The sequence below is a fragment of the Fibrobacter sp. UWT2 genome (genome assembly GCF_900142545.1).
Taxonomy (GTDB): Bacteria; Fibrobacterota; Fibrobacteria; order Fibrobacterales; family Fibrobacteraceae; genus Fibrobacter.
This window is the reverse complement of the sequence record NZ_FRBF01000012.1, coordinates 1-107,645: the sequence shown is the minus strand read 5'-3', so window position 1 is coordinate 107,645 and position 107,645 is coordinate 1. Positions and strand designations below refer to the sequence as shown.

Genomic DNA, 107,645 nt, shown 5'->3' with positions numbered 1-107,645 from the left:
GCATTTCAATTATAATCAAAGGATTTCTTTTTTTCAGCACCGCCAGAAGGCTTCTTTAGAACCACCAGCCTAGCTGGTGGTTTTCGTTCTTACAATAAAAAACTCCGCCAATCAGCGGAGTCTTTTTTTTCATTTTCAGAAAAAATGCGATTCTTGCGAACTTTTATAGGCACACACCTTACTTGACAGCGATTCTCGCCACGCTCATTTGGCTATTGCTTTCGACGCGCACAAGGTAATTGCCCCTGTTCAAATGAGCGAGGCTAAAGCTCCTAGAGCCCATAACGGGTTCTACAAGAGATTCAACCAAATGACCCGTCAAGTCGAACACTTGCACACGCACCATCGAAGATGTCGGCAACACGACAGTCAGCACATTGTTTGTATAGCCGAACTTCACGCCATTCATTGCAGCCGTCACAATATTTGTAGTCTTTTCGCTCGAAGAAGAATCATCTGCATTGCTAGAGCTCGAAGACTTCGAATCGCTGGAGCTTACACTGGAGCTAGACTGTTCAGCAGAGCTGCTGGAGTTCACAGAACTAGAAGACGCCTCGGAGCTTGAAGAAGCCACAACGCTGGATGACGAAGTCTCAACAGGCTTATGAGCCACTTCAACACTTGCAAAAGCCGTATCATTGTTTTTTTCGCCCTTTGCGATAACTTTTATTGAATAAGTACCATCCTTCGCATTTTCCGCGACAATTCCATTTATAGTCAAAACATCGTCCTCGACACTTATTCTAAGCGAGCCGGGCAAAGTTTGTTCAAATTTAAAATTGTCCATGTTCTCAGTGACATTCACATTTGCGAACTTGAACACAATCGGCTTTATCGAATCACCTGCAGTAACCTTCTGCTTTTCATTTTCAACAATTCTTATTGACGCAACATTCGGGAGTCCTTCCACAGTGATCGTTCCTGACAACGAATGTTCTTTCGAATTTTTATCTTTAACGATTACCTTATAATCATAATCACCAGACACAACAGTTTCATCCACCGTGCCAGCAATGATTATTGCATAAACATCTCCATCAATATCTCCTTTAAGGCCGGAAGGCAGTCCACTCACGCCCCATACAGAAATTGCCTCATAATCGAAAACGATAGGCACCATGGTTTCGCCAGCTTTGACGGTTTGGTTCATTTCTCCGCTAGCATCATTCCATTCAAACTTAAACTCTCTTTCTTTTATTTCAAATGTTATATCCATCTTGGCATACTTGCCTTCATCGTCTTGCACCAAGATATAAGCATTTACCGTTTGGGCAGCAATATTTCTGCTAATCTTCCCAAAAATTTCACAAACAGGACCTGTCCATTTTTCCGTCAAGCCAAGGTCAGAAATACCACCCGATTGATGTTTATTTTCATCTATATTCTCATATAAAATTCTAATCGGCGCAATCTCATCGCCCGCAGCCACAGTCTGGGTAAGGCTGCCAGCCAGAACCTGTTGCGTAATCTTTTCCGAAGCCACAAACGATTCCGCGACAGCCGCAGTAGCAAAGAACAAGGCAAAAATCAAAGCTATAATTTTTTTCATACAGCCCTCCTTTTTTATTTATAACCAACTAGACAACAAATATAAAAATATTGCGAGACGCAGAATTGCAACCCTTATTACCAAAATTCACCTAGAAACGAGTCAGACAAAGAACGCGAGCCGAAGCTGTATAAAACATACAGCGAGAGCTCGCGTGATGCAGTATGACGAAGTTTATAGGCGAATTCTCTTAGGTCGAGAATTTCTTGTTTGTATGAGCCTCGACCACGTTCACCACATAGTCGCCGAGTTTTTCGCAGTCGTTCACCACGTCCATGTAGTGAACACCCATCTGGTAGCTGTACTTTTGCGATTCGATATCGGCAATGTTTTTCTCCTTGAGGAGCTTGCGATAATCGTTGATTTCGTTCTCCATATTCAGCGTACGGTTTGCGTCAGCAGTTACCACATCGCCAATGACATCAATCATGTTTGTAAGAGCCTTGTCGCAAAGCTGCATCATGTGCTTGATGCGGTTGTACTGCTCTTCGGTAAAGTCGTCGGTGCTCCTAAACTTGCGGTTGATGGCGCGGGCCATATTGTAGCAAGCGTCGCCGATACTTTCGATTTCAGAAATTTCGCGGAGCATCGACTGAATGTTCGTCTTACTTTCGGGGCTCAAGCGACCTTCGGAAACCTGGTTCAGGTACTTGGCAATTTCGATTTCCATGTTGTCGCTAATGCCTTCGTACTTCTCGATGCGGGCAAAGAGCTTCACGAAATCGTTTTCGTCCTTCATCTCGAGCAGTTCGGGCACCATACGGAACATTTTCTGCGTGCGGGCTGCAAACAGGTTGATTTCCTTACGGGCTTCGAAGAGTGAAAGCTCTGCGGTACTCATAAGGCCTGCACTGATAAACTTGACCTTGAAATCCTCGCCGTCTTCCTTTTCGCGGATAATCTTGCAGATGATTTTTTCCATCGGCTTGATGAACCAGATGAGGATAAGCACGTTGCAGAGGTTGAATGCCGTATGGAAGGCAGAAAGCGCGTAAGTCACACGCACACCCGCCTGCGCAACTTCTTCGTCGGTGTGCGGCACAAACGTCGGGTCGAACCCAACGATGCTACAAACCATATTCACGAACGGGCGGAACACAATCAACACCCACACCACGCCGAACACGTTAAAAAGCATGTGAGCCAAGGCGGCGCGCCTTGCCTGCGTACTTGCCGAAAGGGCCGCAAGGTTCGAAGTCACCGTGGTTCCGATGTTTTCGCCCATCACAAGCGCAATGCCCTGGTAAATCGGAAGCACTCCGCTGCTGCAGAGCAAAAGCGTAATCGCCATGATAGCCGCAGACGACTGCACGCACATGGTAAGGATGCTACCCAGCAACAAGAACAGGAGCGTACTGAAGATTCCCCAACCGCCGGTCGTCGCAAAGAAGTTGATGACCGTCTGGTTATGTGCCAAGTCCATGGCCACCGCATTTTCACGCAGCGTGGTAAGGCCGAGGAACATGAACGCGAAACCGAATACGAATTCGCCGATGCTCTTGGTCGAATTCTTCTTGGTGTAAGAAAGGATGATACCGAGGGCGAAGAAGGGCCACACCACCGAGCTCATGTTGAACTGGAACCCGAATATGGACATGATCCAGGCCGTGGCCGTTGTACCGATGTTTGCCCCCATGATAACAGGAATGGCCTGACTCAATGTGAGCAGGCCAGCGTTAACGAAGCTTACGGTAAGGACGGTCGTAGCGGTAGAAGACTGCACCGAGGCCGTCACAAAAGTACCAGTGAGAAGGCCTCCGATGCGGTGCTTGGTCATGGTTCCAAGGACAGCACGCAAGTGACCGCCCGTGAGTTTCTGCAAGCCTTCGCTCATGGTCTTCATGCCGAACATGAGGAGCGCAAGGCAACCGATCATTTTAAGAATCATAAGTGTCATAGGACATTCCTACGGAACGCCACTACCGGATCATCGTCGCTGCCTTTCAGCTAGTTCGGGCTCATGGCGGTGAATTGTTTATCTGATTTGTTGCCGTAAATATAGAAATAAGTCAAAAGCCTTACGAGTGGCGCAAGGCTACGAAAACAGAAAAAAATTATTACAGCCAAAATGGCCGCAGTATGGCGGAACAATCCGTTTCAACTTTAACGGATTGTCACTCTGCGGGATTCATTTCCATGACGCACGATGTAAACACCGGCTTTCGGCACAGCGAGAGTCGCGACAGCCCCCACAGGTCTAGCCGACGCCACTAAGTTTCCCTGCATGTCGAACGCCTGCACCGGGCGATTCGCGACAGCCCCCCAAACTGAAATGTTTCGGGCAGAGACAACGACCTTCAGATGCGGCGTTTTCACCTTCGGCGCAACAAAAGTCTTGCCCTCGTCAATGAAAGTCACCTCATAAGGCTTATCGGAATCACCGAAGAAATCGGCAATCACCTTTACAGTGCAAACGGTGTTTGTATCCGTCTTCGCCTGAGCCATGCAGTCCGTCCGCACCCAATTACCGCCGTCATAAATCTGAAGAGCTTCTTTCATTTCTTCAAAGCCTAAAGACACCAACGAATCCTTTTGGTACATATTCGTCGGATCATCCGAGTATTTACCGACTGGGGGAACCTCTACGCCGCCATAATACGATCTATACATAGAATTATTGGTCCCTGCAAATTCATACACCAACGAAGCGGTATGACTTCCGGTCAAAGTATCCACATAACTATAGTTGCCTGCAACCATGCACCAATCCACTATTGCCGCAAGGCTCCCCGTATACCGATTTTTCGAAGAACCTTCGTTTTTCACGGTGCCCCTGTTGTAATCAGCCGAAATTAGCGATCCCGTTATATACCCCGCAAGGCCGCCCGCATAGGCAAAATCTTCGGATGCCTTGACTGTTACCGGTCCATAATTATAGGAGGTTACCAAACAGGAAGCACGACTAAGCGTTTCTCCCACCATTTGGAGTTCGCCATAATACAAGCCCACTATACCGCCGGCATAGACTTTCTTACCTGAAAGAGCATGGATTCTCCCCCAGTTGCCACAGTCTATGACATTCTGCGTAGAATCAAGTCTGCCTACAATTCCGCCCACCGTAAGCGTTCCCGATGTAGACTTGCCTTCGATCAAGCCCGTATTTTTCAGGCTATTAAACGTTGTTCGGTGAGCATACCCTGCAATACCGCCTACCGAAACAGATCCGCTTCCATTGCCAAGAATCATTCCATTGTTAGAGCAGCCCGTAATCGTACCCCCGTCTGTACCCAGCTTATCGCCCGTGCCCACAAGACCGCCTGCAACACGCCCCGACACACGTCCGCTGTTACGGGAGTTTATTAACACATAGCGAAGCGAGCCCGCAAGGCCGCCTGCGATATTGGTCGAAGAAACCAGCGAGTTTTCATTCGTATCGTTAAGCATGGCGCCGTCGTTATACGCCACAAGACCTGCAGCGATGTCTTCACTTTTCACAACGCTGTTACGGATTTTCACATTACGGACACAAGCATCTTCCTTTAAATGAACAGCAACGCCAGCAGCAGACAATCCATCATCGTTTTCAAAACGGCTATTTGCAATCGTCAGGTTTTCCACAAGGTTTTCGACGCAGTAGAACATGGCTCTAGACATGTTCAAGCCGTAAATCGTATGGCCCTGACCGTTAAGATACAAGTTCATACAACGTCCGCTCGTATCGATGGACATTTTGTTCTTTGCCAAATGGACCGTATCTTTGCCCATGACAAGGTCATTTTCGATTAAGCCAACGACATAGCCGTCCGTTTCGATTCGCACGCCTTCGAGCAGTTTTTCAAACTGCTCGGCAGTAGAAATCTTGTAGTACAGCGTATCGCCGATTCGTTCAAATTTGTCTTGATCGAATTTCGTCGAATCGCCTATAGCGGCAAAAGCCACCTGGGCAACCAGAGTCATTGCTACTGCCAAGCACATTTTCAACATAGCGAATCTCCTAACAAAAAACTTCTAAGTTACCGGACAACAATCAGGCGAGATTGTTTACCGCTACGAACCAAGAAACAACCCGACTTCGGAATTGACAAATTCACGGAAGTTCCGTGGGCTCTTGCCGATGTCACCAAGCGACCGCGCATATCGAACACCATCACAGGGGCGTTTTCGGCAAGATCCGTCACCATCACATTGTGTGCCGTCACCTCGACATGCATCGTAGGCGCAACGACCTTCACCACCGCAGGAACAACCGGCGTCGGCCCATCATGACTAGAGGTATCGCTTGTTACATACACGAGCGATTCAAGGAAACTCACCTCATACGGCTTGTCCGAATCGCCATAGGAATCTGCAATTCCCGTAGACACACAAGTCGAAGTCGTATCATATGCTATTTTAGGCAAACAGTCGCCGAATTTCCAGTCGGATTCCGTCAAGAAATCAAGAGTTCCCTGCATTTCATCAAAGGTCTTGAAAACAAGGCTATCCTTTTTATAAGTATTCGAGGAATCTGACGAGTACTTGACCACGGCCGGCACGGTAGAGCCCCCATAATAGTACTTATCCAAGTAATTCCAACTTCCCACAAATTCATACACCAGAGAAGCGACACCGTCTCCAGACAACGAATCCGAATAATTGTACCCGCCCGAGATTCGTCCGCCCTCTACAACAGATGCTATTCCACCCGTATATTTACGAGTCGATTTACCTTCGTTGATTACAGATCCCCTATTATAGCTGGTATAAACGGCCGAGCCATAATTATAACCCAAAAGTCCACCCGCATAAGCGACGCTATCAGAAGACTTGACACTCACAGGACCATAATTGAACGAAGCCGAAAGAATCGCCGAATTGTAATAGGTACCTGGACTCAAGCTAGATCGTTCAAGGCTTCCCTTACTCCGTCCAACCAAGCCACCTGCATAAACTTCTTTACCAGATAGCACATGAACCCGTCCCCAGTTTCCATTATTCGCAAAAACATTTGCAGTATCCAGCCTACCCACAACACCACCAACAGTCAGCGTACCTAAAGCAGTCCTTCCTTCAACCAAGCCAGCATTAAAGTTTCTAGTAACAGAAGCCCTAAGTGCATAGCCAACAATTCCCCCTGCAGAAACAGGGCCTTCTCCAGAAGCAAGAACCATTCCTCTATTGGAATTGTCAGTAATCGTGACCGTGCTATTTCCGTACCAGTAGGAAGATCCGATGATACCGCCAACAAGTCGACCAGACACTCTACCGGAATTAGCATTTTCAACCGTCACGTTATAATTATTCGCAACAATACCTCCAGAAATATTGTAGGATTCAACCAGAGTATTTTCATTCACATTGTTACGAACGACACCGTAATTATCCACGACAATCCCACCTGCGGCCTCTCCGCCTTTCACGACGCTATTACGAATAGTGACATTGCGGATACAGGCACCATCGCTCAGTTCGATTGCCACACCGGCAGCAGATTTGCCGTAATTATTTTCAAAGCGGCTATTCGCAATCGTCATGTTTTCAACAAGTCCTTCTGGGCCAACATAAAAGAACATGGCACGAGACATGTTTAGTCCATAAATCGTATGTCCATTGCCACTAAAGTGCATATTCAAGCCCGTCGTTCGGTTTGTATCGGCCGCAATTTTCCGCATCGACAAATGAGTGGTATCTTCTCCCATTACGATATCGTTTGCCAATTCCACTTTGAGCTTTTTCTTGTATTTATCATAATTGCCACCCATTTCCAGGAAGTTTCTCAATTCGGCCGCAGTCGAAATCGTGTACACAAGAGTATCACCTTTTGCATGCAGCGGAGGCATGGCAAATTCATCGTATTCAAAATAAATGGAGTCATTTTTATACAAGCTATCAAACGTAAATACCGGATACCCTTCGCGGCGAGTCCACAGTTTTCGGTCTAAGCTTTCTCCATTCGAAGTATTCAGCAGGGCAACCGTTTTTTCGCTTTGCAATTCCGAGGTCGTTTTTTTGCAACCCGTACATTCAACCATATCACTATAGAGCACTTCACCCAAGGGGTCTACGCTAGAAAGAGAACCGTCATAATATGCGTTACGCGGAGAAACCATGGCATTGGTATACCCGATCAAGCCTCCGACAACATCGCCCTTTACGCTAGGTGCGGCGCTATACGAATTCTGAATATAAAAATCCGGATAAGAGAAACGCCCCACAATGCCACCGACATAACTCGTTCCATTTGCAAGTTTTCCTTTCGACAGGACTCGGCCATGATTATAGACGTCGCTTATCAGCATCTCGTTGGCATACCCGACAAGGCCGCCCACATCAAGTTGATCCGAGAGGCTAGCCGTATCGGCGACGCTTCCCGTCACGTTTCCATAGTTGTACGAACGGTATAGCGCAGGGTTCTTAGCATAAGGGCGATTCGCATGGCCCAAGACACCGCCAACATACGTCCGGTACACGCCTTCCGCATAAACTTCTCCGCGGTTTCCCAATTTATCAAACCCGAGATAATAGGAATTCATCGGTTCATAACCGATTACGCCGCCCACATAAGTTGTCATGAGGCCTCCATAACCATAAGCCTTGACAGAGCCCCTATTCAACGCATTCGTTATCGTATTAGAGCGATTTTCACCAAAGATTCCTCCGACACACAGAGATCCGCTTTCAAGGCTGCTTTGCACAAAGGCCGCCACATTTCCCTCATTCAAGAAATCACGGAGTTCGCCCGTTTCATATTGGTGAAGATGCTTGCTACCGACAATTCCACCTACATAGGAAATCATTTGCCACTGAGAAGAAGCCGTATCGCTAAAGTACGAAAGCTTGGCCGCCACATCGCCATAGTTTTGCAAATTAGAGACAGAACCTAGTACCTGTCCAGCAACACCACCCACATAAGATTCCATATGAGCCGAAATCACTTCAACCGGGCCACGATTGACGCAACTTTCAATAGCATATCCCGGTTGCGACACGGCATATCCGGCAATGCCTCCAACAAAGACATCACTAGTATAGTTCGTTCTTTCGGTTTCTTTTTCGGAGAACGATACCCGTGCCGAGTTAGAGCACCCAAGAATACGGCCTCTAGCACTACCCACGATACCGCCCACGTAGCTGGAACCCTTCACCGAGCCGCCGACCACATGGCAATTTAAAATTCCCGTCAGTTCGTCATCCGACGAAACCATACTAGCCGCAATACCACCGGCATCATATCCGGATACGACTTTGGTATTGTAGACTTTAACATTCTGGACCACACCGCGCATCATATCGGCGACAACACCGACCTGGTAAGCCGAATCACTACCAAAGGAACTGTTCGCCACATTGATATTGCGGACTTCGCCCACATTGATACCGATTGTCTTGAACATGGAACTTGCAGCATTCAGACCATAGATTGTATGGCCACGGCCGTCAAGAACTCCCTGAAAGTATGTCTGGTTTTCGTTACGGATCCATTTTTTCGAGCAAAGTTTAGTCGAATCTTCACCAAAAACAATATCGTTTTTCAGATAGGCCTGCAGGGATTCGTCAAACGATCGTATCACCAATACCGAATCCAGGAGCCCGATCAGTTCTTCAGGCGAAGTAATTTCGTAGTACTCCACGCCGTCGCTCACAACTGTTTTCGGGATTTTAACGGAACCATCCCATGCAGCAAAAGAAACCTGCACGAGCATAAATAGGGCGATAAACGCAAGCCTTCTTTTAGACATAAAGTCCTCCTAACTTTTCTGTAAATATAATTAAAGGAAAAGCCGGGCTCGGCCCGGCATTCCATCAAAGACTAAATATCTCAGCTCAAAAAAGATGTTGTCTAAACTTTCCAGTCGCAGAAATTCTTAAGCATGGCAAGGCCTACATCGCCACTCTTTTCCTGGTGGAACTGGGAGGCAATCAGGTTGTCCTTGCCGATCAGCCCCTGGAAGGTCTGCGTGCCGTACGTCGTTTCAGCAAAAGAATATTCTGCGGGCACTACCGGGTGGTAGGAATGCACGTAGTAAAAGTCGCTACCGCTGCGAATACCCTTCATAATCGGGTGTTCGCGGGTAAAGTTCACCTGGTTCCAACCCATGTGAGGAATCTTGAGTCCCGGTTCATCCTTAAAGCGCACCGCTTTGCCGGGAATAAGACCGAGCGTCTTGACGCCACCGTCTTCTTCGCTTTCTTCAAGAATAATCTGGCAGCCAATGCAAATACCCAACACAGGATTGCCCGACTTCACTACGGCCTTGATGGCATCGCCGATTCCCGTACGGGTAAGAGTCTCCATCGCGGAGGCGGCAGCCCCCACACCCGGGAAAATCAAGCGAGTGGCCTTAGAGATTTCATCCGCATCGCGGCTAGACTTGGCCTCTGCACCAATATGTGCAAGAGCATTCATCACCGATGTCAGGTTACCGGCATTGTAATCAACCACGATAATTGGATTTGCGGACATAAAAACCTCTCTTTACGCAGCCAAAGATAGAAAGATTCCGTATTAATCTCAGAATGACTAATTACAGACTGCGCACCATGGCAACAGCCTGGCTGGCAATGCCTTCGCCGCGACCGGTAAAGCCGAGTTTTTCAGTCGTGGTTCCTTTGATGCCGATCTGCTTAATGTCGAGGCCCAGCACGCGAGCGATGTTTGCCTTCATGGCATCCTTGTGCGGATTCACCTTCGGGCGTTCGCACATCACGATGCTGTCGATGTTGATAATTTCGTAACCGGCCTTACGCACCTCTTCGCCCACCTTGCGCAGAAGTTCCAGACTGTCGGCTCCCTTGAAGGCGGGGTCCGTATCCGGGAAGTACGTGCCGATATCGCCGAGGCCCGCGGCACCCAGCAAAGCATCGCTAATCGCATGCAACAAGACATCGGCATCGCTGTGACCGAGGAGTCCCTTTTCGTATGGAATATCTACGCCGCCAATAATGCACTTGCGACCTTCCACCAACTTATGGACATCAAAACCGATGCCCGAACGATAAATCTTATCCATAATTTGTTCCTTTTTTCTTTTCAACAGGAAAGATAAAAAAATTCCCGGCACTTCAGGCCGGGATTTTTCGCTAGTCCTTTACGCAACGGACGGCGAAGTAAGCCGAATAGAAGAAGTAGTTCTTATATCCGTAGAAATTTCCGTCATAGGGAATTTCCACTCCTAAGGCCATATTCAACTTTTCACCGTTAGTGCTTGCCTCTGAAACCGCATAGGGGCTATTCCACTTGTTCCTCACTCCGATACCGTAATCCCTGCCGCTCTTGTTCTTTTCTGCGTAATCAAAGAGTTCCTGCCATTCCAACATCGACGGGATATGCCACCCCACCGGGCACACGCCCTGAATCGGTGTACAGAGTTGCGATCTCAATTCATCGAAATTCGAGGTGACTTTCGAGTTAACGGCACCATACCAGGTATAACTGCGAGAACTTTCCGTACAATCGCTGGAATCGGCACAACCCGTTTTCCCAATTAAATTGGGCATGAAAAGCGTATCATAGTAATCTAGGTTTTCTGTCATCCAAACCTGTTTACCCATGGTTTTTACGGAATACTTGTGACCATCGCGCGGGTCCGTGATAAAGCCATTCTGAACTTCGACAGCAGGGCCACGAGCGGCGATTTCTTCTGCCGAACAAGCGGGAAGATCAAGAGCCGCAGCTCTAGACATCTTATTTACTAAATCATAATGGCTTTCGGAAACCTGATTCCACACAAAATTATTCTGGCCATCATAGTCACAAATCATATAATACACCTCGTAGAAATATTTTGAAGTTTTCAGCGAGAATGTCGTCGCACGCCACCTCTGCACAGTGGCATCACAAGGATCCTTCCTGTTCAACTGATCAACAAGCAACAGGGCCAGGGAATCTCTTTCAATTCTTTTATGTTCCCATTTTCCATTCTTTTCAGTACAGTAGTAATAATAATTGTAATCATCCATTTGATACTGAATGGTATCCGAAGGTTCGCAAGCATCCAACTTTCCCATCGCCGCATAACTTGCATAAGAAATCGCCTGTTCACGAGTAATCGACACGAACTCATAGCGGCCATTCCTTTCTTCGCAATGGAAATAATTTCCATAAACTGTATCTTGCACCACATATAGGGAATCCTTACTCAAGTCGCAAGTAAACCTTTCGTTCACATCCGCAAGGCCCATCAGTATCACTCTTCGCACTTCATCTACCGCTTTGTACTGATACTTTCCGCCTACATTTTCGCAATGATAGTTCGTCGTCCAATTTGCACCTCGAATTTTCGCAAGATACGGATGGAAGAACAGTTCAAGAGTATCGGATTCTGCAGTACAAGCCGGCAACGTTTTAAGATACTGTTCATTCAGATACTTCTGCGCATGGTCAAAATCCGATTCATAGAAAGCAAGAACATTCTCCCTCTTTTCGCAATGGTAATACTTGTTCTCAAGGGAATCTATAATGTACTTCACCGTATCGGCGACAGTCGCACATTCACTCTTTAGGTAATACCGACGGGCTATGGATTCCGCATCCGTTTGAGTAGTATCCTTGAAGGTGTAGACTTTGCTCTCTTTCCACTTCACTTCGGCGCAGACATAATAAAGAGAATCATAGGTAAGAACGCGCAAGGAATCTTTATTCCTTTCACAGGGACGTTGTTTCGAGAGGAAGCGGAGAGAATCATTTGCAGGCACCCAGGATTCAAAGGTGCAGACGAACTCGGATGAATCCTGCAGTTTGTTCAATTTCCAAAGAGAAGCCGTATCGCATTTACCCAAATAAAAACTGAGTGTATCCGTGCCATCCTTTCGCCAATAGTTGCTATTGGATTCACAAACATAAATGGTGTCCCTGAACCTCTTTCTTACGCCTTCAGAATCCTTATTATCACACTTTCCTAAATAGCTATTAAGTACATAATTCATCGAAGGTTCAGACCACCTCGTATATTCCATGGTACTATGAATGCAATAGAGGAAAGAATTATCTTCTTGAGAAACGATTGCGTTCATAGAAGTGTCTATGAAAGTACATGCTCCATATTTGCGTTCCAGGGAATCAAGGACGCGGTAAACGTAGTAGTCAAATTGACCCTTGTCACAAACCAGGGAATCTCCCTTGAATTTGGAATTCGACGATTTGACATAGAAATATCCCACACTTGAATCAGTACAAGCCGTCAATCCGTAAGCACGTTCCACAAGGGCTTTGGAAATGCCCCATTGGACTTTGCTCATATTCAAGCTCGTTACCAGAGAATCCTTACGGAGCCAGTCTTCAACAATGTAGTCTGCAAATTGAACCAGGTTATCGGAGCCGTCATAAATGCCGTCCGCCAAATCCAAGCGGAAATCTTCGATGTTTTCGACAATGGCACTGTCTGAACTGCCCAGCAGGAACATCCGGTACAACGGATACAGTTCACTGCTTTCTTGCTTATAAGTTTCTACAGGATCCTTTCTGTATTCAAAACCAAAATTTTCCGTAAACACCTGCGAAGCCAATCCCTTTGCCGCATTGAAGGGATATTCGTCGGCCACAAGGGATTCGACCAACGGCACTTCCAAGTGGGTCAGCAAATTAACGTTGGGCTTCCACACGTTCGAAATATCGCAGATCGTTTCTAGCGTCAGCGGCACCCCTTTCGAACTCAAGAATTTCCAATTTCCCTTGACTTGAATTTTCACATAAGGGTACTTATAAGCATGGTAAGGAATCCTATAGTCCACGGAATCCTTTTTAAGGATTTCACCTTTCAAGGTATCCAGTTCTGCAAGGGAGCTGTCCAGTTGAATCAGCAAGACCTTTTCAGGAGTAAATTTCGCCTTACTGAATGCCGGGAAAATAATATCGCCTTCAATCGTACGACCATCAATAGGATATTGGCCTCGCAGTTCATGGGTCTTATTTTTGTGGTAATCCGTATCGGCAGCTTCGTAATACCAATCCGAGCACCCCACAAGAGCCAGTGCAAACGCTAGCAGTAAATACACCATGGGTTACTCCTTGTATAGCAGGATTCAGTGCCTTTCTGCGCGTCCAAATCTATCTTGAAATCGTCCAAATCAATTTTCAAGCGGAAATAATAATCCTTGACCACATCACAATCGTATCCGAATTCGTTCGTGGTATATTTTGCATCGGGTGTCGATATTTTAAAGTCGTCTTTCTTGAGCAACTTCGAATAGCTGAAATCCTCGTTATGAACGACAATCTTTTCAGCCTTTGTGCAGCCGTAATCCGTGCACCCGTAAACATCCACAAATAAGGAATCGTCATTCAAATCAAGCTTTATCGAAAACACATCCAATTCAGACCCGATACGACTAGAGCTAGCGCTTGTATACTCCGTTGTATCGTTGGCTTGCCAATAGATGGAATAGATTCTCGCTTGATCGAGATCCATAGTCCGTTCGTGATAATCATACATCGAACATCCCTCTAAAACGAGGAATGTCGAAAAGAAAAAAAATACAACCCACCCTTTCAATTTCATACTCTTAAATATAAATCCTCTGTATACAAACAGGACAATTTGTTTGCAGAAGTCCGATAAAACGACAAAAAACCGCCCCGAAAGGCGGTTTTTCATTTGAATTCCAGACGCAAAGCCTCCAGAATGTCGCTTTCATTAAACGATGAGGGCGACCTTCGGGAAGATGCCGACCACAATCAAGGCGATAGCGGCAAGGGTCACGGCAAAGCGCAGCAAGTAAGCATACACGGTATTCTTGCCGCAGCAGCACTTGCATTCGCATTCAGCCTTGAGGGGCATGAAGAGCACGAAGGCGATGCGCAGGTAGAACACTGCGGCCACCAGCGAAAGGCCAAAGGCAATCGCGGCGATTACGCCGAGTCCACCCGAAAGGGCATCGGTAAAGAGCGTGAACTTGGCGAGGAACCCTGCTACAGGCGGCATACCAGCAAGGCTTGCCAAGCAGACCGTCGTAGCGACAGCCACATAGGGACGCTTGCGACCACGGCCCTGGATATCTTCCAGAGATTCGTTCTTGTCATCCTTACCGGCAAGGTAAGCGATACCGGCCAAAGCGCCAGCGCTACCGACAGCGTAGGTAAGGAGGAAGTAGTACATGGCGCCCATCTGCACCGTACCTTCGGTTGCATAGTCCGGCAGCAAGAGGCCAATCACGATAAAGCCTGCGTTCATCACGGCAGAGTATGCCATAATGCGGCGGATAGACTTTTGAGCGAGACCGCCGAAAGCGCCGATTGCCATAGAAAGCAGCGACACCACCACAATCACGTAGAAAAGGCTCTTGTTTTCACCGTGAATGGTCACCTGTTCAGCCAAGTTCCATGCCGGAGCAGAACCGATGCGGGTCACCAGCGAGCCAAGCCAGAGCGTACCCAAGGCAGCGAGAGCACCCACCTTGACGACAGCGGCCATAAAGCCAGTCACAGCCACAGAGGCACCCGTATAGACGTCTGCCACCCAGAAATGGAGCGGAGCCGCACCGGCCTTAAAGAGGAGTGCAAACATGGCCAAGAGAACGCCCATGCCATAAAGCAGGCCGCGGCCAGCGATTACAGAAGAGAAAATGTGGGTCGAACCGGTGGCACCGTAAATGAGGGCCACGCCGTACAGGAAGATTGCGCTGAAGACCGAGCCCGAAACGAAGTACTTGAAAGCACCTTCGTTAGCATTCACGTCTTTGCGGCGAAGACCCACCAAGGCGTAAATCGGGAAGCTGGCCAGTTCCATGCCCAAGAAGAGAGCAAGGAAGTCGATAGCCTGGGTCATGAGCAATGCACCGCAGGTTGCAAGCATCAACAGGGCGTAAGCTTCGCCACCCTTGAACTTTTCGTGGCCGAGTGTCCACTGGAGGCCCGCAATTCCGAGGAATGCGCAGAGCACGACAGAAAGACCAAGAACTCGACGAATCGGATCCATGGCATACAGGTCCATGAAGGTATCGTTAGTGGTCAGGTAGTAGGCACCAGCACCAAGGGCAATGAACAAGGTTGCCACCCAGGGCAAAATCTTGTGCTTGTTTTCGTCCTTGATAAAGGGTTCTGCAGCAAGCGTCGTGAGGGCGCCCAAAGCCACAAGAATCACCGGCAAGAGATTCACGTAATTACTCATTGGTAGAAGCCTCCTCGTTTGTTTTGGCCTCGTTAGATTCTGCGTTTTCGTTCGCATCGGCGACGTCGGTTTCGCTCATGGCCTTAAGCTGGGCAATCAGCGAAGCGCGTTCTTCGTCGGTAAAGCCGTTTGCCTTCAGGTTGGAATCCAGCTGACGCAAATCATCTTCGGTCATGGGCTGAGCCACGGCAGCAATGTTTTCGTCCACAATGGATTCGCCAGTGGTATCGGCAGAAGCTTCAACCGTCTGGGCGTCGTCAGCAGGATGAGTCAACTTATTCATTTCCTGAACAGCGGTTTCGTCAAAGAGCTGGAGCGCATTGGTAATGAAGGCCGGATGCATACCGAACACCAGAAGAAGGACACCCATCACGCCGATCGAAGATCCTTCGAGAGCGGTCATGCGCTTGCCGTCTTCATATTCGCGGGCAGGCTTGCCAAAGATGACCTTCTGCACAAAGCGAAGCATGTAGGTTGCCGAAAGAATCAGGCAAAGACCTGCGGCAAGTGCCGGAAGCGGGCCCATATCCCACAAGGACATCAGCACCGTAAATTCGCCAACGAATCCGGCCGTTCCCGGAACAGCGAGAGAAAGCACCGCCAGGAATCCGAAGAGGGAACCGAACACGGGGTTGCGAGAAGCAAGACCACCGAGCTGTTCGATATCGCGAGTACCGGCAAAGCGTTCGGCAATACCCATCAGGTAGAACTGGGCGCCAGCAGAAAGACCGTGAGCAACCAAAAGCACCAAGACAGCCGGCAGCATGGATTCAGAGAGGCTGAACACGCCTGCCACAGCCAAGCCCAAATGGCTCATGGAGCTGAAAGCGAGGAGTTTCTTGCCGTCAGTAGCACGGAGGGCCATCAGGGCTCCGTAAATGGCCGTAGCCAAGCCAAGCCACATCATGGAATCCACCACTTCCATCGAAAGCGGGAAAATCGGAAGAATCCAGGCGATGAAGCCGAACACGCCAGCCTTACTCATGGCACCCGTAAGGATTGCCGAAAGCGGAGCCGGAGCTTCTGCATAAGTGATTGCCTGCCAGCCATGGAACGGGAAAATCGGAGTCTTCACCAAGAAGGCGAGCAAGAAGCAAAGCAGAAGCGTCATCTGCGTTGCCGAATCAAGATTCTGGAGAGCCACCGCCAAGGAAAGCACCAGGGAGTTGTCTGCCAGCGTAATCAGGTACCAGAGGGCAACCATCATCGGGGCAGAACCGACCAGGGTGTAAATTGCGAAGGTCATAGCGGCCTTGCGACGTTCCTTGCCACCGAAGCCTGCAATGAGCACTGCGGCAGGAAACACCATGGCTTCGAAGAAGAAGAAGAACAGCACTGCGTCTGCGGCGAGGAACGTACCGTTCATAGCGCCCATCAAGGCAAAAATGCCGATGGCGAAGTTGCGGTAGTTCTTGTCGACCGTATTACGAGCCGTCATCAAGGCCACAAGAGAAAGGGCGCAAGAAAGGAACACCATCCAGGCACCCAGACCATGGCTGTACAAGTAGTAGTAAACAGCACCCTTGGCACCCGGAATGTGGAACCATTCAACAGCTTCGGTAGCCTGGTTGCCGCTGGCGATCAGAGCAATGGACAGAGCAACGAAAGCAAAGCCGAACAGGAAGGCCAGTCTAGAAGAAGACTTCGGATCTTCCTTGGAAGTAGCCATCATCAAAATGGCTGCGGCAAAAGGAGCGAGGACAAGAAGATGTAAAAGCATTAGAACAATCCTCCGGTCAAAAGTACAACGGCAACTAAGGCGGCGACACCCACCAGGCTAAGCGTAAGCTGCACGCGCACCTTGCGCACCTGGAAAGAACTCACGCCATCACCAATGATTTCAACAATGGAACCCACGGTCCACTGAATTCCCTGCAGGACCTTATCGACAAACATGTCAGCGATAAAGGCTGCAGCCTTGGTCATGACAATGAAAATTTCATGGATGTAGTCGAAGAAGAACGTCCAGTCAGCCTTGGCGCCAACAGGAGCGCTGCTCAACTTAGCCGGAATGCGCGGGATGCGAGTACGGCCGTAAAGCGCGTAGGCAATAATCATACCGAGCAGAGCGGCAGCCGTGCCGAAGCAGGCGAAGGTCAACGCATTCACGTGATGAGTTGCAGAGCCCAAGCTGTAGTTCTGGGCCTCGCCCACCACCGGAGCAAGAGTATTAGCAAAGAACTTGATGCCCATGGAATCAGCCCACAGGTAACCGGCAAACACGGCACCGAAAGCGAGAATCACCATCGGGATCAGCATGCTGGCCGGAGCTTCGTGAATGTGTTCTTCGCTTTCCTTGGAACCGCGGTATTCACCGAAGAAGGTCATGATGATGAGACGACCCATATAGACCGCCGTAATCACAGCCGTAAGGAGACCCGCAAAGTAGAAGACTTCACCGAAAGGAGCGTTCGTATAGAGACGTTCCAAGATAAGATCCTTGGACCAGAAACCAGCAAAGCCCGGGAAGCCGATAATCGCGAGGAAGGCGAAAATCATCACGCAAGCGGTCACCGGAGTCTTCTTGATGAGGCCACCCATGCGGCGCATATCCTGTTCACCCGCAAGGGAGTGAATCACGGCACCGGCGCCCAAGAAGAGGGCAGCCTTGAAGAAGGCGTGGGTGAACACGTGGAAGATCGAGGCGTCGAAGGCAGAAGCGCCAGCAGCCATGAACATGTAACCGAGCTGAGAAATGGTCGAGTAGGCCAGCACCTTCTTGATGTCGTTCTGGAAGAGACCTGCAACTGCAGCCCAGAAAGCGGTAAGCATACCCACAATCAAGATGATGATGAGCACTTCAGGAATAAGAACGAACATGCGGCTGAGACGAGCCAGCAGGTACACGCCAGAGGTCACCATAGTAGCGGCATGGATGAGGGCAGACACAGGAGTCGGACCAGCCATGGCATCCGGGAGCCAGGTGAGGAGCGGAATCTGAGCGGACTTACCCGTGCAACCCACGAAGAACAGAAGGCCCGCAATCGCAAGGATCGGAGCGGCAAGTTCCACATGGCCACCAGCAAGAAGCATTTCAATGAACTTGTTCAAGGCATCGTAATTCAAAACGGCGGAGCCACCCAGCGTTGCAAGGCAAAGCATACCGAGCAAGAAGCCGATATCACCCACGCGGTTCACGATGAAGGCCTTGTTAGCGGCCTTGCAGTTGTTCAAGTCGTGGTTCCAGAAACCGATCAGCAAGTAGGAGCAAAGGCCCACGCCTTCCCAACCGAGGAAGGTGAGGAGCAAGCTGTCGGAAAGTACGAGCACGATCATGCTGAACAGGAAGAGGTTAATGTAGGCGAAGAAGCGGGTAAAGCCGCGGTCACCGTGCATGTAACCAATCGAGTAGAGAGCGATGAGCGAACCGATACCGGTCACGAACAGGAGCATCACGCGAGAAAGGCCGTCGAACAGGAATCCGATATCGACCTTGAGCATCGGGATGTCAATCCAGTTGCAAAGCGTTTCGCGGATACCGCCATCGGGCATACCGAAAGCAAGAATCACCACGAACACAAAGGATACCACCGGGAACAGCACCGAGAGGGCGCCCACAAAACCTTCAGAGGGGCCTTTCTTGCTCCCCGAAGAAATCACGGCAATCGCACCCAGAAGAATCGTTCCGAGAAGCGGGAAAAGAGGAATTATCCAAAGCGGTAAATTTGTCATTGCTTACCCCTTCATATTGGAATAGTTGTCGGAATCGACACTTTCACGGTTGCGGAAAATGAGGATGACAAGAGCGAGGCCCACGCAAGCTTCGGCAGCAGCGACGGCAATCGAGAACAGCGGGAAGATTTGGCCCGCCACGCTCAAGTCGGCCGGAAGCGTCTTTGCAAAGCCCACAAAGGAAAGGTTCACGGCATTGAGCGCAAGTTCAATACCCATGAGCACAAAGAACACATTGCGGCGAGAAAGGGCGACAATCAAGCCGATGGTGAAAATCACCAGGGCAAGAATCTGGATGTAAATCGGTTGGAGTTCCATTACTTATCCTCCTTATGATCTTCTTCAGAGACCTCGGAGCCCAAGCGCTTCTTAGCCATCAGCACAGCCGCACCCATGGAAGAAAGCAGCAACAGGCCAAGCACTTCGAACAACACGAAGTAACCGGGACCCGTCTTCGAAGTATCGAAAAGATTCTTGGAAGTCATTTCCACAGAACCACGGAGCGTCGTGACGTCGAAACCCATGGGAGAAAGCACCAGGGCAAAACCCACGAGACCGGCAAGGGCAAGCGCCGCAATGACCACGAAGATGGACACGCCATCGAACATGGGCGTCTTGGAATCCTTCGCGGCGTTCAAGACGGAAATCACGAATACCAGGAGCATCATGATAGCGCCGGCGTAGACCATGATCTGCACCACACCGATAAAGGGGCTACCTACGAGGCCGTAAATGCCCGCAAGGGAAAGCATGGTGAGCACCAGCGAAAGACCGCCGTACAACGGGTGCTTCGAGAAAAGCACGCCAAGAGAGGCAACCACGGCAATCGCAGCGAGAACAATGAAATAAATCAGGGCAAGCATTACTTTACCTCCATTCCCCAGACAGCGCGCGCCTGGGCATTCTTTGTTCCACCCGGAGCCTTCTGGCTCTGTTCATCTTCGGGGTAATCCTTCGGATCCCAGCTCGTGAGAGTCTTGAGGTTTGCCACGAATTCTTCGCGGGTGCGATGTTCAAAGATGATTTCCTTGGTATCCATGCGGAGAGCGTCCACCGGGCAGGCTTCAACGCAAAGGCCGCAGAACACGCAAGTCAAATGGTCGATATCAAAGCGCTTCACCTTCTTTTCGATACGCGGATCGTCACTGGCAGTAGCTTCGATATAAATACAGTGAGCGGGGCAAGCTGCAGCGCACATGCCGCAGGCCACGCAACGGGGGGTACCATCGGGGCGCAACATCAGGCGATGCTTGGCGCGATAGCTGCTAAGAACTTCGGGCTGACCTTCCGGATAAGAAATAGTCGGCAATTGTTCGTAGCGGAACAGACCGCGGGCGGCGTGCTTGAGAGTCGTCCACAAACCGCGAATGGCCTCGAAAATGTAGAGGCGTTCCACCCAGTTCATGGGTCTTTGTTTAATAACGCGGGCCATTAGTTACCTCCCAAAAGCTTTGCAACCACGGCGGTCACAATGAGGTTCAAAATAGCGATGTTCAAGATAATCTTCCAGCCGAGATGCATAATGTGGTCGTAGCGGAAGCGCGGGAGAGTCCAGCGAACCCAAATCCACACCCAGCAGAAGAACACGCTCTTGGCGAGGAGCACCAACAGATGAATGGCGGCAGTACCGAGAGCAGCACCGAGGCTGTTCACCACAACGCCGTTAACCATGGAGTATTCCGGGTTGTAGTAGAGCCAGGAGCAAACGCCAGCAGCGATGAAGGCTGCAGTAACAAGCCAGGCCACCGTCTTGTAAAGTTTGTATTCCTGCAAGATTTCCATCTTGTTGCTCTGCTTGGAAGCGGCAAGCTTGCGAGAATAGCGGTAAATCATGTGGAGGAAAGCAAGACCGAGGAATGCCATCACCCAGCAGAGAATGGCGAGAGAGCCACCCATATGGGTCTGGATGGTTTCGGTCGTTACAAACGGAACCGAGTAGCCGCCCAAGAAGAGGGTTGCCACCAAAAGGCTGCTGATGCAAATGTGGGAGTATTCACCCATGTAGAACAAGCCGAACTGCATGGCGCCATATTCGGTGTGATAACCGGCAACGAGTTCCGGTTCACCTTCGGCCACGTCGAACGGAGCACGACCCGTTTCAGCAATCGTCGCAATCAAGAAGCAGAAGAAAGCCACCGGCTGAGCCACAATGCCCCACACATGGTGTTCTTGCCAGCTCACGATATCGGTGAGGCTGAAGGAACCTGCGAGCAACAGGAGACCCATCATGGAAAGGCCCTGGCAGACTTCGTAGCTAATGGTCATTGCAGTGGTACGCAAGGAACCGAGGTAGCTGTACTTGGAACGAGAGCTAAGACCAGCGAGAACGGCACCGTAAGCAGAGAGGGAGCTGAAACCGAAGAGCAACAGGATGCCCACTTCGGAATCGACAATCGGACCTGCAATACGGACGACCTTACCACCCCATTCGAACACCATCGGACCAAACCACGGAATCACACACGGGCTAAGGAACACGATGGCAAACGGGATTGCCGGAGCCACATAGTAGAGGAACTTCTTGGAACCGCTCGGAGCAAACATTTCCTTGAAGAAAAGCTTGGTACCGTCGCACATGTTCTGCACATAACCGAACAGGCGAACCTTACCGAAGAACGGAACCTTGATGTAAGAGCGGTTCGGGCCCTGGCGGTCCTGCATAAAACCTGCACCACGACGTTCCATAGGAATCAGGAGCAGAATATAGAGAACCGGCACAAAGCAGAAACCAAACTTTGCGATGGTAATGACCCATTCCACCCAAGTTTTGGATTCAATAATATCCATTAGGCGTTACCTCCTTCGAGCAACTTGCCAGTGCTCTTGATGGTATCGTAAGAGAGTCCAGCCAAGGCGCTTGCGTACTCGCCCGCCTTCTTGAAGGCAGCGAAAGCGCTTTCGAACTTGCAACCGGCAAGTTCAGAGAGCACTTCGTAAGCGGGGCAAAGGTTTTCGTCGGGGCAAACCGGGCAGGCATTCAGCTTCTGAAGAATGTTCATGCTGTTCACCATAGTGCCCTGGACTTCGCTCCAGTGACGAATACCGAAAGCCAGCGTGGCCTTCTTGGAGGTTGCATCGTCGAATGCCGAGAGAGCAATGCGAGTCGGAATCGTTTCGAGAGCGGCAGTAACTTCGCCACCTTCGCCGAAGAGATCAGCATTCACCGTAATAAGCACCTTGAATTCAGGAGCTCTCTTCACGACATCCTTTCTGCAACGATCGACGAGATTGTCAAGGTTGTTATCGGGGATGCCGAGCAGCTTGAAACCGGCGCGGTTAGCAAGCGGGTCGCCACTCATGGCGATACCGTCGGGGGCACCCACCTTCTTGAAGGTGCCGCCGAAGAGTTCGGCGGAGTCGCCCAAGGCTTCCTTAAGCACGCGGAGCGCAGCGAGATCTTCGTTCGTGCAAGAGCCACCGGCAACGAGGGCGACCTTGCCCCCGTTCTTAATGGCAGCCTTCACCGCATCCAGGTCCATAGACGGGAGGCGGTTCTTGTCGAAGTTCTGGAATGCGAGACGGCTGGTGTTAGAAAGCCAGCTGCGGTTCACTTCGGGGTTGCAACGCGGCATGACGCGATAGATGTGACCGTCGGCGTAATCAAGCCAAATGTTTGCGCCCAAGGAGTCGTCCATCGAAATCGTCGGCGTGTGGGAAAGCAACCAAACGCGCTTCTGGAAGCGGAAGTACTTTGCGGTCATGGCGCCTACCGGGCAAACGTCGGTGACGCACAAGTCGTATTCGTGATCCAGCTTTTCGCCCGGGAACGTAGTAATGTAAGTGTGGTCAGCACGGCCAGCAAGTTGCAGCTGTTCGGAACCGGCAATGGTACGCATAAAGCGCACGCAACGGTCGCACTGCACGCAGCGTTCTTCGTCAAGCAAGACGCGGGGACCGAGATCCACGTGCTTACCGCCACGGAGCTGCCCCTTGGCATCAATGAACTGGTGAGCCGGATTGCCGTGGTAGTTCTTGCCGTATTCGGGACGCATGCGGGATTCGTTCTGGCCCGCTTCCATAAAGTTTTCTTGCAAGGTGCATTCACCGGCCTTGTCGCAAATCGGGCAATCGAGCGGGTGGTTCACCAGCATAAATTCCTGGGTTGCCTTGCGGGCATTCTTCACACGGGCGCTGGATGCCGGCGTGTAGATTTTCATACCCGGAGCCACCGGCGTATAGCAGGCAATCACCAGCATGCGACCGCGGGGGCCTTCTTGTTCCACCAGGCACTGGCGGCAGTTACCGGACACCGGCAAATACGGGTGGTAACATACGTGGGGAGTTTCAATCCCGACAGCCTTGAGGGCTTCGAGGAGGTTCGTATCGCCAGGAACCATCACCGCCTTGTCGTCCACGAAGATTTCCACCTTCGGGCTATTCTCGGTCGGGAGTTTCGGCATGTTGTAGAAGTTACTCATATGATTACCAGAAAATTCCAGGACGATAGTTTTCCTGAACACGCGGCTTGGCATGTTCGGGGTTCTTTGCGATTAATTCATCGAAGTCGGCTCTGAACTTTGCGGTGTAGCTAGACACCGGGCCGCCGAGAGAAATGGAAAGCGGGCAAATCGTCACGCCGCCAAATCCACCACTCAGGCTCTGCATCAGTTCCACGTCGCCATCGTGACCCTTGCCTTCCACAATCTGGTTCAGAATGCGGTGCAGAAGGCCCGTACCTTCGCGGCACGGAGTGCACTGGCCGCAAGATTCGTGGCTGTAGAAGTTGCCGAGCACGTTCAGGAGTTCAGCCATGTTGTGCGTATCGTTAATCACAATCATGGCGCCCGAACCGAACATCGTCTTCATCGAGGCGAGGCATTCGTAGTCCATCGTGGCTACGGCACATTCGCCTGCGTTCAGCGGAGCGCAAGAAGAACCACCCGGAAGCACAGCCTTCAGGTTTCCGCCCACGACACCGCCGGCATAATCGTTAATCATCGTCATCATCGGAGTGCCGAGCGGAGCTTCGTACACACCCGGATTCTTCACGTCGCCCGAGATGCAGAACACCTTGGTACCACCGGCGCGCGGCGTACCCATCTTGGCGTATTCTTCGGGTTCATGCTGGAAAATCCACGGGAGAGCCATGATGGTTTCGACGTTGTTCACGCAAGTCGGAGACTTCCATGCACCGCTCACCGCCGGGAAAGGAGGTTTGAGGCGGGGCTGACCCTTCTGGCCTTCGAGCGAGTTGATAAGAGCAGTTTCTTCACCGCAAATGTAGGCGCCAGCGCCACGGTGAACAAAGATATCGAAACTGAACTTGGTCCCGCAAATATTTTCGCCGAGGTAACCGGCGGCGTACGCCTGATTCAAAGCCTTGTTCAAGCTTTCGATGCAAGGCAGGAATTCGCCACGGCAGTAGATGTATGCGGCTCGGCTACCGAGAGCCCAAGCTGCAATAATCAAGCCTTCGATCAAGCGGTGCGGATCTTCCATCATCAGGAAGTGATCCTTGAACGTACCGCCTTCGCCTTCGTCAGCGTTCACCACGATGTACACGGGCTTGCCGGAATTGCGCGGAACAAAGCTCCACTTCATACCGGTCGGGAAGCCTGCACCGCCACGGCCACGGAGACCGGAACGCTGCACGTAGTCAATCACTTCGAACTGGCTCATGTTGAACAAGCGATCCGAAATGTTTGCGTAGCCGCCCAACTTCTTGTAGACTTCAATGTCCTGGGCGCCCTTGCCAAAATTTCCTGTACAAACTTTTACTACTTCAGCCATAATTACTTAGCCTCCTCTACCGGAGCGGGCTTCTGAGTGGTAACCGCTTCCTTGGAAGGTTTTGCAGTGCGTTCGCCCGAAGTGGCAATCATGCGGTACACATCGCCGACCTTACCGGCTGCGTCCACAAAAGCCTTGTCCTTCACGCCGGGTTCACCGACAGCGACCCAGTTGCTGCCGTCCTTCTTTTCGACGACAATCTTCGTGAATTCAGGAGCGCCCTTCCAAGTAAGGGTGGCGCCGTTTTCGTCAGCTTCAGCCTTCACGTTCAAAACCGGAGAAGGCGGAGCGTAGTCGGCGACCTGCGGCTTTGCCGTAGCGCCCGGAGCACCGGGGTGACCGCCGTGGCCCTTCACGATTCCGCCGAGCACGTCGTGCTTCGGAATGTTGTTGGCGTGGGCCTTGCACCAATCGATAATGCGATCGATGCTTGCTTCGGTAAGAGTCGTACCGCGCTTCATCTTGAGCTGACCGTCAATAACGTCGGTGGCGAAGTCATCGTTCACCAGCATCATCGGGCCGTTACCGCAGCTACCGAGGCATTCCACCTGGAGCACAGTAAACATGCCATCAGGAGTCGTTTCGCCGGACTTAACGCCAAGCTTGTTTTCGACATACTTGATCAGCGGCTGTGCACCCTTAATGGCGCAGCTGATGTTGCGGCAGAACTGCAACAGGAACTTGCCCTTCGGGGCGTGATTATACATGGTATAGAAAGTGGCGACACCGAGAGCATGAGCCGGAGCGCAACCGCAAACGTTTGCAGCCCAACGGATACCTTCGGTCGGAACCCAACCGAACACGCCCTGCACCAGCCAAAGAACTTCAAGCAGAGCGCCCTGGCCCACCGGATAACGGCTGAGCAAGTCGGCGCAACGTTCCTTGATTTCAGGAGTGTCGAGCTTTGCGAGCACTTCCTTCGGAGCGGGCTGCGGAACAGGCTTGTTCACGTAGCCAAAAGTCTGACCCGGATCCGGGAGAGCGGGAATCGCTTCGCTCGGGCCGTCGAACTTCAAATGGTTATTCGATACAAACTGAACTGCACCTTGAATATGTTGTGTCATCGGTCAAGTTCTCCAGCAATCATGTTGAGGCCAGGCAGAGTTGCCATCGAGTCGGCAAGAGTCAGGCCTTCGACGAGTTCGTTAAACGCAGAAACGTGGGCAAACGAAGGTGAACGCACCTTGATGCGGTACGGGTGGCCAGAACCATCAGAGACGATGGTGAAGCCGAGTTCGCCGTTCGCGCATTCGCTTGCGCAGTAGTATTCGCCTTCGGGCACGCGGATGCCTTCGTACACGCTCTTGAAGCGGCCGATAAGGGCTTCCATATCCTGGTAGGCAAGCTTGTGCGCGGGCACGCGGATGCGCGGGTCGACGATGTCGACCGGGCCCGGAGCGAGACGCTTCAGGGCCTGGCGCACAATCTTCACAGATTCTTCAATTTCAGCAAGACGCACCTGCAGACGGTCGTTGGCGTCACCCTGCGTGCCGACCACGACTTCCCAGTCGTAGGTTTCGTAGTCGTAGTAAGGTTCATCCTTGCGGAGGTCGCTTTCGACGCCCGTGGCACGGAGACACGGACCGGTCCAGCCGTAGCTGATAGCGCGTTCGGCAGAAATCTTGCCGACACCCACGGTACGGTCGAGGAAGATACGGTTGCGGTCCAAGCAAGCGTGCAGATCCTTAAGGGCCTTTTCCACCGACTTGCAAGCAGCGAGAACGTCGTCTTCAAAGCCGTTGTAGCTATCGCGGTAGAGGCCGCCAATGCGGGCAAAGCTATTCGTCAGGCGAGCGCCCGTGAGCTTTTCCCAAATCAGCATGATTTCTTCACGCGGGTTAAAGGCGTACATGAACGGAGTCGTACCGCCCAAGTCCTGGAATGCGGCAGCCACGCAAATAAAGTGGTCGTTAATGCGGGAAAGTTCGTTCACAATCACGCGGAGCACCTTGGTGCGTTCCGGGATTTCGATACCGTACATATTTTCGACTGCGCGGCAGAATGCAATGTTGTTCATCATTGCAGAGCAGTAGTTCAAGCGGTCGGTGTACGGAATCACCTGCTGCCAGGTGCCGCGTTCGACCATCTTTTCAAAGCCGCGGTGCATAAAACCGATTTCATGAACACCAGCCACGATGGTTTCGCCATCGAGAGCAGCCAGCAAGCGCACGCAGTGGTGGGTCGCCGGATGCGTCGGGCCCACGTTCAGGGCCATCAGGTTCATCTTTTCGCCATTCGGGTCAAGTACGATCATTCTCTGATACTCCCTTCAAGATATTCTTCTTCGACAGGCATGATTTCCTTGGAGCGCTGGATCACCTTGTAGCCCTTGTCTTCCAGGCGCTTTTCCAGTTCCGGAATCAGGAAGTCGGTCGTCGAGAGCCACTGGCGCTTCTGGGCAGGGTAATCCTTGCGGAGCGGGTGACCCACAAATTCAACATGGTTCAGAATGCGGCGCAGGTCGGGGTGTCCTTCAAACACGATACCGTACTGGTCATAGACTTCGCGTTCGAGCCAATTGGCGCTTGCATACAAATCAGTAATGGTCGGAACCTTCAGGTCAGCCTCGCTGACCAGCACCTTAAGACGGACGCGAGAGCCCGGCTTCTTAACGCACTTAAAGGCGTAACTCACGGCAAAACGGGGACCTTCATGGTTCGGGTAAGTCAGGTAGTCGATACCAGCCAAGTCCAGGAGCATATCAAACTGCATCGACGGGTCGTTCTTCAAGAATTCAACCGCATTATGCAGGTATTCCTTGGGAACCACCACACAGGCATCCCACTTGGCCTTTTCATCACGCTTGGCGCCAAACTTGGATTCTAGAATGTCAATCACGGATTCCATCATTACTCCTTCCAGAACTGGGCTTTCTTGACAAGTTCCTGCTCTTTTTCCGTCACGAATTCCTTGAGTTCGGCAGTCTTTTCACGAGCGAACTCGCGTGCTTCCGCCTTAGCCTGTTCGGTCTTCGCCTTGATCATTTCGAGCTGGTCTTTCACGCGTTCGGCGCGCTGTTTCATGTAGGATTCGTCCTTGATCTTCTTCTGCAAATCAAACATGGCTTCGAAGAAGGCTTCCGGGCGAGAGGGGCAACCGCCGATATAGACATCCACCGGAATAATGTGGTCAATGCCCGGCACCGTGCAGTAGCAGTCATAGAAACCGCCAGAGCTGGCGCAAGCACCCATGGCGATCACCCAGCGGGGTTCTGCCATCTGTTCGTACATGCGCTTGAGAATCGGAGCCTGCTTGTAAGAAATCGTACCAGCCACAAGCAGCACATCGGACTGGCGCGGCGTAAAGCGGACGTATTCTGACCCGATACGTGACAAGTCGTAACGGCCCACTTCGGTACTCATGAATTCGATTGCACAGCATGCCGTACCATACGGAAACGGCCATAGGGAGTTCGTACGGCCCCAATTGACCAAAAAGTCAAGAGAAGTCGTAATGAAATTCGGCTTTTCTGCCTCATTACTCATAGGAGGTTACCTCTTTAAATGCGAGCGTAAAGATAGCTTTTTAGAGTAAGGGAGAGAGCCTAAAGAGCAAAGAAAAGATGAATGTAATATAGTATTTTAAGTTAGAATAGTCTAACATTCAAGATTGTTTTTTAAGACATGATGCACACACTCCTCAGAAAAAACATATATTGTGAGATATGCAACACATTTATGCCCTTTTAAAAGGAAAAACAGTTGCAACCGGTGTAAATTTTTTGTAATTTTGGCGCGGTTTTGGTATGTTGAGGATGTAATGGATATTCCTTTGTACAATGATATCTATCTTGATTTCAGGTCCAAGCTCTTGGGCCCGGTCTTTAGTACAGACGAAATATTCGCCCTTATGTCCAGACATCTCCCGCTTCTTGCCAAAAGCGCAAATATCGGCCTGATCCACTGCAATTTCTATGCACCGGTCAGCCAATTTGCGCCTAACGGGATTTCCGGGGAATTTACAGCTTTCCACGATAAGGAAAAATTGCCGAATTTACCGGCTACCCCCGATTTTTCCGAAACCATGACCACCGGCGAGCAGGGATCTTTCACCTTCCAGGCCCACCCTATCGAAGGCCACTCCTTTACGGAAAACGAAAGAAAGTTCGTCCAGTTGCTGAGTTGGGACTTCTTTATTCTCACTGGCCGCGCCCGTCTCATGGGCAACACCCGCAAGGTCGCCATTTTCGACGGCATGACCGGAGCCTACAACCAGGCAGGCATTTTCGCCTTTACCCAGCAGTTCATCAGAGAAAACCTCAAGGACTATACAGCCTTCTTTATTAACCTGAAGAACTTCAAGTATATTAATAAGTCTATGGGCAACCAGATGGGCGACCTCGCCCTTAGGACCTTCGTAAAGCAGATTCTCCTGTTCCTGGACAAAACCGAACTGATTGCAAGACTGGGTGGCGACAACTTCTTCGTTCTGACCAAAAAGGATCGCCAAAAAGAATTTATCGAAAAGTTCAGGAATACGGAACTGAGCTTGAGCCAGGGCCCCAAACCCGTAGAAGCCCGCATTCAGACCCGTATGGGCGTCTACCCCATCGAAGAAAACGTTATCGTAGGCGACGCCTTGAACAACGCCTCCACGGCAATGATGGCCGCAAGAGCGATCAAGAACCGCGACGTGGTGTTCTTCACCAAGGAAATGCAGATCCAGTCTATCCACCAGAGAGAAATCTCCAGCGAGTTCCACAACGCCCTCAGGAACCGCGAACTGGTGGTGTTCTACCAGCCCAAGATTAGCCTGACAGACAAAGTCATAAACGGCGCCGAAGCCCTGGTGCGCTGGATCCGTCACAAGACCATCGTGCCCCCCATGGACTTCATTCCCGTTCTGGAACGCGAAGGCACCATCTGCGAACTGGACTTTTACGTTTTCGAGACCGCCTGTAACGACATTCACGATTGGGTGAAGGCAGGAATCGAACCCGTCCGCATTTCTTCGAACTTTTCCAAGTTGCATTTGCGCAACGAAGATTTTGCGGACCGCATTCTCGAAATCCTGCACAAGTACGAACTTGACGGCAAGTACATCGAAGTGGAACTGACCGAAGTTTCCGACTTTGACGATACTGTCGCCATGAAGAAGTTCATCGATATCATGCGCCAGAACAACATCGGCGTCGCCATCGACGACTTCGGCACGGGATACTCCACCTTGAACGTGCTCAAGGACTACAACGTCAGCGTCGTCAAAATCGACAAGTCCCTCCTGAATAATATCGGCAAGGCCAATTCCCACGACGAGGTCATTCTCCGCAACGTGGTGAAAATGGCCCGCGAACTGGACAAGGACGTAATCGCCGAAGGCGTGGAAACCCAGGAACAGGCCGACTACCTCAAGGGAATCAATTGCGGAAGCGCGCAGGGATTCCTGTTTGACAAGCCCCTTGTCCGCGACGATTTCCAGAAACGCCTGACTGGCGAAGTAGCATACTAGACTAAAGAACGGCCCTACGGGCCTACAGACGAAAGACGAAAGATTTCTTCATTTTTCTTCAACATAGCTCCTCTCGTCTCTCGCCTCTCGTCTCTCGTCTTAGTAACTTTTCTATATTCATCCTCAATGAAGAAGCTTGTTCACGACAGAAAAGTATGTCTCGCCTGTGCGGGCTGTGTGGGCATTTGTCCCCAGATGGCCCTGGACATGTACGGACTCGACTTGCAGATTGACCCCGAAAAATGCATCAAGTGCGGCATTTGCGTCAAGGCGTGCCCTGTAGGTGCGCTAAAGATCGAGGAGGCTGGCAATGCTTAATTCCGAATACGATGTCGTGGTCATTGGCGCAGGGCCCGGCGGTTCTGTAGCCGCAAGAAACTTAGCACGTGCAGGGCACAAGGTGCTGCTCCTCGAAAAGCGCGAACGCATCGGGTTCCCGGTGCGCTGCGGCGAAGCAAGCACGACGCTCGCCGACTTGCAGACTTACGGTCCTATTGACGACAGCTGCATCGAAAGCATTATCAACGGGCTCTACATTTATGGCCCCGCCGGCGTGAACATCGAAGTTCCCAAGCCGGGAACCGGCATCATGCTGAACCGCGAAATTTTTGACCCGTGGCTTGCAAAGCTGGCGGCCGATGACGGCGCCCAGGTAGAGACATGTGCCCGAGCCGAATTCGTGGGTGCCGTGGAAGGCGGCAAGCGCATGGTCCGCGTCGTGCTGGGCAAAGGCGACGGATGCGGTTCCGTCACCGAAACTGCCACGCAGGAAATTTTTGCAAAAATGGTCATCGCTGCCGACGGTGTAGAAAGCCGCATCGGTCGCATGGTGGGACTCAAGTCCGCACAGAATCCGCGCGAAACTTGCACGGGTGTCGACATCCAGGTCCAGGGGCTTTTGACGAAGCCCGACTACTTGACCTTCTGGCAAGGCCACGACTTTATCAACGATGGCTACATCTGGAGTTTCCCGAAGCAAAAGTCGAACGTGACGAACTTCGGCGCAGGTTTCCTCGCCGCAGGCAAGCACAGCGGAAACATTCTCGAAGTCACCATGGAATGGCTCGAAAAGCTTTTCCCCGGTGCAAAAATCAACCATACCGTCGGTGGAATGGTTCCGGTTTCCAGCACCCTCAAGGACTACACGCTCGACCACTTCGCCCTGGTGGGCGACGCCGCCCACCACACCAACCCGCTTACGGGTGGTGGCATCGCTGCCGCGATGCGCGCCGGTCGATTCTGCGCCGAATACGTAGACCAAGGTCTCAAGGCAGACAATCTTTCGAAGGCATTCCTGAAGCAGTACGAAACTCGCTGCTACAATTACTTCGGCAAGATGCACGACTTCGAATACAAGTTCCGCAGATTCCTGCTGGCCATCAACCGCGAAGATCAAATCGGACTTTACAAGGTGCTGCAAGGATTCGCCCTTAGCGGATACAAGAAGAGCGCCTTCTTGAAGACGCCCGTTCAAACGGCAAAGTACCTGTACAAGTTCTGGAAATTCAAATAGTCGCTAAAACAAATTATCGACTTTCGTCTGGGCAAGCACGCGATTATAGATAATCCGCTTGCCCATTTTTCCATCCGTCGCGCACACGTGATCTTTAGGCGGTTTCAAAACGGAAGTCACCAAATGGGCAGCAACCGTTTCAGCATGCACTGGGCGCACATACGCCGGAAGCCATTCCGGATGCGCGCCAAAAATCTTTTGCAACAGATCTTCACCAAATCGTTTGTCTTTATGCTTTCCGAGTAACAGCGAAGGCCGCACAAGCGTAAGCGTTTCAAAGCCCATCATGTCAAGGCCTTCTTCCAGCTGCCCCTTGAGACGATTATAGAAGTACGGCGAATGAGAGTCGGCGCCCATGGCACTCACGCATAAGAAATTTTTCACGCCCGCCTTTTTGGCAATGGCTGCCAGCTTGAGAGGAAGCCTCAAGTCTATCTTTTCCTGAGCGGCCTTGCCCCCCGCCTGTTTTCTGGTGGTACCCAGGCAACACACCACTGCATCGCATCCGGTAAAACCCGCATAGAAAAACAAACGCATGGCATCGTTGTCCTGTTCAAAATCCACTTGCTTGAAGTCGATTTTGAAAGCACCTTCGAGAATCCCTAAATCCTTTAAATCGGGAATGCTACGGACGGGACAAAAAACTCGCACCACCTGCGGGAGGCGTGCGAGCAATTTCAAGACATTCTTGCCGACAAGTCCTGTCGAACCCAGAACAGCAACTTTCATTGAGAAAAACCGAAAGTCCTACGGGTTCTGCAGAGCGGCGAGAGAATCAAGCGTAGCCTGATGCTTTTCGGTATACATGTAACCCAAGTCAATTCCACGAACCGGGAGGAGCGTCACGAGATTGGACTCGTCCACCACGATGGCGATACCGGACAGGTAGTTGGCCCATTTACCGCTTTCATAGAACTTCAAGTCGACCGTTCTGTTAGAGGCATAAGCAATCAGCGGTTCAATCAAGAGGTCATGAGAGATAAGGAAACTTACGCGTTTCCAGTTCGGCAGATTTGCCAGGACGACCTCGTTGACGAACTGGTCACCACGCGGCATCAGTTCATAAAGGTATTCCGGAATCTTGTCCTTGGTGAATCGAGACGGATTCGGATCGTCGTAGGCCCAAGAAGAAATGAACTTCCAGGAACCGCCGCGGTTTCTCACAAAGGCATCCATGGTATCAGAAGGAACCTTCAAGAAGTAGCCACCGTTGATTCCATCCCAAGTAACCACTTCTACGCCAGTTTCACCACGGCCCTTGGCAATGTTTTCTGCGGTCGTACGGGTACGGATAAAATCAGTCGAAGAGTAATAGAAGGATTCGTCACCACCCACAAGCTTGGCGCCAACGCTCAAGGCCTGTTCCACACCCTTTTCAGTCAAAAGGGATTCCTGACCTTCGCTCGTCTGGCGTTCGGCATGGCGCATCACAAATACCAACTTGGATGTTGCAGGCACGGCCTTGTACACATCGCCCACATCGTAGAAGCCGGTGCTATCGGGAGTAACAGCCAAACCAGCGGCAGCCGGATCGCGATTAAAAGAGGACACCGTTGTAGAAGGATCGGTAGACGGATCCGGATTCACAGCCGGATCAGGATTTGTTGCAGGATCCGTGGCCGGGTCTGTCGGATCGGTCGCCGGGTCTGTGGCAGGATCGGTTGTCGGATTGTCCGGATTGGTAGCAGGATCAGTAGCGGGGTCCGTCGTGGGGTTTGTCGAAGGATCGGTCGCCGGGTCCGTGGCAGGATCCGTTGTCGTATTATCGGTCGGATTTACCACCGGAGTCGTATCAACAGAAGCCTTAGCAGAATTGGAAGAATCGTCACCGCAGCCTGCAATAACAACGGAAATAAAAGCTGCGCAAATCACGGGGAAAGCCTTGCGGGCTACAAACTTTTTCATATTCATCGTTTTTTCCTCTAGTTTATTATCTATCCCCCTAATTTAACTTTTTGCTCCACACAAAACCCGTAAATATTTCTAAACTTATGGAGTAAAATTTTAAACCTAACCCATGGGATTGTCTTATGGCAAAAACATTCAAAAAAGCTGAAGAAGTGACCGTGCTCGGAAACGATGCCGAATCTTTCCGCAAAGCATTCACCGACCACATTCATCATACGCTCGCCCGTAACAGCGCGACCGTGACGGACCACGAAAAGTTCCTGGCCGTCGCTTACGCCGTACGCGACCGCTTGGTTGACCGCTGGATCAAAACCCAGGAAACCTACTACCAGAAAGACGTGAAGCGCGTCTACTATCTGTCCCTCGAATTTTTGATTGGCCGTACCCTCGGCAACTCCGTGCTGAACCTCGACGTCGAAAGCGCCGTGACCGAAGCTCTTGACGAACTCGGCATGACTCTCGAAGAACTCCGCGAACAGGAAGTCGACGCCGGTCTCGGTAACGGTGGCCTCGGCCGCTTGGCCGCTTGCTTCCTCGACTCCATGGCAACGCTCGAACTCCCGGCTACCGGTATGGGCATCCGCTATGAATACGGTATGTTCAGCCAGAAAATCGTGAACGGCGAACAGGAAGAACAGCCGGATAACTGGCTGCGTCTCACCAACCCGTGGGAAATCGCCCGTCCGTCGAACGAAGTCAAGGTGCCCATGTACGGCTACGTGGTCAGCTGGATGGACGAAAAGGGCAAGCTCCGCAACCGTTGGGAAACCAAGGACTACGTGCTCGCTCTCCCCTACGACACTCCGATTCCGGGTTACAAGAACAACACCGTGAACAACCTGCGCCTCTGGAGCGCCAAGTCCACCGACGACTTCGGCCTCAGCTACTTCAACAACGGTGACTACATCGCCGCTGTGCAGGACATGGAACTTTCCGAAACCATTTCCAAAGTGCTCTACCCGAACGACGCTTCCATGAACGGTAAGGAACTGCGCCTCAAGCAGCAGTACTTCCTCTGCTCTGCATCTCTGCAGGACATCATCCGCCGCTTCAAGAAGCTCCATGAAGGCGAATGGAAGGTGTTCCCCGAAAAGGTCGCCATCCAGTTGAACGACACGCACCCGGCTATCTCTATCGCCGAAATGATGCGTATCCTCCTCGACGAAGAAAACTTGGAATGGGACGATGCATGGGAAATCGTGACGCACACGTTCGCCTACACGAACCACACCTTGATGCCCGAAGCTCTTGAAAAGTGGCCGGTCAGCCTCTTCGAAAAGCTCCTGCCGCGTCACCTCCAGATTATTTACGAAATCAACGCACGCTTCCTCCGTCAGGTGTCCCTCAAGTGGCCCGGCGACAACGCTCGCCTCGCCCGCATGAGCCTCATCGAAGAAGGCGGCTGCAAGATGGTTCGCATGGCTTACCTCTCCATCGTGGGTTCGTTCGCCGTGAACGGTGTGGCAGCACTCCACTCCGACCTCCTGAAGACAACGCTCTTCAAGGACTTCTACGAACTGTGGCCTGAAAAGTTCAACAACAAGACGAACGGCGTGACGCCGCGTCGCTGGGTCCGCAAGGCTAACCCGGCAATGTCTGAACTCATCACCTCCAAGATCGGCGAAGGCTGGGTCAAGGATCTCGATGAACTCAAGAAGCTCGAAAAGTTTGCAAAGGACGCCAAGTTCCAGAAGGAATTCATGGCTGTCAAGAAGCAGAATAAGGAACGCCTCGCCAAGTACCTCAAGGCAACGCAGGGCGTCGATGTCGATGTGAACACGTTCTTCGACGTGCAGGTCAAGCGTATCCACGAATACAAGCGCCAGCTCTTGAACATTCTGCACGCCATTCACCTGTACATCCAGCTGAAGGACGGCAAGGAAATCATGCCGCGTACCATCATGATCGGTGGTAAGGCCGCTCCGGGTTACTGGATGGCAAAGCAGATCATCCGCCTCGCTAACGCCGTGGCCGCAATCATCGACGCCGACCCGGTTTGCAAGGGCAAGCTCAAGATGGTGTTCCTCGAAAACTACCGCGTGTCTTTCGCCGAAAAGATCATTCCGGCCGCAGACCTCTCCGAACAGATTTCGACCGCAGGCACCGAAGCCTCTGGTACCGGCAACATGAAGTTCGCCTTGAACGGCGCACTCACCATCGGTACGCTCGACGGCGCTAACGTCGAAATGAAGGAAGAAGTCGGCGACGACAACATCTTCATCTTCGGCCTCACCGTGGAAGAAGTCACCGACCTGCTCGCCAAGGGCTACCGTCCTCGCGACTTCTACGAACACGACGACGATCTGCGCCGCGTGATCGACCTGATTGCTTCTGGCTTCTTCAGCCCGGATCGTCCGGACCTGTTCAAGCACATTGCCGAAAAGCTCCTCACCAACGACACCTACTTGCTCTGCGCAGACTTCCGCAGCTACATTGACATGCAGAAGAAGGTCGCCGAGGAATACTTGGACAAGAAGACTTGGGCAGAAAAGGCCATCCTCAACGTCGCTCGCATGGGCAAGTTCAGTTCCGACCGTACCATCAAGCAGTACGCCGAAGAAATCTGGAACGCCAAGGGCTGCAGCATCAAGCTGTAGTTTAGACGAGAGACTAGAGAACGCTCACTGCGTTCGCTACAGACGAGAGATTAGGTCGCGATTTCCATCGCGACCTTTCTTATATGACCGCTCGGCTCATGCATTGTCTATATTTGGGCTATGGAAATCAAGAAGACGAATGCGGCAAGAATTCTAGACCGCCAGAAAATTCCTTACGAGCTCATCCCCTACAAGGTTGACGAAAACGACCTGGGCGCGCAACATGTGGCCGACAGCCTCGGCGAAGACATCAATCAAGTTTTCAAGACGATCCTCGTTCACGGCGACAAGATTGGCTACCTCGTGTGCGTGGTGCCGGGCAATCTTGAAGTCGACTTGAAGGGCGCCGCCAAGGTGAGCGGCAACAAGAAGATCGACACCGTTCCGCTTAAAGATTTGACGCCACTGACCGGCTACATTCGCGGCGGTTGCAGTCCGCTTGGACTCAAGAAGAACTTCCCGATTTTCATTCACGAAACCGCGATGCAGTTCCCTTACATTTACGTGAGCGCAGGCGAACGCGGCTTACAGCTGAAGGTCGCTCCAGCCGACTTGGTGAAAGCCACCCGTGCCACCGTGGGTGTCATCGCACGAGTTCCGCCTGAAGCACCTCAAGACTAAGCATAGATAAGGCGTGCAAAGTTAGTACGCAAAAAAGCCTCTCCCGAAGGAGAGGCTTTAAATTTACCACATCGAACCGGCTTACTTCACCGAGATGCTGCGGACAGCGCCGCCCTGCTTCACCATGTAAACGCCGGAATTGTACTTGGCCTTGATAGCTGCATTCAGAGATTCTGCATCAGCAGCTTCAAAAGAACCGAGGTACTTGCCCTGAGCATCAAACACATACGATGTATTGGTGCCAACAGTCATAGAACGAATGCCCTTGATAGCTTCAGTCGAGCTACTGGATTCAGGTTCAGCAGAAGAGCTGGACGGTTCCGCACCTTCAATATAGACCTTGGCATACGGGAAGTCGTACTCACCCTTGGCGTTTGCACCCGAAGTGCTTCCGGCTTCGCCAAGAATTTTGGCTTCGTGCATCTTACCCATCTTCATGCCGAGTTCTTCCCACTTCTTGAAGTGGGCGGTAATGTCAATGGTACCGCAATCGCGCTTACTCTTACGCACGCTAAAATACTGTTTGAAGTATTTATTGTCTCCATCGATGGAATAAGAGGTACGGTCACCTTCGTAAACCGTATACTGAGCGCCATCGATTTCAAACACGCCATGATTCTTTGCAGAAGAGCCCTGAGCAACCCAGTCGCCCGGCATATACTGGCTACCGGTGTTATCCACAATGTACCATTCCACCAAGGGTTCACGGGTCCAACCGTAAATGCCGATGTAGGAATAATCGATTCCAGAAAGATTACCCTTGACCAACTTGAAATCAGCCTTCATGTGACCGATTTCTTCGTGGGTCTTATCGCTATTGAAAGAAAGACCGGCACGGCACAGATAGTCCTTGGCGCCAGTCATCTTACAATTGAAGGAACCGTCATCATAGAACGTTGCGGAACCACCGTTACCACCTTCGTTCCAGAGTTCATAGCCAATCCCGTTGTCAAACGACCCCACCTTATTTGTGGAATATTCTACACTTTCACCGCTATGAGTGGCTGTTTGACAGAAATCCTGAGCAAATGCATTTGCAGTCAGGGAACAAGCGGCGATTAAGCCGAAATAGAGGATTTTTCTCATATACACCTTCCTTTTGTACGAAATTTAACTCTACAAATTCGTTTTTGCAAGTACAGAAGTTGCGTCCCCTATCCCAAATTGGAACAACCCACCTGAATTCCCCGGATAAGCGACCTGTATTCTTCCATGAACAATTCATGGTTCTGTTTCACGAAATCCAAGTTGCCTTCTTTACAGGCCATTTCCAGAGCCTTGGCGTCTTCATAAACTTTAACCGCACCGATTGTAAGAGAAGTGCTTTTTATGGAGTGTACCGTAATGCGGTAATATTCAAAGTCCCCTTTTTCAAAGTATTCTTTCAGTTCCGAAGTCTTTTCGCTCTTTACATATTCGTCAAGCATTTCTTTATAAAATTTCTTGTCGTTCATGCAATAAGCAAGACCCGTTGCCGTATCCAACATTTCGGACAAATCGACCTGAGGCATTGCATCAACGGCTTCTGCAGAATCGCAATTTTTCTCTTCACTCTTTTCTTCATGCAGAACCTTGACCAAGTCCTTCGACAAGAACTTCTTGAGTGTTGCCAGCAAAACCTCTTCGCGAATCGGCTTAGCCAAGTAATCCGAGAAACCTTCATCCATATAGCCGTTGCGGGCTTCAGCCACGGCATTTGCTGTAAGCATGACCACCGGAGTATTGACATTCGGATTTGACACCAACTTTTTCATACGGCGGAACGCTTCTATGCCATCCATCACCGGCATCATGTGATCCAAGAAGATTACATCATAGCGCTGTTTCTGAACAAACTCCAAAGCTTCTGCGCCATTGATGGCCGTATCGATTTGAATCTTGGTGTTCTTCAAGAGGCCTACAAAAACCTTCAGGTTCATTTGCACGTCGTCAACCACCAAGATTTTCGCCTCGGGCGCTTCAAACCTTTCTTGCGCGGCATCCACCACATTCACGTGTTGCCTATAGAGCTTTTCAAAATCACCCAGCGGATTTTCGTCACTGACCTGTTGCAACAGTCGAACCGTAAATACAGAACCCTTTCCGTAAGTACTTTCAACCTCGATGGTACCACCCATCATATCCAACAGTTGCTTGGTCAAATTCAGTCCGAGGCCTGTCCCTTCAATATTGCGGTTGCGCTTTTCATCAAGTCGCACAAAGTCGGCAAACAATTTTCCGCGATCCCTTTCACGGATACCGATACCCGTATCCTTCACCTGTATAAAGAGTTCCACACGGCTAGTATTGTCGCCCTGCATCGGATCGACATCGACCTTTTCAGTCCAGACAGAAAGCGTAACCGAACCTTCGTTCGTGTACTTGACCGCATTCGAAAGCAAGTTGTTGACCACCTGTCTAATGCGGACTTCGTCACCGAACAACGCCGTCGGGATTTCGGGTGAAATATCCATTACCAGTTCTAGGTTCTTATCCTTGGCACGAACAGCAACCATGTTGTAGCAGTCGTTCAGCACCGTAAACACGCTGTACGTCACCGGCAGGATTTCCATTTTGCCGGATTCAATTTTGGAGATATCCAAAATATCGTTAATCAGAGAAAGCAGCGTCTGGCCGGCACTTTGAATATTCAAGGCGTAGTCCCGCAGGGTTTCGTCCTTACATTCCTTCAGGAGCATGGAATCCATGCCCAAAATTCCATTAATCGGCGTACGGATCTCATGGCTCATGTTGGCAAGGAATATACTCTTCGCCTTGCTTGCGCTTTCGGCATTTTCTTTTTCGCGAAGCAGCTCCTTGTTTTCGCGGGCTTTCTTTTCGGAAAGAATTACATAAAGCATGGCGATTGTAAACATGAATATCAAAAGCCCAAAGACCCAGATAATCAAGAATGAAATATCATCTTTTTCAGCTGCCACCTCTCTTTCGGGCACTACGCCCGTCAAGGCAACTCCCGGTAACTTGAGTTCAGCGATAAAGTAATAGTATTCCACACCACGAACATCCAAATGCGTCGCTGCAGAAATGGAGACATTCAAGCCAGCTCTCAGCTTATCGCGAACCGCCAAGAACCCTTCTTCTCCCCACAGCAAATCTGTTCCAAGCGAATCATTCGAAGACTTGATGATAATAGAATCTCTCGCATCTCTTAAAGTTGCGTAGCCTCGGCCACCATAGCTTTGTACGCCAAAAATTCTAACAACCGCATCTTCTTTGTACATGCGGAACAGCACATACTTGATATTTTTCCCGCTGTACACAGGAGCCGAAAACATAAGGCCTATTCCCTTGGAATAGCTTATGGATTTTATTCCATGGAACGATTCCGAAATACCCTTAAAATGCGAAGCATCGATATGAGTCGTATCGCCACTATAGACAATTTTACCGTTCAAGGCTATCACGCCATAGTAATAATTGCCATTCGGGTCTTCAAGCGTTGCAAGCATCGGCTCAAAATGACTCATATTCGCAGAAAGCCCCGAAGAAATTCCTGCCAGAGATTTCAATTCAAGATCAAGCCTTTCTCCTGCCGCGGCGGCATAGCTTTCGGCTTGGTAAGCCACTTGCTTTTCGACATAGTTATCAAACAGGTTCGAAAACTTGACACGCAGCAAAACTCCTACCAAAAGGAGTATCAAAACAAAAAAAAGAATACCAACTAAGGGACGCACCCCAATCTTTTTTATCATGGTTCTATCGCACCCTTAATTAGCCAATTCATTTCATTGTGCAGAACTTCGTCACTAATCGTTTCGCCCTCTTCGGAACGGATCTTTCCTTCGACATCCTCAATCCTTCCCGAGAAAACATTGTAGCCTGCCTTGATTTTTTCGGCAGCCGCATTTACCAGAATCTTCACGCTATCAGGAACTTCGCTAGAATAGAATGCAAGCCCTACGGCATCTTTTTCTAGTCCGACCCAGTAATCCATATTTTCGTTATCCTTTTTCTGGATATAGTCCTGAATAAAGTCCTTGTAAATAATGCCCCAGTTGATAGCGATGGAGGTAAGCATTCTAGGCGAGAACCGGTTATTCTCTACATGGTTTCCTATGCAATAAAGTCCACGCTTTTCGGCCACTTCAATAATAAAGGCTCTATCTTGGTGGAATGCGATTACATCGATACCCGAGCTGTCAATCAACTTGTTAGCGTTTTCGGTTTCTGTAGTCCCTTCATTCCAGGAATTGGTCCAACGCACGAATACATTCGCTTTCGGATTCACACTCTGAGCGCCTAGAATAAACGCATTCAAGCCCCTGTATACCTGAATATTTTTCATAGCCGCCACATAGCCAATGTGATTCGTCTTGGTCATGGCCCCCGCAACAATTCCTGCAAGGTACCGCGCTTGGTAAATGCGCGCAAAATAGGCTTTATAGTTGGGAGCGTCATATTCCCAGTTGATTCCATAGAATGTCACTTCCGGATGCGATTCAATAATATCCTTGATTAAAATCGGATAATTGTAGCTCGTAAGCACAATGACTTTCAAGCTATCGGCAATCATTCCGGTCACCGCATTCGCAAGGGGAATACGTTCCTCGGGAATATCAATCACCAAGTTCCTTTGCACGCCAAGGGAATCGCAAGCATTCCTGATTCCCTTATAAATGGTTTCATTCCAGCCATTGTCAGCCGTATCGCTTAAAAGGACAAATCCGACACGGAGTTTTTGCGATTCGGTTTTCTTGACCGATTCCACATTGTCGACTTTTGCAAACACCACGTACAACAGCGCAAAAAAGATGACGACTGCTGTTAACGCCCCCATAGTCACTTTACTCTTCATCGATGATTACCCCCTTTACGAACCAGTTGAAATTATTCAGCATATCGCTGTCAGACATGCTTTCCCCTTCATTAATGCGAATTGTTCCGGCATCATCTTCGATGGGTCCGTAAAAGACATCAAAAGAACCGTTCTGAATTTTTTCGCGTTCACTGTTTACAAGATCAATCGTTTCCGGCGCCACATGGTTTGTTAGCGGGGCCAAGTCAACCACGCCCGAATTGGCTCCACTCCAATAATTTCGGCCTACAAATTTTTGTTTGAGAACCTCGAGAATGTGCGGCGTATAGAAATTTTCCCAGCGCCACACGGGAGCCGTCAAGAAATGTTCCGGATACAAATCCGCATTGTCCAAGTTATAACCCACCAGCCAGATTCCAAGAGAATCTGCAATGCGTAAGGGTTCCTGACTGTCTGTATGCAAGGTAAGCACATCAATGGAATCGTGATGAGCCAAAAGGGTACGGGTCGCCCTAGCACAGGCCTTGTCCTCGTTCCAGGATTTTGTCCAGCGAACAATCACGTTCGCATTCGGGTTTACCTTTTTCACGCCCAAGGTAAAAGCGTTGATTCCTCGAATCACCTCGGGAATATCAAATGCCGCCACATAACCGATGTTGCCGGATTTCGTCTGCATGCCGGCGACAATGCCCGAAAGATAGCGCATTTGATAAATCCGGCCAAAATACGTCGACAAGTTCCTGGAATACGACAAGCCGGACGCATGGAAAAACTTTACATCCGGGTGCTTGACAGCCACATTTTGAACGTAAGGCCCTAACTGAAAAGAATTCGCCACGATAATCTTTGCGCCTGCGGCAATGAGGCCTTCCATCACTTCTTCAGAAGTTCTATCTGCCGGAATCCTTTCGCGGAACAAAACATCCAGATTCAATTCCTTAGCGGTCTTTCGCATGCCTTCGTAATGCGACTGACCCCAGCTATGATCTTCGATAGAACCGTTCATGATCATCGCGATTTTTGTCTTTTCGCGAGTAATATCCGTATTCTTCTTTTTCACATTGAATGTGAGCAATCCCGCTATAATGACAGCAAGGATTAGCGACGGAACAACATAAACCATTTTCATGTTACGTTTCCTCCGTCGCAAGATAGTTTGACAACTTTTCTAAAATCATCTTGTAGTCGGCCATGCATTTTTCATGCTGACTCCGAACAAAATCGATATTCCCTTCCTTACAAGCGGCTTCTATCGCCTTTGCCGTTTCGGACAAGCCCACAGCACCAATCGTCAACGATGTACTCTTCAAGGAATGCATGTTGATCCGGTAACTTTCAAAATCGCTTTTAGCAAAAGCGTTTTCCAAATCGGCACTGCGATCGTTTTTCACATACTCGACAAGCATTTCGCGATAAAAGCCCTTATCGTTCATGCAATAGCCAAGACCCGTTGCTGCATCGACAATATCAGAAAGTTTCCCTAGAGAATGCTGCGATTCGTGCGCCTCATTCTTTTCACCAGAATCCATCTCGTCAATCAGTTCCGGCGGCAAGAACTTTTTCACCGTCGACAGCAGGACTTCTTCACGAATAGGCTTCGTGATATAATCGGTAAATCCGGCCTGAATGTAAGCGTCTTTGGCGCCGACCACCGCATTGGCCGTAAGCATCACCACGGGTGTCTTCGCGATGTCGAAGCCCTTGATATCCTTCATGCATTGGAGGGTTTCAATTCCATCCATGACAGGCATCATGTGGTCCAAGAGAATCAAGTCATAACGGTTCTCTTCTACAAGGGCGAGGGCATCTTCACCATTGGTCGCCGTATCAATTTTGATTTCCGTTTCTTTGAGAAGTCCACAAACCACCTTCAAGTTCATGGCCACATCGTCTACCACCAGCAAACGGGCCTTTTTCGCCTTGAATTTTTTCACGCCGGAATTAAAGGAAATAAATTCCTTATGGCGTTCCATAAAGTTGCCGATAGGAGCATCACCCATAATAGGTTGCGGGATATGGACTTCAAATACGGAACCAGAGCCGTAGACACTCTTCACCAGCACACGGCCATTCATCATTTCTACAAGCTTCTTGGTGAGATTCAGGCCCAGGCCCGTACCTTCAATATTCCTGTTGTGATCCAAATCGATTCGTTCAAAACTTTGGAACAATTTATCGCGGTCATCGGAACGAATGCCAATGCCCGTATCGGCCACGATGATCACCAGTTCAATACGCTTGTCGGTATTTTCCGCAGGCAAGTTCTTGAAATCCACCAACAAGTCCACCGTTCCCGACGGTGTGTACTTAATGGCGTTCGAAAGCAGATTATTCACAATTTGGCGAAGACGCACTTCATCACCCATAAGCAACGAAGGCGTTTTGGGATTCACATTGATATTGAATTCCAACCCCTTACTTTGAGCGCGAGGTTCAGCGACACAATAGCAATCGTTCAAGACCGCAAACAAATCATATTCACCAACAAAAAGCTCCATCTTGCCCGATTCGATCTTCGTAATATCCAAGACATCGTTCACAAGCGACAAGAGCGTATGCCCCGCATTCTGGATGTTCTGGGCATATTCCAGCAGCGATGAATCCTTGCATTCCTTCAGGAGCATGGCGTTCATTCCCAAAATGCCGTTAATCGGAGTACGGATTTCATGGCTCATGTTGGCAAGGAAAAAGCTCTTGGCCATATTCGCCGATTCCGCATTTTTGCGGGCTTCTTCGGCTTCGGCCCAAGCACGCCGCAATTCGTCGGAATGTTGAGCTTCTTTGCGGGCGTTGTCCAAATTTTCAAGCAAGCGGTGAGTCAACTTGGCTATAGTAATGCACAAAAGAGTCATGGCAATGGCTTCAATCAAAAAGCCCGCAGAACGGGATATCCACCAGAAGGTATCCGAAGAAAATTCACCATGGTTTGCGCCGGGCGCCCTAAAGTAAAGGGACACCACAATCAGCACATAACTGAATATCGAAATTTTAAGGGTAAACGCCGCATTAAAAAACAACAGGCTAGTGACCATGGCAAGTGTATAGGTCATATAAACGCCGATATTTTCATTCGTCGCAAGCATTGCAATAATGCAGCCCATGCCCAACACGCAAAAATACCTGCGTACAATCAGCGAGGCACCCATACGTTCAATAAAGGTCGGCAGCCACAAAATGACAAACGCGACAACCGTTAGGACGTTCAATTCGCAATAGTCAATTTTGAACAAATGAATAAAGTTTCCGAAATAAATCAACGGAAACATCGCCCACAACCAACGCATAACACGAGTCAAGGTTCGCAAGACTCGGCGGTCATTTTCATCAAAGATGTCGTTTGATTCCATAGTTGACTCCCGTCGGTTTCCGCTACAGGCCCTGTCCATCATCGCGCATTTCGTAATTCACGTCGTCATCGATCATTTGGAGCATGACATCAGCGAAGTCCGGATCGAACTGGAGCCCACGACCCTTCACAATTTCGCTACGCACCGCCTCTTGCGGGAGTGCAGAACGATAACTGCGGCGACTCGTCATAGCATCGTATGCATCGGCCACGGCAATAATACGAGCAATTTCAGGAATGTCGTAACCGGCAAGCCCTTCGGGGTAGCCCTTCCCGTCAAAACGTTCATGGTGATAATGGGCACCAATTTCAATATTCGGCATTTCTGAAATATTCTTCAAAATTTCAACCCCGATACTCGGGTGTTGCTTAATCGTCTCGTATTCCTCATCGGTCAACTTGGAACTCTTATTCAGAATGTTGTCCGGAATACCGATTTTACCGATATCGTGCAAAAGCGCCACGATGTAAATTTCGTCTTGGAACTCGACCGGCTTCCCCGCACGGAGCGCGATTTCCCTGCTGTATTTAGCCACGCGGCTCGAATGGCCGTTCGTGTAACGGTCCTTGGCATCAATCGTCGATGCAAGCGTCTTGACCACCTGCAACGAAAGAACTTGCAGTTTGCGACGGCTTTCTTCCAGTTCGGCCGTACGACGTTCCACCTCGCTTTCAAGATTCTCTTGTAGCTTTCGCAGCGAAAGAATGCGCTTGATTCGCTCCAACACCACTTCGGGGACCAAGGGCTTCTGTATATAGTCTAGCCCCCCTTCCCTAAACACCCGGACCTCGGTCTCCCGGTCGCTGTCCGCCGTCAGGAACACCACCGGTAAGTCGTTGCAACTCTTTATCTTACGGATTTCAGCCAGCAATTCGAAGCCGTTCATTTCTGGCATATGAACGTCCAAAAGCGCTAGAGCGGGCTGTTCCCTCGATAGATAGTCAAGTGCCTCTTTATAGGAATTCGCCATTACGACATTATACGTCGAACTGAGCATGTGCTCGGCGAACTTTAAATTCATTCGGTCATCGTCTACGATCAAGACCGTCTTGTTTTGCGAAACCAACATGTTAAATCCTCTTTACACTTTGTAAATATATATTAGAATACAGCCTTTTTGACAATTTCTTAAAAAAATATTCCGCAAATATGACGAAATACTCACGTTTTGGCGCAAAATGGCGATTTTTTATATAATTAAGGCATGAAATTCCCTTTTTTCAGCCTTTTTTCCCTCTGCGCGGGAGTCGCCTTTTTCGCGGCAGCCTGCTCCTCGGATTCCTCTTCCAATGCCGAAAACGCCGAAATAAGCGAGCAGACCACCCCCTCCGGAGAGTCCCCGGTTACTGAACCGACCTCATCTTCCGCAGATGTCCCGGCAATCTCCAGCGAGGCTGAAAATCCATCCACAGCAAATTCTTCCGCTACCGACATGAGCGGTTCTCGCGATGCCGAGAGCAGCGCAAATGACATTGCCAGCAGCTCGAGCGGAATCACTTCAAGCGGAAACATTTCGAGTGAAAGCAACCCCGGCGAATCCCCGTATCTCTGGCACGACGAATTCGACGGCGACAACATAGACTCCGAAAAATGGACTTTTGAAATCGGCACCGGTGCCAGCGGCTGGGGCAACAACGAATGGGAATACTACACCGACCGCAAAGAAAACGCCTACATTAAAGACGGCATCTTGCACATTCGTGCCAACAAGGAAGATTACAAAGGTTCCAAGTACACCTCGGCCCGCATGATTACCAAGGGCAAGTTCAGCTTTACCTACGGCACCGTTGAAGCGAGAATCGCGCTCCCCGTAGGCAAGGGAATCTGGCCGGCATTCTGGATGCTCGGAGAAAACATCGATGCCGTAAGCTGGCCTGCCTGCGGTGAAATCGACATCATCGAAACAGTGAACAGCGAAAACATCGTCTACGGAACCAACCACTGGGCATACGAAGGCAACCACGCCGAATACGGCAACAATACCAAGGATTATTACGGCACAAGCAAGGAACTAGATATCACGCAGTTCCATACCTACAAAATGGTCTGGGACGAAAACGTTATCGTCATGTATGTTGACGACTTCAAGTATCACGAGATATCCATAAAAGAAAGCACCGGCGGAACCGATGCTTTTCACAAGCCATTCTTCTTTATCTTGAATGTCGCCGTTGCAGGCAACTGGCCCGGATTCGAAGTAGACGACGCTCAATTCCCGAACGAAATGTTCGTCGACTACATCCGAGTGACGCAGTAAATACTACTTCACCATCACTTTCTGGGTCAGGTTGATTCCCTGGCCCTTGACTTTAACAAGGTACATGCCCTTTGCCGCATTCATCTTGAACTGGTGCGTGCCTGCAGAAAGTGTACCCTTGTGAAGCGTTACAACCTTGTGGCCCGTGACATCGAAGAGTTCCGCTGTCACGCCTTGTGTGCGGCCCATCGAAAGGCTAAGCATGTTACCACTTACTCGCAGAGCCTTGGCACCTGCAACTTGCGGGCGCATGCAAATTCCCGAAGGATCTCCGAAGACAATCTTGATTTCGGGAATCATCTCTTCGGTGTTTTCGAAGCCGCGACTGAATGCGTCGTACTTGTCTTCGTTAAAGTCCCAAAGAACCTGGTCGCCCGCTTTGAAGTTGTCGTAAAGGATGGTGCCGGTGTAGCCTGCGGCATAGTTTGCGACAACGACGCTCAAGGTCTTGTTGCGATCGGTAAAGCTAGAAATGTCGTAGGAGCAGGTTACGGATTCTCCAGCGGGCACGACGCATGCGCCATCGTCATCATTCACCGGGGTCCAGGTCCAAGCATCCGTCAGTTTGAAAATCAAGTGCAACTGGGCATCGCTTTCGCCCTTGTTGGTGGCCTCGAACGTGAACGTGCTGGCCTTGCTCAAATCCCAGGTTTTCTGGTATTCAATCTGGGCGTTGTCGCCACCGTAAGTGACCGACATCTTGCCATCGCCACTTTCTTGACTGATGGCGACATCCTTGATCTTGATGCTCGCTTCTTCCGTTGCAGCGAGCGCCTTCATGGCATCGAGAGCGGGGTCAATGGTATAGGAGTAACCGCCGAAGTTCGATTCGGTCTTGTCGCCAATATACTGCCAGGCAAGTGCGCCGGCATAACCGCCGTCAAAGGCCTTACGGTAGCATTCTTCGGTCGAAATCTGGGTCTTGGCCGCCATGCTTGTAGTATAAGTATCGCCCTTCCAGCCGCTTGCCGGGAATTCACCGATAATCATGGGCTTGGAATCGTAGCCATACTTGGTCGCCATCTGGGCTGCCGTATTCACGAACGGAGACACGGCATCGTTCTGGTAGTACGGATAGTAATGCGTCTGGAAAAAGTCGAGCGTACCATTCGCTTCGCCACCGGCGGCGATAAGTTCGGAATCGTTCCACCAGCTCTGATACTGGATATTCACGCTACCCGTAGAAACGAGCAGTTCCGGGTTTGTGGTGTGGATGGCAGCTGCAATCTTGTTCGTGAACTTCTGCAGTACGGCCTTGTCGAGTTTCTTGGTGGTCCAGCCCACGCTTGTCATGCCTTCGGGTTCGTTAAAGACTTCCCAGGTCATGAGCGCGTTGTGGTTACCGATAGCCTTCACGACCGGAACGAGTACATTCGTAATAAAGGCCGACGTACCTTCGTCTTCGAACAATTTTTCGTTTGCCGTGATATCGAGCTTTTCGCTGTAAAGGCCCCACTGGTTCGGTTCCATCAGGTTATGGCTGAAAAGGCACATGGAAACCATCACACCGTATTCTTCGGCAATGTCCAAAGCCTTCTTCATGTTGGCGATGGTGTTTTCCTTAGGACCAGAAACCAGATGCGTGCTCTGGTCGATGGTCGGGCTCTGGCTCATGTTGTTGAAAAGCCACCAGCGAATGGCGTTACCGCCTGCAGCGCGCGTGCCTTCGACAGCCTTGCGCCAGGCATTTTCGTTCAGCGGGGAATCACCCACATCGGAGTTGTAGTCACTCCAGGCGAGGTTCGTACCCGAGAAGAAAATCTTCTTGCCGTTGTACATAAGATCCGTGCCACTCACGGTAAGTCCCGGTGCAGCGAAAGCCTCTCCACCTAACAAAAGAGCTCCACTTAGAGCCACAAAACCAAATTTTTTCATAATACTCCTCAAACACCCTTTTTTCGGGCGCTCTTCCTAAAGATATACAAATAAGACCTTAAATGGATATTTTTAATTTCAAGGTGTTGACATTCATCACAAAGAATGTCCACACCTGCAAAAAAAATCCCTAGCGTATTATCCAGCCGCCACCAAGCACCATATCGCCATCGTAAAACACGGCGCACTGGCCAGGGGTGACTGCAAATTGGGACTGTTCAAAACTGGCGAGTGCGCAGCCGTCTTCCAAAATCTTGACCATGCAACGGGTCGGGCGCTGGCGATAACGCACCATGCCCTCGCATTCAAAAGTATCGCCAACGGCGTAGTCGCGGCCTGTTGCAGGGTTCACGCCGTGCCATTCGCAATTCTGAATACGCACATCGCTTGCCGAGACGGCCGACTTGTCGGCGGTCACCAGGATATCGCCCGTTTCTGGATTCACGCTTTGCACGAATGCGGGGACGCCCAGCGCAACGCCAAGTCCCTTGCGTTGCCCCACCGTGTAACGGTGGTAACCTTCGTGACGATTCCAAATCTTGCCGTCGGCGGTCACGAAGTTTCCCGGGCGTGTCATCGCACCGAAACGCTCCTGTAAAAAGTTCGTGTAATCGTCGCCGTAAATATCAAAGCAAATGTCCTGGCTATCGCTCGCACTTGCGTTTTCAAAGCCATGCTTCGCCGCCATCGCGCGAACCTCAGGCTTTTCCATATCGCCCAGCGGAGTCATCACTCGCGCCATGGCGGAATCGGGCACGCCGAACAAAAAGTAGCTCTGGTCTTTCGCGGCATCGCGACCTTTGAAAAGCCTGCGCACGCCACCGACCTCCTTCACATTCACGTAATGCCCAGTAGAAAGGAAGTCTGCGCCGTGCTCCAATGCAAAGTCAAGCATCCAGCCGAACTTGATATAGCGATTGCAATAGCAGCAAGGATTCGGCGTGCGGGCCCCGGCAAAATCATCGTGACAGCGTTTAAGCACCCGTTCCGTAAAGGCGTCATCGCACACCGCCACATAATGCTCTATGCCCAGCTTTTTCGCGACCGCCCGGGCCCTCAAAACGCTTTCATCTTTTTCGGGATCGTAAGGACTCGACAACGGCGGCAGCACACGCAGCGTCACGCCAAAAACATCGTAGCCCTGTTCAAGCAAAAGGAGTGCCGCCACCGAAGAATCGACGCCGCCACTCATTCCTACAGCAACTCTTGCCTTAGACATGGGCTTAGTCGAACCTCAACATCAGTGCAATTTCAAATTGCAGAATCTGACGCAAGTGCGGAGTTTCATCATCCAGCTTTTCATGAATCTGGCGATATTCAATGTAGCTGCTCATCGAGGCAATCTTGTTGAACTGGTAACCAGCGCTGGGGCGAATAAACCATTCATGAGTACGAGACGGCACCGTGCGATCTGTCAGAGAAAGTTTCGGGTTGTAGGCCACCGTATCCCTCACGTTGCCATACAAGCCGTCATCAAACGTCCACTGCTTGAACACGCCATCCGTTCCGCTTTCCTTGTTCCACTTGTTGTAACCTTCGTCAGGATCGTATTCCTTACGAATGGTCTTCTTGTAGTCGTAACCAGCAGTAAGCTTCAAGTCAATCGAATTCTTGAACTTGAAGAACCATTTGAAGAACTTCACGGCCTTATCGAGCTTGAGCGGGTAAGTAATGGTAAAGTCATCGCCAATGTTGAACATGAAGTCGTTATAGAGCGACGTGTGAATCCACGGCGTTTCCCAGAAGTAATCCGACGTATCCTTGCCCGTACCCGAAGAATCCGGCCAGGTGGTAATGCCGATCACTTCTTCCTTGGGGCGCCTATCCGTATCTTCGATCTTCATGCGCACGCTGTTTTCGATACGCATGCTGTTCTGCAGCAAGAAGGTAATGCGGATGAGCGGATTGAAGTTGATGCTCTGGGACCAGGAATCTTCAGCACTCTGGAACGGGTGAACCGTGGTGGTGTAAGCGTAGTCAAAGCGATGGTAGGTAGACACGCTACGGAAACGATTCAAGAACGAAATACGTTGGGCAAAGTTCGGCACCGTCACACCAACGCCAATCTTCGGCCACACCGTCGTGGTATCGATATACATCGGGTATTCTCTAGACTGCGAGAAGTCTTCCTTCCACTGCAAATCGCCTGTCACGCCGATATCCCAAATCGGGAGCGTAATGCCAGATCCGACCTGGAACTGACGGGACACGGAATGCCTAAAGTTACCCTGGTACACCAACGTATCGACATGGCGGTTTCTATACTGGGCAAAACGAGTGAAATCGTCGCGATGATCCAGTCCCATGTCGCCCGTGACAATGTTATAGAAGCCTCGGTTACGATAACCGTTACCCAAGCCAAGGCCATACAGATAATACTGCAGCGGAGTCACACCCTGGTCTTCGTACAACTGAGCCAAGGTAAAGTTTTCACCCACGGTGTTAGTGCTGGCGGTCCAATTAAAGCGGACTTCACGCCACTTGACCTTATCGAAGGCACTAGCCACCGGGTTTTCCTTGCCAAAGCTGCGGGCCAAATCCAGCACCTTCAAAGACGGCGAGAACTCGAAACGGTTGGTTTGAGAAATCGTCCAGTAGTTTTTCTCGATAGACGTTTCGTCCATAAAGTCGAAGTCATCGGGAATGGTCTTTTGCTGGTTAAAGTCAGAACTGAAGTTTGCGCTAAAGGGCAAGAACGGAATCAAGCGAGGGTTAAAGCCGATCTTGAACTGCTGAGAACGGGCACGTTCGTTGCGTAAAATACCGTAAGACTTACCATAAGACTTAGAGCCTACGCTATCCACCTTGTAGAACACCGTGGTATCGTAGCGAATCTCGTAGGAATTCGGGTTCTGCATGTCAATGGCAAAAGTATCACCGGATTCAGAAACCTTCGGAATCGTATCGTAGGGAACAGCCACAATACTGTCGCCCGAAACATAGACGCGGTGGTCCGTATGGTCGTAATCAAAGATGTAGTCGCTAGCAAACAGGCCGCCATCACGAGAGGTAAAGAAGTTCTTCTTCACAAAGGCTTCACGGTCGCCACCGCCGTACATATCACGCTTGATGTTCAAGGAATAGTTCGTCGTCAGGAACGAGAAGATATTCCAGCGCATATTCAGCTTGTGGTTCAATTCCGTCGTGTATGTCACGATCTTGTCGACCTGAGGCTCCACATAATCCGGATCGCGGTTCTGGTTCACGTAACGGATGTAGTTCAAGTCGAAAACGGTAAGGTCGAAGGTCTGCGGCCAGGGTTCAAATTCAGACTTCGAAATGGGCTTCAACCATTCGTACTTCGAAAGGCCATCAAGCGGTCTAAACTTGAAGTTGCTGAAGGTTCCCAATTTATATTCAATCACCGTGTGGTACGAATAAGAGGAGTCGGCAGACGTAGTTGCACGACCTTCAGACTCGTTATAAGAATAGCTCACTGCCGGACGATCCAAGAAGATCTGCGACATCACTTCGCCCAGCTTGGAATCGTGAGCGTGGTAATCCTTGCGGTAGCTAATGCCAAAGGACTTATCGCGAGTATAGGACTGGTAACCCTTCGATTCGGCATTATCGCGAAGATCCTGCTCTTCCCTATTGGAATTTACCGCAAGCTTGTTCTGGAACATGTCGCCCGTAAGGTCTACGAAGCTGCTCTTCTTGAGCATCATGTCGTCAGTAGGCTTCATGTAGGGGCGCTTGGTCGAGCTGTGGTAACCCAAAGAAAGCGGGATATGGAATCCGGAGCTGTCATTCAGGAACTTGTTCAGGTTCATGGTGAAGTCACCCGCCACATCGAGCTGGGAGGCAGCTGCAGAAGTCTTGGGCTTCGGCGAACCGTTAGAAGTCGAAAGCGTAGCGAAGTTTCCGTCCTGGTAGCGGATCGTACCGGAAAGCGAAATAAAGTCGGCAAAGTTCACCTGGCCGCCCGTACGAGCTGCATAGCCCCATTCGGTATCCATGTCCGAAAGACGCAGGTCATCGAGCCAGAAGGTACCGGAATCCAAGTCAGCTTCAGAAGCGCTGGAGTCAGCGATAATCACAAAGCGCATCCAGTCGACGCTGGTAATCGAAGGGTTACCCACCAAGCGAATCTTTTCATCACGGTCACCGCCAAGATCCTTGACGACTGCATTCAGGTAAGGCGGACGACGGCCACGCTTCAAATCCGTAAAGTCAGCAACATCCATGGCGAAGGCGTTGTCGAGCCAGTTGCGTTCATGGCAATCCGATTCGCGTTCACCGTTGCCCTTGTTGCAGGAGTAATTTACCGGGCGGAAGCTCCATTCGTAGTAATCGTTGGAGCCTTCAAGAGATCCTTCACCGAACTGAATGGCGAAGCGCACCGGAACATCGGTCACGCCGTCCTTCGCCTTATAATGGATTTCCATTTTCAGGGAGCGATAGTTCGAGAAGTCCTTCACATCGGTTTCAAAAATACGGGTAACGCCCACTTCCTGGCCCGGACTGATATTGTGGTAATCCAGCACCAATGCGGTTTCCTTAAGGGGCGCATTGGAATCCGAATCTCTTTCAGTGCGGGTATTGGGCGACTTGTGATACTTGTTTGCATCTTCGCGGTTGTTAATCGTTTTCACGCTAATGTAGCTGGTATCACGGGACATCACGTTCTCGGACACCTTCATTTCCACGCCGTTCACTTCAACGATTTGAGAATGTTCAGTAGAAGAAGTCTGGTAGAAATCCGCCACAGTCGTTTCTTCCCAAGCGTTACCGACCACGGCAAGGTTCACGATTTGCACCTTGGCTTCAGAAACGCCGTTGTTCAACTTACCGAGCCAAAGCCTACTGAACTGGGCTTCCGCAAGAATCGTCAGGTAGTCGCTACCCGTCGAAGAAACAATGGTGTCGTACTGGTTCAAGGGAATACGCCACTTGCGCCAGCCGTTTCTCAGTTCTTCGAAATTCACCTTGTTGGTGTCGGACAAATCAATGCGGTAACGGACAAAGCTGATGTCCTTATCTAGAGATCCGTTCCTGTTAATATCTTCGGTATCGTAGGTGCGTTCACCGGAGTTATTTTCGGTACCGTTCATCTGCTTAGGCGGATCGCTTTCGTCTTCCAGGTCATCGTCGTAGTTATCGCGAGAAATATCGTTCGTGGAAGCATCCACGTTCCCCATTCGGATACTATGTTCCGTGCCCTTACAAGGAGTCGTGCGGCAGTCCCACACCGTATCGAATTCGTCGGTTCCGCTCAAGCCGTCAAGACCCTTGTCATGCAAGGCGGTCGTCGTACCGATATCATTTTCGCCGTTGTATTCACCGTTCGGCGACCAACCGTTAATCGAAAGGTCTTCGCTCACCAAACCGAGATCGAGGTAAAGGGAACCCACGTTACCACGGGCCACCACCTCGATGTACTTCATGTCGCTCAAATCCTGGTAGTAGCTACTGTTCGGGCGCATGATACCGCCCCAGGAATTTCCGGCCAGGTTGTCATTTGCGCGGAGAGTCATCTTCAAAACGGTCAAGTGCTGGTTATCCACATCGGAGTTACCCACCGGCGTGTAGATATTCTTGTACAGTTCCGTATTGTTGCTGTGCCAAATGAATTCACCCTGGTGCTTATAGTCAAGCTTTTCAATAAAAGTAGAACGATCCGATTCAACACCGCCCGGAGGCGACGCCTGGTACCAGGAAAGACGAGAAAGAGGATAAGTCAAGCCAGACGTTGTCGCTTCAAAATCTTCCACAAAGGCAGACTGATCATCGCTCGTGTTCGCATTGTGGCGGCTAGCAGCAAATTCCGCTTCGTAACGCCAGCTCGACTGCGCCGTCGTGTTAATGCCCGGAATCAGGTTCACCAGTTCGGTGAGGGCGGGCACGGTATCCTGCAGGCGGAGGTTCATGCCCCACAGCACGCTGGAATAAGGTTCGTTACCCAGAGTCGGGGTCTTAGCCGTAGTGCTCTGGCTCTTGTACAAAGCGGTAATGCCGAACACAGAACCGGCGCCCATGCCATACAGATCAAGAGGCAGTTCCGCACGGGCACCCAACAAGAGTTTGTTGTCGATTTCGAACAGGGGTTCGCATTCGTAGCTCACCTTGATATCCTTGTTCGGGTCAAGGGCGCGTTCACTCAAAAGTTCAATCTGGCCCAGTTCGTAGTTCACTTCATAGTCGGTGCCGCGAATAAGGGTCGTAGAGCCAGCAGTCACCTTTTCAGTACCCGGCGAAATATCCATACAGGAACTACCACTCACAGAATAGCTCGAGCTCGGGTCACGTACGCTAATCGTAGAGCTGCGGCGCTTGCCCACCGATTCGAAGTAGAAACGGTTCGTGTAGCGAGAAAGGTTATAGACCGGCAGCGTATAAAGCTGAGCCATGGCAGCAGAAGAATCCAGGTTACGCAACGGTTCCAAGCAGTTCTGCTTGGCGAGTTCTTCGGCATTGCTCTTGTCCGAGTAAACCGCGTCCGAAGACTTTTTACAAGGGAGCCACATTTCGCCCGTGTAATTGCCGGTACCATCCTTCTTGAAGATGGTAGCGTCGTTCACCAGCGGAGTTCCCGTAGTGGTATCCACCAAGCCCAGTTTCTTGAGGAAGTCGCCCGAAATGCCAGACTTGTTCTTCATGCGCAACACGAAGCTCGAAGAACTGGCATCCGAAATACCGATGGAGTACACGTTACGCAACATCAACTTGTCGATATCAACGAGTTCCGAAAGGGTTGCATCCCATTGGATAAGCGTAATGGTATCGCCATCTTTCACCGAAGACTTACCACCGCGATCTTCAGCCCAGCTTGCGGCAAGCAAGGTGTTGCGGCTAATGCCATTCACCTTTATCACGCCCATCTTCTGGTCATAGCTAAAGTCGGTACCAGGAATTTCAGTCAAGCGTTCCACCAGCTTGGTGACCGTTTTTCCGTTGGGAGTCACATACTTGACATACACATTGTCAATCACGCCGGTCTTGGCATTGGTAGCGCCGCGCTTGTAAAGTTTCAAGCTCGTCGCATTATAGGTCGAAGCCTTTCTACCCGAGTTCGTCACTTCGCGGACATACTTATCCCTGGCGTCGTAATTCAAGAAGTAATAACGGTAAGCGACGAACTGTTTATCCAAAATCTGGAATTCCGAAACCGTTTCACTAGCCTTCAGGCTGTATTCTTCCTGATCGCCACCATCCTGCGAGGCAATGGTCGTAAGGCGCCAGTCGCCCAGTTTCCAGTCGGCCTTGATACCGAACAGGCCCTGGTGGTTCTCGGAGTAACCCGTGAGTTCCGTACCGGTCAAGGCAAGGTTTGTGGTACCGGCTTCGACGCGCTGCAGAATGTAATCTTCGAATTCGTCCTTGTAAGATTCTTCGTAAACCACGCGCACCTGGTTACGCGCGCCCAAGCCTTCTTCCACGTTGTTGATTTCAACCGTGATGTAAGGACCGATTTTGCCCTTCACCATGAAGTTCGGCGTGTAGTTCAGAGTCGGGCTGGGCCACAGGCTCGTATTGGTACTACCTTCGGCATCATCCTTTTCGCCGTAACCCTTCAAGCGGATATCCATGGTACCCTGGAGCATCAGCTTCGGCTTGTCCAAGCCAAAGTCGCGCATCCATGCAGGCATGGTCACCGGAATGGTAATGTCGAACACCGAACCGGTTTCGGGCGTTTCATAGCCGTCGTTGGCCTTACCCACCAAATCGTTCAGCCACAAGCTCTTCTGGCCAATGCTGTACATGTCAGACACATAATCCGCCAATTCGGGGTAATGCGCCGTCCACAAGGTGGTGGTATCGCGAGAAACGGAGTTCACACGCTTTTCGCTCACGTCCATCTCACGAGTCGAGACATCGATATCGTGACTAAAGACCTGCCCCTTGTTGGTACTCATGAGCGTCGGCGAAGCGCCAATGCCGCCAAAAGGCAAAAGCCCATTAAGCGGAGTTACCGAAGGAGGGAGAGAAATGTACTGGTAAGTGGGCTGCCACTCGGTCTCTGCCGGGTCGGGCTCAGCCGCTTCGGCCTCACTTGCAGACACAACCGAAACAGAATCGCTCTGGGACCAGGCGATTCCTACGGCAAGGGCGACAGTCGCCACCGGCCACAAGCGTTTTAGACCTTCAAAAAACACAATATTCTTCTATACAGGTGCCCCATAAAATACTGAATTTGCACACAGCAAAACCACCTACAATATGGGATTTTTCCCGCAATTTGTGCGAAATTAGCAATTTTTCGGTAATTTGTACGGCTTTTATGCCGTCATAACATGAAAATTTCCCTTTCTACTTAAGAAAGATGCCCTCGACAAAACAGCCGAGAGCACCTCAACATCAGAATGACTTCGCGCTAAGCGTTAGTCAACCTGAACAAAGCTAAAGGCCAAATAAATAGGCTTGCTCGGGACCTCATTTCTGTAGTTGACAATTCTAAACTGAACATCTCCAGACTGCTTAGGAACAAAGTCCAATACTTCAAAGTTATTGAACAGACTCTGAGACTGATATCCTCTAGTACCAACCGGCGTACCAAAGACAGCCAAATCAAAGTCATAGGCAAGTTGCTTGTTTGTTGTTATATAGTAAGCAGGTTCCATCCAAGCAATTGCAGCTCTATAGCGTTTTCCCTTTTGAACAGTTCTCGTCACAGTCGTATAGGCATCATTTCCATGATTATTCGAACCGAAAATTTGCTGTTCAGTTTTACCAGGCCACCCCTTTATATAAGCTTTATTCATAAGTTTATACGACGGAATCTGCGCTGTAAACTTGGCATCATCATAGTCAATATCTTCCGCATTCAGAGTTTGGATACCTTCTGCAGCAAGCATCACAGCCTTCACTTTTTCAGGGCTTTTTTGGAATTCGGCACGCTGAGACATCAGCACTGCAGCCATACCCGCCGTAAAGGGTGTCGAAGCACTCGTTCCACCAAAAAGAATTCCATCAGAGAGCTTAAAATTCGTAAAATTCAAAACTTCCGGCTTTGCATTGCCATCTCCATGGTGGTTAATGTCAGGATTGATATGGAAGGTATATTCCGTCATCAAATACCCATTATTGACACCATAAGCTTCCTTTGTAGGATAAACAGCACCAACAGTAATAGCATTAATACTTCTGCCCGGAGTCAAGATATAGTAATCAGGTTCACTCACCTTATTGCCAGCAGCTACAAAATGAGTAATACGATTAGAATAAGCATCTTGGTCCATGTCTGCATCATCAACCGTATAGAATCTATCGTATACGCGAGCATAATGCCATGAATGCGATCCAATCATAATATTTTTGGAACTAGGATTGGAAAGATACACATTGCTGTTAGCATCTTGCCCATACAATTTTGCAGAAGGTGCTGTAGAGTTCAACAGTTTGCCCACCTTGGCCGCATGCCCATTTCCTCTTCCAGAGCAATAGAGTTCTTGATAATACGACCCCAAGGTTCCACGATCAGCACAACCCGGCTCTGAGAAATACACACCAATATTTTGACCCTTATAGCCGGCATCAAAACCAGATGTTTTCAAGCCGTTTATTCCCCACATGACATCGGCAGTTGCAGCATAATGTCCATCAGTCAATCCAACAATTTCATCCTGAACAAAATTAGGCATCGATGAAACATAAACTTCATCCGAAGAATTATATTCCTGTTCAATTTCTGCCGCTGTAAGATTCTTTATGACAGGAGCAGAAATCTTTTTAGCAGCTCTGTCATATTTCTTCTGCCACTTATCCTTAGCAGCCTTATATTCAGACGCACTCATTTGCTTTCCGTTAAAGGAATAAACGAGCTGTTTTCTATTTTCATCATAATAGACTTCATCAGTGTAGCCATCTATGTCAACAAACGGATCTTTGCTAATACGACTAACAATAACTCGCATTTTTTCCGTATCAGCACTATTCGTCACATAAACGACAGAATCCTTTACGGATGCACTCTTGCTAGCGCCCTTACGGCCCAAAAGGTCAGATTTAACAACCTTTTGGCGTAAAACTTTTTTCGTTTTACGATTATTCACAAACTTACGAACTTCCGGATCCATACGATCAATCGTTTCAGAAGCCGCCAAAGATTGCGATTTCTTTGCAGGCATTTCATACTTTTCAAGCAATTGAGCTTGAGACGCAATGCTGCATGCCATTACAGCAGCAGCAATAATCTTCGTAGAGTTCATTTTCTCTCCATGAATGTTATTTATTTTCCGTTAATTTATTGACAATATTTTTAGTTTATCATCAATAAACCGGACAAAAGATAACAACAAAAGTTATGATTTTTACATAATATTTTTTATGTAAGAAAATCAACATCGCACTAGTAATTCATCTACATACAACATTATATACAACGTAAAACATTGTATTTTCGAACAAAAAACCTAAATATTCCAACCATCACAAAAAAAAGCCCCGCAGTAATTGCAGAGCTAAAAAAAATATGGTTGCAAGTTCATTTTTACGGAGAAGTGGAACTAGCGCTCATCGAAGACGACGGTTCAATTTTTGGATACGGAGTGGACCAATGCTCACTAACAAAAGAATGGATTTCTGTTGCCACAGAATCAATAAAAGCCTTATTTACTTCTACATCTAACGGATACACACAAGACAGCCAAAGTTGATTTGTTGCGCATACATCTCCTTCGCGATAATTGACAAATTCTCCATTGTGGCTAGAGCATACACTTTCAAATAGTTCATAGTCACTTTCACAAGTTTTTTGAGAATAGGAATTACTCCAAAGCCACGCCGCATAATTACGAGATTCATCAGACAGAGTCCGGTATGTCACCATATAACCTGCATTATAATCACTTCCTGAAAACTGTACTCCTAATTCATCATAGTACGCAGCAACAAATTCACTGACTCGATCTCCCCAATTTTCATACAAAACAGTTCTTTCCGTATTGAAACGGAATACAGTCTTTGAAGACGACGTTATATTACCGTTATCACCATTTATACTTTGAGGGTTTCTAGCGACAAAGGCCGTATCAATAGGAACAACCCCATAAGAAGCAGGAGTATTTCGCTCAACAAACGAAGAAGACAAAACTCCTTCGTTTTCTGTTGAACTAGAAGATGTTTCAGTCAAAGCCGCATTACCTTCTGCATTAGCCGAATTGCCGGAAGAATCAGAAGAGCATGCCAGCCACATCAAAGGCATGCAAAAAAGTAAAACAATTATTTTTTTCATATTCCTTCTCCTTATATTTATCAATATACTTTCATTACGTTTTTTTTGCAAGTAAAAAAAAGCCCGCCAATGACAATCATCAATGGCGGACAATTCCTAGATATAGAATCTATTACAGCGGTATATTTGCGTGCTTCTTCCAGTGACGCTTCTGTTCCTTGGTCTTCAAGGCGTCAAAAGCGGCAATCAGGCGCTTACGAACATCGGCCGGGTGAATCACTTCGTCGACCACGCCCATGGAGGCGGCAACGTAGGGGTTCATCAGTTCTTCTTCGTACTTGGCGATGCACTGGGCGCGAGCGGCCACCGGATCCGGAGCTGCAGCGATTTCCTTCTTGTTGATAATTTCCACGGCACCTTCGGCACCCATCACGGCCACCTGGGCAATCGGGAGGGCGAACACGTAGTCGGCACCCACGTCCTTGCTGTTCATGGCGATGTAGGCGCCACCGAAAGCCTTGCGCAGAATGAGCGTCACCTTCGGCACGGTCGCTTCGGCAAAGGCGTAAAGGAGCTTTGCACCGTGGCGGATGATGCCCGAGTATTCCTGCTTGGAACCCGGCATGTAACCCGGAACGTCAGCGAGGGCGAGCAGCGGAATGTTGAACGCGTCGCAGAAGCGAACAAAGCGGCCAGCCTTGTCGGAACCGTCCACGTCCAAGGAACCGGCGAGCACCTTCGGCTGGTTAGCCACGATACCGATGGCTTCACCGTTCAGGCGAGCAAAGCCAATCACCACGTTCTTGCCCCAGTCGCTCTGCACTTCAAAGAAGCTGTCGGCATCGGCAAAGGCGGCAATCACGGACTTCACGTCGTAAGCCTGCTTGTAGTTATCCGGAACGATGTCCTGGATAGAGGCGCTGTTGTCGAAGGAAGCGGCAACTTCGGTCGATTCGGACTTGGAGAACAGCTTCTTGAAGAAGCCTTCGTCGTTCTTGGCAGCTTCGGCAATCTTGCAGTTGCATTCGGCAGATTCCTTGCGGTTGCTCTGCGGCAAGTAGCTGAGGAGCTTGCGGACACCTTCGAGGCACTTCTTGTCGTCTTCGTACATGAAGTGAGCCACACCGGACTTGGAGGTATGCACCGGAGCGCCACCGAGTTCAGCGGCGGTGATGTTTTCGCCCATCACCTGCTTCACGACTGCCGGGCCGGTGAGGAACATCTGGCTCGTGTTCTGAGTCATGAAAATGAAGTCGCTGAGAGCCGGAGAATAGCAGGCGCCACCAGCGCAGGGGCCCATGATCACGGCAATCTGCGGAATCACGCCAGAAGCCCAAACGTTACGGGCCATGATGGCGCTATAGCCAGCGAGCGAGAACACGCCTTCGTCGATACGGGCTCCACCGCTATCGTTCATGGCGACAAACGGAGCACCGGCTTCGACAGCCATATCCATCACGCGGCAAATCTTTTCAGCGTGGCACTGGCCCAAGGAGCCGCCACCCACCGTAAAGTCCTGGGAGGATGCAAACACCAGACGGCCATTCACCTTGCCGTAACCGGTCACGACGCCGTCACCCAAGACGACCTTGCTTTCCTTGAGCACGCGGTTGCTCGACTTGCGAAGCGCACCGACTTCTACAAACGTACCTTCGTCGAACAGCATTTCCATGCGTTCGCGGGCAGTGCACTTTCCGGACTGGTGCTGCTTATCGACACGAGCAGCCCCACCTGCTGCCTGGGCCTGGGCCAGGTAGCTATCCAACTTGGCGATATACTTTTCGTTCCACATTTTGTAAAGAACTCCTGTACTTGTAAGATTTTCGTAGCCAAAATTAGAAAAAGCCGTTGAGCTAGTCAACGACTTTTGTATATTTTTGTTTAAATAAGTAAGATGCAAGTAGTTTGTAGGAAGCCAGCGGATTAATTACGGAAGAACGTCTATCTTATCGTCACAACCACCGTAAGGTCCAATAGTCATGATGTTAAACGTTCCTTTTGAACCGTTCTTTCCTTGAATTTTGAAGTTCAGCGCAGCTAAACGGGTGGCAGCATCTTCACCCGAAATATAAATACGCCCCCAGCTCGCCTGTCTAAATTGAGCCCAAGTGAACTCCTCTTTTCTAACAACCGAGGATTTCGGAAGCGTTACGTACGGAACATTATAACCAATCTCCCTATCCCCATCATCGCCGAGGCTCATTTCAATCGTTGCCGACATATCTGAGGTATAGACAACGCAAACGCCACCCATAGCCGTTGCATCTACAGTGGCTATATTACCATTCTCATCTTCACCAGCCAAGTAGAAGCCCACCCCCACAAACGGATAGTAATCCAGCGTCCCCTGGTCCAGCGTGAAAGTTCCACACAAACCGCCGCAAGCATCAACAACCGGATCAAAGGCATTAGCAGAGAATCCGTTGCCTAACGGAACAGGCCAGGTAATCGTTGACAAGCCACCATCCATTTCGTCAGTGTAGGCATACCAGTCGCCAGAAGTCTCCATTCCCGCATCATACCCCGTATTGATTCGAGCAACGCCTTTCGCTCCGTTCCAGGTTTCAAAATTGCTAGGAACCAAACTGCTGCTGGATTTTGGCACATCACCGCTGCTAGATTCCGGAATCACGCTGCTACTAGACCCAACCACACTCGACGAAGATTCAGGAGCTGGGGCCGGGGACTCATAGGAACAAGTCGGATCATAGGGAGCCACCCCAATGATATTGAATTTGCCTTTTTGACCGCTCTTATCCTGAATCTTGAATTTTAACGAAGCTAGCTTCCTAGCGCCTTCTTCGCCAGAAATTATTTTGCCAGTTCCCCAACCCGCCTGCCTAAATTCGCTCCAGGGGATTTCTATAGTTTTCATCGCCGTCGCTTTCGGGAGCGTCGTATAAGGAACATCATATTTAAGTTCCTTTTCTACATCATCGGTAAAGCCCATTTCGACATTCATCGAAAGATCCGATGTGTAAGCGACCACAATGCCACCCATTTTAGAGGCATCCACCGGCTGGACCTCATTATCAATCATCCCGGCAAGATTGAATCCCACGCCCACATACGGGTTATAATCCAAAGTACCCTTATCAAGAGCAAATGATACACAAAGTCCACCACACGTCTGAAGAACATCCTCCACGGATTCTTCAGGAATCTCGATAATGGACATGCCCCCATCAATATCGTCTTTATAGAAGAACCAATAGCCCGATGTTTCGGAACCATTGTCAAGTTCGGTCAGGACTCTTTCTTTTCCGTCAATACCGTTCCAAGTCTGGAAACAACCCGATGCGGATTTAGCCAAAATTACCGTAGGCAAAGTAGCCGGAACAATCATGGTGTCTTCTACCGCAGTATCAGTTGCCACGGGGTCCGTCATCACGGGATCTTTCACATCCGAATCCGGAACAACCGGAGGCGTTTCTGCTGGATCGTTATTCTCGGCACTTTTTTCCACAGAATCCTTTACCGCCGGAGCAACGTTCGAAGAGTCCCTGACTGCAGAATCGTCCACAGCCTCCGTCGCTGAATCCTGCGGAGTTTCGGATATTACTTTTTGAGTGGTCGAATCATCATTCGCTCCGAAATCACACCCCACTAAAGCCATAGACATGGCCATAAGTGGAACTGCCGCTACCGAAAACTTTCTCGTGATAGACACTTTTAATCCTCCAACAACTTTACTCCATCATAAATATATATGATAAGCCTTCAAAACGTACAAAATATATTAATGACGTCAAAATCCGGTGACCCCAATCGCACAAAAAAAGCCCGCTCAAACCAAATTTGAGCGAGCGTTTCTATTCTAACTCGGAATACTTTTTAGAATCGTATTAAAAAACGGTGCAACAAGCTAGAAGAGTACCACGCCTTCCTATACCCATAATATTGAATTCTCCCTCACTTCCGGTCTTAAACTGAATTTTGACTCGGATGGAAGCAACAGAAGTGATCGCTTCGTCTATGGAAATAATCTGATCACCCTTAGCCCAGACCGGCTGAGCAAACTTGGACCAAGGAATGCTAGCATACTTACCGGTAGAAGACTTGCCCAGGTCATAAGCCGGGAGTGCATAACCGATTTTCTTATCCATTTCTTCGCCCAGGCTCAACTCAAGTGTAGCGGCATGCGAGGAACTATATTGAATGTCAATACCCCTCATACCAGAAATATCGACCGGTATGGCTCGGCCATCGGCATCTCTACCCGCAAGGTCGAAAGCGATCACCACAAACGGTTCATAGTCCAAGACGCCTTTATCCAGCGTATACTTTCCACAAACGCCAGAACCACATTCCTCAAGGACCGGCTCTAAGCCTCCCTCCGGATCCGGTTCAGCTGCCCATGTGATGACAGACTTACCCCCATCAATGCTATCGTTTTCGAGATACCAGTAGCCGGAATTGTTAAAACCGGCATCGTAACCCGTGTTGATTCGAGCAATGCCTTCGGCTCCAAGCCAATTTTCAAAATCGCAAGGCGCTAAACTGCTGCTGGATTTGGGTTCAACACTGTCGCTAGACGGCGGCACTACACTACTGCTTGACAACTGCACTACGCTCGACGGAGTACTTGACGAACTTTCAGTGACGGACGGAACACTCGATGAACTTTCATCTGTTGGTCGTTCGCTTGAAGAAGATCCCTGTTCAGAAACGTTTTTCCCATCAACCGGTTCGGTCTTTGTAGGCTGATCGGAACCATCCTCAACCGTATTTTTCTGTTCAACGGTCTGTTCGTCACTTGAATCCTTAGAATCGGAACCAAAATCGCAAGCCACCATGGCAAACGTTGCAGAAAGCAACGCCAAAGGCAACGCTTTTTTGAAAACGCGACTACATTTCATATTCATTGTAATACCTCCGGATTTATTCTCTTTGAATATACACAAAAGGATAAACTTGCGTACAAAAAAATTACGTAAATAAAAAAAAGTCCCCAATGGGGGACTTTCTATAAATTAAATCACGTAATATCGAAATATTAAAGGAATACTTCGATACCGCCGCGGCACTTTTCCCAAGAGGAGTTCTTCTTGCACAGAAGATCCATCATCTTGTCGTAAGTAGCGGTGTTGCTGAAGCCCTTCCACAAGCGACGTTCCACAGATTCACCGGAATCCTTGTCGATGGTGGTAATGGTGTCGTAGTAGGCCGGATTGTCCTTGAATTCAGAAATCAAGATACCCTTCAAGTCTTCGGTGTAAATCTTGGAAGCATACTTGAGGATAGAATCGTTGAAGTTGAGTTCGTTTTCCACGAGCCATTCGAAGTCCTGAATCGGATCGCCGTAAATGAGCCAATGCTTAAGGGCAAGGGCCACCACCAGGTCCTTCACGGCGCTGCGGAAGATAAACTTGTCTTCAAGGCGGCCGTTCCAAGTGATACGGGTCAGCGGGTTATCGTCGTTCGCTTCGATAGACACGCCCTTACCCGGGGTAACGCGGCGAATCTTGATCGGCAAACGACTAAGGAGCTGCCAAGCCTTGGTGAAAGCGATGGTCTTGCGGACGAAATCCTTTTCTTTGTCCGGAGAAACACGCACGAACGCGCCGAAGCAACGCTGGTACAGAGTTTCCTTATCGAAAATGCAGTCGCTAGAGCGGCATTCGCTGAGCTTGCCATCCATCATGAAGAGGGTCTTGGCAAGTTCGGGGCGCATACGCACTTCGAGCTTACGGGTACGTGCCTTCAGGCGCACGCCATCCTTATAAACGTAGGTAAAGCCTTCTTCCTGGTAACGCTGCCAAATGAAGAACTGCAGGTCGTCAGCGGCACGCAGGTGGTAGCTGAACACCGGGTTCTGGCGGTTGTTGGCCATGGTCACCTGGTTCAGGAAGTTGTCGGCACCAGGATACGGCACCACCACCTTCACGAGCACCTGCGGGTTCACCGGCTTCTTGCTCTTCTTGGCGTACTGTTCATAGGTGAACAGAGACTGGGCACCGTTAATAATCTTCGGGCGTTCAATATAGAGCACCTTCTTGCCATCGCGTTCCTTGAGGCGCAGGTCATCACCGGTAAGGGTCATACCGTTGTGCAGGAACGGGAAGTCATCCACGTTCACGTTCTGGTCGTCGTTGCGTTCCATGGTCTGGAAGGCATCGATCAAAGCAGCGTTCGTGTGAGTGAGGTTACCGAGGTAAGTACGGATGTTACTGGAAACGATAGCCATGTTGTGCTTCGTCTTGAGGCGCTTACCCAGGTTCACGTGGTAGTCAAAAATCGTACGAATCGGGCAGAAACCGAGGAAAAGTTCACCGTGATCGGAGGTCAGGTGGAGCGGATCGGAATCCATCACGATTTCAAGCTTGTCGTCGGCGCTGCGGAAGTCGCGGGTCAAGTCATCGTGTTCAGCGATAATTTCGAGCTTAGCCTTGACTTCGTTCTTCCAAATGCCGAGCTTGCGACGCATATCCTTGAGGGTACGTTCCAGTTCGGAGTCGGTAATGTCGCGGGTCGCACGGGTACGGAGAACCGTAATTTCGAGCGTTTCCATGTAGGGGCGACTTGCCGGGGAATCGGAATCTTCCTCTTCTTCGTCGTCGGAAATCTTATTAACAGCCCAAGGATCAGCTTCTTCGCGGAGCGACATAAAGAACGGATTAGGAGGGTCGCTGGTGCGGAAAACGGCAATCTGGAGCTGTTTCAGGTCGGAATTCAGGTGAGAAACGACCTTTTCGAGCGGAGTGTCTTCATCGAGGAAGATGAAGAATTCCATAAAGCCTTGGGAATATTGGAAACCATGGAAGCAGCCGTTCTCATCAAGGTTTAGATGCCGGAGTGCCTTAATTCTGTCAGTAGGATCGTTCGGATTGAGACTCAAGAGGCTAGCCACAAATGCTAGACGGCGTTCCTGCGATTTGGTTAGTTCCATTTTTTCCTCAGTTCTGTTATTTTACAATAGCAAAAGTCGGGTGCAAATGCGGCACCTTACCCTTATTATCGTATTTTGCACCTTAAAAATAGTTTCAAAATGACCCTTTGTGGATAAAAAACATACATTTTTTTCATTTTTTTTCAAAAGCACCCCCATTTATAGTGAACATTTGTATAAAAATCATACTTTTTTACTTTTTTTGAATAAAGTTTCATCTTTTCGGGGCAAAAATGCTATGATTTACACTATAGGAGATGTTCCCATGAATTTGCTAGATATTATAAAGAAGGCCAAGGCCGAAAAAGCCACCTCGTTAGACCTTTCCCAAAAAGAACTGAGAATCCTTCCTCAGGAACTTTTCGAACTGGAAGACCTCGAAGAGCTCATCCTCGACCGTAATATGCTCGTGGAACTCCCCGACGACATTTCTAGACTGAAAAAGTTGAAAAAGCTTTCCATAAGTGAAAACGACCTGATGGAACTCCCCGAAACCATCGGTGAACTTACAAATCTCGAACACCTGTACCTGGGTTACAACAGCCTGTCCGAACTTCCGGATTCCGTAGGTAACCTCAAAAAGCTCGAAACGGTGAATATCGCCAAGAACCAGCTTTTGGACTTGACCCTCGAAGTGGGCAAGTGGGTGAACGTGACCAAGATCAGTCTCCACGACAACATGCTTTCTGAAGTGCCGGCCACGCTCGGCAAACTGAAAAAGCTCCGCAAGCTCTACCTCGACAACAACGACTTGACCTCTATTCCGGCAGCGCTCAGCCACCTGGAATCTCTGGAAGTCCTGATGGTGTCGGGCAACAACCTGGGTGCAATCCCCTCGGAATTCGGAGCCCTCAAGAAACTCAAGGAACTGGTGCTTGACGCAAACCAGCTCGAAACGCTCCCCGAAACTCTTGCCGAATGCGACAGCCTCGAGACGATTTCCGTCGTCGAAAACCCCATGGAAGGCGGAATCCCCCGCGTGCTCCTGGACAAGAAGGGACTGAGCATAGACCAGTAGGCCGGCGCAGAGCGCCGCTGAGCGATGAGGTCGCTGCGCTTTGAGGTTTGAGAGGAGTTTCGCTTTGATATTTGAAATAAAAAAGCAAAAAGGGCGAATGCACACATGCTCATGGCTCAAAGCGAGTACCGCGAGCGTGCTCATCGCCTTTTTCCTCACCGCCTGTAGTGATTTCTTCGAGCCGGTAGACAGCACGCCGACTCCAACGGAATACACTTACAACTACTGGCTTTTACAAAGACTGTACCTATACGAAGACGAACTGCCCCTGCTGGATGAGCAGGGAGATTCCGTCACCGAGCTTTATAAGAAGCTGTCCGATCCGTACACCCGTTACATTCCGCCCGCAAAAAGCGCATCTACTATTAGTAGCATGAACACTAGCATTGTGGCTGGTGACGTGGGAATGGAATACAGCGAATTTGCAATGGAACACCCGCTTGTCATTTACCGCGTCTACGACAAAAGTCCGGCAGGACGCGCAGGGGTTCCCCGCTACGGAAACATCCTGACCGCAAACGGAGTCGATATCGCCGGCAACCGGGCAAGGGCCATCTACGATTCCGTTCTCGCCTACAGCAAGGACATCACCATCAAGGTCGCCTACCAAGGTGACACCACCGACTACAAGCTCACTAAAGAAGATGTCTACGCTCCCACCGTTTTCATAGACACCTTAAGCGGAGTCGAAATTATCACCATTACCGGTTTCAAGCTCAACACCGTCGACCAAAAAGAAGGGACATTCGGCGAGTTGAAGACCTACCTGGAATCCACAAGGAACACCGACAAGCCCAGACTCATTGACCTGCGCAATAACCCCGGCGGACATGTCGTTCACTGCACCGCCATGGCAGACCTGTTCATTGAAAAAGGCTCGGTTTCTATACGCACCTCCCGAGGGGCCGCTGGAGACGGGACCCCCACTTACACCACCCAGACAATTATCGCCAAGTCAGGCGATGCCGGCGAGAAAAAAAACTTTGTCGTTCTCGTGAACAAGAATAGCGCAAGTTGCGCCGAAATCTTTGCAGCCGCCATTAGCGAAGGCGCCGACATAAAAGTCGCAGGCGACACCACCTACGGCAAGGGCATTGGCCAAAGCACCTGGAAAACCATGAACGGCGGACTGGCAATTATTACCAATCTTGAATTTTTAACACCCAAGGGAAATTCCTATCACAAAAAGGGTATTGTCCCCGACTACGTTTGCGAGCCGGCCACACTCCCCTGCGGACTGGAAGCCATTCAAAAATATTACGGGAAAAGTGCGACAAAGACGGCGTTCCCCGACTACTTTACGGACATCACAGCACTACGCCCGCAGAATATATTTGACGGGGGCGCAATTCTTGAGGGAGAAGACGCCCGTAACACTTGGGAAAAGGAGCTATAATGAAATTCAGCAAGTTACTTGTATCACTGGAAGCAGCGCTGTTGCTGGCAGCCTGCGAATCCACCGTCAGTAGCGACTCGTTAGAAGACGAAATTCCGAGCGAGCTTGATGAGAACCAGCTCTTTCTTGCAACATACCCCTCGGATCAAGTGCAGGACGAATACGAAGCGGAGCTTTACATCAACTATGCCTGGCTTGATCTCGCCTACATTTACGGCCACACCCGCAACGAAATTGCCGACAACTACAAAGTTTATCTAGGCAAGGGGACCGCAGACGTCAACAAGGTCAAGGGCTATTGTACGGCCGACTATTACGACGTATGCTACATGTTCAACCAAATGGCGGATCCCTTTACCCAATACTTCGACCCCAACGTCGCCGAACAAGTCTACAAGAGCGTGATGGAGACCCAAGAAGTCGTCGGCATCGGAGCTGAAGTTCAGTCTGTTTCAGACGGAATATCGAGCCATTTAACCGTTACCAAGGTTTATCCCGATTCTCCCGGTGAGAAGGCCGGACTCAAAGAAGGCGACATCATCGTATCTATCGACGGTCTTTCCATTTCGACAGCCGAAAACTTCGAAAGAATGTGTTCCGGAGAAAAAGGCAGCATTATACAGATTACGGTTCTCCGCAATGACGAAGCTGTCGTCGTAAACGTAACCTTGGACGAATACCACGCCCCATCAGTAATAGTCCACTACGAAGATTCGATTCCGGTCATTGAAATTCTGGAATTTTCGGAAACGACGATTCACCCCAAGGGAACCTACGGAGAATTCCTCGAAGCCCTGGAAAAAACCGCAGGCGCCACCTCGACCATTATTGACTTGCGTCAAAATCCCGGTGGCAACGTCGACCATTGCAACAATGTTTCGATGGAATTCCTCTCTGCCGGGGACACGGTCATTATGGACCAAATGGTGGAAATCGATACCGCTACGGTGAACGGCAAGCTGAAACTCGTCCAAAGAATTGACACCGTCGTCACCACCGCCACAAAAGATGGCATCGGCAGGAACCGCTATTACGTTCTGATGTCCAGCGATTCTTCCGCCAGTTGCGCAGAAGTCGTATTGTCAGCCGTATCCGTAAACAAGAAGACTCCCATCGTGGGCGTAACCTCTTACGGAAAGGGCATTGGCCAGGGCGTCTTCACCGGAAAGGAGTACGGCATTCGCGGTCTCGCCCTCATTACCGCCATGCAGGGCTTTGACAAGAATGGAGATAGCTATCACGACGTCGGCATTGTCCCCGACTACGAAATAACGGATCCCGACGAACAAATGGCAAAGGCCGTAGAACTCGCCAAGGGCGCAACAGAACTGCGCACCGCCGGATACGGGACCGAAAGACTCTACCATTTCTCGAAGGCTCGCGAATCGACAAATTCAAACAAAAAAGTCCCGGACATCCGAGACTTGAAAACGAGATATAAAATCATCAAGTAGGATTCTTTTATAAGCTACGCATACGCACCAGTACATCGGTGGTATCGTTTGCTTTTACGGCAGGGGCGGCGAGAGTCGCCTCTATTTGTTTGCGGATTTCTGCCACTTGATCCTTGAGGCGAGCAAGCCTCTGCCCTTCAAGCTTGGGGGCGGCAATCATGGTCTTGGACGCCGGATTGATCCAATTACCCTTTTCGTTCTTGAAACCCAGATGCAGGTGCGGGCCGGTGCTACGGCCCGTGGAGCCCACGCGGCCAATGCACTGGCGCGCAGCCACCTTGGAGCCCACCTTTACACCGCGAACAGACAGGTGCATGTACCAACTTTCGGAACGGTCGCGGTGGCGAATGGCAATCTTGTTGCCGCTGAAGGGATCAAAGCCCGAAACCGTCACAACACCTTCGGCAACGGCGTAAACCGGCGTACCCGTGGGACTACCGTAGTCAATGCCATAGTGAGTCTTGCGCTGGCCCGTGATCGGGTGAATGCGGCTACCGAAGGGGCTTGTAATATGCAAACGGTCCAGCGGATAACGCAGGCCATCGAAAACCAAAGCTTCGCCCTTTTCGGTATAGTGGGCATTAAAGGAACTTTTCGGATCCGGATCTTCGTAACGGAAGGCTTCGTGGTGTCCCACGATACGGCCGTTGAATTCGGCATAAACGACTCGGCCCGAAATCCAGATGGAATCCTGGTAGAAGGTTTCTTCGAGCAAAATGCGGAACTTGTCTCCGGCGCGGGCCAAGGGGAAAGCCACCTTGCACTGGAGCACACCACTCACGATACCCACCATACGTCTGGGAATACCTACCTTAAGAAGCATTCCATTCAAGGTGCTGCCTTCGGTGAGAGCGCCCTCGAAAATGGATTGGCGGCGGGTCACCGGCTTTTGAATCAGGCTGTAAACGTAACCGTTTTCGGTGCGGCTGAGCATATGGATATTCGCCGGATTGGGGGCGTAACGGAATCGCTGGACGCTACCCGAAGAGTCGATAGCAGCGTAAAAGACCTGGCCCACACGGAGTTTGGAAAGTTCGGCACTATCCTGAAGAGCAAGCACAATCTTGCCGCGTTCGCGTTCGTTGATTTGCATGCGGACAAGCACCTGGAAAAGGCCATCGCCCGCACGAACGGTATCGTTATGCACAATCCAGTTGCCAGGCTGCATTTGCAGCTGTTCAATTTCGTTGGTCAGGGAATCTATCTGTGCACGAAGCCGCTCGCCTTCATCTTTAAGATTTTGAATCTTTTTCTCGTCGTTACAGCCAATCAACGAAAGCGAAAGAAACGCAAATAATGCAAAAAACACCAGACGATTCACATGCACCTCAAAATGATGGTACAAAATAGAAAAAATCCCCTCGCGTTTAAGCAAGGGGTTTCTCAAAGTTCTTATTTGAACCGATTACTTGGCAGCGGCCGGTGCAGCTGCAGCGGGAGCGGCAGCGGCGGCAGCAGCCGGCTTAGCTTCGGCCTTCGGGGCTTCAGCAGCGGGCTTAGCAGCTTCAGCAGGCTTTGCTTCAGCGGCCGGCTTGGCTTCGGCAGCGGGCTTAGCAGCTTCGGCAGGCTTTGCTTCAGCAGCCGGCTTTGCGGCGGCGGGCTTGGCTTCGGCCTTCGGAGCAGCCGGCTTAGCGGCAGCCTTCTTTTCAGCCTTCGGAGCTTCGGCCTTCGGGGCTTCAGCAGCCGGGGCGTCGGCAGAATGAGTATCGATCAATTCCATTTCGAACACGAGGAGGCTGTTACCCGGAATCTGCGGGCCACGGCCACGCGGACCGTAAGCGAGGTCGCTCGGAATCCAAGCGGTGACCTTGCCGCCCACCTTCATGAGCTTGAGCATTTCGGTCCAGCCCGGAATCACAGCGCCGATCGGGAATTCAAGCGGTTCGCCACGGTCGACAGAACTGTCGAACTTGGTGCCGTCGAGGAGCGTACCGGTGTAGTGAACCTTCACAATGTCGCCATCGGCCGGAGTTGCACCCGTACCTTCGGTAATCACCTTGTACTGGAGGCCAGATTCGGTGGTCACGACGCCTTCGGCAGTCTTGTTCGTAGCGAGGAATGCTTCGCCAGCAGCCTTGTTGGCTTCGGCAGCGAGGCTGTCCTTCTTGTTCTTTTCAGCCTGACGGGCCTGAGAAAGGTCGGTCAAGGTCTGGAAGATGACGGAATCGTTCATCAAGAAATGAGCGGAATCTTCGTTATAACGTTCCTTGAAAGCCTGGATAAAGAGATCGAGGTCGAGGTCGATAGAGTCGCGGGTTACCAACTGGAAACGAGCCTGGTTACCGAAATGAGCACCGAGAGCATAGCTGTACTTATCCTTATCGGTCACCAAAGCAGTCTTGGTCTTGGGACCCTGGCACAGCTGGTCACAGCCAGTCAGAGCAAATGCGAGAGCACCCGCAGCAATAATGAGTTTTTTGTTCATTTTATCCTCTTTTATGTTTGACAAACGAAAAATAACAAAATCTTACGCCAAAAGACCATATGTAACCCATTTTTACCAAAAGAAATTGGTATATTGCGTTTCGTTAACAAAAGAAGGAATACTAGTATATGTGCGGAATTGTCGGATACATCGGACAAAACGAAGCTTTGCCAATCTTGGTCGGCGGTCTTAAAAAGTTGGAATACCGCGGCTATGACAGCTCAGGCGTTGCCCTGATTGAAGACGGAAAAATTGAAACCGTCCGTGCCTCCGGCAAGATTGCAGCTCTTGAAAACAAACTCAAGACAAAGCCTCTCCACGGTCATGTCGGCATTGCCCACACCCGTTGGGCCACCCACGGTGCCCCGACCGAACAGAACGCACACCCCCACCAGAGCTTTGACGGCAAGATTTCGATTGTCCATAACGGCATTATCGAAAACTACGCCATTTTGAAGAAGAAACTCCAGTCTGAAGGCGTCGAATTCAAGTCTGAAACCGATACCGAAGTCGTCGCCCACCTGATTGCCCGCTACTACAACGGCAACCTCAAGGAAGCCGTTCTCAAGGCCATTTCCAAGATTGAAGGTACTTTTGGCCTCGCCGTGATTTGCAAGGACGAACCCGGCACCATGATCGGTGCCCGTCGCGGCTCCCCGCTCATTTTGGGTATCGGCCAGAATGAATTCTACCTGGCCTCTGACGTTTCTGCAATCATCATGCACACGCAGAAGGTAGTGTACCTGGACGATAACGACATCGTCGAAATCAAGGAAGACGGCTACAACCTGTTGAATACGCACAGTCAGCCGGTGCAGCACGAAGTGCAAGACGTGGAATTCGACGCCGACGCCATCGCAAAGGGCGGCTTTGCCCACTTCATGCTCAAGGAAATTTTCGAACAGCCCGAAGTGCTCCGCAACACCATGCGCGGTCGCCTGCTGTACGCCGAAGGCAACGCCAAGCTTGCAGGCCTCGACACAAACATCAAGGAACTTCGCAACATTAACCGTATCATTATTACCGCCTGCGGTACCAGCTACTATGCCGGTATGGTCGGCGAATACATGATCGAAGACTTGGCCGGCGTCCCGGTTGAAGTCGAATACGCCTCGGAATTCCGTTACCGTAACCCGATTATCAAGCCGGGTACGCTCGTTCTTGCAATTAGCCAGTCCGGCGAAACCGCCGATACACTCGCCGCCCTTAAGGAAGCCCAGCAGAAGGGTGCCACCGCTCTTGCCATTTGTAACGGCGTAGGTTCCACCATCGCCCGCACCAGTGACGGCGGCGTTTACCTGCACGCAGGCCCCGAAATCGGTGTAGCCAGCACCAAGGCGTTCACCAGCCAGGTGACTGTGCTTGCCATGATCGCCCTTTTGCTTGGCCGCCAGCGCAGACTTTCTTTTGAAGCAGGCTCCGACATCGTGAAGGCCATGCAGGAACTCCCGGAACTTGTGGAACAAACTCTCAAGCTTTCCGACCAGATCGCAGGTATTGCCAACAAGTACGTAAAGGCAAACAACTTCTTGTACCTGGGACGCCACTTCAATTACCCGGTCGCCATGGAAGGCGCCCTGAAGCTCAAGGAAATCAGCTACATTCACGCCGAAGGCTACCCTGCCGCCGAAATGAAGCACGGCCCGATTGCCTTGATCGACGAAAACATGCCGGTCGTGGTGATTGCCCCGAAGGACGCTCTGTTTGACAAGGTCATCAGCAACGTTCGCGAAATCAAGGCCCGCGGCGGCAAGGTCATCGCCATCTCTACCGAAGATTGCCACCCCCTCGACGAAATTGCGGATCACCTGATCAAGGTTCCGAAGACTATCCCGATGCTCATGCCGATCGTGACATGCGTGCCGCTCCAGCTGCTTGCTTACCACATCGCCGTGCTTCGCGGAAACGACGTGGACCAGCCACGCAACCTCGCCAAGAGCGTGACCGTGGAATAAGCTATCTAACTAAGAATCGATAAGCATGACCGAAGTCGAAGAACAGGAAGAATACGAAGTACGCATCGGGGCGTTTAACGGCCCGATGGACTTGCTGGTGTATCTTGTTCAGAAGAAGGAAGTTCCGCTTGAACAGATTTCGATTGCCGAAATTGCGGACCAGTTTTTAAAGTGGGTGAACGAGTACGAGGGCACCGACCTGTCGAAGGCGGGCGACTTCTTGTACATGGCGAGCCGCTTGATGGCCCTCAAGGTGCAGGAACTTTTGCCGGCCGAGCAGCGCGACCCCGAGATGGAAGCGGAATACAACGAAGACCGCGAACAGCTCATGAAGGAAATGCTGGAATACCAGCGCTTTAAGCAAGTCGCGAGCGGACTCCAGGAAATGGAAAGCGAAAACTTCGGTACGTATTCCCGCGGTCGCCTTGAGAAAACACAGACCGACGAAGAGACTTTGGCCGACGCAAATATCTGGCAGCTTTTCCGCGCTTACCAGAAGAGTCTGAAGACCAAGATTTCGGAAACGATTCACCATATTGAACTTGACTACGTGACCATTCAGGACCGCCAGCAGGCAATCAACAATTACCTGTCGGTGAATGGCCGTGCCCTGTTCGAAGATTTGCTTGACAACGATTCTCACCCGATTGTCGCGGCAGTGACCTTCATGGCCATGCTCGAGATGATCAAGACGGACGAAATCGTATTCCGCCAGAGCGAACTGTTCGGACCGATTTGGATTTACCGCAAGAAGAATAACGCCGACTACGCCGAAGAAATGGCGCACGAGACCGTATTCTTCAGCAAGGATCCGGACGTGAAGCCGGGCCTTGTAGAAGCGATTCGCAACCAGGCGATTGCTCGTTCCAAGGAACAGACCGTGGGCGACTTGGCCGCAGTGATGCGCGAAGCCGTGCTGTGGACCAGCCGCGGCAGGAACGTGAGCGAAGAAGATTTGACCGCCATGCTCGAAGGTCGCGAAGACTTGAGCGAAGTGCAGGAAAACCCGTTCGCCGAAATGATGAAGGAAGACGAGGCTGCCGAAGGCACTCAGACTCCGGCAGAGAATGCCCAGGCCCCGACGGAAGGTTCTCAGGCCCCAGCAGAAAATGCCGCGCCGACAGAAGAGCCTGCGCCGGTTGTTGAATCTGCACCCGAAACAAGCGCTCCCGCCGAAGACATTCCGGTGGAAGAACCTGTCGACTCCTCGATCGCGTCTGTCAATGAGGCTCCGGCTGAAGAGCCGCAGCCGTCGGACGGCTCGAATAACGAGCCTAACATGACGGACGAAGAATTCGAAGCGTTCATGAAAAAAGCCCAGGCGTTCTATGACTCCCAGGCTTCTGAAAATTCAGACAATTCTGACGACTCCGATGATGACGACTTCCCGTCTATCGAAGTCCACTCCGGCGATAACTAATCAATCTCGCCTACCGCCGATAAGTCCGGCACGGTACGCCCAATAAAGCAACTGCATAATAGAGCCAATGGCGGCAGCCACATAGGTAAGCCCTGCGGCAAACAACACTCCCGAAACCGTATTGTATTCGCGACCCTGCGCTACGATGTCGAGGCGAGCAAGCACCTTCTTGGCGCGGGAAGACGCGTCGAATTCCACCGGCACGGTCACCAGCGTAAAGAGCGTTGCGATACCGAACAGCACCACGCCTGCAACGGCGAGGGAATAACCGAGCGCACGGCCCGCACTCATGAGCACGATGCCGAGAATCACAAGCCACGGACCAAGATTCGAGCCAAGGTTTGCGGCAGGCACAATGAACGAACGCAGCCACAGCGGGAAGTATCCCTGCGCATGCTGAATGGCGTGGCCCACTTCGTGAGCGGCAACGCCCGCGGCAGATGCATTGCGGCCGTTATAAACTTCAGGCGACAAGTTCAGAGTTTTGTTCAGTGGATTGTAATGGTCCGACAAGAATCCATGATGCTGCAGTACCTTCACGTCGGTAATGCCCGCATCCATCAGGATTGCCTTCGCGACATCGGCGCCGGTAAGGCCGCTGGAAATGCCGACCTTCTGGCCAGCGTTAAAACGGGACTTGACCATCCAAGAAACACTACCCGAAAGAGCGAGCGTGACCAGGAGAATCATCATGTATAAAGGATCAAACATCATAGGCGCCTCCGGCGCAGTGTTTAGTAAACAGGGTTTATTTTCCTGTTATAATATACAAAAGTAGACGGTAATAAACCTCAAAGGTGCGTAGCACCGAGCTCAAAACCTCATACCTACATGTCGCCGGTTTTGAGTTTGCTACCGTCGCGGAGGTTTGTAAGTACAAGCCCGAGCAACAGGTAGAACACCGCCTGCAAAGCGAGCGGCAGCAACAGCGATGCAGCATCGTAAATGTCGGCTCCACGCTGTTCAATCGCAAGCCATGCCGGAATGGCAAACGTCGAGGGCAGCAGGCAAGAAAAGCCCTTCATCCAGGCCGGAATCAATTCGGTAGGCCAGCTGAAGTTCGAAAGGAACAGAATCGGGATGCTCATGTATAGGAACAACTGCATGCTCGTTTCACGACGCAGGAATACCTGCGAAAGCACCATCCCGAAATTGATGACCGAGAACAGGAAAACGATCGCAAACGCCACCATCGGGAGAATTTCGCCGCGACGCGGGAATTCGAACACATTGTACACCACAAAATGGTAGAACAGGATAAAGCTGCAATAATGCAAGAAGTACGCCAGCGAGCGACCAAAATAGCGGTAAGGCATGAGTTCATTTTCCACTGAACTATCGCGCTGCAATTTGCGGAACTTGCGGTGAGCGCGGGCTCCACCCAAAATGCAAATGCCAATCACAAGCGTCTGCTGCAATATCAGCACCAGTACGCTCGGCACCACATAATTCGAATAGCTACCCGTGTTGTTGTACATGGTCTGCACGCTGATGGGAATCGGGTCGCGCATGGCAATAGCCTTTGCGGCCGGCACCTTTTTGCCTAAAGCAATCCGTTTGACTTTGGTGGTAGCCCCAACAGTCAATGCACATGTAGTAAATGCGGTTCCAATATTGCCGTGGAGCATCACGTAGGCACCGTGCGTAAACACGTTCACGTTCGTCTTGCCACCGTTACGGAGCGTTTTCTCCATGTCTTTGGGAATCACCATGAAACCGTAGATTTTCTCTTCGGCCATGGCCTGCTCCGCTTCGCGGATATCCGAAAACACGTAGCGCACATCGATTTGCTGGGCTGCGGCAGACATCTGCGTGAGTTCGCGCGACATGACCGTATGGTCAAGATCCACCACAGCCACAGGCACATCTGTAGCCGTCTGTTTCATGTAAGGCGTCGGGTAATAGAAGGCGTAAAGCACGCCCGCCACCACCAGCAACAGCACGGCTGCGGGGTCGGTGTAAAAAAGTTTCCATTCGGCAAACGCCACCTTGAAAAGTCGCTTAAAGAGGTCAATCATTGCGGCCTCCTTTTCGAACATCTCTTGCCGCCACATCAGTTGCGACCGCCTTTCGGATACTTAAATCCGAATATACGGCGCCGGCAATATTTTTCAGCTTGTCCTTCAGGTGCAATTTTTCGCGGGCTTCCCAGTCCGCCTCTTTTTCTTCGGCAACCTTCCAGCGAAGCATCAAAAGCTTGGATGCCAGCAAATGCCAGAACAGAGCCATGCACAAAAGCACCACGATGGATTCCCAGGCATGGGCCTTGCCGACCGAGCCCAAGAGCATGGTAGACTGCACTTTCAAAATGTGCGTGAGCGGAAGCAGGAATGCAAAGCCGCGAACCACCAAGGGCATCGCCATCACCGGGAACGTCTGGCCCGCAAACGCAAACGCGGGGCCGGCGATAACGCCCGCCACGCTCGAAGACATACGCATGTTGCCCGTAATGCCCACAAAGGCGGCCCCCGCTCCGGAACAAGCGAGAATCATCGCCAACTGCCCTGCTGACACCACCACAAATTCATCGAACGTCATCGGAGTAAGCGCACGCCTAGCATACGCATACACCGCCATCATCGACAGCCACTGAATCACGACCAGCGGCAAAACCGTCGCAGCGCCAAGCACCACGCGCGAGCCGCCCGCCGCCTTCAAGAATTCGCGGACGCGGTGATCGCGGAACGGAAAACTGAACAGGTACACCGCCGCCAAAATTCCTGCCAAATGAAAAATCGCCGTCACAAGCCCGAGCCCCAAAAAGCCCTGGTAGTTACCGCTATTGTTGCTCACGGACTTGAGTTCTACATGAATCGGGTCGTCCATTTGCTTGGTAAACAGGTCGGCGCCAATCGCCGAAATCACCGAGCGGATTTCCTTGACCGCAAAGGTATTCGTGAGGTAATTCTGGCCGCTCGAATACACCGGAATCACAGGCGTTTCAAGCCGGAGCGCCCGGCGTTCCATGTCGTACGGGAGCACGATAAACGCCTGCAAATCACCGCGAATCACCGCATGTTCGCATTCGCTTCGATCGTCGCATTCCATGGCAACTTCGAGCACAGGGTCTGCGCGCAAGGCCATTTCAACTTTATCGGCCAACTGCGAGCGGTCTTGCTTTAAAAGTCCAATCGGCACATGCTGAATGATTTCGGCCGAAAAGAAATTCACCATAAAGACCGATGTCACCACCGGCAAAATCAGGAGCACCAGCCACAACACGATATTGTGACTGATATAGATTTTGCGAATCGCCCTTAAAACATCAAGGAACACGATTACGACCTTACTGAATCTGGTCCACCGGGAAAAGCACGCTCATGCCAGGGCGCAGGTTTTCGATTTTTGCCTTCGGGCGTAGGCGCACTTCAAAACTCTTGAGATCAAAGCCGCCGCTTTCCTTAGAGCTACGCCAGGTAGCGTAATCGCCCACCGAGGCAATGTAGCTGACTTCCATTTCCACATTCTTGTCAAGAGCCGGAATGAACATGCTGAAGGTTTTGCCCTTGGACACATTCTTGAGCAAGTCTTCGCGCAGGTGGAATACCGCCCAAGAATCGTCGAGGTCGGTAATAGCGACAACCGGCATGCCAGAGCCTACGACTTCGCCCTCTTCGACCAGCTTCACGGAGACTTCGCCTGCGATGGGGGCGCGGATTTTCGTTTCTTCGAGGTAGGCGTCAACCTCGGCGTTGGCGCCCTTCGCTTGCAGCACGAGGGCGTTTGCAGCAGCCTTGTCTTCGCTGCGGGCGCCGGCGAGGGCCTGTTCATACTGGGCCTTGGCGGCGTCGGCGGCAGACTGGGACGCCTTCATCTGGGTTTCAGCTTCATCGCGCTTCTGGAGCGGCAACACACCTTCGTTATAAAGCTTTTGCACACGGTCGTAAGTATTCTTCGCGAGGTTTGCCGCATCCTGGGCGCGCGAGGCCATCGCCTTGAGAGCCGTAATGTCTTCGGAGCGGGCACCATTCTTCGCCTTGTTCGCCTGGGCGCGAGCGGCACCTAAAGCACCCTGCGCCTGAATCTTCTTGGCTTCGATTTCGGGGCTGCTGATGATTGCCACAATGGCATTCTTTTCAACCATGTCACCTTCGCGGAAGAACAGCTGTTCTACGCGACCGGGAACCTTACCCGCCACAAGTACTCGGCGAGCTTCCATCTGGCCTTGCAAATAGGCGTCGCGCGGTTCAGTCGCGAATTTTTGCAAGGTAATGATTCCAAGGCCAATCAAGGCAATCAACGCCAAGACGACCAAGACCTTTCCGATAACTTTCAAGACGTTCATAGTTGACTCCAGTTTAAAAGTAGACAGTAGGAAGTAGACAGTGGTTAGGGGTTTGTGGCCGGGACAACAGTTGTATCAGCCGGTGCAGCCGCATTTGCAGAATCAGCAGGTGCCGGCTCTGCAACCTTCGCCGAATCAGCAACCGACGCGGCAGCGGGAGCAACAACAGGCTCGGCAAGCTTCGGTTCTTCAGCCGGTTTTTCTTCGACAGGCTTCACGTTCTTGAGCATCTCGCCCGCATTCACCACTTCACCACTAGCTTCCAAAAGTCCAAGCCAGGCGACTACTGCATCGTAATGCGCCTTCAAATCAGCCACCTGCAAGCGCGAAAGCGCAAGTTCAGCATCCACGACATCGAGGCCAGTCGCAAGGCCCGCTTCGTAAGCCAAGGTCTGACTGCGGTGCGCTTCTTCGGCCAATTCGCGGGTTTTCTTCAAGCTTTCCAAACGGCTCTTGGCATGTTCCATTTCACGCCAGCGTTTTTCCACCAGCAAGCCGATGTTATCCATGGTCTGCTCTTCCATGCTCGAAAGCGAACGGTCAAGAGCCCTGGCGTTGCTCACCTTGGAACGCGTTTCGCCACCTTTGAACAAGTCCCACTGCATCTTGGCTCCTACCGCCCAATCGGGTTCAAGGAGCGTCAAGTCGCGAGTATAAAGTTCCTTGTAAGCAAAGAGCGCAACCGTCGGGTAATAATCAGCGCGAGCGGCACTCACCGCATCCTGGCTACGCTTACGTTCGGTACGCAACTGGCGAAGTCCCGGATGTCTGTCCAAAGCAAGTTGCTTGAATTCTTCCATACCAAAAGTCTGCTCCGGAGCCATCACCGGCGTGATCGCGGTAATGTTCGTATCGGTATGCAAAAGGCTTGCAAGCGCAAGGCGTGCAAGAGTCTGGTCACGGTAAGAATCTTCCAAAGCGTTTTCAGCTTCAGCTAAAGCCACTTCGGCACGCAGGCGTTCCGCCTTGCTGATCTGGCCACCTTCTTCCAGTTTCTTGGAACGCGCCAAATGTTCTTCCAAGTTCTTTTTGGTGCTTTCGCGCAACACCGTCAGTTCTTCGGCCAGGCGGAGCGTAAAGTACTTGGTCGCCACATCCATCAAGATGGTATTCTGCGCCATATCAAACGCAGCCTTCTTGGCATTCACGTTTTCTTTAGCGGCATCGTAAGCAGAATAGATTTTGAAGCCCGTAAAAATCGGCCAAATAGCCGTCAGGCGCGCGTTGAAGAAAACATCGTCTTGCACCTTCATGCGGAAATCGGCATCGTCGATCTTTGTCTGGGCCGCATCTAGCTTTTGTTGCGTTTCGGCCGCATACTTGTCTGCCGTCTGCTGGGCAATCTCCTGCGCAGTACCACCAACCTTTTCTTGAGCAAACGCATTCGCCTGGGCTTCGGTCAATCCCTGCGCCATGGCCCCGGCATAAGCCTGTTCGTAACCGGCCTGAGCCTTGTTGTAGGCATCGATATAGGCCTTGGAATACACCGCCGCCGGGCCAACCGTAGCAATTCCGCCGGCAAGCCCACTCATAGCCTGTTGTATTTCACCCAAGTCAATGTAAATGGGATCGTTGATTTTTGTAACGCTGGCAGTCAAAGACAACTGGGGCATAAAACGGGAGCGTGCCTCCGTCTGACCGCTTTCAGCCATATCGACCTTAGCCTTTTCGGCCCTGATCTGCGAATTGTTCGCCTTTGCCATCGCAATCGCATCCGACAGCGAAATGGGCGCGGCAAAAACGGCAGCACTCGCTGCAATACCCAATAACAAACTCTTTTTCATACATTGTAAAAATAAATAATTAAAACAAAAAAAGCCACCCTATAAAGGTGACTATTATGCTATAAAAGCAATTAAATAATTTTACTTTCCGGGAGTGGGTTCAGCCGCCGTCCATGCAGCAGCTTCATAACCCATCGTGGTAAAGTCCTTACGCTGCAAGCTGTAGCCGAAACCGTCCGCGCGCTTGTAGTCAACGCCATTGCCGCTCCACTTATCGCTATAGAGCGTAGCATCGGACCAATCGTAGTACCACTGGCTATTGAGCGGATTGCTATGGTCTTCCTGGTAGAAATAAGGCTTCTTGACAGCAATGGTTTCACCGCGGTTAGAAAGCTTACCGCTATAGAAGCCGATTACCACGCTAGCGTCCATCGAATAACGCGTACGCAGTTTATCTGCACCCAATGCAGTCTGCAAGGAATCCGGGAACAGCACCACAATGCCATTTGCCGGAATCACGTCCGTTTTGGCGAATTCGAAGTTAATACCTTCAACCTTCCAACCTCTGTTTCCGTTAGAGAGAGTTTCGAAGGGTGTAATGGGCGTTTCAGACAAATTCTTGAGTTCCAAGAATTCGACATCGTTCAAGTCGTCTTCGTTCGGGTGGTAGTGAATTTCACTAATGACCAGAGAACCGATATAGAGAGCTGCGTTGGCAGCACCCGGCGTAGCTTGCACGAGTGCGCCCTGAGCCGTAGAGCCATCGCTCAAGTCAATGACACCGCTCGAAAGTTTACTAGACGGCAAGAGCAAGCTGGATTCATCACCTTCAGTGGCGCCATACAGGTAGTAAGAACCACCGACATCGCCAACGATCAGTTCCTTTGCAGCACCTTCGCTATCGACAAAGTCAGTTGTTGCATTCAAGACAAGGTAACCCTTTGCAGGAACCGTACCGGCCTTGATCGTGAGCTTTTCCTTACGGATCTTGGATTCAAAAACCCAACCGGTCACATCGACATCGGCGCTGCCCGCATTGTAGAGTTCCACCCAGGCATCAGTACCTGTGGCCGTCGGCATGATTTCGTTCAAACGAATATTCGAAGTCGTGAGCCATTCATCGTTGCCCACACCCGGATTACCGTTCATCGCCTTGCTTGCACCCCAAGAGGTTGCCTGGGCAGCGTTTCCGCCCTTGTACACGAGCGTACGGCCCTTGCCGTTGGCAAGAGACGGCCAAGGCGGTTCCATGCTGTAAGAGCAGCTCACGTCACCTTCGCCCAGCAATTTCACGTCAATCACGTCGCCTTCATTCGAAAGCTTTGCCACGGTACCAGTCTTCGGATCATTATCCCACGGACCATAGAGACGGCCCTGGAAATCGGGATAAGTCTGCATGAACAATTCCTTGTCGTTCGTCACGACAATGTATTCGCCCATCTTAAGGGGTTCATTCGGGAACGTAAAGGAAAGAGCACCATCCAAACGCATTTGCGAAGCAAGCATGCTAGCAATATCCGGACCGCTCTGGATAGTCACTTCGATCCATTCCAAAGCAGAACCATCGGCCGCATTATACATGATTTCGGTAATAGCCATCTGGGTGACAGAAGAATCAACGACTTCAGCAGCAGAGGAGAGTTCCGGCTGAGGATTATCACCGCTAACGCTGCTAGAAGAAACCGTCACTGAACCTTCAGCAGACGAAGTCGGGTCAGGATTCGCACCACCTTCTGAAGACGAAGAAACGGTCGGATCGACAGGATCCGGTTCCGTAGATTTGTCACTGGAGCAAGAGGTGGCAAGGACCATTGCGGTTACTGCAGAGCCTGCCATAAGAATTTTTTTGATATCCATAGAGGTATCCTCGCAAAAACTTTCTTCTATTTTAATAATTTTCGCCAGCGCCAACGGCAAGCTTCGTCCAGTACGGAGTCTTGAATCGACGCGGATTTTCGTAAACTCGCTTCCATTCGGCAGCGGCATTGCCGAATTTAGAGAATGCACCATGTTTCAAGTTCAAGAACTTGATTAAGTCAAACATCCAGTACGGCACCTGCGAACACGGGCACTTGAGTTCAAGCACAGCATCGCAACCCGGTTGGAAAAACCTAGGAATGCCAGTCGAATGCATGTAGTGCGGATCCACCGTATAATCAAAACCGTTTTCTTCGCGGAAACGCATGCCGGTATCAATCGTCACGCGGGAATATTCTTCGCGGAGTCCGAACCAGGCGCGACGCTTGTACTGCGTCAAAAGGCGCGGGTGCGCATTATAGAGTTCCGTCTTGTACAAGAAATCTTTGACGTACATGCGGTCTTTTTCACCCTTGCACGGCCAGTCTTCGGGTTTCATGTGCCAGACTTCGCCCGGGTTAATGCCCTTGATGGTTCCGCGGCTCTTGTAACAAATGTTCTTGATCTTGCGCTTGCATTCGAAATGGAACGTCCCGTCTTGTGCCGGGTGTTCGCCATAGGTGCGAATGCGCATGTTGAAGCGGTCCAACAGCTGTTTCTTTTTCCAGCCGAGGAACGTCCAAGAAGGCGAATCCAAATAGAGGTTCGTAATCCAGTAGAATCCGCCCGGGGTAATTTTTGAGTAATAGTCTTCTTCGCAGTACGGAGCAAGGAATGCGCCGATACGGTCCGCCCATTCCACAGGAATGTGGTACTTGAGTTCGAACCTTTCGAGAAGGCTAAATCCGCGGGCTTCGGCCATACTACTTAAGTCCCCCGACTAAATGGTTCTGCACGCCTTCCTTAGAAAGCTGGCCTGCATACTGCAACAGTTCAAGATAAAGGTCGTAAATGTCGGTTTCGAGCTTAGCCGCATTCAGTTCACTTTCGACAGCGGATTCGCGGGCACGCAGCAAAAGCAGCGGATCAGAACCGGCGTCTTTGGCAAACTGCTCAAAGATGTTGCCTGCTTTTACCTTGTCTGCAAAATCCTTCTGAACCTTCCATTGGGCAAGGAAACCGTTAATTTGTTCAGCAAGGCGATTCACCTTCACGCTCACGTCGCGAGATTTCTGCATATAGTCGCCTTCGGCATCGAGGTCGGCCACTTGGTTACGCAGGCTGTTATCCTTGTTGCTATCGAAGAACGGGAGCTTAATGGCAAGCGTTGCATAGAACTTGTCACGGGTAAGGCGATTATCCTTGTCTGCCACTTCCCTTTGAATCGAATATGTGTTGTCAATACGTGCGGTTTCTTCGTCTACGGCGTTTGTCAGCCAGTCCTGACAGGCGGCCTCGTCGTAGTATTCGCCGTTTTTCGTACACAAATCAGAATAACCCATGTCCTTGTACTTTTTCATCAAGGATTCAATCTTCATGGAGTAACCGATACCGATGTGCGAAATGTAATCGTGGCGGCTAGCCAAATCCTGCTTGGCTCTGGCCTTTTCGGAATCCATCTTGCCCTTCGCCATTGCAACCTGCGGGAACTTTTCGTTCACTTCGACGCCGTCATTCAACCAGGCTTGAATATCTTCCATTTTCGGAAGCCAAGAAGTATCCAGTTCAACGCTATCAAAATCCGGAATCCAGACGCGCAGTTTCCGTTCGGAATTCTGGAGCGAAATGGAATCGCTAATAAGGGCTGCACGAATCGAGGCTTCCTTTTCAAGAGCAGACATCAAGTCTTGCGGATTGAAGTTAGGGGAACCCGACTTGAGGTGCAGCACTTCGATACGGTCGGCATTAATCTGGTAAAGTTCCTGGTTCAACGCATTGATACGCTTGCGCATCAGGTAATGGATGCCGCGTTCGTAACGGTCGTACAGGAGAATGCCACGGTCTTCGGCCAGCTGGGCGTTTGCGTACGCCATCTGGGCTTCGTAGTGGGCGCGGTCGGCAGAGCCTTCGCCAAAAGCCTTCGGCGTCATGCGAAGTTCAAAATCATGCTGAGCAAAGCTAAAGCCATCGAGTTTGTAACGGAGTTCAAGCTTGTCCCACAACTTGGTGCTGCGGGAGGTCGCAATGTTTGCGCGCTTCTGAGAAGCCTGATAACGCACATCCTGGTCCGCAGACTGGATAAGCGTTTCCCAAGTCAAAGGGGCGGCCATCAAAGGAGCGACGGCAAGCAAAGATACAAGAGCGGATTTTTTCATAAATCAAACTATTCGGAGATGGTCACCATTTCGCCAAGAAGGAACGAATTTTCGGCGGGAATCGTGATAATGACTTCGCGACCGTGAATCGGCATTTCGGGCATCTTCCACATACGCATGGGGAATTCCACGATGCGGCTGGAAAGGCCGACCACCTTACCCTTCACCGGCTTACCCGTAGCGCCCAGCGGCATCACCTTAACGGTTTCGCCAATATCCATGCGCTGGTACATTCTTTCGTGGATGTAACCGCGAACCAGCGTCGGAGACTTGTGAGTGAGGGTAACGATCGGAGCAAAGCTAGACACTTTTTCGCCGTCATGAACGTTCACGGAACCCACGACCCAGCTTTCCTTGGCAATCTGGATGAGTTCTTCCTGCTGCTTCTGGAGTTCTTCGAGTTCCTTCTTCAGGTTTTCGACTTCGCTCTTGCCAGCATCCTTCTGCAAGCGGTTGCTGCTGCGCAGAAGCTTGATCTGTTCGTTGGCGTTGGCGTTGGCAACGGCAAGTTCATTCTTGAGGCCCTTAATCTGCATGGCCATGGCGTCGTTGCCGTCGGCTTCAGAATTCGAATTCTTGAGGCTCTTGAGCTTGGAAGCGATTTCCTTGTTCTTCTTGTATTCGCTTTCGAGTCTGTTGATTTCGGACTTGAGCGTAAGCGTCTTCGTGGCAAGGTCGGCCTTGACTGCGGCGACCTTCTGGTCGATGTCTGCGGCAGACAGGTTGCTACGACCTTCGCTAGCGTCCAATTCGCGAGTCACTTCGGCAATACGGAGCGTGAGGTCCGGGCGGTTGAGTTCCACGATGGTATCGCCCGCATTGATTGCCTGACCCGGCATCACATGCACCTTGACCACTTCGGTGGGACTCGGCACGCTAATGGTTGTTTCGGCGGCTTCTGCAATACCCTGGAAAGTTGCAATCTTGCCCTGATACATGTAGCCAAGAATAATGGCAATGATGACGCAAAGAATCCAGGCAAGGGAAAGCTTGTGACCGTAAACGTAAGCAACGCCGGCGTTACTCTTATGCGTGTTCCAAAAATTTTCGAGCATATCGCTAAGCTTGTTCATACCGTCTCCCTTACATTTCCGTCGTGGCGTCCTGCATCATGAACTGCACGTCCGAGATGCCTTCGATTTTAGAGAGTTCGCTCAGGATTTCTGCAGCCGGATGAGTGGCACGCAGGCGAATCTGGTAAGCGACGTCAAGGCGAGCACCGCCGTCGACTTCGCGCATCGTAATCAAGATGAACGTCTTGAGGCTAGACTTCATGATGTCTTCAATTTGGCCACGGACCTTGGCTTCGTTGGGGAGCGCAAAACGGAGCATACCGTCAAAGAAATGCTTGGTACCAAGCCCCGTACGGGAAAGGAGGAAGGCAACCGCGCTAAAGGCAATCGTGCCACCCACGGCAGCGCCCCAGGCATACACACCGCAACCGATACCGGCACCCAGCGACGCGAACACGAACATAATGTCGCGCGGATCCTTAAAGCTCGTTCTAAAGCGAACCACGGAAAGAGCACCCATCATACCGAGACCGCGACCCACGTTATCGCCGATAGCCTGCATCACCGTTGCAGCAACCACGGCACTCAGCACAATCGCCTGCACAAAGTTTCTAGAATACGACAAACCAAGGAAGGTCTTTTCGTAGGTCCAGGCAATCACCGAGGAAAGGATAAATGTGAGGATCAAGGTGTACGCCAACGTAATGAGAGTGGCATTGGCGGTGCCGGATTGGACGGCTAATAGGTCGAGCATAGGGACTCCGTGGTTTACTTTTTATTTTTCAGCCAAAATTTACTTTAATCAATCGCAAAATAGCGAATTTTTGTGTAAAAATGGATGAACAAAAACCAAACGTTCCTGAAAAAATGAGGCGATTCGGGACGAATTCACCCTATTTTACCACACCTGCTAGAATAATAGCAAAAAAGGTGTAAAAATACACCTAAAAAGAAATTTGCATTTTAAAACTAGCGTGCAAATAGTGTGCAAATCACAGTAAAAAAATTTTACTTTTTTTTAGCTGAATCGGCCCGCTCCAGCACGACGCTTTCGGCCCCTTTCGGACACCAAAGCTTCGATCAGGAAAAGGAGCGCCGCAAGACCCAGGAATATCTGGTAGCGGTCCTGATAATTTTCCATACGGTCAGAAGCCTGCTCCTTTTTCTCGAGGCTTGCAATTTCGCTCAGCACCTTTTGCAGCTGGAATTCACCCGGGCTCGCATAGAAATAAAGTCCACCGGTCACGCTAGCGATTTCTTGCAGCGTTCCGTCTTCCAAACGGGTCGTCACAATGTTTCCCTGCATGTCCTTCTTATAAGCGACTTCACCGTTTTTAGAATGCACAGGAATAGGCACGCCTTCGCGAGAGCCGATACCAATCGTATAGATGCGGATTCCCATTTCGGCAGCTTCCTTGGCGGCGTTCACGGCAGCGGCTTCGAGTTCTTCACCATCGCTCATCAGAATCATGACGGAGTACTGCCCCGCACTTCCTGAATTCTTGTAAAGGTCCATGCCCTTGCGGATTGCCTTTTCGAGGTTCGTACCCGGCATGAGCCAGCCCGGAGTCAGTTCCCTAAGCATCATCTGCACGGTACCATAATCGAGAGTCAGCGGCACCATCACCTGGGCTTCGCCCGAGAACGCCACAAGGCCCACACGGTCGCCCGAAAGCGATTCCAAAAACGCCGAAATTTCATGACGGCTACGGGTCAAGCGGTTCGGCTTGATGTCTTCGGCAAGCATTGAAAGCGAAATATCCTGCAACAGCACCAAGTCAAGGCCACGGCGTTCGATATGTTCCATTTTACGGCCCCACTGCGGGCGGGCAAGGGCCACAAACAAGAAGGCAATCGCAAACAGTAGAATCGTCACCTTGGCTAAGCGGCGCCAGGGCGACACCGACGTCGAAAGCTTCGGCAACATGGAAAGCGAAACAAATCGTGCAGCCAGCTTTTTGCGACGATGGTAAGCATACACAAAAAGGAGCGCAAACAACGGGAGCGTGAACAGTCCCCACAAAAACATCGGTTCAGCAAATCGCATCTAAAGCCTCCATTACGGGATGCGCACAAAGCGCGTATTCGCAAGCAACAGTTCAAGCAAAATCAACAAGGCGCCCACCAAAAGCCAGGGGTAGAACTTTTCAGCGTAGCGGGCATAAGCCACCGTTTCAATTTCCGTCTTTTCGAGTTCATCGATTTCGGAATAAATCTTTTCGAGTTCTTCCTTGTTTTCGGCACGGTAGAAACGGCCACCCGTCTTTTGAGCCACAGACCGGAGCACCCCTTCGTCGATGCCTTCTTCAGGCGTAATGTCGCGTTCGCCCCAAGAGATATCGCCTGTCCAGGGATTCTGCTGGAACGCAAGAATCTTTCCGCTCTTTTTGCCCACGCCCACCGTGTAGACTTTAACACCGAGGGACTGCGCCACATCGGCGGCACGCATCGGCGGCACTACGCTGGCATTGTCACGACCATCGGTCAAGAGCACCACCACCTTGGACTTGGCTTCGGACTTTTGCAAACGAGCTAGAGCGTTCATCAGGCCATCACCGATTGCCGTGCGGCTATTCATAATGGAATCGCGGGCAAGGTCATCGGTAGCTCTTAAAATTTCAAGCAAGGAACCGTAATCCAGCGTCAAGGGGCACTGGGTCACCGAGCGGGAACCGAAGGCGGAAAGACCGATTCGGTCACTATGGCGTTTCTGGATAAAATCCGCAATCACCTGCTGGGCATAACCTAGGCGGCTATATTTCCAGTAATCGCCGGATTTGAGAATGCGTTCGGCATTCATCACGCCAAGTTTCGCCTGTTCCATACGAGTAAGCATGTCGAGCGTACCCATGGAGCCCGAAACGTCAAGAGCAAGCATGATATCGACGCCATCGGTCGAAGTGTATTCCACTTCCATGGCGTTCTGCGGGCGGGCAAGCGCCACCACAAAGCAAGCGAGAGCAGCCAAACGCAAAAGGGGCACAATGTGGCGGAATTTGACGCGACGGCTGGGGACTGCGCGCTTGGCAATCGAAAGAGCCGGAAACTTGATGGTACTCTTGCGACGGTGTTCACGATAGATGTACCATCCGACTAAAACAGGGATCAAAAGTAAGAGCCAAAAGGCCTCGGGATTCTGAAAATGTAACGCGCCAATATCCATAAAATCTCCGAAAAAACGCAAAAAATCAAATTTTACAACGGAGAATATACAAAATTGCAACGAAAAAGGCTAAAGCACGTCTTTCTGTGCAGTCACGTGAGGCAAGAAGCGCTTCATGAGCGGGATAATGCCGAGGTACAGCAACATAGTCACCACAAAAACAAAGGCGAGCGCTACGGGCCTTGGCCAATGCACATGGAAATCTCGCAAAATCTTGATGATGCTCCACTGCACCCATCCATGGGTCACGAGAACCATAATGGAATACCGGCCAAAATAAGACACCAGCGGGATTTTCCCTATCGCTTTCGACAGGAACAGCACTCCAAGAGTTCCAAGAAGTCCGCACAAGTATACGCTCCATATCGGGAGCCAATAACGGTTGCTCACGTAGCTGACGGAATCCGGCGGCGCATTAAAGGTAAACAGGAACGCCACTCCAAAGCACAAAAGGGCGAATGGAATATTCCAGCGGTCAAATCGATTCGGTGCCAAAAGTTTAGTATAGCGGTAAGCCACATGCCCTGCACAAAAGTAAGGAATAGACGCTAAAGACGACGCCCAGAACAGCGGAAGTTTAATGTTGTAGCGGCCCAAGAAAAAGCCCATCAAACCGACTGCCACCGAAAGCACCACCAAAGCCTTTGTCGTATGACGCGGAAACTTTTTGGCGGCCCATTTTTTCGTAACTAGGTACAGCCCGTAAAACAACAGGTTCGTCCAGAACAGACTCAGCAAAAACCACACCGGAATATTCGGGAAAGCCTGTTTCCATACAAAGGAATACCATACGGCCGCACCGGGATTTGCCCGCAAATGCAGGTAATGCAACACAAACGGGAAAATACACGAAAGCGTCACAAAAAAGAACGCAAACGGAATCAAAAGCTTGTTGATCTTACGGCGGCAAAAATCAAAGAATCCCGCATACTCCTTGAAGAATAGTCCCGACAAAAAGAAGTACAAAGGCATTCTAAAAGTGGAAACCGTTTCTTTAAGGGGGTATGTTTCAAGGCCCCAGGTACTGACCACATGATGCCACACCACCAGCATAATGCAAATGCCTTTAGCCAAATCGACAAAGGCATAACGTGGTTTAACTGCACCTGTTACCGGATCCATAGAGACTCTCAGAATTTAACGTTCCAGGAACTCAAAAATTCGATTCTTGTATTCGGGCAATTCATCAAAGACGGCGTGACCGCAATCTTCGTACATATGGGATTCGCAAGGAACGCCTTCTGCCTTGAGTTTTTCCACCAATTTGACAGACGCTTCGGGAGTGGTCACAAGGTCTTTACCCGCCCCAAGCACAAGCACCGGGCACTTAATTTTGCCGAGGTCATTGTAGGTGTCTACGTAATCGCAGGCATCGGCAAAAATGGCAAAGCGATCTAGTTCCTCGTCAGAAATTTCCTTATACAGCGCAAGCAACGCCCTGCGGTAACGGGCAGCGAACTTTTCACTAAAGCAGTCGTCTATAAAGCTATTTACAAGCGTTGTCGCTTCGCGGGCCCGCGCAAGGCGCGCCCAATTCTGGATTGTCGTAATCTGCAACGGTTCCGCTTTCGAAGTTGAAGAACCGAGCACCAACTTGTTCACGATTTCAGGATGGCGGATTGCCATATACTGCGCAATCATGCCGCCCTGGGACACGCCGTAGACATCAACCTTTTCTAGGCCCAAGGCCTTCAAAACCGTCACCTGGTCATCAGCCATTTCGGGCAAGGAATATCCAGGTTTCGCCTCTTTTTTACGGTCGAAAAAATAGAGAGTATAATTGTCTTTGAAAATCTTGAACGGGCCTTCTAATGAAGCCGCAGACTTCATAACACTCTTGATCGAAAGCCCCGGAATCACGATCAGGGGCTTAGGACCCGAACCGATACGGGCGTATTCCATTTCAATGGTTCGCGCACGAACCGTATGTACAAGATTTTCGCTCATGCTAGAAATATAGTAAGTAGTAGGAAGTAAGACAAATGCGTAAGTCAAGTGTCGCGATCAAGCTTGCTTGGACATGACCGAGGCTAGCATTTGGTACTTGAGCGAAGCGAAAGTACAAGTAGACAGTGGGCTGTGACGGTTAAAAAAAATGCCGGAACAAGTCCGGCATCACTTTCTTTTTTTGACTAATTTCACTAGTTTCTGTGGAAGTCGTCTTCGACGCGGATGATGTCGTCTTCGCCGGTGTATTCGCCCACCTGGACTTCAACGATGACCAGCGGGAGCTTGCCCTCGTTCTGCAGGCGGTGAACTTCACCCACCGGGATATAGGTCGATTCGTTCGGACGAACGTAGAAAACGTTCTTGCCAACAGTCACCGTAGCGGTACCGCTTACGACCACCCAGTGTTCCGAGCGGTGCAGGTGCTTCTGCAGGCTGAGGCGCTTGCCCGGCTTCACCACGATACGCTTCATCTTGTAGCGTTCGGTAGATTCCAGCACGGAATACGTTCCCCACGGGCGGCTCACGGTCTGCGGCACGTTAATGAGGTCGGAGCCGCGTTCCTTGAGTTCTTCCACCACCTTCTTGACCTTCTGGCTGCTGCTGAGCGGAGCGACCAGGAGGGCATCCGGGGTATCGACGATGAGCATCTTGTCGAGGTCGATCGTCGCGATGGTACGCTGACCGCCCATCACAAGGGAATTCTTGGAATCCACGGCAATGTGACGCGGGTTCACATTGTTGCCGTTAGCGTCGTGCTGGTATTCACCATAAAGACTGTCGAAACTGCCGAGATCGCTCCAGCCGATATCGCTCGGGACCACCTTCACCTTGTTCGACTTTTCCATAACGGCATAGTCGATGGAATTCGACGGAATAGCCATCATGTCGTCGCGGTCGATACGGATGGGTTCGCCTTCTTCAACGGCCGCATTGGAAAGGGCCTTTTTCGCGGCGGCGAGCATTTCCGGGGAGTACTTGCCCAGTTCGGCGAGGAACGTCTTTGCGGTAAAGCAGAAGATACCGCTGTTCCAGTAGAAGTTGCCCGCCAGCAGGTACTTTTCGGCGGTAGCGCGGTCAGGCTTTTCCACGAAGCGCTTTACGTTTTCGCCATCGGCTTCGATGTAGCCGTAGCCCGTCTCGGGGCTAGTAGGCGTAATGCCGAACGTCACCAAGTTGCCGGCCTTCGCCAGTTCCTCGGCACGGAGCAGGACCTTCTTGTATTCTTCCTTCTTGCGGATCACGTGATCCGAAGGAGACACCAGCACGATGGTTTCAGGAGCCATCGTCAGGCATGCGAGGGCAATAGCGGGGGCGGTGTTACGACCCACGGGTTCCAGAAGGAACTTGCTGCCAGTCATGCCTTCCATTTCCAGCTGATCCTTGGCCAAGAAGAACTGGTCGGCATTGGAAACGATAAACTGGGATTCGCAAACAGCGGAGTTCGTGACCACGGTCTTGCGGAACAGGGACTGTCCGTCAAAGAGCGGGGCGAACTGCTTGGGCATCAGGGAACGGCTCACGGGCCAAAGGCGCGTGCCCGAACCACCACAAAGAATCAGGTTAATCATAATTTAGCGCACCTTATTTATCATCGGGTGTATAGTCATCCTTGACCACATGAACTTCATGAGCAGCCAAAGCGCCATAGTAAACCATGTTAACAGACGGGAAGATCAAGCTGACAAGGCGGTTCCAAGTAGCGAGTTCGGAAGCGTCAACATAAACGACATCGCGAGCGTTCAACTGGAAGCGGTCTGCCATGGCAAGGGCCATTGCGTTCTTCGCGTTCAGCTGGAACACGTCAATCTGCTTGTCAGACGTATTACGGATAACGTAAATTCCGCGGGCCGTAGCGTTCAGGGCCTGCAGACCACCGGCAGAAGCCAAGGCTTCGGCAAGCGTCAACTTTCCGTTATAGATGTTGATAATGCCCGGTCTTCCGACTTCACCCATAATGTAGGCTTTCTGGTCCTTCTGGGTTTCAGAGAGCGACGGAACAAAGACCTGGTCATCCGGCCTGACCATAATGCGTTCAAGCGGCAAGTTTGCCTTGAAGGCATCGAGGTAGTTAATGGTGTAAACCTTGTCGCCACGGCGGAGCTGCATCAAGGACGGATCGGCTTCCTTGGCAAAGCCACCCACACTGGCAATCACGTCGGGAAGCGTCATCGGGTTTTCATTGAAAGAAACGTAACCCGGTCTTGTAACGGCACCAGACACGGACATCTTGCGGCTATGGTAACCCGTCACGCGGACATCAACCTGCGGATCGTTCAAGATCTTGTCAGACAGACGCTTGGTAATTTCGGCGCGGAGTTCCTGGGCAGTAAGACCTGCCGCCTGGAGTTCACCGGCATACGGGTAGAAAAGCTTACCGTCGGTGGTCACCTTCTGACCAGCCGGCTGGTACTGACCCATCGGAGAAGTCAGTTCCGGATGTTCCCACACCACGACCTGGACCATGTCCAGAGGTCCAATACGGTATTCCAGTTCAGGCAGGGAATCCACCATGAGTTCCTTCAAGTCGCCAAAATTGTCGGCACTGCCGCTATCAGCGATTGCCACGCCATTGCCCAGATCACCTTCGCCAATGTCATGAATACGAACCTTCATGCCATTGTATTCAGCAGAATCACCCGGAAGAGTCATCTGCATTTGCGGTCCGAGTGCGCAGCCGCTCAAGAGAGCAGCGGCAATAAGGCCAAGACCCAAACTCATTTTCTTCATAAATTAACCCTTTTAGCCAGTTTAAGCCTGGCCTTCGCTTTGTTTGATTTTTTCCACCCAGTACGGGGTCAGTTTAGAGATAAAATTCCACGCCAACACGAAAGCGTTTTCAGGACGGCGATACGGGTCGGGAACATCCACCCGCTGCGGTTCGCCATAACGGAAAACCTTGCCTTCGAGCCACGGATAACGGTGCAACAATTCCATCTTGTGGCCATTTTCCATCACCAGGATGAGGTCAGCCCACTTAAGGATATCCAGATTAATCTGACGAGCGCGGTGTGCGCTCATATCGATACCGTGTTCAAGAGCAATTTTTTGGCTGAGTTCGTGCGCCGGGTGATCCACCAAGGCGCCAAGACCAGCACTCATGACTTCAAAATCAGGCCCCAATTCCTTCTTAAGGCAATATTCACCCGTGGGGCTGCGGCAAATATTACCGGTACATACAACAAGAATGTGTTTCATCGGCTTTAAATTAGAAAATTCTTACAATTCAAACGCAAAGCCCAAATCCTTAAGAGCGGGGTTCTTTGTGTCCTTTTCAGAAAGCAGCGGTTCAAAGCCATTACCCACCGGCCATTCGATGCCGATTTCGGGGTCATTCCACATCAGGCCGCCTTCATCCTTCGGATCATAGAGGCGGGTGCACTTGTACACGAAAGTCGCCGTTTCGCTGAGCACCACGAAACCGTGGGCAAAACCTTCGGGAATGTAGAACTGCTTCTTGTTTTCGGCAGAAAGCGTAACGCCTTCCCACTTGCCGAACGTGGGGCTACCCTTGCGCAGGTCTACGGCCACGTCAAAAACTTCACCTTCGATGACGCGAACAAGTTTGCCCTGCGGGTTCTTCTTCTGAAAATGAAGACCGCGAAGCACGCCCTTTTTGCTTTTGGATTCGTTATCTTGTACGAAAACCATATTCAAACCGGCAGCGTCGAATTCAGCCTTGTTGTAGGTTTCCATAAAGTAGCCGCGATGGTCGCCATAGACCGTCGGTTCAACAATCGTCACACCTTCAATAGATGTTTTAATGAAATTGAATTTTCCCATTATCTATTTCCGTACATTTTTTCGTAATACTTTTCGTAATCGCCGCTCGTGATGTTGTCGAGCCATTCCTGGTTGTCCAAGTACCAGCGCACCGTCTTCTCGATGCCTTCTTCGAACTGCAGGCTCGGTTCCCAGCCGAGTTCCTTCTGGAGCTTGGTGGAGTCAATGGCGTAGCGGGCATCGTGTCCCAGGCGGTCTGTGACATAGGTGATGAGGTTCATGTCTTCACCTTCGGCGCGGCCGAGGAGCTTGTCGACGGTCTTGATGACGACCTTGATAATGTCGATGTTCTTCCATTCGTTGAAGCCACCGATATTGTAGGTTTCGGCGATCTTGCCGTTATGGAAAATCACGTCGATAGCGCGGGCATGGTCTTCCACAAAGAGCCAGTCGCGGACGTTTTCTCCCTTGCCGTAAACCGGGAGCGGTTTCTTGTGGCGAATGTTATTGATGAAGAGCGGAATCAGCTTTTCGGGGAACTGGTACGGACCGTAGTTGTTGCTGCAGTTCGTCACGATGGTCGGCATGCCGTAGGTGTCGTGGAACGCGCGAACGAAGTGGTCGGAACCAGCCTTACTGGCGGAATACGGGCTGTGCGGCGTGTACTTTGTCGTTTCGTAGAAGAAGTCGTCGCCGTAAGCCAAGTGGTGTTCGGAGCTGGAAGCCGTCGTGGTGAACGGAGGCGTAATGCCTTCCGGGTGATTCATCTTGAGGGCGCCATAAACTTCATCAGTCGAAATATGATAGAAGCGCTTGCCTTCGTACTTTTCGGGGAGGCTTTCCCAGTAGAGCTTTGCGGCCTGGAGCAGGGCGAGAGTACCCATCACGTTCGTCTTGGCGAAAGTGAACGGGTCCTTGATGGAGCGGTCCACGTGGCTTTCGGCGGCCAGGTGAATGATGCCGTCGACTTTTTCGTCCTGCATGAGCTTATAGAAAGCATCAAAATCGCAGATATCCATCTTCACGAACTTGTAGTTCGGCTTGTCTTCGATATCCTTGAGGTTTGCAAGGTTGCCCGCATAAGTCAGCTTGTCGAGGTTGATAATCTTGTATTCAGGATACTTATTCACAAAGAGGCGAACCACGTGGCTTCCGATAAAGCCTGCGCCGCCGGTGATAACGATGGATCTTTTCATATTTTTCTCCGATTACGGGCTAATATAGCAATTAATCTTTTTTCCCATTTCTCTTTATAGTGGGCACGCTAGCAAGAAGTTTCTGGGTGTATTCGTGCTGGGGGTTAGTTAGAACAACATCTGCAGCCCCCCGTTCCACAATATGGCCAAAATACATCACCAGCACATCGTCACTCAAGGCGCGAACCACCTGCATGTCATGGCTGATAAATACAATCGACAGTCCGAATTCGTTGCGCAAGTCATCGAGCAAATGCAGAATCTGCGCCTGCACCGAAACGTCCAAGGCGCTGGTGACTTCATCGCACAAGAGGATTTTCGGTTTCACCATTAAACTGCGGGCAATGCAGAGTCGCTGCCGCTGGCCTCCCGAGAACTCGTGGGGGAACTTTTGGAGAGCTTCGACAGGCAAGGATACCCGTTCCAAAAGTTCTCTTGCACGCGCTTCCGCATCTGCGACCTTCACGCCGCGTGCAAGCAGCGGCGCCGTCAAGATTTCGGCGATAGTCTGCCGCGGATTCAAACTACTGAAGGGATCCTGGAAAATCATCTGCACCAGGTCAGAAACCCGGCGTTCGCCTCCGGAATTTTTCCCGGCAATGCGGCCCTTAACAACAGGCTCGCCAAAAAGTTTGAATTCGCCGGAGTCCATGGGAACAAGCCCCACCAAGGACTTGACGAGAGTCGACTTACCGCAGCCCGACTCCCCCACAATCGAAAGGATTTTTCCGGGTTCAAGAACAAAAGAGACGTTCTCGACCGCCGTAAAATAATTCTGGACCTTGCCTAGGACACCGCCGCGAATCGGGAACTTTACCGTAAGTCCCGAAACCTCCATTGCAGGTACGGATTCTTGAGCCATTCCTAAGCCTCGGCTTCCGTTTCGCCGTCAAGGCCCGAAAGGGCTTCTTGCACATTCTTCTCAGTAGCAAGCAGAATCTTGCGGCATTTGCGCAAAAGCTCGGTAGCTTCCTGTACCGCACCGGCCAATTCGTCTATTTCCATCTCGGAATTGTCAATTCGCTCCAAGATGCTCTCTAAACGCTCCATTGCGGTTTTATATTCGAAATTTTCGGTACTCATACAATTGAATATAGTTATCTTTGACGGAGTGAGTTTTATGAAGAAGAACAAGCGGAGTGTTTTGGAGCTTTGCCTTACGCTTATGGCAGGGGGCCTCTTTTCGGCGTGTCTCGACATCCCCGAGGCCCCTGGCGACACTCCCAAGATTACATCCGTCCAAGTTCTGGTAAAGCAATTCGACGAGACCAAGGGCGAACCCCTCAAAATCAATTCTGACGAAGACGCCGAACTGATTGCCGAAGTCAATCCGGACAACTTCAAAAACGACATCAAGTATTTCTGGTACAAAGGGAACGACATCCTCGGCAAGGGTATGACCTACCCCATTAACACCGACGACATGGCCTCCAGCGAAAAAATCAAGGAAAACATTCCCGACAAGTTGGTCATCGAAGACAGCGAAAAGAACCAGCTCAAGACCACGTTCCAGATTACCATCAACGTCCCGCCCCTGATTTCGACCAAAACGAAACCTGCAAACGGCGACACCCTGTACGGCAACACTCATACCCCCATTCTTTTCTCGTGGCAATCTTCTGACCGCGACGAAGACAAGCATTTGTCCCACGTTCTTGAAATCGACGGCACCCGCTATAACGTAGGCGAACTGCAGCAAATTTCCCAGTCCGGTTTTGCACAAGGCAAACACACCTACCGCATTCTGGTCGAAGACTCTCTTGGCGACAAAGATTCCATTCCCGAAAAGGAATTCTTTGTCATCGACACCTTGGGGGCCAAATGATTTTGCATCTATTCAAATCGGCAGTTTTCCTTGGAATCTTTGCGGCGCTCCTAGCCTGCACTAGCTCCGACGACTACCTGTTCGACAGCCAAAACTCTCAACAAATCGAGGTTTCGGCCGTCGTCACGCGCTCCTTCGACAACGATGCCGCAAAATCCAAGGCAGACACCATTCAGCCGGGGGACTCCCTTATCTTCCTCACGAGCGTGTCGCCCTCCAAGTCCATTCGCAACAGGCAATACTTCTGGACCATGGACGGCGCCAACTTTGCCAGCGAGTACAGTTTTAAAAAGAACATCAACGAACCCGGCGTCCATAAAATCGCCTTCATCTTCATCGACTTTTTCGGAGATACCCTCAGCGACACCTTGACCGTCACAGTCGCCTCGCCGCCTATCATGGACACCGAAACGTTCATCCCTGCAGCAGGAACGCAAAACATCGACCCCGACAGCGTCATCCGTTTCGCCTGGAACTTTGACGATCCCGATTCCCTGTGGGATATTTCCTTCCGTTTCATCTTGCAGGACGCCGGGAAAGACACCCTGGTAGACACCTTGTTGAGCCAGGCCAACTTCACCTGCCGTAAGGAACTTTCTCCATTGATGAAATACTCCTGGTCCGTCAGCGCCTACAATGAATTCGGCCAGCGTTCCAAGGAATCACTCACCTCCTCGTTCTTTACCGACGGAAAAAGCGGGCAAAACGCCGTTGCCGGCACAGTCTGCATTCATTCGGACCAGAATAAATACAACTTCAGGGTCACCCTCCAGGATTCTTCGCAAGCCGAGCTGGCCTCCTTCCAACTTTCAGGCGACCCCAGTGCAGACTTCAACATCCACCCCTTGGGCAAAGGCGCGTACAACCTGATTGTCTCGGTGGATAGCGCAGATGACTTCTTGCCGGACACGCTCCATTTCAACTTGAAAGCCGACCAAGTTCTTGAACTGGACTCCATCATCCTTCAAGACAGAATCCCACCCCGCATTCAATCCCTAAACGGCAGCGATACTCTGGACTACGCCGACACCCTGCACTTTATCGTTTACGATCACGGCGGCCCTATTCCGACCACTAAAATCAATGTCTATTTCGAAGGCGAATACGTTCCGAATTTCACTCTTTTAAACGACACGCTGCATGTTCCCTTCGTCAAAGAATCCGCAAGCCAAAACTGGGCCAGCAAGATGATTTTCGTCGGTGCCGTCGATCAAAGCAACAATAAGGTTTGGAAAACTTTCTACCTCCGCCCCAACGCCACATTAACGGAGGTGTTCAGTGATTAAGTTCTTGTACATCCCTCTTGTAGCGATGCTCCTTGCGCTGGCTGCCTGCGGCGACGAACATCTTGTTGACAAGGACCCGATCACCCTCAAGCAATACGTTTTTGTGGGACCCGACGGCTTTAGCGGCGACATCGCCAACTACTACGATCCTATCGAAACATTTTACGCCGAACAGGGCCAGACCATCAAATTCTTTGCAGGCTACTCCGCGGGCGGATCCATTTACACCGACGAATCCCTGCAGCAGTACTACAACGGCCTCCTTTGGAAAATCGACGGAAGCACCTACAACTTGAATTATTTCCGTCACACCTTCTTGAACCCCGGAGAATTCGAAGGTTCCCTGGAAACCACCGACCTCTTCGGCGACACCCTGCGCACCACCTTCAAAATCTACGTCAACACGCCCAACGCCATTTCCCTGGAATCCCCGATTAACGGATACAACCAGGCAAGTCCTGAAGACGACCAAGAATTGAAGCTGCGATGGAAGGTCACCGGAATCGATCCGTGGGAAAAGACCCGTTGTATCATCTACATGTCTTACAAGCGCGATTCCGTTTGGAACAAGCCCCTCGGTATCACAGACTGCAATGAGAGCGCCACCCTCAAGGGTTCCCTCATTCAAACCTACGATTCTATCGCCCAACAAGAAATCAGTCCCTACGACAGTTCCTTCACCTTGTACTGGGGCGCAAAACTACTGGTGAAAAGCGAGAGCGGTCGTGAATACCGCGATTCCACCGACATTTTCCACTTTTCCACCAGGATTCTCGAAGAAACTTCAACCCTGAAAATACCCTTCCTTTACCATCGCTACAGAGACAATTCTATTCTGCAGACCACCGCCTACCTGATTTCTAAAGACGGCGATACCCTGCAGACTCTTACTAACGATTTGCCCGTCGGTACGTTGAGCACAAAGATCAAGCCCCAGTTCGGTCTCAAGGTGGTTTTGGAAGAAAAATACCGCAGGGAATACGCCAGGGAAAGTCTTGTAGTAGACATCCCCGCCTACACCGTGCTGACCACCGACACAGTGGTTTTCAGAGACAGCACGCCTCCCCAGGTGGCACCCGTCAGCGACCAGGTTCTCAATTCCGACTCCATCGCCTTCTACATTTACGATGACGGTTCCGGCATCAATGCTTCCAGGCTGCAAGTCATTATGGACTTCGACACCTTGAGTTTCAATTACAGCGTGCCCACTGTCAAATTCTTCAAGAATTGCTTTAGTAAATGCAAGCTTTCCATTGTCGGCGAAGACAACGCCCACAATGCTTTGCCCAACATTTACTGGACCATCGAAGCCGCTCCCGGTTACCGACTGATTTCGGGGCCCTATTCATACGAGGGATTCTAATATGTTGCGCCTTTTGACCACATTGATCCTTTGCATGATTGCCTGCGTTTTTGCGGACCCGAAGGTGTTGCATGTATCCACGATTCCGAGCAACGCGGATATCTACGTCGACGAAATCCGTCCGAACCACGCCAAGAATCCGGACTTCGTTTCGCCCGCTATCATTGAACTTTCCGAAGACTCCCTGGCAAGCGAAGTCCTGATATCCCTTTTCAACCCGGGATTTATGGACACCACCCTCCGCGTGACGCTGTCGCCTAAGGACACCTCGTTCATCATCATTTCTCAAAAGCCCATTCCCGACGAAGAATTTCTGGAAAAGCAGCAGTCCGAACTTGCAAAGCGCAAACGCGCGAACTTCGGGAAAGGGCTCATGAAGATTTCACTCATACCCTTTGCCGCAGGCCTTGTGGCAGGCGCCGTCACCTACTACGAAATTGACAAGGCCAAGGATTGCAAAAAGTCTCTCAAGAATTCTTCAATCGACACCGACCGATTCCAGCAGAAACTTGACGATTTTTCTGATTACCGCGAAAGCGCCAAGATGGCAAAGGGCTTTACCTACACCGGAATCATAACGGGCGCTGCACTATTTTCTATCGGATTCATTTTATCATTCTAGGGCCTTATGAAAAAATTCATACTGACATTGGCAATCTTGTGGGCCAGCGCCATTTGGGCAGACGAAGGTATCCCAAGCCTAGTAGAACTGGTGAACGGCACCAAGCAGGCCGCCCAATTTTTGGGCGTCCAGAACGACACCGTTAGCCTGGGAGGAACGATCCAGGGCAAGTTCACGGTCATCCGCATTCCCAAGAATCGTTTCAAGAGCATTATCGACGAAAAGGGTAACGACCTTCTGAATGGAACCGTCCCACCGCAAGATTTCGTCGTGCAAAGCACCGCAGAACAGGATTCCCTCGTTCAAGATTCCTCCCAAGCCGAAATAGAAACGGCCCCTCACGACCTCACCGTCTTGAATTCAGTTGAAGGCAAGCATGTCTTTGTCTCTTTCGAGCGACGCAATTCCGAATCCAACCTGGCAGAACAAATTGAAAACCTGATGGTCCGCTTGATCAAGGAATCAGGCACGCCTCTTCATTTTGTGAATCGCCAAGACTTTGACTTCTGTAGCGATGCCGCCTGCATCAAGGATTCCCTGAAGGCACACGGGGCCGCCACCGCCTACATTGGCCGCATCACCTCGGCAAGAACTCCCGATTCTGTCGCCATTCAAATGTCGCGTTACACCTTGGGCGATTCAACCCAAGCCAAGACCAACACGGCACAAATTAATTTATCCGCAATCCACGCTTTGACAGACGCACTTTCTAAAGACAAGCTCCACCGTTTCGTCCTTCGCATTCAAGGGGAACACGTTCCCGCCGAAACCTCTAGCGACAAGAGCTATGTGCGCGTGGAGACCAATCCCGAAGGTGCAAACATTGTCACCAAGGGCAACGTAGACATCTGCAAGAGCCCCTGCACCTTCGTAGTTCCCAGCACTGCCAAAACCGAAGTCTACGCCTACTGGGGCGTAGACCGCCAGCTGTGGGGTGCAAAGACAACCATCAACCCGCTCCCCGGCGACACCGCCAAGGTTTCCCTGAAACTCAAGCGAGTCAAGCCAGAACTTTTGATTCACACCAAGCCCGAAGGCGCCTACATCTTTGGCGGTTCGGCCAAGGTGACCAAGACTTCTAAACCCATCGGTGCCACCCCCAAGAAATTCCCCATCTACGACCCGGGATTTTCAACCGTCCAGCTCCGCATGGAAGGCTTCAGGGACACCACGCTCACCGTGTTTGCCGCCCCCACCGAAATCACCAACATCAACGTGGCGCTCACCCCCATTACCGACCAGCGCGAATTGTTGGCACAACAGGAATGGTTGCAGCAGCGCAAGAAGCATTTTATCGGCAAGACCCTCATGGGATCTTCGATCGCACCCCTCTTCTTGGGCACCCTCTTTATGTACCTGGCTAGCCTGGACTACGATGACGCCGACAAGATCAAGATGGACTTGGACCGCCCCGCGGCAGGTGGAGATTACTTCCAGTCCAAGGCCGCCGAGAACAAGGAACTGGTAGACAAAGGCGACAAGAAAATGATCATTGGCGGCACCTTGTTTGGCACCGGAATCCTTTTACTGGGCGTCGGTTTCGTTTTGACCTTCTAAAACAACAAAAAAGCCCCTAAAAACGGGTTTTTGGTTTTCACTTTTTGTACCACATTGCAAAAGAAAATTTAAATTTAGACTGATGCGTAAACTGTTACTTGCACTGACTTTATTGGCAGCGGCTTCTCAGGCCGCCGATTTTGAGAGAATCAACTGGCGTACCCAGCTGTACTTACAGGGTGAACCCGCTTATCTGAAATTTAAGGCAGATAAAGAGAAGACTTTGCTTAACGATGGTATCGACACAAAGCTTCTTACGATACCGGTCTCGGTCGGCGCCTTGTGGTCGCCCCTCATCACCCCGTTCTGGAAAGCAGATATTCCGTTTACCCTTTGGCTCGGTCTCGAAGTCAATTCCATTCAGTTTGGAACGATTGAAGACAAGCCGAAGTATACCTTCGTAGACGACAACGACGAAAAGAACACCAAGAGCCCGAAGGACGACGAAGAACTTTGGTTCCTCTCTTACGCTCCGTCCGCACTTGCCGGTTTCTCCTTCAACCTGGGTGGCGACTTTGACTTGCGCGTCTTGGGTGGCTACGGCTTCCAGTTCTTCACCTTCTACGATGAATTTGGCGGCAACACCAAGCAGCACACCGAAATGCTTCCCACCGGTTTCGTGTCCAGCGCATTGGAATACCGCATCGGCGAAATTTTCCAGGATGCTGACTTCAAGATCGGTATCAATGTCCGCAAGGAATTCCTCCCCTACGAAAAGGTTAGAGCCCGCAGCAAGGACAACAGTCCGAGCCCCTCGCCGTACTCCGACCTCAAGTTCGACAAGATTGAATACAAGTGGCCCGTTCGCGTTGGCCTGGAACTCTCCATTGACTTCGGCCGCGAAAGCCGCCGTGACCGCCGCATGCGCTACAACCTGCATGACCGCGATGACGTGCTCCGCAAGTACAGCGAAGTCAAGGACACGCTCTCCGACTGGGACTGCATGGCCATTGAACGTGACTACCGCTTCTACCTCGACGAAAACGGTGAACTTCCCGACATGAGCGAAGCCTACACCCGTACGCAGTTCGCCGACGTTCTTGAAAGCTTCCTCGCCTTCTGCCACCCGGCAGACCTCGCTACTAAGGAAAAGCTTTACTCCACGCTCGACAGCGGCAAGGTGCAGATCAAGGAATACCAGGCCAAGCAGGAAGATTCTCGTTTTGACCAGGTCATGGCCAGCAACGACCCCGAAATGCTTGAAATGTTCTTGCTGTACTACCCCGACTCTCCGCGTAGAGCCGAAGTCGAAGCAAAGCTCCGCTCTCTCAGCGAATATGACAAGTTCCGCGCCATCCAGGCACAGAACACCTTCAAGGCTTACCTCACCTACTTGAACGACAATCCGAACGGTGCATTCCGCGATGAAGCTGAAGCAGGCATCTTCGAATTGGTCAAGAGCGGCAACCGCCTCAAGGACTACGAAATCTACCTGAAGCGCTTCCCCAACGGCAAGTACGTGGAAGAAGCCAAGGCAGCCTTGCAGCAGGCCAAGAACGGCGGTGCCCAGGCTGAAGAACAGTCTATCATCGAATACCAGACGGGTGAAAGCTACAGCGAACCGGAACAGCCGGCCGCTGTAGAAGAAGAACCGGCTGTCGAAGAGGAAGACGCTGTTGAAGAACAGCAGCCTGCCGTTCAGCAGAACAGCGCCGCAAGCAAGAAGGCCGCAGCAAAGCGCGAAGCCGCCAAGAAGGCTAGACAGAAGCAGCTCGAAGCCAAGAAGGCCCGCGCCGCCAAGAAGAAAAAGAGATAATCTTCGATAACACTTTTAATTAGACCTGGCTCTGACGCCAGGTCTTTTTTATTGGCTTCGCGATTCCATAAATTCTATATTTGCCCCTATGAACAAAAAACTATTGCTTCTCGCAGCTATTACTTTATTCGCAACCGTAGTGTTCGCCGCCCCTGACGCAGCAGATTCCGTTGCACAGGCAGCCCCGGCAACCAAGTCGACCGACATCTACAACCAAATTATCGACTGGTACAACGCCCATTTGAACTACTGGTCCATCGCCCTCCTGATGGCCATCGAGAGTTCCTTTATCCCCTTTCCGTCGGAACTGGTGGTGCCGCCCGCGGCCTACAAGGCGTTGCAGCCGGATTCGGGTCTGAGCATCGTATTGATCGTGATTGCTGCAAGTGCAGGCGCACTCGTGGGCGCCTACATCAACTACTTCTTGGCCAAGTTCCTGGGCCGCCCGATTATTTACAAGTTCGCCGACAGCCGTTTGGGACATTTCTTGCTGCTTGACACGCAAAAGCTCGAAAAGGCCGAAAACTACTTCCGCGAACACGGTGCCATTTCGACATTCGTGGGCCGCCTGATTACGGTGATTCGCCAGTTGATTTCGATTCCGGCGGGTATCGCCAACATGAAGCTGTTGCCCTTTACGCTTTACACCTTCCTGGGCGCCACCATCTGGAACTGCGTCTTGGCAGGCCTCGGCTACCTCGCCCACGGCCAGAAGGATATCATCGAGAAATACAACTCCGAGCTTGCTATAGCACTCCTCGCTTTCGGCGCCCTGTTCATCGGCTACATGGTGTGGAACGCAGTGAAGAAGAAGTAAGAGGAAGTAGGAAGTAGGAAGTAGACAGTAGGAAGTAGACAGTAGGCAGTAAAAGGTTTGGGGTTTGGGCTATGAGCTATGGGGTTCGCAGACAGTAGACTGAGAGCTGTTAGCTGAGGCTGAACTCTAATAAGAATGAATAAGAGGCGTCCTTTTAGGGTGTCTCTTTTTTCATAAGCACAGTGCGTAGGCACAAAAAGTGACCCGCCGGCATAGCCGGCGGTTCTTCATATACGGGCATAGCCCTAGGATACTAGCAACGCGTTGCACGCGTTGACGGCCTGACACT

Annotated in this window: 78 protein-coding genes and 1 pseudogene; 18 read left to right on the top strand and 61 right to left on the bottom strand. The window is 50.8% G+C overall.

Going from position 1 to position 107,645, the window contains the following annotated elements:
* Positions 1-178: 178 nt before the first annotated feature.
* The 21 genes and pseudogenes from BUA40_RS09695 to BUA40_RS09595 all read right to left on the bottom strand — a co-directional run.
* Positions 179-1,549, bottom strand: a complete 1,371-nt coding sequence (locus BUA40_RS09695) for a T9SS type A sorting domain-containing protein (protein WP_072800445.1) — start codon at positions 1,547-1,549, stop codon at positions 179-181.
* Between the two features lie 190 nt (positions 1,550-1,739).
* Positions 1,740-3,446 carry a Na/Pi cotransporter family protein gene (locus BUA40_RS09690; protein WP_072800444.1) on the bottom strand — a complete coding sequence of 569 codons (1,707 nt, stop codon included), beginning with the start codon at positions 3,444-3,446 and terminating at the stop codon, positions 1,740-1,742.
* A 206-nt stretch (positions 3,447-3,652) separates the two neighbouring features.
* On the bottom strand, positions 3,653-5,473 hold the full coding sequence (locus BUA40_RS09685) for a hypothetical protein (protein ID WP_072800443.1): 1,821 nt from the start codon (positions 5,471-5,473) through the stop codon (positions 3,653-3,655).
* 29 nt (positions 5,474-5,502) lie between these two features.
* Positions 5,503-9,207, bottom strand: a complete 3,705-nt coding sequence (locus BUA40_RS09680) for a hypothetical protein (RefSeq protein WP_072800442.1) — start codon at positions 9,205-9,207, stop codon at positions 5,503-5,505.
* A gap of 101 nt (positions 9,208-9,308) precedes the next feature.
* Positions 9,309-9,932 (bottom strand): imidazole glycerol phosphate synthase subunit HisH, encoded by a 624-nt coding sequence (gene hisH / locus BUA40_RS09675; protein ID WP_072800441.1) that lies wholly within the window; start codon positions 9,930-9,932, stop codon positions 9,309-9,311.
* Positions 9,933-9,993: 61 nt separating this feature from the next.
* Positions 9,994-10,479 carry a 2-C-methyl-D-erythritol 2,4-cyclodiphosphate synthase gene (gene ispF / locus BUA40_RS09670; RefSeq protein ID WP_072800440.1) on the bottom strand — a complete coding sequence of 162 codons (486 nt, stop codon included), beginning with the start codon at positions 10,477-10,479 and terminating at the stop codon, positions 9,994-9,996.
* Positions 10,480-10,549: 70 nt separating this feature from the next.
* Positions 10,550-13,465 carry an FISUMP domain-containing protein gene (locus BUA40_RS09665; RefSeq protein WP_072800439.1) on the bottom strand — a complete coding sequence of 972 codons (2,916 nt, stop codon included), beginning with the start codon at positions 13,463-13,465 and terminating at the stop codon, positions 10,550-10,552.
* On the bottom strand, positions 13,447-13,875 hold the full coding sequence (locus tag BUA40_RS09660; RefSeq protein WP_143149761.1) for a hypothetical protein: 429 nt from the start codon (positions 13,873-13,875) through the stop codon (positions 13,447-13,449). Before BUA40_RS09660 ends, BUA40_RS09665 begins: the two co-directional genes overlap by 19 nt.
* A gap of 225 nt (positions 13,876-14,100) precedes the next feature.
* Positions 14,101-15,573 (bottom strand): NADH-quinone oxidoreductase subunit N, encoded by a 1,473-nt coding sequence (locus BUA40_RS09655; protein WP_072800437.1) that lies wholly within the window; start codon positions 15,571-15,573, stop codon positions 14,101-14,103.
* The gene (locus BUA40_RS09650; RefSeq protein ID WP_072800436.1) at positions 15,566-17,293 is read right to left on the bottom strand and encodes a complex I subunit 4 family protein; all 1,728 of its coding nucleotides are present in this window, start codon (positions 17,291-17,293) and stop codon (positions 15,566-15,568) included. Before BUA40_RS09650 ends, BUA40_RS09655 begins: the two co-directional genes overlap by 8 nt.
* Positions 17,293-19,245, bottom strand: a complete 1,953-nt coding sequence (gene nuoL / locus BUA40_RS09645) for an NADH-quinone oxidoreductase subunit L (RefSeq protein WP_072800435.1) — start codon at positions 19,243-19,245, stop codon at positions 17,293-17,295. The genes BUA40_RS09650 and nuoL overlap by 1 nt, the downstream gene beginning before the upstream one ends.
* Positions 19,246-19,248: 3 nt before the next feature.
* Positions 19,249-19,563, bottom strand: coding sequence for an NADH-quinone oxidoreductase subunit NuoK (gene nuoK, locus BUA40_RS09640; protein ID WP_072800434.1), 315 nt, complete (start codon positions 19,561-19,563; stop codon positions 19,249-19,251).
* Complete coding sequence (locus BUA40_RS09635; protein WP_072800433.1) at positions 19,563-20,108, bottom strand: NADH-quinone oxidoreductase subunit J family protein; 546 nt, start codon at positions 20,106-20,108, stop codon at positions 19,563-19,565. Before BUA40_RS09635 ends, nuoK begins: the two co-directional genes overlap by 1 nt.
* Positions 20,108-20,677 (bottom strand): NuoI/complex I 23 kDa subunit family protein, encoded by a 570-nt coding sequence (locus BUA40_RS09630; RefSeq protein ID WP_255369273.1) that lies wholly within the window; start codon positions 20,675-20,677, stop codon positions 20,108-20,110. The genes BUA40_RS09635 and BUA40_RS09630 overlap by 1 nt, the downstream gene beginning before the upstream one ends.
* Positions 20,677-22,032 (bottom strand): complex I subunit 1/NuoH family protein, encoded by a 1,356-nt coding sequence (locus BUA40_RS09625; protein WP_072800431.1) that lies wholly within the window; start codon positions 22,030-22,032, stop codon positions 20,677-20,679. The genes BUA40_RS09630 and BUA40_RS09625 overlap by 1 nt, the downstream gene beginning before the upstream one ends.
* Positions 22,032-23,663 (bottom strand): NADH-quinone oxidoreductase subunit G, encoded by a 1,632-nt coding sequence (locus tag BUA40_RS09620; RefSeq protein WP_072800430.1) that lies wholly within the window; start codon positions 23,661-23,663, stop codon positions 22,032-22,034. Before BUA40_RS09620 ends, BUA40_RS09625 begins: the two co-directional genes overlap by 1 nt.
* Before the next feature lie 4 nt (positions 23,664-23,667).
* The gene (nuoF, locus tag BUA40_RS09615) at positions 23,668-24,975 is read right to left on the bottom strand and encodes an NADH-quinone oxidoreductase subunit NuoF (RefSeq protein WP_072800429.1); all 1,308 of its coding nucleotides are present in this window, start codon (positions 24,973-24,975) and stop codon (positions 23,668-23,670) included.
* 2 nt (positions 24,976-24,977) lie between these two features.
* Positions 24,978-26,039 (bottom strand): NADH-quinone oxidoreductase subunit NuoE family protein, encoded by a 1,062-nt coding sequence (locus BUA40_RS09610; protein ID WP_072800428.1) that lies wholly within the window; start codon positions 26,037-26,039, stop codon positions 24,978-24,980.
* Positions 26,036-27,229 (bottom strand): NADH-quinone oxidoreductase subunit D, encoded by a 1,194-nt coding sequence (locus BUA40_RS09605; RefSeq protein ID WP_072800427.1) that lies wholly within the window; start codon positions 27,227-27,229, stop codon positions 26,036-26,038. The genes BUA40_RS09610 and BUA40_RS09605 overlap by 4 nt, the downstream gene beginning before the upstream one ends.
* On the bottom strand, positions 27,226-27,825 hold the full coding sequence (locus BUA40_RS09600) for an NADH-quinone oxidoreductase subunit C (RefSeq protein ID WP_072800426.1): 600 nt from the start codon (positions 27,823-27,825) through the stop codon (positions 27,226-27,228). Before BUA40_RS09600 ends, BUA40_RS09605 begins: the two co-directional genes overlap by 4 nt.
* A gap of 134 nt (positions 27,826-27,959) precedes the next feature.
* Positions 27,960-28,460 (bottom strand): annotated as a pseudogene (locus tag BUA40_RS09595) (NADH-quinone oxidoreductase subunit B); the annotation flags it as partial.
* A 274-nt stretch (positions 28,461-28,734) separates the two neighbouring features.
* On the opposite strand from BUA40_RS09595, the gene BUA40_RS09590 reads away from it, so the two are divergent.
* The 3 genes from BUA40_RS09590 (at position 28,735) to BUA40_RS09580 (ending at position 31,936) form a co-directional block, all read left to right on the top strand.
* Complete coding sequence (locus BUA40_RS09590) at positions 28,735-30,423, top strand: putative bifunctional diguanylate cyclase/phosphodiesterase (RefSeq protein WP_072800424.1); 1,689 nt, start codon at positions 28,735-28,737, stop codon at positions 30,421-30,423.
* 126 nt (positions 30,424-30,549) lie between these two features.
* Positions 30,550-30,741 carry a 4Fe-4S binding protein gene (locus BUA40_RS09585; RefSeq protein WP_072800423.1) on the top strand — a complete coding sequence of 64 codons (192 nt, stop codon included), beginning with the start codon at positions 30,550-30,552 and terminating at the stop codon, positions 30,739-30,741.
* On the top strand, positions 30,734-31,936 hold the full coding sequence (locus tag BUA40_RS09580) for an NAD(P)/FAD-dependent oxidoreductase (RefSeq protein ID WP_072800422.1): 1,203 nt from the start codon (positions 30,734-30,736) through the stop codon (positions 31,934-31,936). Before BUA40_RS09585 ends, BUA40_RS09580 begins: the two co-directional genes overlap by 8 nt.
* A gap of 3 nt (positions 31,937-31,939) precedes the next feature.
* On the opposite strand, the gene BUA40_RS09575 is transcribed toward BUA40_RS09580, so the two are convergent.
* Both BUA40_RS09575 and BUA40_RS09570 read right to left on the bottom strand, forming a co-directional pair.
* Complete coding sequence (locus BUA40_RS09575) at positions 31,940-32,665, bottom strand: NAD(P)H-binding protein (protein ID WP_072800421.1); 726 nt, start codon at positions 32,663-32,665, stop codon at positions 31,940-31,942.
* A gap of 18 nt (positions 32,666-32,683) precedes the next feature.
* A complete protein-coding gene (locus BUA40_RS09570) occupies positions 32,684-33,841 on the bottom strand; it encodes a histidine phosphatase family protein (protein WP_072800420.1) in 1,158 nt (385 codons plus the stop codon).
* Between the two features lie 125 nt (positions 33,842-33,966).
* Here BUA40_RS09570 and BUA40_RS09565 point away from each other — a divergent pair, with 125 nt between their 5' ends.
* Both BUA40_RS09565 and ybaK read left to right on the top strand, forming a co-directional pair.
* The gene (locus BUA40_RS09565; protein WP_072800419.1) at positions 33,967-36,441 is read left to right on the top strand and encodes a glycogen/starch/alpha-glucan phosphorylase; all 2,475 of its coding nucleotides are present in this window, start codon (positions 33,967-33,969) and stop codon (positions 36,439-36,441) included.
* Positions 36,442-36,561: 120 nt separating this feature from the next.
* Complete coding sequence (ybaK, locus tag BUA40_RS09560; protein ID WP_072800418.1) at positions 36,562-37,062, top strand: Cys-tRNA(Pro) deacylase; 501 nt, start codon at positions 36,562-36,564, stop codon at positions 37,060-37,062.
* Positions 37,063-37,143: 81 nt separating this feature from the next.
* On the opposite strand, the gene BUA40_RS09555 is transcribed toward ybaK, so the two are convergent.
* From BUA40_RS09555 to BUA40_RS09530, 6 genes are all read right to left on the bottom strand, one after another.
* The gene (locus BUA40_RS09555; protein ID WP_072800417.1) at positions 37,144-38,148 is read right to left on the bottom strand and encodes a glycoside hydrolase family 11 protein; all 1,005 of its coding nucleotides are present in this window, start codon (positions 38,146-38,148) and stop codon (positions 37,144-37,146) included.
* A gap of 68 nt (positions 38,149-38,216) precedes the next feature.
* Entirely contained in the window at positions 38,217-40,679 is a 2,463-nt protein-coding gene (locus BUA40_RS09550) for an ATP-binding protein (RefSeq protein WP_178299599.1), read from the bottom strand.
* Between the two features lie 71 nt (positions 40,680-40,750).
* On the bottom strand, positions 40,751-41,857 hold the full coding sequence (locus tag BUA40_RS09545) for a BMP family ABC transporter substrate-binding protein (RefSeq protein WP_072800415.1): 1,107 nt from the start codon (positions 41,855-41,857) through the stop codon (positions 40,751-40,753).
* A complete protein-coding gene (locus BUA40_RS09540; RefSeq protein WP_072800414.1) occupies positions 41,847-42,947 on the bottom strand; it encodes a BMP family ABC transporter substrate-binding protein in 1,101 nt (366 codons plus the stop codon). Before BUA40_RS09540 ends, BUA40_RS09545 begins: the two co-directional genes overlap by 11 nt.
* Before the next feature lies 1 nt (position 42,948).
* The gene (locus tag BUA40_RS09535; RefSeq protein WP_072800413.1) at positions 42,949-45,165 is read right to left on the bottom strand and encodes an ATP-binding protein; all 2,217 of its coding nucleotides are present in this window, start codon (positions 45,163-45,165) and stop codon (positions 42,949-42,951) included.
* Between the two features lie 22 nt (positions 45,166-45,187).
* Complete coding sequence (locus tag BUA40_RS09530) at positions 45,188-46,234, bottom strand: HD domain-containing phosphohydrolase (RefSeq protein ID WP_072800412.1); 1,047 nt, start codon at positions 46,232-46,234, stop codon at positions 45,188-45,190.
* 135 nt (positions 46,235-46,369) lie between these two features.
* Between BUA40_RS09530 and BUA40_RS09525 the strand changes: the two genes are divergently transcribed.
* The gene (locus BUA40_RS09525) at positions 46,370-47,422 is read left to right on the top strand and encodes a glycoside hydrolase family 16 protein (RefSeq protein WP_072800411.1); all 1,053 of its coding nucleotides are present in this window, start codon (positions 46,370-46,372) and stop codon (positions 47,420-47,422) included.
* A gap of 3 nt (positions 47,423-47,425) precedes the next feature.
* Here BUA40_RS09525 and BUA40_RS09520 read toward each other — a convergent pair whose 3' ends face one another.
* The 9 genes from BUA40_RS09520 to BUA40_RS09480 form a co-directional block, all read right to left on the bottom strand.
* Entirely contained in the window at positions 47,426-49,297 is a 1,872-nt protein-coding gene (locus tag BUA40_RS09520) for a T9SS type A sorting domain-containing protein (protein WP_072800410.1), read from the bottom strand.
* A 130-nt stretch (positions 49,298-49,427) separates the two neighbouring features.
* Positions 49,428-50,516: a tRNA 2-thiouridine(34) synthase MnmA gene (mnmA, locus tag BUA40_RS09515; protein WP_072800409.1), complete on the bottom strand. Its 1,089-nt coding sequence runs from the start codon at positions 50,514-50,516 to the stop codon at positions 49,428-49,430.
* Between the two features lie 4 nt (positions 50,517-50,520).
* The gene (gene sprA, locus BUA40_RS09510; protein WP_255369271.1) at positions 50,521-57,393 is read right to left on the bottom strand and encodes a T9SS outer membrane translocon Sov/SprA; all 6,873 of its coding nucleotides are present in this window, start codon (positions 57,391-57,393) and stop codon (positions 50,521-50,523) included.
* 225 nt (positions 57,394-57,618) lie between these two features.
* Entirely contained in the window at positions 57,619-59,445 is a 1,827-nt protein-coding gene (locus BUA40_RS09505) for a S8 family serine peptidase (protein WP_072800408.1), read from the bottom strand.
* Positions 59,446-59,726: 281 nt separating this feature from the next.
* Positions 59,727-60,470, bottom strand: coding sequence for a hypothetical protein (locus BUA40_RS14400; protein WP_143149760.1), 744 nt, complete (start codon positions 60,468-60,470; stop codon positions 59,727-59,729).
* A gap of 112 nt (positions 60,471-60,582) precedes the next feature.
* The gene (locus BUA40_RS09495; RefSeq protein WP_072800406.1) at positions 60,583-62,202 is read right to left on the bottom strand and encodes an acyl-CoA carboxylase subunit beta; all 1,620 of its coding nucleotides are present in this window, start codon (positions 62,200-62,202) and stop codon (positions 60,583-60,585) included.
* A gap of 135 nt (positions 62,203-62,337) precedes the next feature.
* A complete protein-coding gene (locus tag BUA40_RS09490; protein WP_143149759.1) occupies positions 62,338-64,080 on the bottom strand; it encodes a hypothetical protein in 1,743 nt (580 codons plus the stop codon).
* Between the two features lie 175 nt (positions 64,081-64,255).
* Positions 64,256-65,275 (bottom strand): hypothetical protein, encoded by a 1,020-nt coding sequence (locus tag BUA40_RS09485; RefSeq protein ID WP_072800404.1) that lies wholly within the window; start codon positions 65,273-65,275, stop codon positions 64,256-64,258.
* Between the two features lie 131 nt (positions 65,276-65,406).
* Positions 65,407-67,299, bottom strand: a complete 1,893-nt coding sequence (locus tag BUA40_RS09480; RefSeq protein WP_072800403.1) for an AIPR family protein — start codon at positions 67,297-67,299, stop codon at positions 65,407-65,409.
* Between the two features lie 265 nt (positions 67,300-67,564).
* On the opposite strand from BUA40_RS09480, the gene BUA40_RS09475 reads away from it, so the two are divergent.
* From BUA40_RS09475 to BUA40_RS09465, 3 genes are all read left to right on the top strand, one after another.
* On the top strand, positions 67,565-68,317 hold the full coding sequence (locus BUA40_RS09475) for a leucine-rich repeat domain-containing protein (RefSeq protein WP_072800402.1): 753 nt from the start codon (positions 67,565-67,567) through the stop codon (positions 68,315-68,317).
* A gap of 97 nt (positions 68,318-68,414) precedes the next feature.
* Entirely contained in the window at positions 68,415-69,713 is a 1,299-nt protein-coding gene (locus BUA40_RS09470; RefSeq protein ID WP_072800401.1) for a S41 family peptidase, read from the top strand.
* Positions 69,713-71,167 (top strand): S41 family peptidase, encoded by a 1,455-nt coding sequence (locus BUA40_RS09465; protein ID WP_072800400.1) that lies wholly within the window; start codon positions 69,713-69,715, stop codon positions 71,165-71,167. The genes BUA40_RS09470 and BUA40_RS09465 overlap by 1 nt, the downstream gene beginning before the upstream one ends.
* A gap of 7 nt (positions 71,168-71,174) precedes the next feature.
* Here BUA40_RS09465 and BUA40_RS09460 read toward each other — a convergent pair whose 3' ends face one another.
* Together BUA40_RS09460 and BUA40_RS09450 are read right to left on the bottom strand one after the other, a co-directional pair.
* Positions 71,175-72,488 carry a peptidoglycan DD-metalloendopeptidase family protein gene (locus BUA40_RS09460; RefSeq protein WP_072800450.1) on the bottom strand — a complete coding sequence of 438 codons (1,314 nt, stop codon included), beginning with the start codon at positions 72,486-72,488 and terminating at the stop codon, positions 71,175-71,177.
* Positions 72,489-72,572: 84 nt separating this feature from the next.
* Positions 72,573-73,592, bottom strand: a complete 1,020-nt coding sequence (locus BUA40_RS09450; RefSeq protein ID WP_083585354.1) for an FKBP-type peptidyl-prolyl cis-trans isomerase — start codon at positions 73,590-73,592, stop codon at positions 72,573-72,575.
* A 128-nt stretch (positions 73,593-73,720) separates the two neighbouring features.
* Here BUA40_RS09450 and glmS point away from each other — a divergent pair, with 128 nt between their 5' ends.
* Complete coding sequence (glmS, locus tag BUA40_RS09445) at positions 73,721-75,547, top strand: glutamine--fructose-6-phosphate transaminase (isomerizing) (RefSeq protein WP_072800399.1); 1,827 nt, start codon at positions 73,721-73,723, stop codon at positions 75,545-75,547.
* 25 nt (positions 75,548-75,572) lie between these two features.
* Positions 75,573-76,967 carry a segregation/condensation protein A gene (locus BUA40_RS09440; protein ID WP_072800398.1) on the top strand — a complete coding sequence of 465 codons (1,395 nt, stop codon included), beginning with the start codon at positions 75,573-75,575 and terminating at the stop codon, positions 76,965-76,967.
* On the opposite strand, the gene BUA40_RS09435 is transcribed toward BUA40_RS09440, so the two are convergent.
* The 21 genes from BUA40_RS09435 to xseB form a co-directional block, all read right to left on the bottom strand.
* A complete protein-coding gene (locus BUA40_RS09435; protein WP_083585353.1) occupies positions 76,968-77,681 on the bottom strand; it encodes a zinc metallopeptidase in 714 nt (237 codons plus the stop codon).
* Positions 77,682-77,794: 113 nt separating this feature from the next.
* Entirely contained in the window at positions 77,795-78,985 is a 1,191-nt protein-coding gene (locus BUA40_RS09430) for an ABC transporter permease (RefSeq protein ID WP_072800447.1), read from the bottom strand.
* On the bottom strand, positions 78,978-80,243 hold the full coding sequence (locus tag BUA40_RS09425) for an ABC transporter permease (RefSeq protein ID WP_143149758.1): 1,266 nt from the start codon (positions 80,241-80,243) through the stop codon (positions 78,978-78,980). Before BUA40_RS09425 ends, BUA40_RS09430 begins: the two co-directional genes overlap by 8 nt.
* Before the next feature lie 10 nt (positions 80,244-80,253).
* On the bottom strand, positions 80,254-81,252 hold the full coding sequence (locus BUA40_RS09420; RefSeq protein WP_072800396.1) for an HlyD family secretion protein: 999 nt from the start codon (positions 81,250-81,252) through the stop codon (positions 80,254-80,256).
* A 44-nt stretch (positions 81,253-81,296) separates the two neighbouring features.
* A complete protein-coding gene (locus tag BUA40_RS09415) occupies positions 81,297-83,036 on the bottom strand; it encodes a TolC family protein (RefSeq protein WP_083585352.1) in 1,740 nt (579 codons plus the stop codon).
* Between the two features lie 81 nt (positions 83,037-83,117).
* The gene (locus BUA40_RS09410; RefSeq protein WP_072800394.1) at positions 83,118-84,833 is read right to left on the bottom strand and encodes a lamin tail domain-containing protein; all 1,716 of its coding nucleotides are present in this window, start codon (positions 84,831-84,833) and stop codon (positions 83,118-83,120) included.
* Positions 84,834-84,864: 31 nt separating this feature from the next.
* Complete coding sequence (locus BUA40_RS09405; RefSeq protein WP_072800393.1) at positions 84,865-85,695, bottom strand: polyphosphate polymerase domain-containing protein; 831 nt, start codon at positions 85,693-85,695, stop codon at positions 84,865-84,867.
* 1 nt (position 85,696) lies between these two features.
* A complete protein-coding gene (locus BUA40_RS09400) occupies positions 85,697-87,088 on the bottom strand; it encodes a TolC family protein (RefSeq protein ID WP_072800392.1) in 1,392 nt (463 codons plus the stop codon).
* 8 nt (positions 87,089-87,096) lie between these two features.
* Positions 87,097-88,161 (bottom strand): HlyD family secretion protein, encoded by a 1,065-nt coding sequence (locus BUA40_RS09395; RefSeq protein WP_072800391.1) that lies wholly within the window; start codon positions 88,159-88,161, stop codon positions 87,097-87,099.
* Positions 88,162-88,171: 10 nt separating this feature from the next.
* A complete protein-coding gene (locus tag BUA40_RS09390; protein ID WP_072800390.1) occupies positions 88,172-88,855 on the bottom strand; it encodes a DUF4956 domain-containing protein in 684 nt (227 codons plus the stop codon).
* Between the two features lie 264 nt (positions 88,856-89,119).
* Positions 89,120-90,148 (bottom strand): vWA domain-containing protein, encoded by a 1,029-nt coding sequence (locus tag BUA40_RS09385; protein ID WP_072800389.1) that lies wholly within the window; start codon positions 90,146-90,148, stop codon positions 89,120-89,122.
* A gap of 12 nt (positions 90,149-90,160) precedes the next feature.
* On the bottom strand, positions 90,161-91,264 hold the full coding sequence (locus tag BUA40_RS09380) for a vWA domain-containing protein (RefSeq protein ID WP_072800388.1): 1,104 nt from the start codon (positions 91,262-91,264) through the stop codon (positions 90,161-90,163).
* A gap of 69 nt (positions 91,265-91,333) precedes the next feature.
* Complete coding sequence (locus BUA40_RS09375) at positions 91,334-92,386, bottom strand: acyltransferase family protein (protein ID WP_072800387.1); 1,053 nt, start codon at positions 92,384-92,386, stop codon at positions 91,334-91,336.
* A 15-nt stretch (positions 92,387-92,401) separates the two neighbouring features.
* Positions 92,402-93,211 carry an alpha/beta fold hydrolase gene (locus BUA40_RS09370; RefSeq protein WP_143149757.1) on the bottom strand — a complete coding sequence of 270 codons (810 nt, stop codon included), beginning with the start codon at positions 93,209-93,211 and terminating at the stop codon, positions 92,402-92,404.
* Positions 93,212-93,405: 194 nt separating this feature from the next.
* Positions 93,406-94,782, bottom strand: coding sequence for a mannose-1-phosphate guanylyltransferase/mannose-6-phosphate isomerase (locus BUA40_RS09365; protein WP_072800386.1), 1,377 nt, complete (start codon positions 94,780-94,782; stop codon positions 93,406-93,408).
* Between the two features lie 13 nt (positions 94,783-94,795).
* Positions 94,796-95,941: a polysaccharide biosynthesis/export family protein gene (locus BUA40_RS09360; RefSeq protein ID WP_072800385.1), complete on the bottom strand. Its 1,146-nt coding sequence runs from the start codon at positions 95,939-95,941 to the stop codon at positions 94,796-94,798.
* A 21-nt stretch (positions 95,942-95,962) separates the two neighbouring features.
* On the bottom strand, positions 95,963-96,409 hold the full coding sequence (locus BUA40_RS09355) for a low molecular weight protein-tyrosine-phosphatase (RefSeq protein ID WP_072800384.1): 447 nt from the start codon (positions 96,407-96,409) through the stop codon (positions 95,963-95,965).
* 21 nt (positions 96,410-96,430) lie between these two features.
* Positions 96,431-96,994, bottom strand: coding sequence for a dTDP-4-dehydrorhamnose 3,5-epimerase (gene rfbC / locus BUA40_RS09350; protein WP_072800383.1), 564 nt, complete (start codon positions 96,992-96,994; stop codon positions 96,431-96,433).
* On the bottom strand, positions 96,994-98,130 hold the full coding sequence (locus BUA40_RS09345; RefSeq protein ID WP_072800382.1) for a dTDP-glucose 4,6-dehydratase: 1,137 nt from the start codon (positions 98,128-98,130) through the stop codon (positions 96,994-96,996). The genes rfbC and BUA40_RS09345 overlap by 1 nt, the downstream gene beginning before the upstream one ends.
* 31 nt (positions 98,131-98,161) lie before the next feature.
* Entirely contained in the window at positions 98,162-98,992 is an 831-nt protein-coding gene (locus tag BUA40_RS09340; protein ID WP_072800381.1) for an ATP-binding cassette domain-containing protein, read from the bottom strand.
* A 2-nt stretch (positions 98,993-98,994) separates the two neighbouring features.
* Complete coding sequence (gene xseB, locus BUA40_RS09335; RefSeq protein ID WP_072800380.1) at positions 98,995-99,213, bottom strand: exodeoxyribonuclease VII small subunit; 219 nt, start codon at positions 99,211-99,213, stop codon at positions 98,995-98,997.
* A gap of 37 nt (positions 99,214-99,250) precedes the next feature.
* On the opposite strand from xseB, the gene BUA40_RS09330 reads away from it, so the two are divergent.
* The 7 genes from BUA40_RS09330 (at position 99,251) to BUA40_RS09300 (ending at position 107,356) form a co-directional block, all read left to right on the top strand.
* Positions 99,251-99,955 carry a hypothetical protein gene (locus BUA40_RS09330; protein WP_072800379.1) on the top strand — a complete coding sequence of 235 codons (705 nt, stop codon included), beginning with the start codon at positions 99,251-99,253 and terminating at the stop codon, positions 99,953-99,955.
* Positions 99,952-101,241 carry a hypothetical protein gene (locus BUA40_RS09325; RefSeq protein ID WP_072800378.1) on the top strand — a complete coding sequence of 430 codons (1,290 nt, stop codon included), beginning with the start codon at positions 99,952-99,954 and terminating at the stop codon, positions 101,239-101,241. The genes BUA40_RS09330 and BUA40_RS09325 overlap by 4 nt, the downstream gene beginning before the upstream one ends.
* Positions 101,234-102,604 (top strand): hypothetical protein, encoded by a 1,371-nt coding sequence (locus BUA40_RS09320; protein ID WP_072800377.1) that lies wholly within the window; start codon positions 101,234-101,236, stop codon positions 102,602-102,604. The genes BUA40_RS09325 and BUA40_RS09320 overlap by 8 nt, the downstream gene beginning before the upstream one ends.
* Position 102,605: 1 nt before the next feature.
* Positions 102,606-103,226 carry a hypothetical protein gene (locus BUA40_RS09315; protein WP_072800376.1) on the top strand — a complete coding sequence of 207 codons (621 nt, stop codon included), beginning with the start codon at positions 102,606-102,608 and terminating at the stop codon, positions 103,224-103,226.
* A 6-nt stretch (positions 103,227-103,232) separates the two neighbouring features.
* Positions 103,233-104,783, top strand: a complete 1,551-nt coding sequence (locus BUA40_RS09310) for a PEGA domain-containing protein (RefSeq protein WP_143149756.1) — start codon at positions 103,233-103,235, stop codon at positions 104,781-104,783.
* An 82-nt stretch (positions 104,784-104,865) separates the two neighbouring features.
* A complete protein-coding gene (locus BUA40_RS09305) occupies positions 104,866-106,539 on the top strand; it encodes a tetratricopeptide repeat protein (RefSeq protein WP_072800374.1) in 1,674 nt (557 codons plus the stop codon).
* Positions 106,540-106,627: 88 nt separating this feature from the next.
* Positions 106,628-107,356, top strand: coding sequence for a DedA family protein (locus tag BUA40_RS09300; protein WP_072800373.1), 729 nt, complete (start codon positions 106,628-106,630; stop codon positions 107,354-107,356).
* The last annotated feature ends 289 nt before the right edge of the window (positions 107,357-107,645 follow it).

Bases quoted from the DNA above. Each gene is read 5' to 3' on its own strand.
- BUA40_RS09695 (WP_072800445.1), bottom strand. From the start codon at position 1,549: ATGAAAAAAATTATAGCTTTGATTTTTGCCTTGTTCTTTGCTACTGCG.
- BUA40_RS09435 (WP_083585353.1), bottom strand. From the start codon at position 77,681: ATGATGTTTGATCCTTTATACATGATGATTCTCCTGGTCACGCTCGCT.
- BUA40_RS09575 (WP_072800421.1), bottom strand. From the start codon at position 32,665: ATGAAAGTTGCTGTTCTGGGTTCGACAGGACTTGTCGGCAAGAATGTC.
- BUA40_RS09315 (WP_072800376.1), top strand. From the start codon at position 102,606: ATGTTGCGCCTTTTGACCACATTGATCCTTTGCATGATTGCCTGCGTT.
- BUA40_RS09680 (WP_072800442.1), bottom strand. From the start codon at position 9,207: ATGTCTAAAAGAAGGCTTGCGTTTATCGCCCTATTTATGCTCGTGCAG.
- BUA40_RS09395 (WP_072800391.1), bottom strand. From the start codon at position 88,161: ATGAACAAGCTTAGCGATATGCTCGAAAATTTTTGGAACACGCATAAG.
- BUA40_RS09620 (WP_072800430.1), bottom strand. From the start codon at position 23,663: ATGAGTAACTTCTACAACATGCCGAAACTCCCGACCGAGAATAGCCCG.
- BUA40_RS09310 (WP_143149756.1), top strand. From the start codon at position 103,233: ATGAAAAAATTCATACTGACATTGGCAATCTTGTGGGCCAGCGCCATT.
- BUA40_RS09370 (WP_143149757.1), bottom strand. From the start codon at position 93,211: ATGAGCGAAAATCTTGTACATACGGTTCGTGCGCGAACCATTGAAATG.
- ybaK (WP_072800418.1), top strand. From the start codon at position 36,562: ATGGAAATCAAGAAGACGAATGCGGCAAGAATTCTAGACCGCCAGAAA.
- BUA40_RS09465 (WP_072800400.1), top strand. From the start codon at position 69,713: ATGAAATTCAGCAAGTTACTTGTATCACTGGAAGCAGCGCTGTTGCTG.
- BUA40_RS09580 (WP_072800422.1), top strand. From the start codon at position 30,734: ATGCTTAATTCCGAATACGATGTCGTGGTCATTGGCGCAGGGCCCGGC.
- BUA40_RS09635 (WP_072800433.1), bottom strand. From the start codon at position 20,108: ATGCTTGCCCTGATTTATTTCATTGTTCTCGCTGCGATTGCCGTGGTT.
- BUA40_RS09450 (WP_083585354.1), bottom strand. From the start codon at position 73,592: ATGAACAAAAAACTCATTATTGCTGCGGGTGCTCTCGCATTTGCTCTG.
- BUA40_RS09665 (WP_072800439.1), bottom strand. From the start codon at position 13,465: ATGGTGTATTTACTGCTAGCGTTTGCACTGGCTCTTGTGGGGTGCTCG.
- BUA40_RS09360 (WP_072800385.1), bottom strand. From the start codon at position 95,941: ATGAAGAAAATGAGTTTGGGTCTTGGCCTTATTGCCGCTGCTCTCTTG.
- BUA40_RS09375 (WP_072800387.1), bottom strand. From the start codon at position 92,386: ATGGATCCGGTAACAGGTGCAGTTAAACCACGTTATGCCTTTGTCGAT.
- BUA40_RS14400 (WP_143149760.1), bottom strand. From the start codon at position 60,470: ATGAAAAAAATAATTGTTTTACTTTTTTGCATGCCTTTGATGTGGCTG.
- BUA40_RS09390 (WP_072800390.1), bottom strand. From the start codon at position 88,855: ATGCTCGACCTATTAGCCGTCCAATCCGGCACCGCCAATGCCACTCTC.
- BUA40_RS09305 (WP_072800374.1), top strand. From the start codon at position 104,866: ATGCGTAAACTGTTACTTGCACTGACTTTATTGGCAGCGGCTTCTCAG.
- ispF (WP_072800440.1), bottom strand. From the start codon at position 10,479: ATGGATAAGATTTATCGTTCGGGCATCGGTTTTGATGTCCATAAGTTG.
- BUA40_RS09480 (WP_072800403.1), bottom strand. From the start codon at position 67,299: ATGGAACTAACCAAATCGCAGGAACGCCGTCTAGCATTTGTGGCTAGC.
- BUA40_RS09355 (WP_072800384.1), bottom strand. From the start codon at position 96,409: ATGAAACACATTCTTGTTGTATGTACCGGTAATATTTGCCGCAGCCCC.
- BUA40_RS09535 (WP_072800413.1), bottom strand. From the start codon at position 45,165: ATGGAATCAAACGACATCTTTGATGAAAATGACCGCCGAGTCTTGCGA.
- BUA40_RS09570 (WP_072800420.1), bottom strand. From the start codon at position 33,841: ATGAAAAAGTTTGTAGCCCGCAAGGCTTTCCCCGTGATTTGCGCAGCT.
- BUA40_RS09525 (WP_072800411.1), top strand. From the start codon at position 46,370: ATGAAATTCCCTTTTTTCAGCCTTTTTTCCCTCTGCGCGGGAGTCGCC.
- BUA40_RS09600 (WP_072800426.1), bottom strand. From the start codon at position 27,825: ATGATGGAATCCGTGATTGACATTCTAGAATCCAAGTTTGGCGCCAAG.
- BUA40_RS09340 (WP_072800381.1), bottom strand. From the start codon at position 98,992: ATGGCTCAAGAATCCGTACCTGCAATGGAGGTTTCGGGACTTACGGTA.
- BUA40_RS09655 (WP_072800437.1), bottom strand. From the start codon at position 15,573: ATGAGTAATTACGTGAATCTCTTGCCGGTGATTCTTGTGGCTTTGGGC.
- BUA40_RS09590 (WP_072800424.1), top strand. From the start codon at position 28,735: ATGGATATTCCTTTGTACAATGATATCTATCTTGATTTCAGGTCCAAG.
- BUA40_RS09540 (WP_072800414.1), bottom strand. From the start codon at position 42,947: ATGAAAATGGTTTATGTTGTTCCGTCGCTAATCCTTGCTGTCATTATA.
- BUA40_RS09470 (WP_072800401.1), top strand. From the start codon at position 68,415: ATGCACACATGCTCATGGCTCAAAGCGAGTACCGCGAGCGTGCTCATC.
- BUA40_RS09495 (WP_072800406.1), bottom strand. From the start codon at position 62,202: ATGTGGAACGAAAAGTATATCGCCAAGTTGGATAGCTACCTGGCCCAG.
- BUA40_RS09555 (WP_072800417.1), bottom strand. From the start codon at position 38,148: ATGAGAAAAATCCTCTATTTCGGCTTAATCGCCGCTTGTTCCCTGACT.
- BUA40_RS09485 (WP_072800404.1), bottom strand. From the start codon at position 65,275: ATGAATATGAAATGTAGTCGCGTTTTCAAAAAAGCGTTGCCTTTGGCG.
- BUA40_RS09365 (WP_072800386.1), bottom strand. From the start codon at position 94,782: ATGATTAACCTGATTCTTTGTGGTGGTTCGGGCACGCGCCTTTGGCCC.
- BUA40_RS09380 (WP_072800388.1), bottom strand. From the start codon at position 91,264: ATGGATATTGGCGCGTTACATTTTCAGAATCCCGAGGCCTTTTGGCTC.
- BUA40_RS09685 (WP_072800443.1), bottom strand. From the start codon at position 5,473: ATGTTGAAAATGTGCTTGGCAGTAGCAATGACTCTGGTTGCCCAGGTG.
- BUA40_RS09300 (WP_072800373.1), top strand. From the start codon at position 106,628: ATGAACAAAAAACTATTGCTTCTCGCAGCTATTACTTTATTCGCAACC.
- BUA40_RS09605 (WP_072800427.1), bottom strand. From the start codon at position 27,229: ATGATCGTACTTGACCCGAATGGCGAAAAGATGAACCTGATGGCCCTG.
- BUA40_RS09610 (WP_072800428.1), bottom strand. From the start codon at position 26,039: ATGACACAACATATTCAAGGTGCAGTTCAGTTTGTATCGAATAACCAT.
- BUA40_RS09345 (WP_072800382.1), bottom strand. From the start codon at position 98,130: ATGAAAAGATCCATCGTTATCACCGGCGGCGCAGGCTTTATCGGAAGC.
- BUA40_RS09630 (WP_255369273.1), bottom strand. From the start codon at position 20,677: ATGGCCCGCGTTATTAAACAAAGACCCATGAACTGGGTGGAACGCCTC.
- BUA40_RS09585 (WP_072800423.1), top strand. From the start codon at position 30,550: ATGAAGAAGCTTGTTCACGACAGAAAAGTATGTCTCGCCTGTGCGGGC.
- BUA40_RS09545 (WP_072800415.1), bottom strand. From the start codon at position 41,857: ATGAAGAGTAAAGTGACTATGGGGGCGTTAACAGCAGTCGTCATCTTT.
- BUA40_RS09530 (WP_072800412.1), bottom strand. From the start codon at position 46,234: ATGTTGGTTTCGCAAAACAAGACGGTCTTGATCGTAGACGATGACCGA.
- hisH (WP_072800441.1), bottom strand. From the start codon at position 9,932: ATGTCCGCAAATCCAATTATCGTGGTTGATTACAATGCCGGTAACCTG.
- BUA40_RS09520 (WP_072800410.1), bottom strand. From the start codon at position 49,297: ATGAAAAAATTTGGTTTTGTGGCTCTAAGTGGAGCTCTTTTGTTAGGT.
- BUA40_RS09400 (WP_072800392.1), bottom strand. From the start codon at position 87,088: ATGAAAAAATCCGCTCTTGTATCTTTGCTTGCCGTCGCTCCTTTGATG.
- BUA40_RS09650 (WP_072800436.1), bottom strand. From the start codon at position 17,293: ATGCTTTTACATCTTCTTGTCCTCGCTCCTTTTGCCGCAGCCATTTTG.
- BUA40_RS09660 (WP_143149761.1), bottom strand. From the start codon at position 13,875: ATGGATCTCGATCAAGCGAGAATCTATTCCATCTATTGGCAAGCCAAC.
- BUA40_RS09430 (WP_072800447.1), bottom strand. From the start codon at position 78,985: ATGATTGACCTCTTTAAGCGACTTTTCAAGGTGGCGTTTGCCGAATGG.
- BUA40_RS09385 (WP_072800389.1), bottom strand. From the start codon at position 90,148: ATGCGATTTGCTGAACCGATGTTTTTGTGGGGACTGTTCACGCTCCCG.
- BUA40_RS09330 (WP_072800379.1), top strand. From the start codon at position 99,251: ATGAAGAAGAACAAGCGGAGTGTTTTGGAGCTTTGCCTTACGCTTATG.
- BUA40_RS09415 (WP_083585352.1), bottom strand. From the start codon at position 83,036: ATGAAAAAGAGTTTGTTATTGGGTATTGCAGCGAGTGCTGCCGTTTTT.
- nuoF (WP_072800429.1), bottom strand. From the start codon at position 24,975: ATGGCTGAAGTAGTAAAAGTTTGTACAGGAAATTTTGGCAAGGGCGCC.
- mnmA (WP_072800409.1), bottom strand. From the start codon at position 50,516: ATGTCTAAGGCAAGAGTTGCTGTAGGAATGAGTGGCGGCGTCGATTCT.
- BUA40_RS09625 (WP_072800431.1), bottom strand. From the start codon at position 22,032: ATGGATATTATTGAATCCAAAACTTGGGTGGAATGGGTCATTACCATC.
- BUA40_RS09410 (WP_072800394.1), bottom strand. From the start codon at position 84,833: ATGGATATCAAAAAAATTCTTATGGCAGGCTCTGCAGTAACCGCAATG.
- BUA40_RS09505 (WP_072800408.1), bottom strand. From the start codon at position 59,445: ATGAACTCTACGAAGATTATTGCTGCTGCTGTAATGGCATGCAGCATT.
- glmS (WP_072800399.1), top strand. From the start codon at position 73,721: ATGTGCGGAATTGTCGGATACATCGGACAAAACGAAGCTTTGCCAATC.
- BUA40_RS09420 (WP_072800396.1), bottom strand. From the start codon at position 81,252: ATGAACGTCTTGAAAGTTATCGGAAAGGTCTTGGTCGTCTTGGCGTTG.
- rfbC (WP_072800383.1), bottom strand. From the start codon at position 96,994: ATGGGAAAATTCAATTTCATTAAAACATCTATTGAAGGTGTGACGATT.
- BUA40_RS09690 (WP_072800444.1), bottom strand. From the start codon at position 3,446: ATGACACTTATGATTCTTAAAATGATCGGTTGCCTTGCGCTCCTCATG.
- BUA40_RS09405 (WP_072800393.1), bottom strand. From the start codon at position 85,695: ATGGCCGAAGCCCGCGGATTTAGCCTTCTCGAAAGGTTCGAACTCAAG.
- nuoL (WP_072800435.1), bottom strand. From the start codon at position 19,245: ATGACAAATTTACCGCTTTGGATAATTCCTCTTTTCCCGCTTCTCGGA.
- BUA40_RS09440 (WP_072800398.1), top strand. From the start codon at position 75,573: ATGACCGAAGTCGAAGAACAGGAAGAATACGAAGTACGCATCGGGGCG.
- xseB (WP_072800380.1), bottom strand. From the start codon at position 99,213: ATGAGTACCGAAAATTTCGAATATAAAACCGCAATGGAGCGTTTAGAG.
- BUA40_RS09565 (WP_072800419.1), top strand. From the start codon at position 33,967: ATGGCAAAAACATTCAAAAAAGCTGAAGAAGTGACCGTGCTCGGAAAC.
- nuoK (WP_072800434.1), bottom strand. From the start codon at position 19,563: ATGGAACTCCAACCGATTTACATCCAGATTCTTGCCCTGGTGATTTTC.
- BUA40_RS09475 (WP_072800402.1), top strand. From the start codon at position 67,565: ATGAATTTGCTAGATATTATAAAGAAGGCCAAGGCCGAAAAAGCCACC.
- BUA40_RS09325 (WP_072800378.1), top strand. From the start codon at position 99,952: ATGATTTTGCATCTATTCAAATCGGCAGTTTTCCTTGGAATCTTTGCG.